The organism is Herbaspirillum lusitanum, from assembly GCF_026127345.1.
In the GTDB taxonomy this organism is placed as follows: domain Bacteria; phylum Pseudomonadota; class Gammaproteobacteria; order Burkholderiales; family Burkholderiaceae_D; genus Herbaspirillum; species Herbaspirillum lusitanum.
Genome location: NZ_QXFG01000008.1, coordinates 860,967 through 976,309, shown reverse-complemented (window position 1 = coordinate 976,309; position 115,343 = coordinate 860,967). Strand labels below are relative to the sequence as shown.

The 115,343-nt window shown below is 62.4% G+C and carries 98 protein-coding genes (1 of these 98 only partly in view); 63 read left to right on the top strand and 35 right to left on the bottom strand.

Features of this window, described 5'->3' with window-relative positions; translation table 11 throughout:
• Positions 1–454, bottom strand: the beginning of a protein-coding gene (locus DXT88_RS12725) for an ABC transporter substrate-binding protein (protein WP_265213884.1). 818 nt of this gene lie to the left of the window's left edge; 454 of the gene's 1,272 nt are visible here — the first part of the coding sequence; the start codon lies at positions 452–454; its stop codon lies off the left edge, out of view.
• Positions 455–856: 402 nt separating this feature from the next.
• Here DXT88_RS12725 and DXT88_RS12720 point away from each other — a divergent pair, with 402 nt between their 5' ends.
• From DXT88_RS12720 to DXT88_RS12700, 5 genes are all read left to right on the top strand, one after another.
• The gene (locus DXT88_RS12720; protein WP_407649320.1) at positions 857–2,212 is read left to right on the top strand and encodes an ABC transporter substrate-binding protein; all 1,356 of its coding nucleotides are present in this window, start codon (positions 857–859) and stop codon (positions 2,210–2,212) included.
• An 11-nt stretch (positions 2,213–2,223) separates the two neighbouring features.
• Complete coding sequence (locus tag DXT88_RS12715) at positions 2,224–2,937, top strand: response regulator (RefSeq protein WP_016833688.1); 714 nt, start codon at positions 2,224–2,226, stop codon at positions 2,935–2,937.
• A 2-nt stretch (positions 2,938–2,939) separates the two neighbouring features.
• The gene (locus DXT88_RS12710; RefSeq protein WP_016833689.1) at positions 2,940–4,451 is read left to right on the top strand and encodes an ATP-binding protein; all 1,512 of its coding nucleotides are present in this window, start codon (positions 2,940–2,942) and stop codon (positions 4,449–4,451) included.
• Positions 4,452–4,666: 215 nt separating this feature from the next.
• Complete coding sequence (locus DXT88_RS12705) at positions 4,667–5,485, top strand: alpha/beta hydrolase (RefSeq protein WP_238533951.1); 819 nt, start codon at positions 4,667–4,669, stop codon at positions 5,483–5,485.
• 22 nt (positions 5,486–5,507) lie between these two features.
• Entirely contained in the window at positions 5,508–6,038 is a 531-nt protein-coding gene (locus DXT88_RS12700) for a DUF4118 domain-containing protein (RefSeq protein ID WP_016833691.1), read from the top strand.
• 1 nt (position 6,039) lies between these two features.
• Here the strand turns inward: DXT88_RS12700 and DXT88_RS12695 are convergent, their stop codons facing one another.
• Positions 6,040–7,233 (bottom strand): IscS subfamily cysteine desulfurase, encoded by a 1,194-nt coding sequence (locus tag DXT88_RS12695; RefSeq protein ID WP_321161111.1) that lies wholly within the window; start codon positions 7,231–7,233, stop codon positions 6,040–6,042.
• Between the two features lie 247 nt (positions 7,234–7,480).
• Here DXT88_RS12695 and DXT88_RS12690 point away from each other — a divergent pair, with 247 nt between their 5' ends.
• The 11 genes from DXT88_RS12690 to gcvH all read left to right on the top strand — a co-directional run bounded on the left by DXT88_RS12690 (position 7,481) and on the right by gcvH (position 18,430).
• A complete protein-coding gene (locus DXT88_RS12690) occupies positions 7,481–8,410 on the top strand; it encodes a LysR family transcriptional regulator (protein ID WP_016833694.1) in 930 nt (309 codons plus the stop codon).
• Between the two features lie 93 nt (positions 8,411–8,503).
• Positions 8,504–9,976, top strand: coding sequence for an NAD(P)-binding domain-containing protein (locus DXT88_RS12685; protein ID WP_265213878.1), 1,473 nt, complete (start codon positions 8,504–8,506; stop codon positions 9,974–9,976).
• Complete coding sequence (locus tag DXT88_RS12680; RefSeq protein WP_265213876.1) at positions 9,973–10,953, top strand: ABC transporter permease; 981 nt, start codon at positions 9,973–9,975, stop codon at positions 10,951–10,953. The genes DXT88_RS12685 and DXT88_RS12680 overlap by 4 nt, the downstream gene beginning before the upstream one ends.
• 26 nt (positions 10,954–10,979) lie before the next feature.
• The gene (locus tag DXT88_RS12675) at positions 10,980–11,915 is read left to right on the top strand and encodes an ABC transporter permease (RefSeq protein WP_265214160.1); all 936 of its coding nucleotides are present in this window, start codon (positions 10,980–10,982) and stop codon (positions 11,913–11,915) included.
• The gene (locus tag DXT88_RS12670; RefSeq protein WP_265213875.1) at positions 11,912–12,919 is read left to right on the top strand and encodes an ABC transporter ATP-binding protein; all 1,008 of its coding nucleotides are present in this window, start codon (positions 11,912–11,914) and stop codon (positions 12,917–12,919) included. Before DXT88_RS12675 ends, DXT88_RS12670 begins: the two co-directional genes overlap by 4 nt.
• Positions 12,912–13,928, top strand: coding sequence for an ABC transporter ATP-binding protein (locus DXT88_RS12665; protein ID WP_265213873.1), 1,017 nt, complete (start codon positions 12,912–12,914; stop codon positions 13,926–13,928). The genes DXT88_RS12670 and DXT88_RS12665 overlap by 8 nt, the downstream gene beginning before the upstream one ends.
• A gap of 54 nt (positions 13,929–13,982) precedes the next feature.
• A complete protein-coding gene (locus tag DXT88_RS12660; RefSeq protein ID WP_265213871.1) occupies positions 13,983–15,551 on the top strand; it encodes an ABC transporter substrate-binding protein in 1,569 nt (522 codons plus the stop codon).
• A 19-nt stretch (positions 15,552–15,570) separates the two neighbouring features.
• Positions 15,571–16,905, top strand: a complete 1,335-nt coding sequence (locus DXT88_RS12655) for an acyl-CoA thioester hydrolase/BAAT C-terminal domain-containing protein (protein WP_265213869.1) — start codon at positions 15,571–15,573, stop codon at positions 16,903–16,905.
• On the top strand, positions 16,902–17,435 hold the full coding sequence (locus DXT88_RS12650) for a CMD domain protein (RefSeq protein WP_265213867.1): 534 nt from the start codon (positions 16,902–16,904) through the stop codon (positions 17,433–17,435). The genes DXT88_RS12655 and DXT88_RS12650 overlap by 4 nt, the downstream gene beginning before the upstream one ends.
• Positions 17,432–18,022 carry a peroxidase-related enzyme gene (locus DXT88_RS12645; protein ID WP_016833703.1) on the top strand — a complete coding sequence of 197 codons (591 nt, stop codon included), beginning with the start codon at positions 17,432–17,434 and terminating at the stop codon, positions 18,020–18,022. The genes DXT88_RS12650 and DXT88_RS12645 overlap by 4 nt, the downstream gene beginning before the upstream one ends.
• A 30-nt stretch (positions 18,023–18,052) precedes the next feature.
• Complete coding sequence (gene gcvH, locus DXT88_RS12640) at positions 18,053–18,430, top strand: glycine cleavage system protein GcvH (RefSeq protein WP_265213865.1); 378 nt, start codon at positions 18,053–18,055, stop codon at positions 18,428–18,430.
• A 112-nt stretch (positions 18,431–18,542) separates the two neighbouring features.
• Here the strand turns inward: gcvH and DXT88_RS12635 are convergent, their stop codons facing one another.
• Together DXT88_RS12635 and DXT88_RS12630 are read right to left on the bottom strand one after the other, a co-directional pair.
• Complete coding sequence (locus DXT88_RS12635) at positions 18,543–19,190, bottom strand: GNAT family N-acetyltransferase (RefSeq protein ID WP_265213863.1); 648 nt, start codon at positions 19,188–19,190, stop codon at positions 18,543–18,545.
• Positions 19,187–21,286: an ATP-dependent helicase gene (locus DXT88_RS12630; RefSeq protein WP_265213861.1), complete on the bottom strand. Its 2,100-nt coding sequence runs from the start codon at positions 21,284–21,286 to the stop codon at positions 19,187–19,189. The genes DXT88_RS12635 and DXT88_RS12630 overlap by 4 nt, the downstream gene beginning before the upstream one ends.
• Before the next feature lie 364 nt (positions 21,287–21,650).
• Here DXT88_RS12630 and DXT88_RS12625 point away from each other — a divergent pair, with 364 nt between their 5' ends.
• Together DXT88_RS12625 and DXT88_RS12620 are read left to right on the top strand one after the other, a co-directional pair.
• Positions 21,651–21,935, top strand: a complete 285-nt coding sequence (locus DXT88_RS12625) for a hypothetical protein (protein WP_016833707.1) — start codon at positions 21,651–21,653, stop codon at positions 21,933–21,935.
• A 532-nt stretch (positions 21,936–22,467) separates the two neighbouring features.
• Positions 22,468–24,015: a GGDEF domain-containing protein gene (locus DXT88_RS12620; RefSeq protein ID WP_016833708.1), complete on the top strand. Its 1,548-nt coding sequence runs from the start codon at positions 22,468–22,470 to the stop codon at positions 24,013–24,015.
• Here DXT88_RS12620 and DXT88_RS12615 read toward each other — a convergent pair.
• Positions 24,000–24,884 carry a LysR family transcriptional regulator gene (locus DXT88_RS12615; protein ID WP_265213858.1) on the bottom strand — a complete coding sequence of 295 codons (885 nt, stop codon included), beginning with the start codon at positions 24,882–24,884 and terminating at the stop codon, positions 24,000–24,002. The genes DXT88_RS12620 and DXT88_RS12615 overlap by 16 nt on opposite strands.
• 190 nt (positions 24,885–25,074) lie before the next feature.
• Between DXT88_RS12615 and DXT88_RS12610 the strand changes: the two genes are divergently transcribed.
• Genes DXT88_RS12610 through DXT88_RS12600 form a run of 3 tightly spaced genes read left to right on the top strand, consistent with a single transcriptional unit; the run spans position 25,075 to position 27,155 of the window.
• Positions 25,075–26,664, top strand: coding sequence for an MFS transporter (locus DXT88_RS12610; protein WP_265213856.1), 1,590 nt, complete (start codon positions 25,075–25,077; stop codon positions 26,662–26,664).
• Between the two features lie 23 nt (positions 26,665–26,687).
• Positions 26,688–26,891: a DUF2970 domain-containing protein gene (locus tag DXT88_RS12605; protein WP_407649332.1), complete on the top strand. Its 204-nt coding sequence runs from the start codon at positions 26,688–26,690 to the stop codon at positions 26,889–26,891.
• A gap of 51 nt (positions 26,892–26,942) precedes the next feature.
• Positions 26,943–27,155, top strand: coding sequence for a hypothetical protein (locus DXT88_RS12600; protein WP_265213853.1), 213 nt, complete (start codon positions 26,943–26,945; stop codon positions 27,153–27,155).
• A gap of 2 nt (positions 27,156–27,157) precedes the next feature.
• On the opposite strand, the gene DXT88_RS12595 is transcribed toward DXT88_RS12600, so the two are convergent.
• From DXT88_RS12595 to DXT88_RS12525, 15 genes are all read right to left on the bottom strand, one after another.
• Positions 27,158–27,445 (bottom strand): gamma-butyrobetaine hydroxylase-like domain-containing protein, encoded by a 288-nt coding sequence (locus DXT88_RS12595; RefSeq protein ID WP_016833713.1) that lies wholly within the window; start codon positions 27,443–27,445, stop codon positions 27,158–27,160.
• 18 nt (positions 27,446–27,463) lie between these two features.
• Entirely contained in the window at positions 27,464–28,444 is a 981-nt protein-coding gene (locus DXT88_RS12590) for a HEAT repeat domain-containing protein (RefSeq protein ID WP_265213851.1), read from the bottom strand.
• A gap of 9 nt (positions 28,445–28,453) precedes the next feature.
• On the bottom strand, positions 28,454–29,299 hold the full coding sequence (locus DXT88_RS12585) for an ABC transporter ATP-binding protein (protein ID WP_265213849.1): 846 nt from the start codon (positions 29,297–29,299) through the stop codon (positions 28,454–28,456).
• 4 nt (positions 29,300–29,303) lie between these two features.
• Positions 29,304–30,188 (bottom strand): ABC transporter permease, encoded by an 885-nt coding sequence (locus DXT88_RS12580; RefSeq protein ID WP_265213848.1) that lies wholly within the window; start codon positions 30,186–30,188, stop codon positions 29,304–29,306.
• A 24-nt stretch (positions 30,189–30,212) separates the two neighbouring features.
• On the bottom strand, positions 30,213–31,631 hold the full coding sequence (locus DXT88_RS12575; RefSeq protein WP_265213847.1) for an ABC transporter substrate-binding protein: 1,419 nt from the start codon (positions 31,629–31,631) through the stop codon (positions 30,213–30,215).
• Between the two features lie 57 nt (positions 31,632–31,688).
• Entirely contained in the window at positions 31,689–31,922 is a 234-nt protein-coding gene (locus tag DXT88_RS12570) for a 4Fe-4S dicluster domain-containing protein (protein ID WP_016833720.1), read from the bottom strand.
• 26 nt (positions 31,923–31,948) lie between these two features.
• The gene (locus tag DXT88_RS12565) at positions 31,949–33,694 is read right to left on the bottom strand and encodes a fumarate reductase/succinate dehydrogenase flavoprotein subunit (protein WP_265213845.1); all 1,746 of its coding nucleotides are present in this window, start codon (positions 33,692–33,694) and stop codon (positions 31,949–31,951) included.
• A gap of 33 nt (positions 33,695–33,727) precedes the next feature.
• Positions 33,728–34,483 (bottom strand): GntR family transcriptional regulator, encoded by a 756-nt coding sequence (locus DXT88_RS12560; RefSeq protein ID WP_016833722.1) that lies wholly within the window; start codon positions 34,481–34,483, stop codon positions 33,728–33,730.
• Positions 34,484–34,632: 149 nt separating this feature from the next.
• Entirely contained in the window at positions 34,633–36,123 is a 1,491-nt protein-coding gene (locus DXT88_RS12555) for an amidase (RefSeq protein ID WP_265213843.1), read from the bottom strand.
• The gene (locus tag DXT88_RS12550) at positions 36,120–37,571 is read right to left on the bottom strand and encodes an allophanate hydrolase (RefSeq protein WP_265213841.1); all 1,452 of its coding nucleotides are present in this window, start codon (positions 37,569–37,571) and stop codon (positions 36,120–36,122) included. Before DXT88_RS12550 ends, DXT88_RS12555 begins: the two co-directional genes overlap by 4 nt.
• An 11-nt stretch (positions 37,572–37,582) precedes the next feature.
• Positions 37,583–38,335 (bottom strand): ABC transporter permease, encoded by a 753-nt coding sequence (locus tag DXT88_RS12545; protein WP_265213839.1) that lies wholly within the window; start codon positions 38,333–38,335, stop codon positions 37,583–37,585.
• A gap of 6 nt (positions 38,336–38,341) precedes the next feature.
• Entirely contained in the window at positions 38,342–39,325 is a 984-nt protein-coding gene (locus tag DXT88_RS12540) for an ABC transporter substrate-binding protein (protein WP_040503316.1), read from the bottom strand.
• A gap of 44 nt (positions 39,326–39,369) precedes the next feature.
• The gene (locus DXT88_RS12535) at positions 39,370–40,227 is read right to left on the bottom strand and encodes an ABC transporter ATP-binding protein (RefSeq protein ID WP_265213835.1); all 858 of its coding nucleotides are present in this window, start codon (positions 40,225–40,227) and stop codon (positions 39,370–39,372) included.
• Positions 40,228–40,453: 226 nt separating this feature from the next.
• Positions 40,454–41,140, bottom strand: a complete 687-nt coding sequence (locus tag DXT88_RS12530) for a GntR family transcriptional regulator (protein ID WP_029363323.1) — start codon at positions 41,138–41,140, stop codon at positions 40,454–40,456.
• A gap of 109 nt (positions 41,141–41,249) precedes the next feature.
• Complete coding sequence (locus DXT88_RS12525) at positions 41,250–42,530, bottom strand: C4-dicarboxylate transporter DctA (RefSeq protein ID WP_016833729.1); 1,281 nt, start codon at positions 42,528–42,530, stop codon at positions 41,250–41,252.
• Positions 42,531–42,792: 262 nt separating this feature from the next.
• Here DXT88_RS12525 and DXT88_RS12520 point away from each other — a divergent pair, with 262 nt between their 5' ends.
• The 3 genes from DXT88_RS12520 to DXT88_RS12510 are packed head-to-tail and all read left to right on the top strand — an operon-like array spanning position 42,793 to position 47,617.
• Positions 42,793–44,046 (top strand): allantoate amidohydrolase, encoded by a 1,254-nt coding sequence (locus DXT88_RS12520; RefSeq protein WP_265213832.1) that lies wholly within the window; start codon positions 42,793–42,795, stop codon positions 44,044–44,046.
• A 43-nt stretch (positions 44,047–44,089) separates the two neighbouring features.
• Positions 44,090–45,757 carry an HAL/PAL/TAL family ammonia-lyase gene (locus tag DXT88_RS12515; RefSeq protein ID WP_265213830.1) on the top strand — a complete coding sequence of 556 codons (1,668 nt, stop codon included), beginning with the start codon at positions 44,090–44,092 and terminating at the stop codon, positions 45,755–45,757.
• 45 nt (positions 45,758–45,802) lie between these two features.
• A complete protein-coding gene (locus DXT88_RS12510) occupies positions 45,803–47,617 on the top strand; it encodes a methyl-accepting chemotaxis protein (protein ID WP_265213829.1) in 1,815 nt (604 codons plus the stop codon).
• Positions 47,618–47,626: 9 nt separating this feature from the next.
• On the opposite strand, the gene DXT88_RS12505 is transcribed toward DXT88_RS12510, so the two are convergent.
• The gene (locus tag DXT88_RS12505; protein ID WP_016835394.1) at positions 47,627–48,358 is read right to left on the bottom strand and encodes an ABC transporter ATP-binding protein; all 732 of its coding nucleotides are present in this window, start codon (positions 48,356–48,358) and stop codon (positions 47,627–47,629) included.
• 247 nt (positions 48,359–48,605) lie between these two features.
• Here DXT88_RS12505 and DXT88_RS12500 point away from each other — a divergent pair, with 247 nt between their 5' ends.
• The 9 genes from DXT88_RS12500 (at position 48,606) to DXT88_RS12460 (ending at position 57,230) form a co-directional block, all read left to right on the top strand.
• Positions 48,606–49,175: a DUF4865 family protein gene (locus DXT88_RS12500; RefSeq protein WP_265213828.1), complete on the top strand. Its 570-nt coding sequence runs from the start codon at positions 48,606–48,608 to the stop codon at positions 49,173–49,175.
• 216 nt (positions 49,176–49,391) lie between these two features.
• Positions 49,392–50,480 carry an ABC transporter substrate-binding protein gene (locus tag DXT88_RS12495; protein ID WP_265213826.1) on the top strand — a complete coding sequence of 363 codons (1,089 nt, stop codon included), beginning with the start codon at positions 49,392–49,394 and terminating at the stop codon, positions 50,478–50,480.
• A 3-nt stretch (positions 50,481–50,483) separates the two neighbouring features.
• Positions 50,484–51,347: an ABC transporter permease gene (locus DXT88_RS12490; RefSeq protein WP_265213825.1), complete on the top strand. Its 864-nt coding sequence runs from the start codon at positions 50,484–50,486 to the stop codon at positions 51,345–51,347.
• A gap of 13 nt (positions 51,348–51,360) precedes the next feature.
• Positions 51,361–52,167 (top strand): ABC transporter permease, encoded by an 807-nt coding sequence (locus tag DXT88_RS12485; protein ID WP_265213824.1) that lies wholly within the window; start codon positions 51,361–51,363, stop codon positions 52,165–52,167.
• A gap of 9 nt (positions 52,168–52,176) precedes the next feature.
• Complete coding sequence (locus DXT88_RS12480) at positions 52,177–53,010, top strand: ABC transporter ATP-binding protein (protein WP_265213823.1); 834 nt, start codon at positions 52,177–52,179, stop codon at positions 53,008–53,010.
• Positions 53,011–53,063: 53 nt separating this feature from the next.
• Positions 53,064–54,302 carry a sulfite dehydrogenase gene (soxC, locus tag DXT88_RS12475; protein ID WP_265213821.1) on the top strand — a complete coding sequence of 413 codons (1,239 nt, stop codon included), beginning with the start codon at positions 53,064–53,066 and terminating at the stop codon, positions 54,300–54,302.
• On the top strand, positions 54,289–54,864 hold the full coding sequence (locus DXT88_RS12470; protein WP_265213819.1) for a c-type cytochrome: 576 nt from the start codon (positions 54,289–54,291) through the stop codon (positions 54,862–54,864). Before soxC ends, DXT88_RS12470 begins: the two co-directional genes overlap by 14 nt.
• Positions 54,865–54,909: 45 nt before the next feature.
• Positions 54,910–55,863 (top strand): TauD/TfdA dioxygenase family protein, encoded by a 954-nt coding sequence (locus DXT88_RS12465; RefSeq protein ID WP_265213817.1) that lies wholly within the window; start codon positions 54,910–54,912, stop codon positions 55,861–55,863.
• Positions 55,860–57,230: an LLM class flavin-dependent oxidoreductase gene (locus tag DXT88_RS12460; protein WP_265213816.1), complete on the top strand. Its 1,371-nt coding sequence runs from the start codon at positions 55,860–55,862 to the stop codon at positions 57,228–57,230. The genes DXT88_RS12465 and DXT88_RS12460 overlap by 4 nt, the downstream gene beginning before the upstream one ends.
• A gap of 71 nt (positions 57,231–57,301) precedes the next feature.
• Here DXT88_RS12460 and DXT88_RS12455 read toward each other — a convergent pair whose 3' ends face one another.
• Positions 57,302–58,657, bottom strand: coding sequence for an MFS transporter (locus DXT88_RS12455; RefSeq protein WP_265213814.1), 1,356 nt, complete (start codon positions 58,655–58,657; stop codon positions 57,302–57,304).
• A gap of 180 nt (positions 58,658–58,837) precedes the next feature.
• On the opposite strand from DXT88_RS12455, the gene cyoA reads away from it, so the two are divergent.
• The 7 genes from cyoA (at position 58,838) to DXT88_RS12420 (ending at position 65,866) form a co-directional block, all read left to right on the top strand.
• Positions 58,838–59,839: a ubiquinol oxidase subunit II gene (cyoA, locus tag DXT88_RS12450; RefSeq protein WP_265213812.1), complete on the top strand. Its 1,002-nt coding sequence runs from the start codon at positions 58,838–58,840 to the stop codon at positions 59,837–59,839.
• Between the two features lie 105 nt (positions 59,840–59,944).
• Positions 59,945–61,948 (top strand): cytochrome o ubiquinol oxidase subunit I, encoded by a 2,004-nt coding sequence (cyoB, locus tag DXT88_RS12445; RefSeq protein WP_265213810.1) that lies wholly within the window; start codon positions 59,945–59,947, stop codon positions 61,946–61,948.
• A complete protein-coding gene (cyoC, locus tag DXT88_RS12440; protein WP_265213809.1) occupies positions 61,941–62,576 on the top strand; it encodes a cytochrome o ubiquinol oxidase subunit III in 636 nt (211 codons plus the stop codon). Before cyoB ends, cyoC begins: the two co-directional genes overlap by 8 nt.
• Positions 62,573–63,043, top strand: a complete 471-nt coding sequence (gene cyoD, locus DXT88_RS12435) for a cytochrome o ubiquinol oxidase subunit IV (protein WP_016835408.1) — start codon at positions 62,573–62,575, stop codon at positions 63,041–63,043. The genes cyoC and cyoD overlap by 4 nt, the downstream gene beginning before the upstream one ends.
• A 134-nt stretch (positions 63,044–63,177) precedes the next feature.
• Positions 63,178–63,921, top strand: coding sequence for an SURF1 family protein (locus tag DXT88_RS12430; RefSeq protein ID WP_265213807.1), 744 nt, complete (start codon positions 63,178–63,180; stop codon positions 63,919–63,921).
• 60 nt (positions 63,922–63,981) lie between these two features.
• Positions 63,982–65,340 (top strand): ATP-binding protein, encoded by a 1,359-nt coding sequence (locus tag DXT88_RS12425; protein WP_265213806.1) that lies wholly within the window; start codon positions 63,982–63,984, stop codon positions 65,338–65,340.
• Entirely contained in the window at positions 65,330–65,866 is a 537-nt protein-coding gene (locus tag DXT88_RS12420) for a response regulator transcription factor (protein ID WP_265213805.1), read from the top strand. Before DXT88_RS12425 ends, DXT88_RS12420 begins: the two co-directional genes overlap by 11 nt.
• Positions 65,867–65,913: 47 nt before the next feature.
• On the opposite strand, the gene DXT88_RS12415 is transcribed toward DXT88_RS12420, so the two are convergent.
• Positions 65,914–68,028, bottom strand: coding sequence for a hybrid sensor histidine kinase/response regulator (locus DXT88_RS12415; protein WP_265213803.1), 2,115 nt, complete (start codon positions 68,026–68,028; stop codon positions 65,914–65,916).
• Complete coding sequence (locus tag DXT88_RS12410; protein WP_265213801.1) at positions 68,018–69,541, bottom strand: ATPase domain-containing protein; 1,524 nt, start codon at positions 69,539–69,541, stop codon at positions 68,018–68,020. Before DXT88_RS12410 ends, DXT88_RS12415 begins: the two co-directional genes overlap by 11 nt.
• Before the next feature lie 316 nt (positions 69,542–69,857).
• On the opposite strand from DXT88_RS12410, the gene DXT88_RS12405 reads away from it, so the two are divergent.
• On the top strand, positions 69,858–70,259 hold the full coding sequence (locus tag DXT88_RS12405) for a response regulator (RefSeq protein ID WP_016833887.1): 402 nt from the start codon (positions 69,858–69,860) through the stop codon (positions 70,257–70,259).
• Positions 70,260–70,388: 129 nt separating this feature from the next.
• On the top strand, positions 70,389–71,435 hold the full coding sequence (locus tag DXT88_RS12400) for a sensor histidine kinase (RefSeq protein ID WP_407649331.1): 1,047 nt from the start codon (positions 70,389–70,391) through the stop codon (positions 71,433–71,435).
• Between the two features lie 71 nt (positions 71,436–71,506).
• On the opposite strand, the gene DXT88_RS12395 is transcribed toward DXT88_RS12400, so the two are convergent.
• From DXT88_RS12395 to DXT88_RS12375, 5 genes are all read right to left on the bottom strand, one after another.
• Positions 71,507–73,000: a c-type cytochrome gene (locus DXT88_RS12395; RefSeq protein ID WP_407649330.1), complete on the bottom strand. Its 1,494-nt coding sequence runs from the start codon at positions 72,998–73,000 to the stop codon at positions 71,507–71,509.
• Positions 73,000–74,652: a GMC family oxidoreductase gene (locus tag DXT88_RS12390; protein WP_016833884.1), complete on the bottom strand. Its 1,653-nt coding sequence runs from the start codon at positions 74,650–74,652 to the stop codon at positions 73,000–73,002. Before DXT88_RS12390 ends, DXT88_RS12395 begins: the two co-directional genes overlap by 1 nt.
• Positions 74,649–75,311 carry a sorbitol dehydrogenase family protein gene (locus tag DXT88_RS12385; RefSeq protein WP_265213795.1) on the bottom strand — a complete coding sequence of 221 codons (663 nt, stop codon included), beginning with the start codon at positions 75,309–75,311 and terminating at the stop codon, positions 74,649–74,651. The genes DXT88_RS12390 and DXT88_RS12385 overlap by 4 nt, the downstream gene beginning before the upstream one ends.
• A gap of 187 nt (positions 75,312–75,498) precedes the next feature.
• Complete coding sequence (locus DXT88_RS12380; RefSeq protein WP_016833882.1) at positions 75,499–75,696, bottom strand: hypothetical protein; 198 nt, start codon at positions 75,694–75,696, stop codon at positions 75,499–75,501.
• Positions 75,697–75,803: 107 nt separating this feature from the next.
• Positions 75,804–75,992 carry a hypothetical protein gene (locus DXT88_RS12375; RefSeq protein WP_265213793.1) on the bottom strand — a complete coding sequence of 63 codons (189 nt, stop codon included), beginning with the start codon at positions 75,990–75,992 and terminating at the stop codon, positions 75,804–75,806.
• A gap of 532 nt (positions 75,993–76,524) precedes the next feature.
• Between DXT88_RS12375 and glgA the strand changes: the two genes are divergently transcribed.
• The 9 genes from glgA to DXT88_RS12330 all read left to right on the top strand — a co-directional run bounded on the left by glgA (position 76,525) and on the right by DXT88_RS12330 (position 97,305).
• Entirely contained in the window at positions 76,525–78,075 is a 1,551-nt protein-coding gene (gene glgA, locus DXT88_RS12370) for a glycogen synthase GlgA (RefSeq protein WP_265213791.1), read from the top strand.
• A 22-nt stretch (positions 78,076–78,097) separates the two neighbouring features.
• Positions 78,098–81,487 carry an alpha-1,4-glucan--maltose-1-phosphate maltosyltransferase gene (locus tag DXT88_RS12365; RefSeq protein ID WP_265213789.1) on the top strand — a complete coding sequence of 1,130 codons (3,390 nt, stop codon included), beginning with the start codon at positions 78,098–78,100 and terminating at the stop codon, positions 81,485–81,487.
• Position 81,488: 1 nt separating this feature from the next.
• Entirely contained in the window at positions 81,489–84,941 is a 3,453-nt protein-coding gene (treS, locus tag DXT88_RS12360; RefSeq protein ID WP_265213787.1) for a maltose alpha-D-glucosyltransferase, read from the top strand.
• Positions 84,942–85,004: 63 nt separating this feature from the next.
• On the top strand, positions 85,005–87,380 hold the full coding sequence (glgB, locus tag DXT88_RS12355) for a 1,4-alpha-glucan branching protein GlgB (protein ID WP_265213785.1): 2,376 nt from the start codon (positions 85,005–85,007) through the stop codon (positions 87,378–87,380).
• 195 nt (positions 87,381–87,575) lie between these two features.
• The gene (glgX, locus tag DXT88_RS12350) at positions 87,576–89,720 is read left to right on the top strand and encodes a glycogen debranching protein GlgX (RefSeq protein ID WP_265213783.1); all 2,145 of its coding nucleotides are present in this window, start codon (positions 87,576–87,578) and stop codon (positions 89,718–89,720) included.
• Positions 89,717–91,612 carry a malto-oligosyltrehalose trehalohydrolase gene (gene treZ, locus DXT88_RS12345; RefSeq protein WP_265213780.1) on the top strand — a complete coding sequence of 632 codons (1,896 nt, stop codon included), beginning with the start codon at positions 89,717–89,719 and terminating at the stop codon, positions 91,610–91,612. Before glgX ends, treZ begins: the two co-directional genes overlap by 4 nt.
• Positions 91,609–93,804: a 4-alpha-glucanotransferase gene (gene malQ, locus DXT88_RS12340; protein WP_265213778.1), complete on the top strand. Its 2,196-nt coding sequence runs from the start codon at positions 91,609–91,611 to the stop codon at positions 93,802–93,804. Before treZ ends, malQ begins: the two co-directional genes overlap by 4 nt.
• Positions 93,801–96,596, top strand: a complete 2,796-nt coding sequence (treY, locus tag DXT88_RS12335; protein ID WP_265213776.1) for a malto-oligosyltrehalose synthase — start codon at positions 93,801–93,803, stop codon at positions 96,594–96,596. Before malQ ends, treY begins: the two co-directional genes overlap by 4 nt.
• A 121-nt stretch (positions 96,597–96,717) precedes the next feature.
• Positions 96,718–97,305: a hypothetical protein gene (locus DXT88_RS12330; protein ID WP_265213774.1), complete on the top strand. Its 588-nt coding sequence runs from the start codon at positions 96,718–96,720 to the stop codon at positions 97,303–97,305.
• A gap of 7 nt (positions 97,306–97,312) precedes the next feature.
• Here DXT88_RS12330 and DXT88_RS12325 read toward each other — a convergent pair whose 3' ends face one another.
• The gene (locus tag DXT88_RS12325; RefSeq protein ID WP_265213772.1) at positions 97,313–97,567 is read right to left on the bottom strand and encodes a hypothetical protein; all 255 of its coding nucleotides are present in this window, start codon (positions 97,565–97,567) and stop codon (positions 97,313–97,315) included.
• A 155-nt stretch (positions 97,568–97,722) separates the two neighbouring features.
• On the opposite strand from DXT88_RS12325, the gene DXT88_RS12320 reads away from it, so the two are divergent.
• A complete protein-coding gene (locus tag DXT88_RS12320; protein WP_016833870.1) occupies positions 97,723–98,010 on the top strand; it encodes a SemiSWEET family sugar transporter in 288 nt (95 codons plus the stop codon).
• A gap of 56 nt (positions 98,011–98,066) precedes the next feature.
• Entirely contained in the window at positions 98,067–99,032 is a 966-nt protein-coding gene (locus DXT88_RS12315; RefSeq protein WP_265213769.1) for a cation diffusion facilitator family transporter, read from the top strand.
• 2 nt (positions 99,033–99,034) lie between these two features.
• Here DXT88_RS12315 and DXT88_RS12310 read toward each other — a convergent pair whose 3' ends face one another.
• Together DXT88_RS12310 and DXT88_RS12305 are read right to left on the bottom strand one after the other, a co-directional pair.
• Positions 99,035–99,538: a GFA family protein gene (locus tag DXT88_RS12310; protein ID WP_016833868.1), complete on the bottom strand. Its 504-nt coding sequence runs from the start codon at positions 99,536–99,538 to the stop codon at positions 99,035–99,037.
• A 40-nt stretch (positions 99,539–99,578) separates the two neighbouring features.
• On the bottom strand, positions 99,579–101,288 hold the full coding sequence (locus tag DXT88_RS12305) for a thiamine pyrophosphate-binding protein (protein ID WP_265213766.1): 1,710 nt from the start codon (positions 101,286–101,288) through the stop codon (positions 99,579–99,581).
• Between the two features lie 238 nt (positions 101,289–101,526).
• Here DXT88_RS12305 and DXT88_RS12300 point away from each other — a divergent pair, with 238 nt between their 5' ends.
• Positions 101,527–102,120 carry a DUF4142 domain-containing protein gene (locus DXT88_RS12300; protein WP_265213764.1) on the top strand — a complete coding sequence of 198 codons (594 nt, stop codon included), beginning with the start codon at positions 101,527–101,529 and terminating at the stop codon, positions 102,118–102,120.
• Positions 102,121–102,303: 183 nt separating this feature from the next.
• On the top strand, positions 102,304–102,522 hold the full coding sequence (locus DXT88_RS12295; RefSeq protein ID WP_265213762.1) for a hypothetical protein: 219 nt from the start codon (positions 102,304–102,306) through the stop codon (positions 102,520–102,522).
• 40 nt (positions 102,523–102,562) lie between these two features.
• Here the strand turns inward: DXT88_RS12295 and DXT88_RS12290 are convergent, their stop codons facing one another.
• Entirely contained in the window at positions 102,563–103,459 is an 897-nt protein-coding gene (locus DXT88_RS12290) for a PCC domain-containing protein (protein ID WP_265213760.1), read from the bottom strand.
• A gap of 332 nt (positions 103,460–103,791) precedes the next feature.
• On the opposite strand from DXT88_RS12290, the gene DXT88_RS12285 reads away from it, so the two are divergent.
• From DXT88_RS12285 to DXT88_RS12270, 4 genes are read left to right on the top strand one after another with little or no spacing between them, the layout of a single operon-like run.
• The gene (locus tag DXT88_RS12285) at positions 103,792–106,212 is read left to right on the top strand and encodes a HAMP domain-containing protein (RefSeq protein WP_265213758.1); all 2,421 of its coding nucleotides are present in this window, start codon (positions 103,792–103,794) and stop codon (positions 106,210–106,212) included.
• Between the two features lie 51 nt (positions 106,213–106,263).
• Positions 106,264–106,986, top strand: a complete 723-nt coding sequence (locus tag DXT88_RS12280; protein WP_407649318.1) for a methyl-accepting chemotaxis protein — start codon at positions 106,264–106,266, stop codon at positions 106,984–106,986.
• Positions 106,987–107,002: 16 nt separating this feature from the next.
• Complete coding sequence (locus DXT88_RS12275) at positions 107,003–107,554, top strand: hypothetical protein (protein WP_016833861.1); 552 nt, start codon at positions 107,003–107,005, stop codon at positions 107,552–107,554.
• 35 nt (positions 107,555–107,589) lie between these two features.
• Complete coding sequence (locus DXT88_RS12270; RefSeq protein WP_016833860.1) at positions 107,590–107,958, top strand: response regulator; 369 nt, start codon at positions 107,590–107,592, stop codon at positions 107,956–107,958.
• A 6-nt stretch (positions 107,959–107,964) separates the two neighbouring features.
• On the opposite strand, the gene DXT88_RS12265 is transcribed toward DXT88_RS12270, so the two are convergent.
• The gene (locus DXT88_RS12265) at positions 107,965–108,957 is read right to left on the bottom strand and encodes a helix-turn-helix domain-containing protein (protein ID WP_265213755.1); all 993 of its coding nucleotides are present in this window, start codon (positions 108,955–108,957) and stop codon (positions 107,965–107,967) included.
• A 221-nt stretch (positions 108,958–109,178) separates the two neighbouring features.
• On the opposite strand from DXT88_RS12265, the gene eat reads away from it, so the two are divergent.
• The 4 genes from eat (at position 109,179) to eutC (ending at position 114,340) form a co-directional block, all read left to right on the top strand.
• On the top strand, positions 109,179–110,549 hold the full coding sequence (eat, locus tag DXT88_RS12260) for an ethanolamine permease (RefSeq protein ID WP_265213753.1): 1,371 nt from the start codon (positions 109,179–109,181) through the stop codon (positions 110,547–110,549).
• A gap of 75 nt (positions 110,550–110,624) precedes the next feature.
• Positions 110,625–111,944, top strand: coding sequence for an HAD family hydrolase (locus DXT88_RS12255; RefSeq protein WP_265213751.1), 1,320 nt, complete (start codon positions 110,625–110,627; stop codon positions 111,942–111,944).
• A gap of 53 nt (positions 111,945–111,997) precedes the next feature.
• Positions 111,998–113,395: an ethanolamine ammonia-lyase subunit EutB gene (locus tag DXT88_RS12250; protein WP_265213749.1), complete on the top strand. Its 1,398-nt coding sequence runs from the start codon at positions 111,998–112,000 to the stop codon at positions 113,393–113,395.
• A gap of 18 nt (positions 113,396–113,413) precedes the next feature.
• Positions 113,414–114,340 (top strand): ethanolamine ammonia-lyase subunit EutC, encoded by a 927-nt coding sequence (gene eutC, locus DXT88_RS12245; protein WP_265213747.1) that lies wholly within the window; start codon positions 113,414–113,416, stop codon positions 114,338–114,340.
• Between the two features lie 40 nt (positions 114,341–114,380).
• Here eutC and DXT88_RS12240 read toward each other — a convergent pair whose 3' ends face one another.
• Positions 114,381–115,211, bottom strand: coding sequence for a VOC family protein (locus DXT88_RS12240; protein ID WP_265213745.1), 831 nt, complete (start codon positions 115,209–115,211; stop codon positions 114,381–114,383).
• Positions 115,212–115,343: the final 132 nt, after the last annotated feature.

Below are 115,343 nucleotides of genomic sequence, written 5' to 3'. Positions count from 1 at the left end.
AGATCTTCTGGTTGTACAGGAAGCCGTGCATTACCGAGGCGATCGGCATGCAGAAAGTATCCTTGCCGTCATCGGTCTGCCACGCGACCTTGGCGGAGGCGGGGAAGGACTCCATGCCGGCCTTGCCGTCGAGTTTTTCCAGGTGGCCCTTGTTATACAGCGAGAGCGACACGTCGAACGGGCGGCAGGCGACCAGGTCGCCAGCAGTGCCGCCGGCCAGGCGTGCGGTCAGGGTGGAGTCGTATTCGGTCGGCGCAGTCGGCGAGAACTTGACGGTGACGCCGGGGTTCTTCTTCTGGAAGGCCGGGATCAGGACGTTCTCCCACAGCGCCAGGTCGTCGACGCGCCAGCTTTCGATGGTCAAGGTGCCGGCTTGCGCGTTGCCGCCTGCCAGCGCGAGCAGGACGGCGCTGCTGAGGGTGGCGAGGGCGAGGGCTTTTTTAACGGTTTGCATCAAAGGTCTCCTGGTTTTTTTACATTGATGAAGGCCGCTCTGAGCTTCCGAAAAAATCCGCAATTGCAGAGCCAGCGGCGCGACAGTAGCACCGGAGAATGTGTGATGCGAGCGTTTGGAAATATGTCTGGGGGAAATCGCTAAGTTATTGTTTTTGCTTGGAATTTCTTGAATCGGCGATGCGGGCGGATTACATATATTTACAGAGGATTCACGCCGTGCCCGGTTGCCCCAGGCGCAGCGCTGCGGCCGGCGCTGCAAGGTGGATTGGCGCCGGAACAGGAAACTAAATAAAACATTACATTTCTTTACAAAACGTGAATCCAATTAATGTTCTTATCGCGGTGAAGCGCGGACTTACGCTATAGTCACACGCGCTTTGGAGACGGCAAAAAACTCGGAATGATAAAAATGACAAGGCCCGCATTGACGAGACACCGGGAGACGACGCTGCGCGCCGCAACATTCGTGTTGGCGGCGCTGCTGTCGTCATGGCTGTCGTGTGCCGGCCGATCGGCGCACGCCGCCGGTCCGGCAACATCATCGACCTCGTCAGCGTCGCCGGCATCGCTGCAGGTGCTGCACTGGTGGACCTCGTCCGGCGAGCGCAAGGCGGTGGACGTACTGAGCAGCAAGCTGGCGGAACAGAATATCCAGTGGCGCGATTTTGCGATTCCCGGCGGCGCCGGCATCGGCGCGGGCAAGGTGCTCAAGAGCATGGTGCTGGCCGGCCATGCGCCCGAAGTCACGCAACTCAACGGCGTCATCTTCGGTGAATGGGCCGATCTGGGGCTGCTGCTTGAACTCGACAACGTCGCTGCGCAGGGCAACTGGCAAAAGCTGCTGTTTCCGACCGTGTGGTCGCTGCTGAACAATCACGGCCACGTCGTCGCGGCACCGCTCGGCATCCATCGCATCAACAATCTCTATTACAACGTCGCGGTGTTCAACCGCCTCGGTTTGAGCGTGCCGCGCAGCTGGGAGGAGTTCGACAAGGTAGCCGCCAAATTGAAGCAGGCCGGCATCGTCCCGCTGGCGCAGAGCGGCGAATCGTGGCAGGTGGCGACGCTGTTTGAAACGCTGGTGCTGTCCGAAGGCGGCCCGGCGTATTACCGCCAGTTGTTTGTCGACCTCAGTCCGCGCGCATTCGCCGACGCACGCCTGTTGCACGCACTGAAACGCCTGCGCCTGTTGAAGCAGGTCATGCAGTTGCCGGTGAGGGAGCGGTCGTGGACGGAAGTGGCGCGCCAGCTGGTCGACGGCGAGGCGGGCATGTTCATCATGGGCGACTGGGCCAAAGGCGATTTCAACGCCTGGGGCTTGAGCGCCGACCATCAATTCGGCTGCGCCGCCGTGCCGGGCACTGCCGACTATCATCTGTACAGCATCGATACGCTGGCGATGTTCGCCGACGACTACTCGCACCAGCCGGCGCAGGAAGTGCTGGCGCAGATCGCGATGTCGCCGGCGGTGCAATCCGACTACAATAAATTCAAGGGCGCGATCCCGGTCTGGCGTTCGCCGGACACCAGCAAGATGGATGGCTGCTCGCAGAATTCCTGGCGCGTGTTCAGCAAGGGCTCGGCCTACCTCGCGCCCAGCCTGGTGCATCGCATGGCCACCGACGAAACCACCAAGGACGCCATCGTGGCCGAGCTACGGCGTTTCTTCGTGGATGACCAGATCAGCGAAGCCGAGGCGCAGCGACGGCTTGCATCGATCGCCAGGGCGCTTTCGCGAACCGGAAAAGTGGAGTAAAGACTACCGTAATGACGCGCAAAATCCTTATCGTCGACGACGACCAGAAAACCCGGACTCTCCTCAAGACTTACCTTGAGAAGAACCAGTACGAAGTGCGCCTGGCGCATAACGGCGAAGCCTTTCTCGCCGAGTTCCAGCGCTACGCCGACGAGCTGTCGCTGGTGATCCTCGACGTCATGCTGCCGGACACCGACGGCTTTGCATTGTGCAAGATCGTGCGGCGTAAATCGAATGTGCCGATCATCATGCTCACCGCCAGTTCGGATGAAACCGATCGCGTGGTCGGACTCGAGCTGGGGGCGGACGACTACATCGCCAAGCCGTACAGCCCGCGCGAACTGCTGGCTCGCATCAAGGCCATCCATCGCCGCACCGGCATCGACAATGCCGCCGCACCGCGCTTCTATCGCTTCGTCGGTTTCACGCTGGACACGGTGGAGCGCACCTTGCTCGACAGTGCAGGGCAGGTGGTCGCGCTGACCGGGATGGATTATCAATTGTTGAAGTATTTCGTCGAACATCCGGGCGACGTGCTGGACCGCAACGTGCTCAGCGAAGAAACCCGGGGCCGCGACGCCGGGCCGCTGGATCGTTCTCTCGACGTGCAGATCAGCAAACTGCGCCTGCGCCTCAGCGACGACGGCAAGCAGCCGCATCTGATCAAGACGGTGCGCGGCGCGGGTTACGTATTCTCGGCCGACGTCACGGCGGCGTCGGCCTGATCATGTCGGGATTGCCGCCGACCCTGGCATGGCGCAGCCGTTCCTCGGCGGCGGTCACGCGCGTCCTCGACCGTGTGCTGCCGAACTCGCTGCTGGGACGCTTGTCGGTGGTAATGATTTTCGGCGTGCTGGTGACGCAACTGGCAGGCGGCTTGATCTGGGCCGCGCAACTGCGCACCAAATCCGAGGCCGAGACGCGCGTGGCAGCGCAGCACCTGGCGCACAGCGCATCCGGTGCGATCCGCTATTTCATGACGCTGCCCGCAAATTACCGGCCGATCATGATCCAGCAGCTGCGCGAAATGGGCGGCACGCGTTTCTTCATCAATGCCAACAGTGCACTGGTCCCGATTCCACCGATTGCGCCCAATTCGCTGGCCGACATCGCCACCGAAGCGGCGGCGGAAACGCTGAAATCCGACCTGGCCTTCTTGCCCGAATTCCACCTGAGCTTCGCCTGGCCCGACAACCTGCCGGTGTCCGACGACGGGCTCAAGATCGGCGACCTGCCCGACAGCTGGGTGCAGCACATCCTGCTGATCAAGCCAAACCCGGCGCCGGTGCTGGTGATCCAGACCCAGATCGAGTCCGGCAAGTGGCTGTACCTGGCGGCGCTGATGCCCAATCCGTATTTCCTCGACAGCAGCAATCCCTTGTCGCTGGACCGCGTGGTCTTGCAAGGGTTGTCGCTGGCGGCGATCTTGCTGCTGACGATTCTGGTGGTGCGCTGGACCACGCGGCCGCTGGCGGCGCTGTCGGATGCCGCCGAAGCCTTCGGCAAGGGCGAGACCGTGCCGGAGTTGCCCGAGACCGGCAGCCGTGAATTCGTCAAGACGGCGCGCGCCTTCAGCGGCATGCGCGAACGCATCAAACGCTACCTGGAAGACCGCGAGCGCCTGTTCGTGTCGATCTCGCACGACCTGCGCACGCCGATCACGCGGCTCAAACTGCGCACCGAGCTGCTTGACGACGACGACTTGCGTACCGAATTCCACGACGACCTGGACGAGCTGGACATGATGGTCAAGGGCGCATTGCAGTCGGTAAAAGACAGCGACATCCACGAAAATCGCACCGAAGTCCGGCTTGACGCGCTGGTGGCGCGCATGATCCGCGACGCCAGCATGGCCGGCCATGAAGTGGCGTTCGAGCCGTCCGGCGTCAATGTCATGGCCAAGCCGCTGGCGCTCAAGCGCGCCATCGGCAACCTGTTCGACAACGCGCTGCACTATGGCGAAAAGGTTGAAATCGCCATCCGCCAGTCGCAGGCGCTGGAAGGCGACATGGTCGAAATCGAGATCCGCGATCACGGCCCGGGCGTGCCGGAGGACGCCATGGGCAGCCTGTTCCAGCCGTATGTGCGGCTCGAGCACGGGCGCAGCGCCAACAGCGGCGGCATGGGCCTGGGACTGGGAATTGCCCGCAATATCGTGCAGGCGCACGGCGGCGAACTCTTGCTGCGCAACCATCCGAACGGTGGTTTGATTGCCACGATCATCGTTCCGGCGCACTGAGTTCAACGATGCGCAGATGTGCCGAAAAACCTGAAAAAGACCGTTAAATTGGCGTTACTCGCAAAACGGGCTGAATTAATTTCTAGACCCGTCTACAATGTGGGTTGATTAAATATCATCCTATTTAGTATCTCGTTGTCCACCATCGCATGAACCAGACTGCTCGCAACGACCATCAGCTAGAACGCCAGACGGACCGCCAAAGAGATCACGCCGTGATCCTTTTGCACGGCTTGTGCGGCTCCAGCCTGGAACTGGGCACCATTCCCAAAGCGCTCAAGAAGGCCAACTGCACCGTGGTCGAGATGCAGATCCCGAACTATTCCGCCTCGCTGACCGATCCGCGCGTCACGCCCAACTGGATGGACTGGTGCGCCATGGTCGAGAGCAAAGTGGTCAAGCTCAAGGAAGAGCACAAAACCGTTTCATTGTGCGGTCTCAGCATGGGCGCGACATTGGCGCTGGCGGTGGCCAGCTTCAGCAAGGAAATCCTCAGCGTGGTGCTGCTGTCGCCGGTGCTGCGCTATGACGGCTGGTCGATCCCCTGGTATCACCGCCTGATGAACATTCCATATGGTCTCGGCTATCGCAACTGGACCTACAAGGAAAGCGATCCTTACGGCATCAAGAATTTTGAAATGCGTCGGCGCGTGGCGGCGGCGCTGAAAAAGGACGGCGTCGCGGCGGTCGGCGCAGCGGCGATCCCGGCGCGCCATCTGTGGGCGGCGCAAAAACTGATGGCCTATGTGCGGCAGTCGCTGTCGCAGGTGCGCGCCAGCACGCTGGTGATTCATTCCATCGACGATGAAACCGCAGCGCCGCGTAACGCCGAAATGATCCTGGCCAACATCAATTCCGAAGTGCGCAAGGTGATCTGGCTGGGCGACTGTTATCACATCATCACCGTCGACAACGAGCGCGAGATCGTGACCAACGAGGCGGCGCAGTTCATCCGGCGCAATATCGAGATGCACAGCAACGATATCTCGCTGAAATACCTGTTGCACAACTCGCCGCTGAAAGATCGCCGCTGACCGGCGGCGCAGAGGATCTTCCATGAGCATCATCAAACTCAGAAATTCCAAGCGCTGGAAAAACGGCGGCTTCTATCCCATCCTGATCTGCCTGTGCGGCTTCGTGGTCGCGTTCATCCTGCGCTATGTGCTCAGCTCCGTGGTGGATGAATCGATGTCGATGCTGTTCTTCGCCATCAACTGCATCATCATGAGTTACTTCTTCGGCTACGTGTATTCGCTGGGATTGCTGGTGCTGGCGATTCCGACGGCGCTGTATTTCTTCCGCAAGCCGTATTACATGATGGACGGCCTGGGCAGCAAGGACGTGTTCCTGATCGTGGTCTACGGCAGCATCGTGATGCTGGCCGCGATCATCATTGAATGGTTGCAGCGCGAGCGCTATTCCGCCGTGCTGCAGCAGCGCGTGTCGGAGACCCGTTACCAGATGCTGATCGAGTCCGACCAGGCGCGCCGCGCCGAATATGCGGAACACTTCGCTGCGGTGAGCAAACGTCAGGCCGGGGAGTCGACGCCGCCCGCGACCTCCGACTCGGCGCCGGCCCAAAGCTGAATTACTTCAGCAGCGCGCGCAGCGTCGCCACGGTGTAGTCGATTTCGGCTTCGGTGGTATAGCGGCCCAGCGAGAATCGGATCGCGCTGCGCGCCAGCGCCGCCGGCCGGCCCAGCGCCGTCAGCACGTAAGACGGTGCGGCATTGGCCGAATTGCAGGCCGATCCGGCCGACACCGCGATATCCAGCAGTTGTCCCGCCACCGAAATTTCCCCGTCCAGGTCAAAACTCACATTGAGATTGTGCGGAATGCGCGCCGTCGCGGAGCCATTCAGCACCACGCCGGGCAAGTCCTTCAATCCCTCCCACAAACGGTCGCGCAGCACGCCGATGCGTGCCGCTTCGGTGTCCTGCAAATTTGCCGCCAGCGCAAAGGCTTCGCCCATGCCGACGATCTGGTGCGTCGGCAGCGTCCCTGAACGCATGCCGTTTTCATGGCCGCCGCCGTCGATCTGCGCTTCCAGCCGGAGCGCGGGATTGTTGCGCACGAACAGGGCGCCGATGCCTTTCGGGCCGTAGATCTTGTGCGCGCTGAATGACATGAGGTCCACTTTGAGCGTGGCGAGATCGATGGCGATCTTGCCGACCGCCTGCACTGCGTCGACGTGGAAAAGGATGCCGCGCGCGGCGCAGATTTCGCCGAGCTCTTCAATCGGCTGGATCACGCCGATTTCGTTATTGACCATCATGACCGACGCCAGGATGGTGTCCGGACGCAAGGCTTCCGTGAATTGCGCGACGGTGATCAGGCCGTCGGTCCCGGGCTGCAAGAAGCTGACCTCGAAACCGGCACGCTCCAGCGTGTGCATGGTGTCGAGCACCGCCTTGTGTTCGGTGGCGACGGTAATCAGGTGCTTGCCGCGGCCGGCTGCGCGCAAAGCGTGGGCGGCGCTTTTCAGCGCGAGGTTGTTGGATTCGGTGGCGCCCGAGGTCCAGACGATTTCGCTTGCCTGGGCGCCGACCAGTGCGGCAACTTGCTTGCGCGCTTTTTCCACGGCGGCCTTGGCTTCCCAGCCGAATGAATGGGAGCTGCTGGCCGGATTGCCGAATTTCTCCGTCAGGTAGGCAAACATGCGCGTGGCTACCAGCGGATCGACCGGCGTCGTCGCCGAATAGTCCAGATAGATGGGGAATTGCAGCGGCGTCTGGTCCTGGCCGCTGGAGGTAATCGGGATACAGGCAGAGGAAGCAGTCATGGCGATGAATCCGAAGGAGAGATGCGCTTACGGTACGATGAAATCAATAGACGAAAAACGAATATAAAATTATTTCATTATTCATTTATGTAATTTAAGGCTGAGGCGGCGGTCGCAGCTGGATTGCATGCGTGAGGCCGGTCTGCCGGTCCTTAAGCTGATTTTCGTATTAACTTATGCAAAATGATTATACTTAATTAGAATAAACATCTGCCTATAATCCAAAAATAATATAGATCATCATAATATGGACTTAAATCAACTGGAAGCCTTTTCGGCGGTGATGACCATCGGCAGCGTGACGGGAGCCGGGCGCAGCCTTGGCCGTTCGCAGCCCGCCGTCAGCAAAGCGCTCCAGGATCTGGAAAGCGAACTCGGCTACGCCTTGTTCGACCGCAACGGCCCGCGCGTGACGCCGACCGACAAGGCGTTCCTGCTGTACGAAGAAGTGGAGCGCTCGCTGGTCGGACTGCGCACCATCCGCGAACGCGCGCTCGAGATCGGCCGCGAAGAACTCCAACCCATCCATCTGGTGGCGACCCCTGCGCTGGCCTCGACGATTGCGCCTGCGGCGCTCAAGATGATCGAAAAGAACGGCTTGCCCGAACATATCCACCTGCGCAGCGCCTCGGCCGAACAGGTGGTGCACTCGGTGCTGCATCGAACGGTGAGCCTCGGGCTGACCAGCCTGCCGGTGGCGCATCGCGGCCTCGATCTGCACTGGATCGGCCAGGCGCCTTGCGTGGCGGTGCTGCGTGCAGACAGTCCGCTGGCCAGGCTGGATGTCGTCACCGTCGACGCCTTGCGCGGCGAACGCGTCATCACCATGTCCAACCGCTATCGCCTGCGCCAGCGCATCGACATGGCATTGGCGCAGGATAAGCCGCTCGATGTCGCCATCGAAACCAACACCTCCTTCAACGCCGTCATGGCGGCGCACGCCGGACTGGGCGTGGCGCTGGTCGAGCCGATGACCGCGCTGGGCATGCCTATCGAAGGCCTGGCGGTACGGCCGCTGGCGGTCAATATTCCGTTCTACTTCGGCGTGGTCACGCCGTTCGGCAAGCCGGTGGACGCCGTGACGCAGGCGCTGATCGCGGCCATCGAGACGGCGGCGCGCAATATCCTGCACGGCTTCGTCCGACGCGACGCCGGCGACCACGACGATTTGTTGTAACGGCATCATGGATAAGGCAAGAACAGGCAACATGCAGACATACAATTCAAATTCAGCGGTATCAGCGGTATTCACAAGGGAAGGGCGTGCATCGTGAGTGAAGCGACGACCTCGGCAGCAAGCGGGCTGGCCGCGCTGGAAGCGCGCCTGCGGCAAGACCTGGCCTGGCTGGAATTGCCGGCCAAGTCCTGGGTTCCCCAGAAGACGGTGGACAACCAGCCGGTACTCGACGTCGCCGTCATCGGCGGCGGCCAGGCCGGCATGGCGGCGGCGGTGTCGCTGCTGCACCTGGGCATCAACGCCGTGATTTACGACCAGTCGCCGGCCGGTTTCGAAGGCCCTTGGGCGACCACCGCGCGCATGGAAACCCTGCGTTCGCCGAAGAAGCTCACCGGTCCCGCGCTGGGCTTCGCCGCGCTGACTTTCCGCGCCTGGTTCGAGGCGCAATTCGGGCTCGACGCCTGGGAAGCGCTGGACAAGATTCCGCGCCTGCAATGGATGGATTACCTGCGCTGGTATCGCAAGGTGATGGCGCTGGACGTGCGCAACGACCATCACATGGAGCTGATCCGTCCGCGTGCCGACGGTCTGGTGGAACTTCACATTGCGGCACCGTCCGGCAAGTCGGTGGTGCTGGCGCGCCGCGTGGTGCTCGCCACCGGCCGCGACGGCCTCGGCGGCGCGCTGGTGCCGCCGCTGGCGGACAGCCTGCCGCGTGCCTTGTGGGCGCATTCGTCGGACGACATGGATTACGGCAAGCTGGCAGGCAAACGGGTCGGCATCATCGGCGCCGGTTCGTCGGCGATGGACAGTGCGGGAACGGCGCTGGAGGCAGGCGCCGAACGCGTCGACATCCTGATCCGTCGCACCGAACTGCCGCGCATCAACAAGGGCAAGGGCTCGGGCAATCCCGGCCTGACCAGCGGTCACCTGAATTTGCCGGATGAATGGAAATGGCGCATCCGCCACTACGTCAACGTCCAGCAAATTCCGCCGCCGAGCGGCAGCGTGCAACGCGTGTCGAAGTTTCCCAATGCACGTTTCATTTTCGGCGCGCCGATCGACGCGATAGACGTGAATGGAGACAGCCTGCGCGTGCGTACGCCGCGCGGCGTGTTCGAGCTCGACTTCCTGATCTTCTCCACCGGTTTCCGGGTCGACTGGACCGTGCGTCCCGAGTTCGCCGTGATCGCGCCGCATATCCGCAGCTGGCGTGCGCGCTACATGCCGCCGCCGGGCGAAGAAGATGCGGAACTGTCCGATTCTCCCGACCTTGGCCGGGCCTTTGAATTCCAGCAAAAACAGCCGGGCGGCTTGCCTGGGCTGGAGCGCATCCATTGCTTCTGCTATCCCGCCACGATCACTCACGGCACGCTGTCGGGCGACATCCCGGCGATCAGCGACGGCGCGCAGCGGCTGGCGCAGGGCATCGCGTCGCTGCTGTACGGCGAAGACGTCGAGACGCATTACCGCAACCTGCAGGACTACGCCGAGCCGGAACTGGTCGGCGACGAATGGACGCCGTCCGAGCCGACCGCCGAAGAGCGTGAAGGGCTCAAGCGATGAGCGGCGCAATCTTGCGCAGCGTCCTGCAGGCGCTCGCGGTGCTGCTGCTGATGACGGTGATCGTCTTCTTCGGCCTGCACATGATCGGAAATCCGGTCGACACGCTGATCGGTCCCGACGTCGACCAGGTCGATCGCCTGCGCATCATCAAGGAGCTCGGTTTCGATCAACCGATCTGGCGTCAATACCTGGCCTTCCTCAACAGCGCACTGCACGGCAATCTCGGCAACAGCTTCGTCTACAACGAGCCGGCCATCAAACTGATTTTCCAACGGCTGCCGGCGACGCTGGAGCTGGCCTTCGCGGCGCTGATCCTGGCGGTGCTGATCGGTATTCCGCTGGGCCTGCTGGCGGGCCTGTTTCCGGAAAATATCTTCTCGCGCATGGTCATGACCGGCAGTATCCTCGGCTTTTCTCTGCCGACGTTCTGGATCGGCCTGATGCTGATCATGGCCTTCAGTGTTTCGCTGGGCTGGCTGCCGTCGGGCGGGCGCGGCGAGACGGCCGGGCTGTTCGGCGTGCAATGGTCGTGGCTGACGATTGACGGCTTGCGCCACCTGATCCTGCCGGCGCTCAACCTGTCGCTGTTCAAGATATCGCTGGTGATCCGCCTCACGCGCGCCAACGTGCGTGAAGTGCTGCCGATGGACTTCGTCAAGTTCGCGCGCGCCAAGGGCCTCGCGCCGTTGCGCGTGGTGCTGATGTACGTGCTGCGCAATACGCTGATTCCGCTGGTGACGATCCTGGGGCTGGAGTTCGGCTCGACCATCGCGTTTGCGGTGGTGACCGAAAGCATCTTCGCCTGGCCCGGTTCCGGCAAGCTGATTCTCGACAGCATCAACGCGCTTGATCGTCCCGTCATCGTGGCTTACATGATGGTGATCGTCTGCCTGTTCGTGACGCTCAACCTGATCGTCGACGTGCTCTATAAAGTGCTGGATCCGCGCGTCCGGGTAGAAGCCGAGGTGGCCGCATGAGCGAATCCATCAACAAAGCAACACCAATGACGCAGCAGGAAGTACGCGCCAAAGTTGCCGCCTTGTCGGCATTCCAGCCGCCGCGTCGCGAATCGCCATGGCGCGGTGTCTTGCGCAGTTTCCTGGCGTCCAGGACGGCGATGTTCGGCCTCGGCGTCGCCGCGCTGCTGATGATCGCTGCACTGGCCGCACCGTGGCTGACGCCGCAGAATCCCTATGACCTGATGCAACTGGACGTGCTCGATGCGCGCCTGCCGCCCGGCACCGTCAACGGTCCCGGCACCTACACCTACTGGCTGGGCACGGACGGACAGGGGCGCGATCTGTATTCCGGCATCCTGTACGGCTTGCGCATCAGTGTCGGCATCGGCGTCGGTTCGGCCTTGCTGGCCGGCGTGATCGGCACGCTGGTAGGGTTGCTGGCCGCATATGCCGGCGGCAAGGTCGACGCGCTGCTGATGCGTCTGGCCGACCTGGTGCTGTCGTTCCCATCGATCCTGGTGTCGATGCTGATCCTGGCGTATCTGGGCAAGGGCATCTTCAACGTGATGGCAACGCTGGTGGTGCTGGAGTGGGCCTACTACGCCCGCACCGCGCGCGGCCAGGCGCTGGTCGAACGGCAGAAGGAATACGTCGAAGCGGCGCGCGGCCTGGGCGTCTCGGGCTGGCGCATCATGGTGCGTCACATCCTGCCAAACTGCCTGCCGCCGCTGATCGTCATCGGCGCCTTGCAGATTGCGCGCGCCATCACGCTGGAGGCGACGCTGAGTTTTCTCGGCCTGGGCGTGCCGATCACCGAGCCGTCGCTGGGCCTGCTGATCTCCAACGGTTATCAGTACATGCTGTCCGGGGAATACTGGATCAGTTTCTATCCCGGCATTGCGCTGCTGGTCGTGATCGTGGCGATCAATCTGGTCGGCGATCGCCTGCGCGACGTCATGAATCCGAGGTGGCAAAAATGAGCGCGACCCATTCCGTTCCCACGCTCGAAGTACGCAATCTGCGCACGCATTTCTACATGCCGTCCGGCGTGCTGCCGGCGGTCGACGACGTCTCGCTGACGCTGGAGCGCGGCCGCATCCTCGGCCTGGTCGGCGAATCCGGCTCGGGCAAGACCGTGACCGGTTTTTCGATACTTGGTTTGCTGGATGCGCCCGGCCGTATCGTCGGCGGACAGATTCTGTTCAAAGGCCAGGACCTCGTGACGCTGGACAAGAAGTCGCTGCGCAGTCTGCAGGGCAATCGCATCGCGATGATCTTCCAGGATCCGATGATGACGCTGAACCCGGTCCTGCGCGTGGAGGCGCAGATGATCGACGCCGTCCTCGCGCACAGCAATGTCCGCCGTGAGCAGGCGCGTGAACTGGCGCGCGATACGCTGGGATTGATGGGCATCGCCAGTCCGGATGAACGGCTGCGCGCCTATCCGCATCAACTGTCGGGCGGCATGCGCCAGCGCGTGGCGATCGCCATCGCCTTGCTGCACAAGCCCGACCTGATCATCGCCGACGAGCCGACCACCGCGCTCGACGTCACCATCCAGGCGCAGATCCTGTCGGAGGTGCAAAAGCTGGCGCGCATGAACGGCACCGCGTTGATCTGGATCACGCACGATCTGTCGGTGGTGGCGGGATTGGCGGACGACATCGCGGTGATGTATTCCGGCCGCATCGTCGAACAAGGCGCGGTCGCCGAGGTGCTTGACCGGCCGCAGCATCCTTACACCCAAGGCCTGATCGGCAGCCTGCCGGGCAACAACCGGCGCGGCCAGCGCTTGCGCCAGATCCCGGGCCTGACGCCGAATCTGCTGCACCTGCCGCCGACCTGCGCATTCGCCGCGCGTTGCGAACGGGTCAGCGAACAATGCCTGACGCGGCCGGAAATCACCGAACCGTTGCCGGGACATTTCGTGCGCTGCTTCCATCCGGCGAGCCAGATCGAAACGGTGGAGTTGCAGCATGGATGAGTCAAGCAAGAACACCGTCCCCTTGATCGATGCGCGCCGCATCGTCAAACGCTTCGGCGAGCGCAAGACGCGTCCGTTCGAGCGGCAATTGACGGCGCGCGGCTGGATGCGTCCGGCTGCCGTGACGCAGGCGCTCGATGGCGTCGACCTGCACGTGATGCCGGGCGAAGTGGTCGGACTGGTCGGCGAGTCGGGCTGCGGCAAGTCGACCCTGGGCCGCATTGTCAGCGGTTTGCTGGCGCCGTCGGCGGGCTCGGTGCTGGTCGACGGCATCGACCGCAAGGACTTCAGCGCACAAGACGCGCAAGCGGCGCGGCGCAAGGTGCAGATGATTTTCCAGAATCCTTACGCCAGCCTCAACCCACGCCTGCGCGTCGACCAGATCGTCGGCGAAGCGGCGCTGATCCACGGCATGACCGACAAGGCCGGCCTCGACGATTACGTCAGTGCGCAGTTGCTGCGCGCCGGGCTTGATCCGGAGTTGCGCGACCGCTATCCGCACCAGTTCAGCGGCGGCCAGCGCCAACGCATCGGCATTGCCCGCGCGCTGGCGGTGCAGCCCGCGATGCTGGTCTGCGACGAGGCGGTGGCGGCGCTGGACGTGTCGATCCAGGCGCAGATATTGAATCTGTTTTCCGACCTGCGCGAACAACTTGGACTGACTTATCTGTTCATCAGCCATGACCTTGGCGTGGTCGAGCACGTGTCGGATCGCGTGGTCATCATGTACCTGGGCCGCATCGTCGAAAGCGCCGCGGTCGATGAACTGTTCGCCCATCCGAACCACCCGTATACCCAGGCCTTGCTGGCCGAAGTGCCGCGCCTGCAGGCGCGCAACAAGTCCTTCACGGCGATCAAGGGCGAAATCCCGAGTCCGCTCAATCCGCCGCCGGGCTGCCATTTCAACCCGCGCTGTCCGCATGCGATGCCGCGTTGCCGGGCGGAGGTTCCGGCGCTGAAGGAAGTCGCGCCGGGTCATTTGAGCGCCTGCCATTTGAACGATCAGTAATAGTCAGAACAGTTAAAAAAGCAGTTTTATCCCACCCAACCGAGGATGATGAACATGAAGAAAACCGCACTTTCCAGCCTCCTGGCCGTCGCCCTGCTGGGCTTCGGCTCCGCCGGCGCGCAGACCTTGAACATCGCGTTCGCCGATCCGCTGTCGTCGCTCGATCCGCAGCTCAACAACCACGCCGGCGACCGTTCCGTCGACCTGCATTTCTGGGATCTGCTGGTCGAGAACAACTACAACAAGCTGCAACCGGGCCTGGCCGTGAGCTGGAAGAACATCGACGCCAAGACCTGGGAATTCAAGCTGCGTCCCAACGTCAAGTGGCAGGACGGCAAGCCGTTCACCGCCGACGACGTGATCTTCTCGTACCAGCGCGCACGCGCGGTGCCGGGCAGCGTGGCGACCTTCGCCGGCTACCTGCGCACGGTGGAATCCGTCACCGCCAAGGATCCGCTGACGCTGATCATCAAGACCAACATCGCCAATCCCGACCTGCCCCTGAACCTGGCGTCGGTGCATATCGTCAGCAAGCACGTCGGCGAAAAATCGCAAACTGAAAACTACAACAGCGGCGCCGCCATGGTCGGCAGCGGTCCTTACAAATATGTTTCCTATGCGCCGGGCGACCGCGTCGTGATGGAGCGCAACAACGACTACTGGGGCCAGAAGCAACTGTGGGAAAAGGTCAACTACCGTTACATCAATAACGCCGCCGCACGTACCGCCGCCTTGTTGTCGGGCGATGTCGACGTGATCGACAAGGTGTCGGTGTCCGACCTTGCCAAGCTCAAGCAATCGCCGAACGTCAAGGTGTTCCCTTACAACGGCTTGCGCGTGTTGCTGCTGCAACCGACTTTCCATGAAGGTCCGAGCCCGTACATTACCGACAATAATGGCAAACAGCTCGACAAGAACCCGCTGCTGGACGCGCGCGTACGCAAGGCCTTGTCGCTGGCGATCAACCGCAAGGCGCTGGTCGACCGCATCCTGCAAGGCGCGGCGACCGAAGCCAATCAATGGATGCCGGCCGACACCTTCGGCTATAACCCGGACATCAAGAACATCCCGAACGACGTCAACCAGGCCAAGAAGCTGCTGGCCGATGCCGGCTTCCCGCAAGGCTTCAGGCTGACCATCCACGTGCCGAACGATCGCTATCCGCAAGCACCGGAAACCATGCAGGCGGTGGCGCAGTTCTGGACCCGCATCGGCGTGAAGACGCAAGTGGAAGTGCTGCCGTGGGCCTCGTACTCGGCGCGCGCCAACAAGAATGAGTTTGCCGTCAGCGTGCTGGCATGGGGCAACGGCACCGGCGAGGCGAGCTATGCGCTGGTCAACGTGCTGGCGACCGTCGACAGCAAGAAGGGCCTGGGTGCGTCCAACTGGAATCACTACAGCAACCCGGCCATCGACAAGGCGCTGGCCGATTCGACCGCCGAGTTCGACGCCGCCAAGCGCGAAGCGATTCTGCGCAATGCCGCCAAGATCGTTTCCGACGACGCCGGCGTCATTCCGCTGTACCACTATCAAAATATCTGGGCGGCAAAGAAGGGCCTGAAGGTGACGCCGGCCAGCAGCGACCGCACCACCGCGATGATGGTGACACAGGACAAGAAGTAAGTTTGCCGAGGAGATGGACATGTCCACGCTGAACATCACCGTCAGTCCCCCCGATGACCTGATCGACGTGCCGCGCCGCATCGTCGTCACGGGTGCGCAGCCGGGCGAACTGGTGCAGGTCGCCGCCCGCACCGGGCGCGCCGGCGTCGCCTGGCGCAGCAGCGCGCGCTTCGTGGCGGATGCGGCGGGTCACGTCGACCTGACGCTGGCGCCGGCGGTGGAGGGTGATTATCAAGGCATCGCAGCAATGGGCCTGCTGTGGTCGCAGGCGCCGGAACAGCCGGGCAAGCGCGAACTGTTCCATGCGGACGTGCAGCAACCGCTGACGACTGCGTTGGAGGCGACTGCTGCCTCCGCCCCCGGTAACGCGGAAGCGGAACTGAACCAGCGCCTGTGCGGCGATGGCGTGACGCGACAAGAAGTACGCGAGCAGGGGCTGGTAGGGACCTTGTTCCTGCCGGCCGGTCCGGGACCGCATCCGGCGGTGATGATCCTCAACGGATCCGGCGGCGGCATCAACGAACCGCGCGCGGCCCTGTATGCATCGCGCGGTTACGCCGCGTTTGCGTTGGCGTATTTCAAGGCGCCGGGCTTGTCGGATTACATCTCCAACACCCCGCTCGAGTATTTTGAAAAAGGCCTCGACTGGCTGCGCGCCACGGTCAGGCCGCTCGGCGATTTTGTCGCCATCAGCGGCCAATCGCGTGGCGGCGAACTTGTGCTGCTGCTGGGAGCGATCTTCCCGCAAAAAGTGTCGGCGGTGCTGGCTTACGTACCGAGCGCCCTGGTGCACAGCGGCCAGAACGCTTGCGACCCGGCCATCGGTCGCGAAGGCCCGACCTGGCTGCGCGACGGCAAGCCGCTCACGCATCAATGGGAAAACAACCGTCACGCCAGCTGGGCGCCGTTCGACGAGGGCGCGCCGCCGCACCGGCACGTGCTCGCCATGCTGACCGCCTTGCAGGACAAGGAAGCGGTGGCGAAGGCGCGCATCCCGGTTGAACACATCGACGCGCCGGTGTTGCTGCTGTCGGCCACCGACGACGGCTCGTGGCCGTCGAGCATCTATTCAAAAATGGTGAGCGACAAGCTGGACGAAGTCGCTCACCCGCACGCCGTGGAATGGCACGATTACCGGGATGCCGGTCACGCGATCCTGTTCCCGTACGTGCCGACCACCCAGATCAGCTATGCCCATCCGGTGTCCAAACGCCTCAGCACCGGCGGCGGCGCACCCGCCGCCAACGCGCATGCCGACAAACACTCCTGGCAGCACGCGCAGGAGTTTCTCAGGAATGCAATCGGAGCGCATCTTGCGCGCTCCGCGCAGCCAACACGAAAGGAAGTCTCATGACGACGCAAGTGGAATACAACATCGACAACGATGTCATCGACAAACTGTCCGGCTTGCAAGCAGGCGGCGCTCTGCACGCCTTGCGCCACCAGCGCGAAAAGGTCGCGGTTGCTTCGCAGGGCAGCTACGACGCCTTGTTCGATCCGGCGCTGGAAGGCATCGGCCTGGACGAGCGGCTGCTGGTCGCGCTGTACGCCTGTCGCCTGGCCGGCGCAAGTGAAGTCGCCGGGCATTACCGCGCGCGGCTGGACGCCTTGCCGGCTGACGCCGCGCAGATTGCAGTCGCCGCCGACGGCGCGCCCGAGCAGTTGCCCGCCGGTCGCCTGCGCGCCATGCTGGCGTTTACGCGCGCGCTGACCGAACGTCCGGTGGAAGGAGACAAGGCCGCCTTGCACACGCTGCCGGCGGCCGGCATCAGCACACCTGCCGTGGTCGCGCTGTCGCAACTGATCGCCTTCATTTCGTACCAGATCCGCGTCGTCTCCGGTCTGAAGGCCATGAAACTGGCAAGCACAGGGGAGCAAGCATGAGCACCGTTATCAAATCGCACGGCTTCACCAATGAAGTGCTGGAGTGGCAGGCATGGCTCGACGTCATCGACATCGAGCAAGCCAGCGAAGACCAGATCAAGGTCCTGGAAGAGAGCCATCCCAAGGCCAAGACCTCCGACTATTACCTGTTCCTGGCTCATCAGCCGGAAATCCTGCGCCAGCGTTCGGCCGCCTTCAACGCCATCATGTATGCGCCGGGCGGCATGTCGCGCGCCGAGCGTGAACTCGGTTCGATGGTCGTCTCGCGCATCAACGGCTGCGTGTATTGCGCCTCGGTGCATGCCCAGCGTTTCGAGCAACTGGCCAAGCGCAACGACACGGTGCAGCAGGTGTTCGACGATCCGTACAGCGCCGGCACCGATGCGCGCGAAAAAGCCATTTCGCAATTTTCCATCGACCTGACCAACAATCCGGGCGGTGTGAATGCGGCCAGCATCAAGGCGCTCGAGGACGTCGGTCTGACCGGGCAGGAAATCCTCGACCTGATCCACTCGGTCGCGATCTTTGCGTGGGCCAACCGCCTCATGCTGAACTTGGGCGAGCCGGTGTTTCCGGCGGCGCAATAATTCAATAATCCAGCCGACGAGGAGAGCCGCATGCTGATACCAGACACCCTGATTTACGCCGAAACGCACGAGTGGATCCGCCAGGAGGACGACGGCACACTGACCGTCGGCATCACCGACTTCGGCCAGGATCAACTGGGACCATTGGTGTACGTGCAGACGCCGACGGTCGGCAGCGTGCTCCGGCGCGGCGCAGACGCCGGCGTGGTCGAATCCAACAAGACCGCTTCCGACGTGCATGCGCCGGTGGCGGGCGAGGTGATTGCCGTGAATACGGAATTGGCGAACACGCCCGAAGCGATCAACGGCGCGCCTTATGAACAGTGGATTTTCAAGCTGCGGCCAGCCGAGGCTTTCGACGTGTCGCAGTTTCTCGATGCCGCCGCTTACACGAAGATGATCGGCTGAGCGCGGGAGCGAGGTGAGCGCCTTGCTGCGGTCGCCCGGCGTCAGACTGACGGGCAGGGATGGCGACAACTTGCGCTGCATCGATGACGACGCCGGCGACCGGAATGCAACTTCATCCGATATAGGAAAATACCGCAAAATCGGCGTTGTTGAACTGGAACGACGCCACCTCGCGCATGCCCATTCGCGCGTGGGTGCGTAGCGATGGCTCGTTGTCGCGCCGGATGAACAAGATGCCTTCGCGTCCGGGTTCCAGTCGACGCAATTCATTGAACATGCCCTGCGCCAGTCCCTGGCCGCGCGCGTCGGAACTGACGCAGACCGGACCGTACACATACGCGCCCGGCGTTCCTGCATATGCCGAGAACATTGACTGGACGATAGGCAGATCGGCGTTCCGTTCACGGTTTGTCGCCATCAGAAAGCCGACGACGCGGTGTTTCCGGCGCGCCACGATGAGCGGCATCTCATTCATCATTTCCACAATCCTGAGGCGCGGAAGGGATGCGGAAAGCATGCCGCCGCGATCCATCTGATTCTCCTCCTGCAATGCAAGAATGCCGTCAAGATCGGCTTGAGCGGCTCTTCCGATTTGCGTGTCTCGCGTGTCCTGCATGCCGTGCTCCTGGTAAGTGCTGAAGAAACCCAAGCGCCAGGCCCGGCGCTTCGCTTCACGAACGAGTATATCGACGGACGACGTCGGCGACAAATCCGGGGAGGCGCGTGTGCAACGACAGGCGGCCGAATGCACGTCGCTCATTTCCACATTCCGCGCATGCGCGCTGCGACGTCGACGCGCATCTGTCTCGCATCGGGTCGGCCGTTCGGTCCGACCGCGACCACCGGCCAGGCGCTGCTGGCGAAGTGCGGCAGCACGCCGGGCGGAATGAAGCGCGAGCGCGACGCATAGACGTGGCGGTCGCCTTGCGCGTGCTGGCCGCCGGTGAAGAATTTCTGCGGCACCATCAGATGCAGGTCGTCCTTGGCGCGGGTCATGGCGACGTAGAGCAAGCGGCGTTCTTCTTCGATTTCGGCGGTGCTGCCGGTCGCCAGATCGGCCGGAATGCAACCGTCGACGACATTGAGCACATACACCGATTTCCACTCCTGGCCCTTGGAGGAATGGATGGTCGACAGGATCAGGTAATCCTCGTCCAGCAGCGGCACGCCCGACTGGTCGCTGGTGGCGTCCGGCGGATCCAGCGTGAGTTCGGTCAGGAAACGCTCGCGCGACGGGTAGCCGGAGGCGATCTGTTCCAGTTGCAACAGGTCGGCCTGGCGCGTGGCGGCGTCTTCGTGCTGGCGTTCGAGATGCGGCGCGTACCAGCTGCGCGCATGCGCGATCTCCCCGGGCCAGCCGGTCCGGCCTTGCGCCATGAATTGCAGCACCTCGACGAAACCGCGCCAGTCATCGCCGCTGCGCGGCGGCGCCGGCAATTCGGACAGCGCAGCAATCGGATCGGCATGTGTCGCCATGGCTTCCAGCACTTTTTGCGCCGAACCCGGACCGACGCCGGGCAACAACTGCATCAGGCGGAAGCCGGCCACGCGGTCGCGCGGATTCTGCACGAAGCGCAGCATCGCCAGCATGTCCTTGACGTGGGCGCTGTCGAGGAATTTGAGGCCGCCGAATTTGACGAAGGGAATGTTCCGGCGCACCAGTTCAATCTCCAACGGGCCGCTATGGTCGGAGGCACGGAACAATACAGCCTGATCCTTCAGCGTGCTGCCGGCTTCGCGGTTTTCAAGTATGCGTTCGACGATGTAGCGCGCCTGGTCGGCTTCGTCGCGCACCGATACCAGCTGAGGCTTGTGATCCGAGACGCGCTCGGTCCAGAGATTCTTGGTGAAGCGTTCCAGCGCCTTGTCGATGACGCTGTTGGCGGCGGCCAGGATAGTCTGCGTCGAGCGGTAATTACGGTCCAGCGTGACGATGTCGGCGGGCGGGTCGAAGGCGCGGGGGAAGTCGAGAATGTTGCGCACCGTTGCGGCACGGAACGAGTAGATCGCCTGGGCGTCGTCGCCGACCACGGTGAGGCCGAGGCCGTCCGGTTTCAGCGCGAGGAGGATCGATGATTGCAGGCGATTGGTGTCCTGGTATTCATCCACCAGCACGTGATCGAAGCGCGCGCCGATGTCGTCGGCCAGCACGCGCTCGCCGATGGTTTGCGCCCAGTACAGCAGCAGGTCGTCATAGTCGAGCACGTTGTGCGCCTGCTTGGCTTCGACGTAGGCGCCGAACAGGGTGCGCAGTTGCGCCTCCCATTCCGCGCACCACGGGAATACCTTGTGCAGGATGCTGTCCAGCGGCGCTTCCGAATTGACCACGCGTGAATAGATGGCCAGGCAGGTGCTCTTGAGCGGGAAGCGTTTTTCAGTCTTAGACAAGCCCAGTTCATGCCGCACCAGATTCATCAGATCGGCGGAATCTTCGCGGTCGTGGATGGAGAAATTGGGATCGAGCCCGATCTGATCGGCATACTCGCGCAGGATCTGTGCGCCGATGCCGTGGAAGGTGCCGGCCCAGGACAAGGCATCGGCCATGATGCGGCCGTTGGCGCCGAGCGCTTCGCCACAGATGCGCTGGACGCGGCGGGTCATTTCCGCGGCAGCGCGGCGAGAAAACGTCATCAGCAAAATCCGGCGCGGATCGGCGCCATTGACGATCAGGTGAGCAACCCGGTGCGCCAGCGTATTGGTCTTGCCCGAACCGGCGCCGGCGATCACCAGCAAGGGGCGGGCAGGGGCTGGAAGTGTGGCCTGTTGTCCCGGCAGTCCGGGGACGATGCCGAATTCCACCGCCTGGCGTTGTTCGGGGTTGAGTTTTTCCAGATAGTCGACGTTCATGACGTTCATGCTGAGCCTTGGTGCGGCGGCAAAAAAGAAGTTATTTTACTGGTGTTTTATACAGCCTTCGGCGGTGGTTACAAAAAAGACGCCAGGCTAAAAAAGGCAGCTTGCAGGGACATCCACAATCATTTGTGAAGTGATGAAAGATCGACAATGGATTCTTGCACAGCGCTGTCTATACTGGTTTGGTCGCAGGCCAAAGGAATGTCCCGGCAATGCGCCGGCTGTGCAGAAATCATGCTGCAATGCCAGAACTGGCGCGGCTTCCAAGCTACCCGTGATATTGCAGATTTAGCGCAGGAAGTGCTTGTGCAAATCGTTCGCACCTGGTTAAAATTTCCCTTCGACAACTTCTTTTTGAGGTGCAGCCATGGATAAGACTCTCGCTTTGCTCGATTGTTTGGTGCAGCTCAAGGAAGCGCAAAGCTGCGCCGATGCTTTGCTGTCCGACATCATTGCCGACGCCGTGCGGGTAAACAAAGGGAGGGGCGGCGTACCCAAGCCGGCCACCTTCAAAGCCTTCCGCAACGCCCTCAAATCCGCCAATACGCATTGCTACCAGGCCGAGCTGATCCTGGCGGAATTCGACGCTCTGCAAACCATCATGCCGATCGGTCAGCAACAGCCGATACGCACGGCGACTTACAGCGTCTGATCCACTCTCTGCGTCGGCACGGTTCGCGCAGTGGCGCGGACCTAGGTGCGCCCACCTGCAAACAACTCGCGCATATAGGGGTTTCAGGCATCGGAGCGAAAGGCCGGATCATCCTAGACGGCTTTGCTTAGCTTGTGTGTCGCACAAAGTGGCGACAAGGGGCGCAGGATTATGTGACAACATGCCAGAGACCAGCATATCGCGACATCGCGCAATGTTGCGATGTGACCTGCAAGTCTTGCCGGGCCGCCATTACAGACGCCCGGCGGAGCCTCCCGGCAGAAAGCTTCCCTGTCCGCCCCATCTCCACGGAACGTCCGAAGTCCACGGCCGCAGGAACATTCTTGCCGCACGGCACTCTCACAGGCTGCTCGTTGTTTTTATGGTGTGTTTAGTCCGTTCAGGTGACAGACCGCAGCAGAGTTTGTGTCTACAATGGCTCGGCAGGCATGCAGCTTGCATTTGTTTCCTGCAGCGATGGCGACAAGGACGCATCCGGTATTTTCCAACACCAGGCATCTCCGGAGGTAAATTGCGGCGCGGATTTTCATTCAAGGCAAAATGGCCCAGGATCCTGATTCAGGACGGCTGGGGCCTGTCCGCTTGTTTCGTGCTGCTGTCCTCTTTGGTGCTTGTGGTGATCTGGGGCATCACCATGACGCACGTCGCCAGCGAAAAAAAGCTGGCCATGGAAAGCGCCTCCTCCGAAAGCCGCAACATGGCCGCCATCATGGCGGCCAATCTCAATGACCGTCTCAGCCGTGCCGGGCAGTACGCCATGGTCGGCAGCAAAGTCCTCGACGGTGACGCCGCGGCAGCTGATTACCTCGGCCTGCTGTTCAACGGCGACAGCGCCTATGTGCGCGCCGCCGTGTTCGACGACCGGATGCGCCTGCGATACTCTTCCGCCGGCCTTCCCGAAGAAAGCGAATTCGCCCAGTTGCTGGAGCGCGCCTACCCGCAGGCAGCCACCGGCGCGGATGCGCCGAAAGCTGGAACGGTCCTGTTCGGCAAGACCGACAGTCACAACTGGCGCATGCCGATGCTGATCGCCCTGCAAGCCCCGAAGACCGGCGCGCGCGGCTATCTGGTCGCGATACTCGATCTGGGCCGCTTCCTGCACGACTACCAGCAGATCGGAGACGGCTACCTGATTGCGATCAATGGCGGCGCCGGCACGCCGCTGGTGGCGCTCAATGATCGCCGCCTGCTGATCGGCGACAACAGCGTCGCATCCGTATCCTCCTCCAGCGTCAGCAGCCTGCAAAAACTGGTCGCCTATCCGCTCAGCGTGAGCGTGACCATCAATCCCGATTCCGTGGTCTCCGACCTGACCCAATCGCATTACGAATATGTGCGTTATGCGATCGTCATCTCCATCGCGGTAGTGACGCTGACGCTGATCCTGATCGGGATTTCCTACCATCGCAAAAAACTGTATGAGCGCCTGGCGCGTTCCGAGCGCGAAAAAATCTGCCTCATCGAGCAGCTCGAAAAGGAAAAGACGCGCGCCTATCAACTGGCTTCGCATGATTACCTGACCGGGATTCCCAACCGCATGCTGTTCAGCGAACTGGCCGGCGCCGAGCTGTCGCGCGCCAAGCGCAGTCCCAATCTGTACGCGCTGTTTTTCATCGACCTGGACGGTTTCAAACCGATCAACGACACGCTCGGCCACGCGGTGGGCGATTTGCTGCTGAAAGCGGTGGCGCAGCGCCTGTGCACCAATTTGCGCGAGTACGATCTGGTGGCACGCCTGGGCGGCGACGAATTCGTGGTTCTGCTCTCCGATATCAAGTATCAAAGTCAGATCGCCGACATCGCCGACAAACTGATCAAGGCCGTCGGTGCGCCGTATCTCAACCTCGGCGGCCACGAAGTCGGCACCAGCCTGAGCATCGGCATCGCGCTGTATCCCGACGACGGCCACACCGTCGATGAGTTGTTGTCCAAGGCTGACGCCGCCATGTACGCTGCCAAAAAAGACGGCAAGGGCGCTTATCGTTTCCACGACAGCAGCGTCCACAGCGGGCTGTCGGGACGCCTGCCTTCGACCGCTACGCGCTACCTGTCGGCCTGACGCGCTTTCAGCTGCTTCAGGAAGGCGCGCACCACCGGCGACTTCTCGTGCTTGCGCGACGCCAGCGCGATGGCGCCCGGAATGATCTTTCCCTCAATCTGCCGATACGTTACACCTGGCATGTTCACGCGCTGCATTACCGAAGCGGGGACGATCGCCACGCCCTGGCCCAGCGACACCAGCGTCACCACCGCCACCAGACCTCCCGGGTTGGGCAAGGTGCGCGGCACGAAACGGCCGCGGCGAGCCACTTCCATGGTGCCTGATGCCTGCTCGGGCAAGATGAAGCACGCCGATGCGAGCGCGGACGCGGGCACGGTTTCATGCGCCGCCAGCGGTGAATCTTCCGGCAGTGCCGCGATGAAATCGTCATACAGCAAGGTCATGAAATTGACGTCGGCCGGGCACGGCACGGGCGGGCGGATGAAGGCAAGATCGAGGCCGCCGTTACTGACCTGGACCGGCAAGGTATCCATCGGCGCTTCGACCAGATTCAGCTGCACCAGCGGATAGTCGGCGCGAAAGCGCGCCACTTCGGTTTGCAGCAGGCCGGAATATGCCGCCGAAGCGATATAGCCGATTTCAATACGGCCGATCTCGCCGCGTCCCGCGCGCCGGGCAGCATCTTCCGCCCGGGCAGCCTGCTGTAGCGTGCGCAACGCCTCTTCGAGGAACACCTCGCCGGCCGACGTCAGGCTGACCGAGCGCTTGGTGCGCTGGAACAGGCGGACATCCAGCAGCCGCTCGATTTCCTGTATCTGCTTGGTCAGGGCCGGCGGCGAAATGCCGAGCTGCTCGGCGGCGCGGGCAAAGTGCAGCGTCTCGGCAACGGCGGTGAAACAGCGGAAGTGACGAAGCTCCACGGGCATACTCCAAAAATGCAGTAATTCAATAATTAACCTGAACGAAATTAAATAGCATTTTAACTGTAATAAAGATAATTATCGGCGGCCTTAGAATGGCTGGCATATAGCCAATTCAGCTAATTCAGCCAATCCAGGAGTTGCTCCATGCTTTTGCATCGCTTTCCATTGCTTCTCCGCATTTCATCTTCCGCACATGAATAGCCCGTTCTCTGCCGTTCGCGACGACTCCCGTCCCGACGCGGCAGATGATGCACGCCGCCGCAAGGAGCGCAACGTCCTGCTGATCTGTTCCAGCGTGTGCGCGCTGATCGTGCTCGACACCAACATCGTCGCCGTCTCGCTGCCGTCGGTGGCGCGCTCGCTGCATGCCGATTTCAGCGACATCGAATGGATCGTCAGCGCCTACATGCTGGCGTTCGCGTCCTTGCTGTTGCCGGCCGGCAGCCTGGCTGATCGCTTCGGCCGCAAGCGCATGATGCTGCTCGGCCTCGGCTTGTTCGCCCTGGCCTCGCTCGGCTGCGGGCTGGCCTGGTCGGCCGGCGTATTGCAGATCGCGCGCGCGGTCAAGGGCGTCGGCGCGGCGATGCTGCTGACCTCGGCGCTGGCGGTGATCGGCCATGTTTTTCATACGGAAAAAGACCGCACCCACGCATGGGCCGTGTGGGGCGCTTGCATGGGCGTGTCGATGACGCTAGCGCCCCTGCTCGGCGGCGTGATCACGCAATTGCTCGGCTGGCGCTGGATATTCCTGCTTAACTTGCCGGTGTGCCTGTGCCTTGGCATGCTGGTGTGTCGCGAAGTGGCGGAATCGAGCAACACCGGCGCCAATGCCGCGCGGCTCGATCCCTGGGGCAGCTTGCTGCTGAGCGGCGGCCTCGGCTGCGTGATCTGGGCGCTGATCAACGCCAACGCGGCCGGCTGGAGCAGCGCCGCGACCTTGCTGCGCGCCGGCGGCGGGGTAGCGATGCTGGCCTTGTTCGTGCCGGTGGAACTGATGCAGAAGCGGCCGATGATCGACCTGCGCCTGTTCCGCCACGCGCCGTTCGTCGGCGCGGTGCTGGCCATGTTCGGCTACGCCAGCTCGGCGCAGGTGATGATGACTTTCCTGCCCTTGTACCTGCAAAACGCTTTCTCTTATTCGGCCATCGTGGCCGGTCTGGCGATGCTGCCGTTCGCACTGGCGATGATGATTTTCCCGCGCGTCGGCGCCGCGCTGACGCGCTACATGCCGTTGCATGGCGTGATGGGGCTGGGCATGGCGCTGGTGTGCGCCGGCAATGTGCTGGTGGCGATTGCCGCGTATGCCGGAACGTACTGGATGGTGCTGGCCGGGATGCTGGTCACCGGCAGCGGCGCCGGACTGCTCAACGGCAACACGCAAAAAGCCATCATGAACTGCGTGCCGCGCGAACGTACCGGCATGGCCTCGGGCATCAGCACCACCACGCGGTTTTCCGCCATCGTGCTGGCGATTGCCTGCCTCGGCTGCGTGCTGACGGTACGCACCGGCAGTTACCTCAGGGAAGGATTGACCGGCGCCAACTTGCCACAACCGGGCGGCTTCACCGACGTGGTCGGGCGCATCGTCGCCGGCGACAGTGCAGCGGCCTTGCCGGCGCTGGGCAACAGCCTGGAGGCGCTGCATATCGCGCAGACCGGCTTCGCCCACGCATTTGCTTTATTGATGCTGGCGGCGGCTGCAATCGCCGCCGTGTCGGGCGTGTTGCTGTTCAAATTGATGGGCAGCCGCAAGAGTGCAGTCGTTGACGCACTATCTGTTTGAAAGAGGGAATTCACATGACATCCATGCAATCCAAAGAGTTACGGAAACGTTCGTTCTTCGCCACGCTGGCGGCGGTGTTCTGGTCCTTCGTAGGACTGCGCCGCCTCGCCGATTACGAGAAGGACGTGACCTCGTTCAATCCGTTTTATGTCATCGGCGCCGGTGCGGTCGGCGTCGGCATTTTCATCGCGGTGCTGCTGGTCGTGGTGAAGATGGTGGTCGCCTAGCAAGTGGCCCGTCAAGCTTGCGTTCACGTTGTTTTTTGAGGGAGTATTGCCATGGACAACAAATCCGTACAGCACTTCTTGCGCACTTATGGCCGCACAGGCAGCGCCGCCACGCTCCATCATCAGCGCGCATCGGCGTTCATACTGGCGACCCTGTTGATGTTCTCGTTCGCCACCCACATGGCGGAACTGGACACGGCGCTGCTGCGCATGCTGGCGCAGCTCGGGACCGATTGCGTGTGGTGCTCCGTGACGCCGTACTAAGTTTATGAGGATAGCGACCGCAGGAACACCCAGGGATAAATCCCGCGGTCGTGCCCGTCGCTGAACACCAGCTGGACGCCATATTCGCCCACCGGACGGATATCGGCCAGTTGGATATCATCCTGCACCGGCAACGCCTCGCCTGAATTGCGGCGAATGGTTTTGCAATCCGCACACTGGCATTGCCCGCGCAACAAGGCATGCGCCAACGCCTGTTGTGCACCGTCATCCCAGGCGACATGCAGCGTGGCCGAAGGCTTGTGGTTGCGGAGGCTGAGCGGATGAGCCATGGAGTTTCCCTGTGGACTTCAGACCGCAAGGCGGATCTGTTCCAGCGCCAGCCGGACCGCCTTGCGCACTTCGGGGTCGCCATCCTGCTCCGCTTCCAGCAAGGCCGGCAAGGCCGACGCGTCGCGGATCTCGCCGAGCGCCAGCGCCGCTTCCTTGCGCAGGTTGCTGATCTCGTGACGCAAGGTCGCCAGCAACGGGGCGATCGCCTCCTTGCTGCGCAGCCTTCCGAGACTGCGTGTGGCGCGCAATCGCACTTGCCAGTAGGCATCCTCCAACGCCGTAATCAATTCTGCCGTGGCCGCCGCCAGGCGCAGTTTGCCGAGCGTGGTCGCGGCTTCTTCGCGCACCTGCCAGGCGGCGTCGCGCAAGGCCGACAGCAAGGCCGGCAAGACGCTTTCATCGGTGCAGAAGCCGAGCGCGCCGGTTGCCGCGCGCCGCACTTCCGGATCGCTGTCGTTGGCAGCCAGTTGCATGATGGGCGCCAGCGCGCGGACTTGCTTCAGATAACCGAGCACCGAAATGGCTTCGCGTCGCACCGATGCATCGGCGTGATCCAACGCCGTCAGCGCCGGCTCCAGACTGTCGGGTACGCGCAGCTCGCGCAAGGCGCGCAGGATCGCGACGCGCACGAAAGGACGCTCATCCTGCGCATGCGGCAACAGCAATTCCGCCGAGGCCGGGTCTTTCAATTCGCTCAGCGCGTGGGCGGCGGCTTCGCGCACTTCGGTGTCTTCGTCGGTCAGCAGCACGATCAGGCCGGCGACGCTGTCGTCGCTTTCAAAGGCCTCCAGCGCGCGCGCCGCTTCCAGCCGCACCTCGGGAGAAGGATCGCCGAGCGCCTCGGCCAGCAACGGCGCATGTTCATCGCCGGCGACGTCGATCAGGTCCAGGATGGCGATGCGGCGCACCGCACTGTCGGGGTCGCGCAGACGCGCGCGGAATTGCCCGATGCCGTCGTCGGGGTTGAAAGAGGTGTTGATGTTGATGACTGCGCTCACTGCGTTTCCTTAAATGGCGAATTGAATATGGGTCAGGTCGGGCGCGCCCAGCGGGCTCAGCCGTTCCAGCGGAACCACCCGGGTTTCGGGATGGAGCAGGGCGAGGCAGTGCCGTTTTAGTTCAGTGAATTCGCGCGAGGTCACCAACTCCGGTCCGCGCGGACGGGCGAAGTCCAGTTTGATTTCCTCGATGATGCGCCCCGGCCGCGGGCTCATGACCAGGATGCGGTCGGCCAGAAACAGCGCTTCGTCGATGTCGTGGGTGATGAACAAAATAGTGGTTTCGATGCGCCCCCAGACTTCCAGCAACAGCTCTTGCATCTTGAGCCGCGTCTGCGCGTCGAGCGCGCCGAACGGTTCGTCCATCAGCATCACGCGCGGATGGTTGATCAGCACGCGGGCAATTTCCACGCGCTGCTGCATGCCGCCGGACAAGTGCGCCGGATAGCTGTGTTCGAAGTCTTCCAGTCCGACCAGTTTCAGCAGGTCGCGTGCGCGCTGATGACGCTCACCGCGCGCCACGCCTTTCATCTTCAGGCCGAAGGCGACGTTGTCGAGCACGCGCTTCCATGGGAAAAGAGTGTGATGCTGGAACACCAGCCCGCGATCCGGATGCGGACCGTCGACAGCCGCGCCGTCCACGCGCACGCTGCCGGCGCTGGCGCGCAGATGGCCTGCCAGCGCACCCAGCAGCGTCGACTTGCCGCAGCCGGACGGGCCCAGCACGCAGACGAATTCGCCGGGAGCGATGGCGATGGACACATCCTGCAATGCTTCAAAGCGGTGCTTGCCTTCGCCCAGTTCGATATGCAGGCGGTCGATGTCGACCTTGCCGAATTTTTCCGTTGTCGTCATGTGTCTACCTTTGCAACAGATACCAGGGCATCAGCAGGCCGCCCAGTTTCTTGATCAGGGCGCTGCTACCCATGCCCATGACGCCGATGAAGAGCATGCCGACGATGATGTCCGCGTAGTTCTGGATCGTATACGAGGCCCAGGTGTAGTAGCCGATGCCGAACTGGCCCGCGATCATTTCCGCCGTGACCAGGCAGAACCACGCCGTGCCCATGCCGATCGACAGGCCGGTGACGATGCTGGGCGCCGCCGCCGGCAGGATGACTTCGGTGAAGATGGCGCGTCGGCCGCTGCCGAGGCTGCGCGCCGAAGCGATCAGGCGCGCATCGACGCCTTCGACGCCGTGGATGGTGTTGAGCAGGATGGGAAACAGCGCACCGATGAAGGTGATGTAGATCATCGAGATTTCCGACGAGGGAAACATCAGGATAGCCAGCGGTATCCACGCCACCGCCGGGATCGGTCGCAGCAGTTCGAGCGGCGGCAGCAGCACGTCGGCCAGCCAGCGCAGCCGGCCGATCAGCATGCCCAGCACGATCCCCGCCAGTGCGGCGACGACGAAGCCGGCGAACACCCGGTACAGGCTGGCGCTCAGATGCGACAGCAGCCTGGGCGATTGCGCCAGCGCCCAGGCGGCCTGCAACACTTCTTTCGGCGAAGGCACGTTCTGGAACGTGATCAGTCCCAGGTTGAGATGTACGGTGGAGGCCCATTGCCACAGCAACAGGCAGACCGCGACGGAGGCCAGGCGCAACCCGTAGTGCAGCCAGTTGTGCAGCCACTTTTGCAGAGCGGCGTCCAGCGAAGGCAGCACGGACAGCGTTGGCGATACCGCATTGTCCTGCCGCACGCCATCCGCTGCCGGACTATAGGAAGTACTCAAGGCCATGATCTGACTCCGTCGCAGGGGGGATTAAACCGAACCGGCTTTGGCGGCGCTGAAGTCCAGCACCTTGCCGTTGTTCTTCTTCGCCCACGCTTCGGCGGAGCTCTTCAGCAGGAAGGCGCTGACGTCGTTCTTGCCTTGTACGAACCACGCATCGGCAGCCAACAGCTTCAGGCCGCTGTCACGATCGTGCGCATAGACGGTGCGGATCTTCTTGCCCGACTTTTCCAGCTTGCGCGCTTCCGACAGAGCGGTTTCCAGCGTGGCGTAATGACGCACCAGCGGTTCGCCCTGGACCCAGATCTGGCCGACGCGTTTCGGATCGGTGATGGCTTTGCCGGTCAGGCTGTCCTTGGCGGTCAGCGGCGATTTCGCATAATTTTTCAGATGCGCTTCGTAGTCGAGGCCGGATTGCTTGAACGCCGTGCGCAGGTACTCGTCGACGATGAAGGTGTTGGCGTCGAGATCGGTCTCGGTGCGCTTCATGGCTTTCAGCGTGTCGATCGAGGTCTTGACGGCCTGGCGGTATTCCGGCTTCCAGGTAAAGTCGCGCGTCTGCAGGCCGAGCGGGCCGTGGAACAGGTAATTGACCTCGGCTTCGATGCCGGTGACTTTTTCGATCAGCTCGCTGTACTTCTCAGGCTCGGCGGTGAACAGGCGATCCGCTTCGATGGCGGCGCGCAGGTAGGCGATCACGATCTCGGGATATTTCTTTGCATAGTCGGAATCGACCAGGCTGCCGTGCAGCGTCGGCGTGTTGGCTTGCGAACCGTCGAAGATCTTGCGTGCGTAGCCGCGATGCGGGAACAGTTCGGCGAACGGCACGAAGTCGGCGTGCGCATCGATCTTGTTGCTCTGCAGTGCGGAGCCGGCCACTTCAGGCGCCTGAGTGATGATGTTCACGTCCTTTTCCGGATCCCAGCCCTGGTCCTTGACGGCGCGCAGCAGCATGCCGTGCGCGGTGGAGGCGAATGGCACCGAGATCGTCTTGCCCTTCAGTTCGGCCAGCGATTGCACGGTCGACGCCTTCGGCACCACGATGCCGTTGCCGCTGCCGGTCGTGCTGCCGGACAGCACGGTGATGAACAGGCTGCGCTTGCCGGCCTTCTGGAACGCCGCGCCGTTGAAGGAGCCGGGGAAGTCCGCCATCGACCCAAGGTCGAGCTTGCCGGCCACCATTTCATTGGTCAGCGGTGCGCCCGAGGTGAAGTTTTTCCACTGGATGTCGTATTGCGCATCCTTGTATCTGCCGTCGTGCGGCAGGTATTTCTCCAGCAGTTTCAACTCGCGGATCAGCAGGCCGCCGGTGGCGCAGTTGATGGTCGTGTCCTGCGTGCCGATGGCGATGCGGATGGTTTCCGCCTGGACCGCGCCAGTCATGGAAGCGGCCGCCAAGGCGAATGAAATGCCGAACAGGCTCTTGTAGATGTTGTAACGCAATTGCATTGTTATATCCCCTGATGAAAGATCTGCATGGACGACTGTCGCAAGGTGGCCAATGCGTCAGCGCAACAGATACGGTATGTCTACATGGACTGCCCCGGTCGGGCAGTCCTTCTCACAGGGCATGCAATACCAGCACTCGTCGAACTTCATGAAGGCCTTGCCTTTGGTGAGGTCGATGGCGAGCACATCGAGCGGGCAGACGTCGACGCAGACGGTGCAGCCTTTTTCGGCGATGCATTTGTCTTCGTCGATGGTGACGGGGACGTTGGTGATGTTGAAGGCGGTTGGCATTGATGGGTCCTCACTCGTTTCAGGTATCAGGCTGCTGCAGGCTCGGCTGTAGCAGCTGCGTCCTTCTTGATGCGCAGATGCTGGTAGGCGTCTTTTTCCTTGTCGTCGAGCGCGACGATGTACGGCTCGATGAGGCGCTTGAAGCAGATCATCTGGTCCTGCTGCTTCTGCAGTTGCACGTGCACCAGCCATTCGGCGTCGTTGCGTTCCGGATAGTCGACCCGGTTGTGGTACAGGCCCCAGCGGCTCTCGGTGCGGTACAGCGAAGCGCGTGCGGCCATTTCGGCGCAGTCGCGGATGGCGTGGACTTCCAGCGCGCGCATCAGCTCGTGCGGATTGCGCGCCTGCAGGCGGTCGAGGTCTTCGCGGATGGACTCGAAGCGTGACAGGCCGATCTCCATCTTGCGCGTGACCTTGGGCGGTTGCAGGTAGTCGTTGACCATGCGGCGCAGCTTGTATTCCACCTGGTTGGGCGGCAGGCCGTCGGTGCGTTGCAGCGGCGCCCAGACGCGCGCGCGTTCGGCGTCGACCTGCTGCTGGCTGACTTCGGCGAGCGGCTGCCCGGCGCAATAGCGCGCCGCGCTTTCACCGGCCAGCTTGCCGTAGACGAAGGCGCCCAGCATGTAGTTGTGCGGCACGCAGGCAAGATCGCCGGCGGCATACAAGCCAGGCACCGTGGTCTCGGCATGTTCGTTGACCCACACGCCGGAAGCCGAGTGGCCGCTGCACAAACCGATTTCGGAGATGTGCATTTCCACCATTTGCTCGCGGTAGTCGGTGCCGCGCCCTTCATGAAAGCGGCCGCGGCTGGGACGCTCGTTGGTGTGCAGGATGGTCTCGATGGTGCGGATGGTTTCTTCGGCAAGATGGTTCAGCTTGAGGAACACCGGACCGTTGCCGCCTTGCAGTTCGTTGTAGAACTCCTGCATCATCTGGCCGCTCCAGTAATCGCATTCGATGAAGCGTTCGCCGTGGCTGTTTGTCGTGAAGCCGCCGAACGGGCCGGTGACGTAGGCGCAGGCTGGGCCGTTGTAATCCTTGATCAGCGGATTGATCTGGAAGCATTCGATGCCCGACAGCTCGGCGCCGGCGTGATACGCCATGCTGTAGCCGTCGCCGGCGTTGGTCGGATTTTCATAGGTGCCGAACAAATAACCGGACGCCGGCAGGCCGAGGCGACCGGCCGCGCCCGTGGACAGCACCACGGTCTTGGCGCGGATTACATGGAAGTCGCCGGTGCGGCAATCGAAGGCCATGGCGCCGGCGATGCTGCCATCCTCGGCCGTGAGCAGGCGCGTCGCCACCAGGCGGTTGGTGATTTCCACGCGGGCGCGCTTGAGACGGCGGTACAGCACCTTCTTGATGTCATGGCCTTCCGGCATCGGCAGGACGTAGGTGCCCATGTGGTGCACCTTGCGCATGGCGTAGTCGCCTGTCTCGTCTTTCTCGAACTTGACGCCCCAGCGATCCAGCTCCTCGATCATCGGGAAGCTGCCCTGAGCGTAGGCCATCACGGTCTTCTGGTTGACGATGCCATCGTTGGCGGTGGTGATTTCCTTGACGTATTGCTCGGGCGTGGCGAAGCCGGGCACGATGGCGTTGTTGAGCCCGTCCATGCCCATCGAGATGGCGCCGCTGCGCTTGACGTTGGCCTTTTCCAGCAGCAGCACGCGCAATGCCGGGTTGGCTTCCTTGGCTTTGGCGGCAGCCATCGGACCGGCGGTGCCGCCGCCGATAACCAGTACGTCGACGGTTTGGATATGGGTTTCCATGAGGTTCTCCTGTGTCCTGTATTTGTCCGGCGCTTATTCTGCTGCCGTCGGACGGCGCGCGATGCGCAAGTGGTATTGAAAGGTCTCGCCGCGGAAGTACAGATATTCGAAATCCAGCGGCTTGCCGTCGGCGGTATAAGTCAGGCGCTCGATGCGCAGCAGTGCGGTGCCTTCGCTGACCTGCAGGGCTTCGGCCAGTGCGTGGTCGGCGATGACGGCGCCGATTTGCAGGTCGGCGTGGCCGAGTGCGATGCCGAAATCGTTTTCGAAGATCAGGAAGATGTCGCGGCCGGACAGGTCTTCATTGCGCAGGCGCTGGCCGAGTTCTTCCGGCAGGTAGGTGATTTCCAGCGACACCGGCTCGCGGTTGAGGTGGCGCACGCGGCGGATCTCGGCCACCGTCGTGCCGACTTCGACGCCCAGTTGTTGCGCCACTTCAGCAGTGGCGGGCAGGGTGCGATGACCGACCACGCGGTTATGGATTTCGTAACCCTTGCGCGTCATCGCCTCGGCAAAACCTTCCAGCCGGGTCAGCTCCTGCGCGGCCTTTTTCTTGGCGACGAAAGTACCTTTGCCGGGGATCTTGAAGATCACGCCTTCGCGCTGCAGGTCGCTTAGCGCCTGGCGCACCGTGATGCGACTGACGCCGAAGATGGCGCCCATTTCACTCTCAGGCGGCAACTGCGCATGCGGGCCGTAGGTGCCGTCGAAGATGCGTTCGCGCAGCATGTCCTTGACCTGTACGTACAGGGGGACGGGAGAGGGTTCGACGATCTGGAAATCGGGCATTGCATGTCCTGGGTGTTGCTGTTTGTTTCAAATCAACCTGTCATGACAGGTTATGACCAATGACCAGATGGTAGAGAGACCCGCTTGTCTTGAGAACGAATCTCTTCGTACATGCTTATGACGAAAATGATTTTCACGCCGTCGTCGCCTCAGTCCAGCGTGCAGACATGCACCGGCGGCGTCGTGTTGAACCAGTGCGGGCGCGCTGCTTCCAGTTGTGTCGCAAGTTGCAACAGGCGCGCTTCCTCGAACCATTTGGCGTAGAGCTGCACGCCCACCGGAATACCGTTGGCATCCTTGCCGGCCGGCAGGCTGATGGCGGGAAGACCAGCCTCGCTGGCGGGGATGGCGTAGCGTCCGGCATCCAGCAGTTCATTGATGTAAGCGTCGAAGTCGCGGTCATTGGCCAGCGAAAACGGGCCGTTGGCCTTGGGTGCGGGAATCGCGAAGGCGGGCGCCAGCAGCGCGTCGTACTTGCCGAAGAATTCACCGAGACGCAAGGCATGCGCATTGTTGCCGGCCTGATGCCGCAGGACGTCGCGCTTGTCGTAGCGTTGGGCGTTGAGCCAGAACTTGCGCGTCATCGGCGCCAACTGTTCCAGCAGCTCGGGCGGGATGCCGTCTTCATGCGGCAGGCCCCACATGGCCGGACGCATGCCCAGCCAGAAGGTGCTGAACGAGGGCCAGAAACGGTCCCAGTCGGTGATGATGCTGTCGTCGATTTCTTCGACTTCATGGCCGAGCTCTTGCAGTGCAGCGGCAACCTCACGCGTGCGCGCGGCGATATCGGCGTGGCACGCCGTAGCGCGGCCCCATGCTCCGGTCGACAGCGCGATGCGCAGCTTGCCGGGTGCGCGTTGCAAGGCCGAGGCAAAAGTATGTGTCGGCGATATGCCTGAGACGAAGCTGTTGCCGGCCGGGTAATCGGATGCCGCAGCGTCGAGGAAAGCCGCCGTATCGCGCACGGTGCGCGAGAACGTTCCTTCCCCGATGGTGGCGTTGCCGTATTCGTTGAAGCTCCACGGCAAGGGCAGGCGGCCGCGCGACACCTTGAGGCCGATCAGGCCGGTCAGGCTGGCCGGGATGCGGGTCGAGCCGGCACCGTCGGTGCTATGCGCCAGCGGCGTCACGCCGGCCGCAACCAGCGCGGCGCTGCCGCCCGAGGAGCCGCCCGGCGTGTAGTCGGGATTCCATGGATTGCGCGTGACCTTGAGGCCGCGATAGGTGGTCGTGGTGTCGTAGGTCATGCCCAGTTCGGCCGTGGTCGAACGGCCGACCGAAATCAGGCCGGCACGATGCAGGTTGGCGATCAGCGGATCGGTACGCGCGCTGCGCTTGTCCTTGTTCAGGGCCGAGCCGTTTTCGGCCAGACGGCCGCCGATGGTCGAGCCGAGATCCTTGATGAACAGTGGCACACCCCACAGCGCCCCGTCGGGATTGGCGCCGTCGGCCGAGGGCGCTGATGTGATGTCGTCAAAGGTCTCCAGCACCGCGCCCAGTTGCGGCTCGAGCAGCCGTGCAGCTTCGACGGCCTGTGCGACGGTCTCGGCCGCGCTGACCTGACGCGTGCGCACCAGTTCTGCCAGAGCGACGGCATCCAGCCGTCCCCATTCTTTCCAGCTCAACGCAGGCTTGCTCATGCGGGTACTCCCGAGATGCCTGGCGCAGCGCCGTGATAGGCATGGCCGGTGGCGCCCAGCTTGCCGCCGACGGCATCGTGGAAGGCCTGCGCATACGGCAGCAGGCGTTTATCTTCGAAGGACCTGGCGAGCAGGCACAGGCCGAACGGCAAGCCGTCGCTGCGCAAACCGGCGGGCACGCTGATCGCCGCCAGCCGCAATGGATTGGCGAAGTAGGTGTAATAACCGAGGTTGGCGTTGAGCGCGACGGGATCGGCTTCGACGTCCTTGATCCGATAGACGGTTCCTGCCGTCGGCAACGCCAGGATGTCGACTTTGTCGAGCTCCTGTGCGGCCTTGCGCTTGTGCGATTCGAGCGCATAGACGGCGTCGAAGCCGTCGGCGGCGCTGTAGCGTTTCGCCGCCAGGATCGCCAGCCTTACGGCCGGATGGACGTGGGGATCGGCAGGTTCTGCGGCGGCGCCGTAGGTCAGCCAGCGTTCGGCGATGAAGGCGCTGTTGAAGACCAGCTTGCCGGCTTCGGCGAACGGTTCGAAGTCGATTTCCATCGCCTCGCCGCCGAGGTCGATCAATCGACGTACGGATGTTTCGAACTGCGCCTCGGCGAGCTGGTCGCCAAAGAAGTTCAGGTATTTTTCAGCCGGCAGGCCGAAACGGAAATGTTTGGGCAGGCGCGCCGGCGGTTCTTCGCGGGGAACGTTCACGGAGTAGATGTCGCGTGCGTCATAGCCTTCGATTTGATCCAGCACGGCGTAGGCGTCTTCGCTGGTCAGCGCGAACACCGGAGGTACGTCGAAGCTGCGGTTGCAGTAGAGGAAACCGTAGCTGCTGACGCGCCCCGGCGTCGGTTTCAGGCCAACGATATTGTTCAGCGCCGCCGGCACGCGTCCCGAGCCGCCGGTGTCCGAACCGATCGAGAAACTGACCTGTCCCGTGCTGACCGCGACCGCGGAACCGGAGCTTGAGCCGCCGGGCACGTAGTCCGGATTGAATGGATTGCGGCAATAGCCTTGCGGCGAGCGGATACCGACCAGTCCGGTGGCGAACTGATCCATGTTTTGCTTGCCGATCAGGATCGCGCCCGCCGCTTGCAGGCGTTCCACGACGTGAGCCGTACGCGTGGCGGTGTAGGTGAAACTGGCGCAGGCTGCGCCGGTTGGCAGTCCTGCGACATCGATGTTGTCCTTGACGCCGAAGGGCAGGCCGAACAAGGGCAGCGATGCACCGTGCGCGGCCGCCTGTTCAAGCTTGCGCGTTTGTTCGATGAGTTGCTCCTGCGGAATCAGGTAGGTCCAGATGTGCCGATCACGATGTTCCCGGATGCGGCGATGGACTTCTTCCACCAAGGCGAGCGGCGAGAGGCCGTCGCGATAAGCGGCAGAGAGTGTGGGGAAATCGAAGCTGAGCGTCTGCAGTTCAGGCGCGGACAAGTCGAGTGGTTTATTCATGGGAGACGGCCTCAGGTGGACCAATGCAAAAGGCGTCGCGAGGCCGACTGGAACAGCCGGTCTGATACCGTGGAGATGAAGCCGAGCACCAGCAGGCCGGCCATCATGTGACCGATCTGCATATTCTGCTGCGTGACTTCGAGGCGATAGGCGATGCCGGCATAGGCGCCTGCGAGTTCGGCCGCGACGAGCGTGTAGAACGCGATGCTGAGCGAGGTGCGCAGGCCGACGAAAATCACCGGCAAGGCGTCCGGCAACTGTACGGTCCACAACAATTGCCAGCGCGTCGCACCCAGGCTTTGCGCTGCACGAACCAGCGTTTCGGTCACGCGCTGCACCCCCATATGGGTGGCCAGCCAGACCGTGAAGAATACGCCCCAGAACACCAGGAACCATTTTCCCAGCTCGGTCAGGCCGAACCAGACGATCACGATGGGCACGAAGGCGATCGGCGGAATCGGCCGCAACAGTTGGAATATCGGCGTCAGCAATCCCGACAGGATGGCGCTGCCGCCGGTCAGCACACCGATGACGACGCCGACCGCCGCGCCGACGCTGTAGCCGATCACCACGCGGGCGATGCTCCAGCCGGCGTCGGCGACGCCGTCGCCATGCAGCATATAGTCGAAGAAGGCCTTGACGACCACCGTCGGCGGAGGGAACAGCAGCGGGTTTACCAGTTCAAGTCCGGCCACCAACTGCCAGATTGCCAGGAAGACCGGTATCGACAGCAGCCTGGCCCATTGTTCAGCGGGGATACGCATGGCTGATCAGAGGCCCGGGATCTTGACGCGCTCCGGCGCAACCTGTTTCAGCGGCGCGGCGAAGATGAACTTGTGGAAGTCGGGCAGGGTGGCGCCGGTCGGCGCATTGCCGGATTCCAGGCGCCATTCGGCGTGGTTCTTCAGCGTCGACAAGACGCGTTCGTCGAGCACCAGTTCGAAGATGTAATCGTTCCAGATCTCGGCCAGTTCTTCCTTCTTCATGCCGGTTGCGGCGGCAATGATGGTGATGCTTTCATCGCGGTTGGCCTTCAGGAAACGTTCTGCATCCAGTATCGCGCGCAGGAAGGCGGTCACGGTCTTCTCGTTCTTGCTCAAATATTCCTCGGTCACGACCAGGTTGAAGGTCTCGGCGTAGACGCCTTTGGTGTCGAGTTCCCTGACCTTGTCGCCGAGTGCCTTCTTGCCGTTGCTGATGTGCGGCTCCCAGGTGTTGTAGGCGTCGATGCTGTTGGTCGACAGCGCCGCCACCATGTCTTGCGGACGCAGGTTGACCAGCGTGACGTCGTTCCTGGTCAGGCCGGCTTTCCTGAGCAGCGTCAGCGTATAGATTTCGCCGCCGGTGCCGACGGTGTAGCCGATGCGCTTGCCCTTGAGATCGGCCGTTGAGTTGATGCCCGCAGACTTGTTGACCAGGGTCTTGTCGTCGGAATACTCCATGCGCGCCAGCAAGGCGATCTTCTGGCGCGCCAGCGCTGCCGCGGTGATCGGCGCTTCCGCCGTGGTCGCGATGTCGGCGCCGCCGCCGAGTACGGTTTCAAGCGCCTGGCGGCCGCTGGTGAAATTGTTTACCGCGACGTCGAGGCCGTATTTTTCAAACAGGTTCTTTTGCTTGGCGATGATGGCCAGGCCGGAGATCGGAGCCAGGTTTTGCGCCAGGCGGATCTTGTCCGCAGCGTGGGTGAAGCCGGAGGAAATCGCCAGCAGGATGGCGGCTCCCGTCAATACAAAACGACCAATGTGGTGTTGCATGCAGATACCCTTTGTTGTTGGATTAATGAATGAATGCAGGAAGCTCAGGCGGCAATGCGTTGCGGCGCCGGAGCAATGGATTCGCTCCGGAACGACTGCAGGCTCTCGTCGGCAATCAGTCCGTGCAGGCGTGCGCGGATATCAAGGAATTCCTTGCTCAGGACGACGTCGGCCAGGCGCGGACGTTTCAACGCCACCGGCACCACCGCCTTGACCATGCCGGGGCGCGCCGTCATGACATAGATGCGGTCCGACAGGAAGATTGCTTCGTCGATATCGTGCGTGATGAACAGCACCGAGATGCCCAGCGTCTGCCATAGATCGGTCAGCAGCTGCTGCATGATTGTGCGGGTCTGTGTATCGAGCGCGCCGAACGGCTCGTCCATCAGCAGGATGCGCGGATTGGCGGCGAGGGCACGGATGATGCCGACGCGCTGTTTCATGCCGCCCGACAATTGCGCCGGATAGAATTTTTCGAACCCGGCCAGCCCCGCCTGTTGCAGCAACTGCCGCGAGCGCTGCTGACGCGCGTATTTGTCGATGCCTTGCAACTTGAGGCCGAATTCGACATTGGCCAGCACGTTTTTCCACGGGAACAGCGAATACTGCTGGAACACCACGCCGCGATCGGCGCCGGGACCGGTGATGGCCTTGCCGTCCAGGCTGACGCTGCCTTCTGTCGAAGCGACGAAGCCCGCGACCAGGTTCAGCAAGGTCGACTTGCCGCAGCCGGACGGGCCGATGACGCTGACGAATTCGCCGCTGCGCACGTCCAGCGTGACGCCTTGCACCGCCTGCACGCTTTGGCCGCCTTGGGCAAAGCGCACCGACAGATCGCGGATCTCGATGTTGCCGACCGCCGCGACCGGGGATGGTGCGACGCCGGGAAATGGAGTTGTCATAACAGGTCTTGATCGATGAGGTGCTGCGAGTCTAAGTCGCGTTGCCAAGACCTGGGAACGAAGTAATTCGAGATTCGATATGCGTAGAAATGCAGTGGCGTCACAACGCCGGAAAGGCCGTTATGACGCGGCTTTTCGGGCGGTGCTAAATCGTTTTTCGTATAAGGCGGGAGTGAATGCGGCGAGCTTGCGCATGTTCGCGCAAGTCAGGGGAAAACTGCAGCAGCTACAGCAACAGTTCCTTGGCAAGATCGCGCTTGGGGTCGGACGGCGTGTCGAATTCCAGCGCCTGTTCCACATGGTGCAGGTGATGCAGCATCAGCTCGACGGCTTCCTCGACCTTGCCGGCCTTGGCGGCGGCGATGAAGTCGCAATGTTCTTCGGTGGAGCAGATGGCGTCGCGGGTTGACTGGTACAGCATGGTGATCAGCGAACTGCGGCCGGCGAGCTTGACCAGGATGTCGGTCAGGACTTCGTTGCCGACGATGTTCGCCAGCAGGATATGGAAGTCGCTCAACAGGGTCGACCTGACCTGCGGATTGTTTTCCTCAATGGCGCGGCGTTCTTCACGCAGATGGGCTTCCAGCACGGCATAGTCCGCGGCCGTCGCACGCGCGACGAATTCCCTCACCATGGCCGCTTCCAGCGTGCGACGCACGAAGAATATATTGCGCGTTTCTTCCACTGTCGGCTTGCTGACGAAGGCGCCCTTGTCCGGAATCAGGTCGATCAGCTTGTCTTTCGCCAGCATGACCAGGGCCGCGCGGATCTTGGTGCGGCTGACCTGGTAGACGCGCGCCAGCGCTTCTTCGCGAAGTTTTGCTCCGGGCGGAAGACGCTGTTCGGCGATGGCAATGGTGATATCGCGTGCAATCGCTTCTGAACTGTCGGGAGGGAGTACTGCTTCGGTCATAGGATGGATGGTTCTGTTGTGGGAGGCGCTGTGTTGGGCGAATTCGGGCAAGACACCGAATTGTACCTCTGTATTTTCGCCATCCATCCTGCGGCCTTAGTCCCGTAAGTTATTCAAACGCTGCTGCCGGAATCTCGCCGTTCAGCACGGCGCGGGCGCGGGTCTTGTCGATGTCTTTTTCCCAGGTAGCGACGACCACGGTGGCGACGCAGTTGCCGAGCAGGTTGCCCAGCGCACGGGCGATGCCGATGAACCAGTCGATCGACAGCACCAGCACCAGGCCGACCACCGGAATCGCCGGAATCGTGGTGAGCGTCGCCGCCAGGATCACGATGGCCGAGCCCGGCACGCCATGGGCGCCCTTGGAGGTGATCAGGGCAATCGCCAGGATCATCAGCAGGTCGCCCATCGCCAGGTGCGTATTGGTGGCTTGCGCGATGAACACGGCGGCCATGGTCAGGTAGATCGAGAACGCATCGAGATTGAACGAATAGCCGGTCGGGATCACCAGGCCAACGGTCGACTTCTTGATACCCATATGCTCGAGCTTCCTCATGATCTGCGGCAGCACGCTGTCGGACGAGGCGGTCGCCAGCACCACGATCAGTTCTTCACGCAGGTAGGCGATCAGCTTGAAGATGCTCAGTCCGGAGGTGCGCAGGATCGCGCCCAGCACCACCACCACGAAGAAGATCACCGCGCCGTAGAACAGCAGCACCAGCATGCCGAGCTGCTTCAACGAACCGATGCCGTAGCGTCCGACCGTGAAGGCGATCGCGCCGAACACGCCCAGCGGCGCCAGGCGGATGATGAAAGCCATGCACTTGAAGAAGGCTTCCGACAGCGAAGCGATCAGCGAGACGGTCGGTTGACCCTTGTCGCCGATCAGCAGCAGGGCGCAGCCGAAGATGACCGAGATCAGCAAGACCTGCAGCACGTCGCCGGAGGTGAATGCGCTCACGATGGTGCCGGGGATCAGCTTCATGATGAAGTCGGCGAAGCTGGTGCCCTTGACCTTGCTGGCGGTCTCGACATAGCTGGACAAGCCGCTGGCGTCGAGATTGGTCGGGTCGATGTTCATGCCGGCGCCGGGCTGGAACACGAACGCCAGCAGCAGGCCGAGCAGCAGCGCGATGGTGGTGACGATTTCAAAGTAGATGATGGCCTTGATGCCGACGCTGCCGACCTTTTTCAGGTCGCTGGCGCCGCAAATTCCTTGCACCACGACGCAAAACACGATCACCGGGATGATCATCTTGATCAGCTTGATGAAGCCGTCGCCCAGCGGTTTGAGGCTCTGGCCGAAATCGGGATAGAACAGGCCGACGACGATGCCGGCAATCAGGGCGATGACAACCTGCCCGAACAAAGATTTGAAGAATCGATTCACCTTGGTCTCCTGGTGTGGTTCTGGATGGGCGCCTGTATGCGTCTATATGCGCTTGCATAAGGGCATGCCGCTGCATTTGGATTCAGCTTTTGTACTTGTACTTGTTGCACTGCGCAGCCGCTCCTCCGGCTGTTGTTCCTTTGCCAATTGCGGCCGTTGTTTGAAAATTCTTTTGACGCGCCGGAACAAGCTCACTATATTGCATACAATTTGTGAATACAATAAAAATATGCAATCCTGATCGACTCAAAAGGAGACTGCCGTGAAAACTGTTCCAGAGCAATACCGGTCCTGCGGGCAAGAGATCATGCGGCGCGCCGATGTGCTTGCCGGCCATACGGAAGCGGCCGGCATGATGACGCGCACTTATTTGACGCCCGTGCATCATGCAGCTGCACAGCAACTCAGCGAGTGGATGAGCGCCGTCGGCATGCAGGTCCGCCGCGATGACGCCGGCAACGTCATCGGCCGCTATGAAGCGACGCCTGGACACGAAAATGCCCCCGCGTTGGCGACCGGTTCGCATTTCGACACGGTGCGCAACGGCGGCAAGTACGACGGCAATCTCGGCATCCTGTTGCCGGTGTCATGCATTGGGGCATGGCACCGCGAAGGCCGGCGGTTTCCGTTTCCCATCGAGGTGATCGGCTTTGCGGAAGAAGAGGGCGTGCGCTTCAAGGCGACCTTGCTGGGCAGTCGCGCCGTGGCCGGCACCTTCGACAAGGGCGTACTCGACAATCTCGACGAAGAGGGCAACAGCATGCGCGATGTCATGCGCGCAGCCGGCTTCAATCCGGACCGGCTGGACGCCTCGGCGTGGCCGGCGGCAGCCGTCGCGGCCTTTGTCGAGGTGCATATCGAACAGGGGCCGCTGTTGCTCAACGAGGCGTTGCCGGTTGGCGTGGTGACGGCAATCTCCGGCGCGACGCGTTTCATGGCGGAACTGCAGGGACTGGCCGGCCACGCAGGCACGGTGCCGATGCACATGCGCCGCGATGCGGCCATGACGGCGGCGGAAATCGGCCTGTACATCGAACAGCGCTGCAGCGGCAGGCCGGGTCTGGTCGGCACGATGGGCATCATGGAAGTGCCGAACGGCGCCGCCAATGTGGTGCCGGGCAGCGCGCGTTTTTCCATCGACATCCGCGCCGGGCAGGATGCGGAGCGCGAGGATGCGGTGGCGGACGTCGAGGCTGAAATCGCACGCATCTGCGCGCGCCGCAATGTCTCTATCACGCTGCGCAAGACGCACCAGGCCGGCAGCGTTCCCTGTGCCGAGCGCCTGCAACAGCAACTGGCGAATGCCATCGATGCTTGCGGCCTGCCGGTGCGTCACCTGCCGTCGGGCGCCGGGCATGACGCGATGGCGATGGCGGCCATCGCCGATGTGGCGATGCTGTTCGTCCGTTGCGGCAACGGTGGCATCAGCCACCACCCCGACGAAATCATGACCGAGGAAGACGCGGCGATTGCTGCGCAGGTGTTCAGCCGCTTCGTCGACAACTTCGCGGCCTGATCCGGTCTGCCGCGCTCCCCAATTTATTGCAAAGGAATTCTCCATGACTGCTGTCACCATCACCATCGACGGTTTCAACCTCACCGCTGCGCAAGTCGTCAGCGTCTCCAGAATGGCGACCGGCACCAACGGCACCAACGGCGCCTACGCCAAGGTCACGCTCGCCGACTCCTCGCGCACCGCCCTGAAACAGAGCCGCGACTTCATCGAGTCGACCTGGATGCACGACGAAGCGCCCATGATGTACAGCTTCAACACCGGCGTCGGCCTGCTGAAGGACACCCGCATCAAGGTCGAACACATTGAGCTGTTCCAGACCCAGCTGATCAAGGCCCACAGCGCCGGCATCGGCGAGCCGTTCTCCGAAGAAGTCAGCCGCGCCACCATGCTGCTGCGGGCCAATGCCTTCGCCAGCAATTACTCCGCGCCGCGCGTGGAAGTGGTCGATCGCCTGCTGGACTTCATCAATGCCGGCATCCATCCGATCATGCCGCAAAAGGGTTCGGTCGGGGCCTCCGGCGACCTCGCGCCGCTGGCTTACCTCGCGGCTGCGATTGTCGGTTTCGACGAAGCCGAAGTGATGTACCAGGGCAAGCGCATGAGCGCGCCCGAAGCCATCACCAAGGCCGGCATCGGTCCGGTCAAGTTCGATTTGAAGGCCAAGGACGCCTCGGCCCTGATCAACGGCTGCACCGTTTCTCTCGCTGTTGCCGTACTGGCCGCGCACGATTCGCGCAACCTGCTGACCGACGCCTGCCTGTCGCTGGGCCTGACGCTGGAAGCCATGCGCGCCGAGATGTCCGCCTTCGATCCACGCATCCAGCAGGCGCGTCCGCACGCCGGCCAGATCAAGACCGCCGCCGTCATCCGCACCTTGCTCAAGGGGTCCACCCGCACCACGCATGAAGCACGTTCGGTGCAACTGCCGGACGAATCGCGCCGCACCGACATTCCGTACTCGTCGCGGATCCAGGACGTCTACTCGCTGCGCTGCGCGCCGCAGGTCTACGGCCCGGTGTTCGATGCGCTGGATTACATCGACACCATCATCGACAAGGAAATCAATTCCGCCACCGACAATCCGCTGATCTTCAGCAAAGAAGAAGCGGAAGGCGGCGGCTTCGAGATCATCTCCGGCGGCAATTTCCACGGCCAGTACCTGGCGCAGGCGATGGACTTGCTGGCGATGACCATCACCGATCTCGGCAGCATCTGCGAGCGCCGCATTGCGCGCCTGATCGACCCGACCCTGTCGTGGGGCTTGCCGCGCAACCTGATGAGCGGCGTGCGCGGCGTCAACACCGGCTATCCGGTGGTGCAATGCTCGATGAGTTCACTGGTGATGGAAAACCGCACCTTGTCCATGCCGGGCAGCGTCGACAGCATCCCGTCCAAGGGCAACAGCGAAGACCACGTCTCCAACTCGACCTGGTGCGCGCGCAAGGCGGCTACGGTGGTGGCCAACACGCAATACATCGTCGGCGTGGAGATGCTGCTGGCGGCGCAGGGACTGACCATGACGGAAGAGCTGCTCAAGGACTTCGTGCTGGGCGAGGGCACGCAGGCGGCGTATGAAGAAATCCGCAAGCAGATTCCGGCTTGCCTCGACGGCGACCGCTGGTTTCACAACGATATTCAGGCGGCGCATTCGTTCATTACCAGCGGGTCGGTGCGTGAAGCCGTGGTCGGCCGTATCGGCAAGTTCGTCTGAATCGTTTCTCCAGATAGCAAATAAAACAAACAGGGAAGGGCCGTCATGTTTACTTCAATCAGAACGCGTATTTTATTTTTCAGTATTGCCTTGCTTGTTGCGAGCCTGGGTGTGGTCGGCGCAGTCTCTTATGTCATTGTTAAATCCGACAACGATCATGCCATCGATGAGAGTTCGCGCTCCATCGCTGACGGCTACGCCTCGGCAATCAACGAATGGGTCGCGGCCAAGGCCAGCATGGCGGCAGCGGCGGCCGACGGCGTGCTGCAAGCCGATCCGGTGTTCGTCATCAAGCAATTGCAGAAGAGCGGCGGTTTCTACGTCACCACCTTCGGCAAGGAAGACAAGACCGCCTACACCTCTGCCGCCGAGGGATTGCCGGCCGGTTACGATCCGACCGGACGTTCCTGGTATCAGCAATCGGTCAAGGCCGGCAAGGCCGTGGTGACCAAGCCCTACACCGACGTCGTAACCAGGAAGCCGATGGTGTCCTTCACCGCGCAGGTGAAAAAAGACGGCGTCCTGCAAGGCGTGGTCGCGGCAGCGGTGTTTCTCGACGGCGTCAGCAACGTGGTGAAAGCGGTGCATCCGACGCCGGCCAGTTTTGCTTTCCTGGTCGATCGCGACGGCATGATGCTGGCGCATCCCGATGCGCAATGGATCAACAAGCCGGTCAAGGACTGGAACCCCGAGCTCACCGCCGAGCGTCTCAACAACCTGGCCGGCAATAACGCCGACCACGGCGCCAGCAAGGAAATCGTGCTCAACGGCGCCGCCAAGCTGGTCCAGGCAGTTGCCGTCAAAGGCACCGAATGGACTTTGCTGGTGGCGATCGACAAGGCCGACGTCAACGCCGGCATGCGCCATGCCACGCAGTCGTCCTTGATCGCCATCGTACTGGTGGCGGCATTGGCAGCGTTGATTCTGGGACTGATCACCACGGCGGTATTCCGGCGCCTGTCGCAAGTGCGCAATGCCATGGACAGCATCGGATCCGGCGATGGGGACCTGACCATGCGCTTGCCCGAAGACGGCAAGGACGAGGTCAGCCAGATTGCCCGATCGTTCAATGTCTTCGTGCAAAAGATCACCGCCATCCTGCAGGAAATCCGGCACACCAGCGACGCCGTCAAGGTGTCGTCGTCCGAGATCGCCAGCGGTAATCTCGACTTGTCGGGCCGCACCGAACAGCAAGCCGGATCCCTGGAAGAGACTGCTTCCGCGATGGAAGAGCTGACTTCCACCGTCAGGCAAAACTCCGACAACGCGCGTCAGGCCAATCAACTGGCGCTGGCGGCGTCGGCGATTGCCAAGGAAGGCGGAGAGGTGGTCGGCAACGTCGTCGCCACGATGGAAGCGATCAACCAGTCGTCGCGCCAGATCGTCGACATCATCGGCGTGATCGACGGCATTGCGTTCCAGACCAATATACTGGCTTTGAATGCCGCCGTGGAAGCCGCCCGGGCCGGAGAGCAGGGCCGTGGCTTCGCGGTGGTGGCAAGCGAAGTGCGCAGCCTGGCGCAACGCAGCGCGCAAGCCGCCAAGGAAATCAAGGTATTGATCGACTCATCGGTATCCAAGGTGAGCGATGGCGGCGTGCTGGTCGGGAAGGCCGGGCAGACCATGGTGGAGATCGTCGATAGCGTCAAGAACGTCAGCGCCATCGTCAGTGAAATCGCCAACGCCAGTTCCGAGCAGAGCACCGGCATCGAGGAAATCAATCGTGCCATCGCGCACATGGACGAAGCCACGCAACAGAACGCGGCGCTGGTGGAGCAAGCCGCTGCAGCGGCGCAATCGCTGCAGGATCAGGCGGCCAGCCTGGCGACCATCGTCAACGGGTTCAAGATGCAGGCGTAGTCCGTTTCGTCAGAATGCATGCGCCTCGTGCAACTCCGACAGGGCATGGGCCTTGAATACGGCGAGCCGTTGATCGGCACGCTGGCGTGGTTGCGGCAGGCCGACCAGGATGGTGTTGCGGATGTTGCCGGGACGGCTGCCCATCACCAGCACGCGGTCCCCCAGGTACAGCGACTCGTCGATATCGTGCGTGACCAGCAGCAGTGAAATCTGGTGCTGCTGCGCCAGGCCCAGCAGCAAGTCTTGCAGCTTCATGCGAGTGAAGGCGTCGACCGCGCTGAACGGTTCGTCCAGCAGCAGCACGCGCGGGCGCGAGTACAGGCCGCGTGCGATCGCCACGCGTTGCGCCATGCCGCCCGACAATTGTTTGGGCAGGCTGTCTTCCCACCCGGCCAGGCCGACTTCTTCCAGCAATTGCGAAATCCAGGCGCGGTCGGCGCGGTCGCCATCGGCGAAGCCGACGTTCTGCGCCACCGTCAGCCACGGCATCAGGCGCGGCTCCTGGAAGACAAAGGCGACGCCGCCGTTGCGTTGTCCGGTTAGCTCCGTTGCACGCGTGACACTGCCCAGGAAATCCTTGTCGAGACCGGCGGCAATGCGCAGCAATGTGCTCTTGCCGCAGCCGCTGGGGCCGAGCAGGGCGACCACTTCGCGTTCGGCCAGCGCCAGTTCGACGCCTTGCAGGATGGTTTCGTCGCCGAAGGATTTGCGGCGGACCCGGATGTCGAGGATGGTGCTCATGGCATTTTTTGCAGAATGAGTTTCAGGAGCGTTCGCCGGCCTGGCTGATGGACGAACGGAGTATCGTAATTCCAAAGAATCGCGCTGACAAAGACCGTTGCCGCATATCCATGCATGTTTTTCGCATGCCGCATGTTCGCCTGGTGCGGATCATTTAAGAGACTCATCACAGAAATCGTCCGCAGCGGCTGTTCGGTAAACAGGTATGCGCCTAAGCTTAGTCACGGTCAAACAACAAGGAACCGGCATGCTCTCGAAACAGTATTCACACCGCCTTCCCGTCGACTACGACGTCAGCGCCGTCCGCCGTCGCGCCGCCGCGCGCGGCCCGATGTGGGACAACACGCCGGGGCTGTATTTCAAGTCCTTCTCGTTGCGCGAAGCCGGCAAGAACGGTGCGCCCGCCAACGTCTATTCTTCGATTTATCTGTGGAAGGACGCCATGGCAGCATCCGAATTCCTGACCAGCGACCGCTTCGAAGCCGTACTCGCCGCCTTCGGCCGGCCCGGCATCGAATTGTGGTTGCCGCTGGATGCCCAGACCGGCCCTGCGCAACAAGGGCGGTGGATCTATCGCGAGGATCTGCCGTTCGGCGACACCACCGACATGGGAGCGCTGCGCGCAGCGGAGCACGAACGCAATCGTGCACTGGCACACCGTGGGGAAACGGTTGCCGCCGTGACCGCGCTCGACCCTGCGGGCTGGAAACTGGTGCGCCTGCATATCACGTCGGCGGCCTACGATGCGGAGCACGCCGGCGACGGCTATGAAGTGCTGTACCTGGCGCAGCCGCTGCTGGCAGAACTGCGCAGGTAAATCAACAAACCATGCGATTGAAAATCTGCAGCGTGAAACGTCGCGGATTTTTTCTGCTATTGCGTCGCAATCCCTTGCTGGCGCCGGACTGACGTCGTGCTGACGAGAAACACTTTCGCATAAGGACATACGAATTCATTCGTTTGTCGACCGTTTTCGCCTGCCTATACTTGATCGCAGCTTTTTGCTTCGACATGCATACGCAAAGGAAAACTCATGACGCTGGATCGCAGAACCGTACTCAAGAAATTGGCAGCAGGCGGCGTCGGCGTTGGTGCGGCAATGCTGGGGCTGCAAGCGCGCGCCGCCAACAAGCCGGCGATCATTCGCATCGGCGTGGCGCAGCCCGGCATCGGCAATCCACCGCAATTTTCCGGCAGCTCGGCGGCCGTGGCCAACGCCAAGGGCTGGGTCGAAGAGGAGTTCAAGGCCGACGGCATCAAGGTCGAGTGGTTCTTCTTCAAGGGCGCCGGTCCCGCCGTCAACGAGGCCTTGAGCAACAAGCAACTGGACTTCGCGTTCCAGGGCGACCTGCCTTCCATCGTGGCGAAATCGGCGGGACTCAAGACCAGGCTGATCCTGGCCACCGGCGTGCGTTCCAACATTTATCTCGCGGTGCCGCCCGACTCGCCGATTCAATCCGTCAAGGATTTGCGCGGCAAGCGCGTCGCCATTTTCAAGGGAACCAACGCGCAGTTGCCGATCAATCGCGTGCTGGAGGCCAACGGCTTGCAGGAGCGCGACCTGCGCGCCATCAATCTCGATCAGGCCACCACGCTGGCGGCGCTGAGCACCAAGGACATCGACGCCGCGTTCGGCAACATCAACCTGCTGCGCCTGCGCGACAAGAACGCCGCGCGCATCGTCTACAGCAGCAAGGGCGGTTCGCCGATCTTCACCACGCAATCGCACGTGCTGGTGACGGAAGAATTCGCGCAGCAATATCCGGAGATCACGGCGCGTGTGGTCAAGACCTTCGTGAAGACCTCGAAGTGGGCGTCGGACGAAGTCAACCGCGAAGAAGTGCTGCGCCTGTGGGCCAAGGCCGGCACGCCGTACGAACATTGGCGCGAAGACTACGACGGCCAGCCGCTGCGCGTGCGCATCAATCCCAATTTCGATCCTTTCCTGGTCGCACGCTACAAGGACTCGGTCGAGCAGGCCTATCGCCTGAAACTGAGTCGTTCCAAGTTCGACGTCGATCAATGGATCGACCAGCGTTACCTCAAGGCCGCGCTGAAAGAACTGAACCTGGAAACCTATTGGCCGATCTTCCAGGTCAATGGCAAGATCCTGGGGACCTGATCCATGAGCGCGCAGCAGGCAGCTTTGGAGTTGTCGTCATCCGTGTCCTCACCTGTGACCTCACCCGCGTCGTCGATATCTGCGCAGGAGCCGCGTGCACGCTTCTATGGCAACTGGTCGCCGCGCTGGCTGGCCTTGCCGTTTCCCTTGTTCCTGTTGCTGCTCTGGTATGTCGCCGCGCAATTCGAATGGGTTGCGCCGCAGGTGTTGCCGTCGCCGCAATCGGTGTTGCTGACCTTCATCGATCTGGTGGCCTCGGGCGAGATGTTCGACAACCTCAAGATCAGTTTGCTGCGCGTGCTGCTCGGCTTCGGCGTGGGCCTGGCCGGCGGTTTGCTGCTGGGCATGGCGATGGGCTTGTCGCCGGTGTTCAAGGACTATGTCTATCCGCTGTTCAAGGCCTTCAGCCAGGTGCCGGTGCTGGGTTGGCTGCCCCTGCTGATGCTGCTGGTGGGCATCGACGAGGCACTCAAGATCATCCTGATTTCCAAGGCGGCGCTGGTGCCGATTGCGCTCAATACTTTCAAAGGAATTGAGAACGTGCCGGCGCGCTACGTCGAAGTGGCGCGCGTGCTGAAGTTTTCGCGCTGGCAGTTGCTGACGCGCGTGATCTTTCCGGCGGCGCTGCCGCCGATCTGGAACGGCGTTCGCTACGGCTTCACGCATGCCTGGCTGGCGCTGGTGGTGGTCGAGTTGCTGGCGTCGTCGGAAGGCCTCGGCTACATGATCGTGTTCGGTCGCCAGTTGTTCCAGCTGGATGTCGTGATGGCTGCGGTGGTGGTGGTCGGCGCGGTGGGCTATGTGCTGGATCGCGTGCTGGCGCGCATTGAAATCGTGCTGCTCGGCTGGCGCCGTAGCGGTTTCTGAACGGGGCATCCTCATGGCGCGATCCTTTTCATACAACACGCAAGACAAACATCCCGTGCCGAAATTCCTGCGCGGCTGGATCCTGCCGGCGCTGCTGTTGCTGCTGTGGTGGTTGGCGGTGAAATTCAACTGGTCGACCTCGCCCTTGCTGGTGCCGGTCGACAAGGTATGGGACACCGCGGTCGAACAATTTCGCAGCGGCGAACTGGCGATCGCGCTGGAAGCCAGCTTGCGGCGCGACCTGATCGGCTTCGCCATCGGCGTCAGCGCGGGGCTCGTGTTCGGCATTGCGTTCGGCTTGTCGCGTCTGTTCGAGCGGCTGATCGGGCCGACCTTTCATACGCTCAAGCAAATCTCTCTGTTCGCCTGGATTCCGCTGCTGTCGGTATGGTTCGGCCTGGGCGATCCTGCCAAGGTGGCGTTCCTGTCGTTGGCGGCATTTTTCCCGGTGGTGCTCAACACCTTTGAAGGCATCCGCAGCGTGCCGGCCGAACTGGTCGAGGCGGCGCGGGTGCTGAAATTCAATCGCCGCCAATGGCTGTTCAAGCTGATCCTGCCGGCAGCGTCGCCGTCGATCCTGGCCGGCATCCATCTGGCGCTGATCTATGCGTGGCTGGCGACGCTCGGCGCTGAATACCTGCTGGTTTCGGGCAAGGGCATCGGCAATACCATGATCGATGGGCGCGAATTGTTCCTGATGGACCTGGTGATCTTCGGCGTGATCGTGGTCGGCTTCGTCGGCTTCGCGCTGAACTGGCTGGCGGCACGCCTGGAGCGCCGTTTGCTGGCGTGGCGCGGCCGTTCGGTCGCACAATTTTAAGGAATCGATATGTCGCAAGCCGGCACGCTGGATATCCAGCATCTCAGTAAATCCTATCCGATCAAGGACGGCGACCTGGCGGTCCTCGACGACGTCACGCTGACCATCACGCCGGGCGAGTTCGTCAGCATCGTCGGCTCCAGCGGCTGCGGCAAGTCGACCTTGCTGCGCCTGATTGTCGGACTGGAAGAAGACTACCGGGGCCAGGTGCTGCTGGATGGCGAACGCATCGTCGGCACCAGCCTGCGGCGCGGCATCGTGTTCCAGGAACATCGGCTGTTTCCCTGGCTGACCGTGGAAAACAATATCCAGTTGGGCCTGCTCAACGCAGATCTGACGCCGGGTCAAAAACGCCTGGCGGTGCGCGAGCACATAGCGCTGGTCGGTCTTGAAGGTTTCGAGAAATCCTATCCGCACCAGCTGTCGGGCGGCATGGCGCAGCGCGTGGCGATTGCGCGCGCGCTGGTGAGCAAACCGGAAATCCTGCTGCTGGACGAACCGTTCGGCGCGCTCGACGCCTTGACGCGCGCATACCTGCAGCAGGAGCTGCACCGCATCTGGCAGGCCGAGGGGATCACCATGATCCTGGTGACGCACGACGTCGAGGAGGCTATTTACCTGGGCGACAAGGTGGTAGTGATGGAGCCGCGGCCGGGGCGCATCCGCCGCATCGTGCCGGTCGGCCTGGCGCATCCGCGTGAACGCGCGGCGGTCGGCTTTGCCGAGGTCAAGCAGCAGGTGCTGCGAGAGTTTTCGGGCGACAGCGCCAGCCTTGCAGAGCCGCCTTTGCGCAGCGACGCACCCGAACCCCAAGAGCCGCAGCAATGGCGTTTTGCAATCTGATGCTGCTATCCGAAACCGAAAACATAATGACAACGCAACGAGACAACCACGCAATGAGCAACAAACAGAATCAGTCTGCAGGGCGCAGGCGCTTCCTGCGCGGCGGCGCCGTGCTGGGCGCCGGCCTGGCCGCCGGTGCGCGCGCCGAACCATTGACCGTGGCGCCGTGGAGCAAGACGCCGGGCGAGCCGGTGCTGTGGCATCCGTATGGCGAGCCGTCGCCGTTCGAGAAGAACGTGGTGCGCCGGTCGCGCGGCGCCGCGCCGTTGCCGGGAGCGAACTCGTCGATGACGCCGCTGCAGGACCTGCACGGCATTATCACGCCGACCGGACTTGTCTTCGAGCGTCACCATGCAGGCATTCCGCAGATCGATCCGGAGCAGCATCGTTTGGCGGTGCATGGCCTGGTGCAGCGTCCGACGATCTTCACGATGAACGACCTGGTGCGGCTGCCATCGGTGTCGCGCATCCACTTCCTCGAATGTTCGGGCAATACCGGACGCGAATGGAAGGGACCGGGCACGGCCTCGCTGCAATTCAGCCATGGCCTGCTGTCGTGCTGCGAATGGACCGGCGTACCGCTGGCGACCGTGCTGGAGGAAGTCGGCATCAAGCCCGAGGGCGCCTGGATTCTGGCCGAAGGCGCCGACTCGGCGGGCATGACGCGCAGCATCCCGATCGGCAAGGCGCTCGACGATGCCTTGCTGGTGTATGCGCAGAACGGTGAGCGGCTGCGGCCTGAACACGGTTACCCGTTGCGGCTGTTCCTGCCCGGCTTCGAGGGCAACATGAGCGTCAAGTGGTTGCGTCGTCTCAAGGTGGGACGCGAGCCGTTCATGTCGCGCGAAGAGACGTCGAAATATACCGACTCGCTGCCCGATGGCACGGCGCGCCAGTTCACATTTTTGATGGAAACCAAATCGGTGATCACGTTTCCGGCGCCCGACCATCGGCTGAAGGAAAAAGGTTTCTATGAAATCTCCGGTCTGGCGTGGACCGGACGGGGACGCATCAAACGCGTCGACGTTTCAACCGACGGCGGCCGCAGCTGGACCGAGGCGCGTCTGCAGGAGCCGGTGCTGGATCGCGCGCTGACGCGCTTCCGTTTGCCGTGGCGCTGGGACGGCGCGCCGGCCGTGCTGCAGAGCAGGGCATTGGACGAGAGCGGCTTCGTCCAGCCCAGCGGCGCACAGCTGGTCGATGCGCGCGGCTTCGAATCAAACTATCACTTCAACGCCATCCAGAGCTGGAAAGTGGCGAGCGACGGGGTCATCACCAATGTTCAGGTTTAGCGTTTTTACAGGTGCCGCTGCGCTTGCATTGTCATTCAGCGTGCAGGCCCAGGTGTACGGCATCGGCCATGCGGCCAGCGAGCGCGATCTGGCGGCATGGAATATCGAGGTCGCCGCCGACGGTGCCGGCTTGCCTGCGGGCAGCGGCAGTGTGACCAACGGCAAGGCCATCTACGCGCAGCAATGCGCAGCCTGCCACGGCGCCAAAGGCGAGGGCAAGCCGGCCGACCAGCTGGTGGGCGGCAAGGGCACACTGACGTCGGCCAATCCGGTCAAGACCATCGGCAGCTTCTGGCCGTATGCCACGACGGTGTTCGATTTCATCAACCGCGCGATGCCTTATAACGCGCCGCAGAGCCTGACGCCCGATGAAGTGTATTCAGTGACGGCTTATCTGTTGTACCTGAACGGCGTGGTGACGGCGGACACCGTGCTTGACGCGCATTCGCTGCCCAGGGTGCGCATGCCCAACCGCGACGGCTTCATCGGCGATACCCGTCCCGATACGACCAATGTCGCCTGTCAAAAGAACTGCAGCACTCCCGCAAGACGTAAACCGTAGACGCAAGTTACATCCCCTGGCCAGTCATTTTCGAAGGAGAACAAGATGTCCGAAGCATTGCTCAATCTGCATCCCGTCGCCGGCCGCATCGGCGCTGAAATCCGCGACATGCGCCTGTCCGGCGATCTCGGCCAGGAGACCTTTCACGCCATTCGCCAGGCGCTGCTGAAGTACAAGGTACTGTTCTTCCGCGGGCAACAACATCTCGACGACGTCGGCCAGGAAGCCTTCGCCAAACTGTTCGGCGAGCTGGTGGCGCATCCGACCGTACCGGTGCGCGACGGCACCGGCTATTTGCTGGAGCTGGATTCGGTGCACGGCGGCCGCGCCAATTCCTGGCATACCGACGTCACCTTCGACCTGGCGTATCCGCAGGCGTCGATCCTGCGCGCAGTGGTGATTCCGCAGGCGGGCGGCGACACCGTATGGGCGAACACGGCGCAGGCTTATCTCGATCTGCCGCCGGCTTTGCGCCAGCTGGCCGACACCCTGTGGGCGCTGCATACCAATGATTACGACTACGCAGCGCGATTCAATACCGATGACGCCGGCCTCAAGCGCTATCGCGAAGTCTTCACGTCGAGGATCTATGAAACCGAGCATCCGGTGGTGCGCGTGCACCCGGAGACCGGTGAACGCACACTGGTGCTGGGACACTTCGTCAAGAAACTGCTCGGCTATCCGACCGGCGATTCCGAGCATCTGCTCAAGCTGCTGGAGAGCTATGTCATTCGTCTGGAAAACACCGTGCGCTGGCGCTGGACGGCCGGCGACATCGCGATCTGGGACAACCGGGCGACGCAACACTATGCGATCAACGACTACGGCAGCCAGCATCGCGTGGTGCGGCGGGTGACGATCGCCGGCGACGTGCCGGTTGGCGTCGACGGCCGTCGCAGCGTGTCGCGTAATGTGCAAGATAAGGCGCAAGATAGGGCGCAGGACAAGCTGCGTACGCCTGATGCTGTCATCGATGCAAAAGAGGCGGTGGCGTCATGAGCGGGCCGAAGAAACAACTGCGCCTGGGCGCCTTCCTGCAAGCCACCGGCCATCACGTGGCGGGCTGGCGCCATCCGCGCGCGCAACCCGACGCCGGCCAGAACATCGCGCATTACCGGCAGATCGCGCAGACCGCCGAACGGGCCAAGTTCGATGCGCTGTTCCTGGCCGACGGCGTGGCGATCCGTTCGCACGATGCGGAGACCTTGCACCTGACTTCGCGCGCCGCGACGTTCGAGCCGCTGACGCTGTTGTCGGCGCTGTCGCAGGCGACCGAACACATCGGCCTGGTGGCGACGGTGTCGACGACGTATAACGAGCCGTACCACGTGGCGCGCAAATTCGCCTCGCTCGATCACCTGAGCAACGGCCGCGCGGGATGGAACGTGGTGACCTCGTGGTCGGAGTCGGAGGCGCACAACTTCAATCTCGACAAGCATCCCGAACACGGCGCGCGGTATGAACGCGCCGAAGAATTCGTCGACGTGGTGCGCGGCTTGTGGGATAGCTGGGAAGACGACGCTTTCCGCTTCGACCAGGCCGAGGGCGTGCATTTCGATCACAACAAGCTGCATGCGATCCATCACAAGGGCAAGCATTTCTCGGTGCGCGGGCCGCTCAACGTGGCGCGTCCGGTGCAGGGACATCCGGTGGTGGTGCAGGCCGGTTCGTCCGAGCCGGGCCAGGAGTTGGCGGCACGTACGGCGGAAGTAATCTTCACCGCACAGCAATCGCTGGAGGACGCGCAGCATTTCTACAGCGGCCTGAAATCGCGGCTCGCCAGGTACGGCCGCGAGCCGGATGAACTGAAGATCATGCCGGGCGTGTTCCCGGTGGTCGGCCGCAGCGAAAGCGAAGCGCTGGAAAAATTCGAAGAGCTGCAATCGCTGATTCATCCGACCGTCGGCCTGTCGCTGCTGCAGCAGCATCTGGGCGGCATCGATCTGTCCGGCTATCCGCTCGACGGTCCGCTGCCAGAGAATTTGCAGGAGCCGAACGGCACCAAGAGCCGCTTCCAATTGGTGACGGCGCTGGCGCGTCGCGAGCAGCTGACGATCCGTCAACTGTATCTGCGCGTGGCGACTGCGCGCGGTCACTGGTCCATCCACGGTACGCCGGAGAGCATTGTCGATCGGCTTGAGGAGTGGTTCCTGAAGGGCGGCGCCGACGGTTTCAATATCATGCCGCCGACTTTGCCCGGCGGACTCGACGACTTCGTCGAACTGGTGCTGCCGGAATTGCGCCGGCGCGGTTTGTTCCGCACCGAATACGAAGGAAAAACCTTGCGCGAGAACTTGGGGCTGGCGCGACCGGCGCACCGGATTTATCAGCAGAGCGGCGCCGGCGTTTTGGGACGGGTAGCTTAAAAAGAGGGGCATTAACGTAAAAACGGCCTGGCTGCTTGCGCATGCCAGGCCGTTTTTATTGGCGGATCAGGTCAGCGGATATCCAGCGCACGGTTAACGCTCAGCGCCGCCAGCGAGCAGACTGCGCCCGACAGCAGGTAGATGCTGACGTAAGCCAGACCGAAGTGAGCCGACAAGCCCAGCGCCACCAGCGGTGCAAAACCTGCGCCAACCAGCCACGCCAGATCGGACGTCAGCGCCGCGCCTGTGTAGCGATATTTGGCAGGGAAGTTGGCGGTCACGGCGCCGGCTGCCTGACCGTAAGACAGGCCGAGCAGGGCAAAGCCGACCAGGATGAAGATGTCCTGCCCGGTATCGCCGCCGTTGATCAGCGTCGGCACGAAGCCGCTCAGCACCGCAATCAGCACCGCCAGCGCGCCCAGCGTGGTGCGGCGGCCGAAGCGGTCAGCGATGGGGCCGGACAATACGATCCCGACCATCATCAGCACCGCGCCGAACACCTGCACCATCAGGAAGTCGCTCATCGAGCGCATCGAATACAGCGAAATCCACGACAGCGGGAACACCGACACCAGATGGAACAGCGCATAGCTGGCCAGTGCGGCGAGGGCGCCGATGATCAGGTTGCGGCCCTGGGTGCGGGTGATGTCGACGACGCCGGTCGGCTCCAGTTCACGTTCTTTCAACAGTTGCGCGTACTCGTCCGACGCTACCAGGCGCAGGCGGGCGAACAGCGCCACGACGTTGATCGCGAACGCGACATAGAACGGATAACGCCAGCCCCACTCGAGGAAGTCGTCGCTGCTCAGGTTGCCGATCAGGTAGGCGAACACCAGGCCGGCGACGATGAAGCCCACCGGCGCGCCGAGCTGGCCCAGCATCGCGTACCAGCCGCGCTTGTTCTTCGGCACGTTGAGCGCCAGCAGCGACGGCAAGCCATCCCACGAGCCGCCCAGCGCCAGGCCCTGGCCGATGCGCAGCACGGACAGCAGCACGATGGCGGTGAAACCCAGATGTTCGTATGTCGGCAGGAACGCGATGCCGGCCGTCGACAGGCCCAGCAGGAACAGCGCCAGTGTCAGTTTGACTTCGCGCCCGAGCTTTCGCTGGATGGCCATGAAAAGGATGGTGCCGAACGGACGCGCCAGAAATGCGAAGGCAAAAATGGTGAAGGAGTAGAGCGTGCCCTCGAGGCGTTGTTCAAATGGAAAGAAAATGGTGGGAAAAACCAACACCGAGGCTATGGCATACACGAAGAAATCGAAGTATTCTGAAGCCCTTCCGATGACCACGCCGATTGCAATATCGCCGGGTGCAATCACTGGATGATCAGATTTGGCATTATTTACATTATCAGAACCACCGACAGGCGTATTTGCAGAAAATTTGCCAGGAACTTCAGGGGGATGAATATGAGTGCTAGCCATGATCATTGTCTCTCTTTCTTGGTTCGGTCTGTAATGCCGCTACGTTCCGCCGGCACATTGGCACACTTGCAAACTCACCATCAAGATGACCGCGAGGGTAGGACAAATTGTCCAATCGCCAATGCCGAACGGTAAGTGTACATTAGCATGATTTGATAGCTCCGACTGGACTTTCCCTGCATGTTTTCACATCTCATTCGCCGCGGATTCATTTTTCTGCCTGCAATTTTGTTGGCCGGTTGCAATACCGTCGTCCTGAATCCTTCCGGGGACATCGCCAACCAGCAAGGCAGGCTGATCATTATTTCCACCATCCTGATGCTGCTGATCATCGTTCCGGTGATTGTGCTGATCGGCCTTTTTGCGTGGCGTTATCGCCAGAACAATACCGCCGCGCGCTATGAGCCGGACTGGGATCACTCGACCCAGCTCGAACTGGTCATCTGGGGCGCGCCGCTGCTGATCATCATCGCGCTCGGCCTCTTGACCTGGATCAGCACCCACACGCTCGATCCGTATCGCAAGCTGTCGCGCCTGGATGCGCTGCGCCCCATCCCTGAAAACGTCAAGCCGCTGATCGTCGAAGTCGTCGCGCTGGACTGGAAGTGGCTGTTCATTTATCCGGAGCAAGGTGTCGCTACCGTGAATGAACTGGCTGCGCCGGTTGACCGTCCGATCGAATTCAGGATCACCGCCTCGACCGTGATGAACTCGTTTTATATCCCGGCGCTGGCAGGGCAGATCTACGCGATGCCGGGCATGCAGACCAAGCTCAACGCCGTCATCAACAAGCCGGGCGAGTTTGAAGGCTTCTCGGCCAACTACAGCGGCGCCGGTTTCTCGGACATGCGCTTCAAGTTCCACGGCGTGAGCGATGAAGACTTCGACGCTTGGGTCAAGAAGGTCAAGGCCGGCGGCGGCGCGCTCAAGCGCACCGAATACCTGGCGCTGGAAAAGCCGAGCATCAAGGATCCGGTGCAGCACTTCAACGCCGTTGACGGCACGCTGTACCACGCGATCCTGAATCGTTGCGTCGCCGAAGGCCAGGTCTGCATGGACCAGCAGATGATGACCGACAAGAACGTCAAGGATGAAGGCAAGGGCGAAAAGACTGAAAAGGGCGCCGCCAAGGCCGCTCCGCAGGAAGTCGCGATGGCCGGCAGCCAGCACCACCATGAATAATCAATCGAAAGAATCGCCGGCGGCATTGTTGCGCGCAACCGGCAAGAGCGTCATGCATGCAGTTTCGCATGGCGCCGCGACCTTCTTTTTCAGCGGAAAGTAACGATGCTAGACCATATTGACATGACCAAGCTGATCTTCGGCCGTCTGAGCTGGGAAGCGATTCCCTTCCATGAACCCATCCTGCTGATCACCTTCATCGGCGTGCTGATCGGCGGCATCGCCGTGCTCGGCGCGGTCAGCTATTTCCGCCTGTGGGGCCCGTTGTGGCGCGACTGGATCACCAGCATCGACCACAAGAAAATCGGCATCATGTATGTCATCCTCGGCATCGTCATGCTGCTGCGCGGCTTCGCCGACGCGCTGATGATGCGCGCCCAGCAGGCGCTGTCCTTCGGCGATTCGGCCGGCTTCCTGCCGCCGCATCACTACGACCAGGTCTTCACCGCCCACGGCGTGATCATGATCTTCTTCGTGGCGATGCCGCTGGTCACGGGCCTGATGAACTACGTCGTGCCGCTGCAGATCGGCGCACGCGACGTGGCGTTCCCGTTCCTGAACAACTTCAGCTTCTGGATGACGACATTCGGCGCCGGCCTGGTCATGGCCTCGCTGTTCGTCGGCGAATTCGCCCGTACCGGCTGGCTGGCCTATCCACCTTTGTCGGGCATCCTCGGCAGTCCTGATGTGGGGGTGGACTATTACATATGGTCGTTGCAGATTGCCGGGGTAGGGACGCTCTTGTCAGGGATCAACCTGATCGCCACCATCGTCAAGATGCGCGCGCCGGGCATGAACATGATGAAGATGCCGGTCTTCACCTGGACGGCGCTGTGCACCAACGTGCTGATCGTCGCCGCTTTCCCGATCCTGACCGCCGTCCTCGGCATGCTGTCGCTGGACCGCATGTTCGGCACCAATTTCTTCACCAACGATCTCGGCGGCAACGCCATGATGTACGTGAACCTGATCTGGATCTGGGGCCACCCTGAGGTCTACATCCTGATTCTGCCTGCCTTCGGCATTTTCTCGGAGATCGTGGCGACCTTCAGCGGCAAGCGCCTGTTCGGCTACACCTCCATGGTGTATGCGACCGTCGTGATCACCATCCTGTCCTACCTGGTCTGGCTGCATCACTTCTTCACCATGGGTTCGGGGGCGAGCGTCAATTCGTTCTTCGGCATCACCACGATGATCATCTCGATCCCGACCGGCGCGAAGATTTTCAACTGGCTGTTCACCATGTATCGCGGCCGCATCCGTTTCGAAGTGCCCATGCTGTGGACCATCGGCTTCATGATCACCTTCGTCATCGGCGGCATGACCGGCGTGATGCTGGCGGTTCCGCCGGCCGACTTCGTGCTGCACAACAGCCTGTTCCTGATCGCCCACTTCCACAACGTGATCATCGGCGGCGTGGTGTTCGGCATGTTCGCGGGCATCAATTTCTGGTTCCCGAAGGCTTTCGGTTACAAGCTGGACGATTTCTGGGGCCGTTGCAGCTTCTGGTTCTGGTGCATCGGTTTCTGGGTTGCCTTCACGCCGTTGTACGTGCTGGGCTTCATGGGCGTTACCCGCCGCATGAGTCACTTCGAAGATCCGTCGCTGCAGATCTGGTTCCAGATCGCCGCCTTCGGCGCCTTGCTGATCGCAGCTGGCATCGGCTCGTTCATCATCCAGCTGGTGGTCAGCTACCTGCGCCGCGACAAGCTGCGCGACACGACCGGCGATCCATGGGGCGCCCGTACGCTGGAATGGTCGACTTCGTCGCCGCCGCCGGATTACAACTTCGCTTTCACTCCGCGCGTGCACGACAACGACGCCTGGGCTGACATGAAGGCCAACGGCTACACCCGTCCGCAAGATGGTTTCGTGCCTATCCACATGCCGAAGAACACCGGCGCCGGCTTCATCATTGCCGCTTTGAGCGCAGTGATCGGCTTTGGCCTGATCTGGCAGATGTGGCTGCTGGCCGGCGCTGGTTTCATCGCCCTGATGGCCGCGATCATCACGCACACCTTCAATTACAAACGCGATTACTACATTTCGGCCGACGACGTCGTCCTTACTGAAGCCAACCGCACACGCTTGCTGGATAGCCATGTCTGAGATTTCCCACAATTCCGCCGCAACCATGGACGCATCGCCTAGTTCGCGTTACTTCGTCAGGGAACATCATCCCGAAAACGGCACCTTGCTCGGTTTCTGGATGTACCTGATGAGCGACTGCCTGATCTTCGCCTGCCTGTTCGCCACTTATGCCGTGCTGGGCCGCAACTATGCCGGCGGTCCAACCGGCGCCGAGCTGTTCGACCTGCCGCTGGTGGCGGTCAACACTTCCTTGCTGCTGCTGTCGTCGATCACGTACGGCTTCGCCATGCTGGAAATGCAAAAGCAGAAGGTCCGCACCACGCTGATCTGGCTGGCCGTTACCGGCTTGCTGGGCGCCGGCTTCATCTACCTGGAACTGTACGAGTTCGTGCACCTGATCCATGAAGGCGCGGGCCCGCAACGCAGCGGTTTCCTGACCTCGTTCTTCGCTTTGGTGGCGACCCACGGCCTGCACGTCAGCTTCGGCATCGTCTGGCTGATCACCCTGATGTTCCAGATCAACAAGCACGGCCTGACGCCTGAAAACGGTCGTCGCCTGATGTGCCTGTCGATGTTCTGGCACTTTTTGGACGTGGTCTGGATCGGCGTCTTCACCTTTGTTTACCTGATGGGAGTCCTGCCATGAGCGCGCCACAGCATCAAGAACACCCGTCGCACGCCGAGAAATACGGCCATCAGGACGGCTTCGACGTACATCATCACGACCATACCGCCGACCACGGCAGCCTCAAGAGTTACACCATCGGCTTCGTGCTGGCGGTGATCCTGACGGCCATCCCGTTCTGGCTGGTCATGGGCAACGTGATCGAGAAATCCAGCACGGCAGGTTTTGTCCTGCTGGGCCTGGCGGTGGTCCAGATCGTGGTCCACATGATCTACTTCCTGCACATGAACTCCAGGTCCGAAGGCGGCTGGACCATCCTCGCGCTGATCTTCACGATCATGGTCGTGGTCATCATGCTGGCCGGTTCGCTGTGGGTCATGTATCACCTGAATCACAACATGATGCCCGGCATGAGCCAGGATCTGATCCAGGAAGCCGTGCCCGGTTCGATGCAGAACATGCAGCACAACATGCCCGGCATGAAGTGATCTGCCTGAATCTGAATCTGAATTTGAACCCGCTGTAATCAGCAGTGACTCATAGCCACTCTCCAGGGCGCGCCGTTGCGGAAGCAGCGCCGCGCCCTCGGTCTTCCGGGTTGCGCCGTTTCCTTGCCGGCTGCATGCTCCTGGTTTTCCTCGGTTTCCTCGCGCTCGGCGCCTGGCAGGTCAAACGCCTGTTCTGGAAGCTCGACCTGATCGAGCGCGTCGACCGCCGCGTACATGCTGCACCGGTTGCACCTCCGGGTCCCGATGTCTGGTCAAACGTGACGGCCGATTCCCATGAGTATTTACATGTGCGCCTGAGCGGCACCTTCCTGTACGCCAAAACTGCACGCGTGCAGGCCTTGTCGCGGCTGGGCGCCGGCTTCTGGCTGCTGACCCCGCTGCGCGGCGCCGACGGCGTCACGACACTGGTCAACCGCGGCTTCATCGCCGCCGGCGCACACGACGAGAAGGAGGGCGCAGCCGAGGCGCCGGCCGAGGTCGTCGGTTTGCTGCGCATCAGCGAACCGCATGGCGGCTTCCTGCGCAAGAACGATGCTGCCGCAGACCGCTGGTTTTCGCGCGACGTGCCGGCCATCGCAATGTCGAGGAAGCTGGACCACGTCGCGCCGTATTTCATCGATGCGGAGGATACGCACAGCGCTGCGTCGGAACAGCAACGCGCCGCGAACGGACAAGCCGTCGGTGGACTGACCGTGATTTCCTTTCCCAACAATCATCTGGTCTACGCGTTGACCTGGTTCGGACTGGCCCTGATGACGGGCGCCGCATTCTTCTGGATCGGACGCGACGAAAAACGCCGGCGCCTGTCCGCCGGGCAGAAAAACAAAGATGGCAAGCAAGGCCCAGACGCGGGATAATTCCGGCAAATTCGTCGTCTCCGACCCGCCAATTCACTCGTTTACCATGATCGACTGCGCATGATCGACAGCGTCCTTCCGCCAGGCCCTGAAATCGCCCGCGCGCCTGATCGCGCCGCCGGCCACAAGAACATGCTGCAACTGATCCAGTTGCGCTGGATCGCCGTGTTCGGCCAGATCACCACCATCATCGTGGTGATTTTCGGTTTCGACATCCATTTGCCGCTGCCGCACATGCTGGAAGTGCTGGCCTGCCTGATCGCCTTCAACATCGGCAGCCACCTGCGCTGGCACGAGCGGCCCTTCGTCACCAACCGCGAGCTGTTCCTGGCGCTGCTGGTCGACGTCGCCACCCTGACCGCGCAGCTGTACCTCAGCGGCGGCGCCAGCAATCCATTCGCCTTCCTGTATCTGCTGCAGGTTATCCTGAGCGCAGTGCTGCTGGAAGCCTGGTCCACCTGGACCATCGTCTGCATTACCGGCCTCTGTTTCGCCGGCCTGTCGCAGTTCTTCATGCCGTTGTCGCTGCCGCCGGACCATGATGAAGGCCTGTTCAGCCTGTACGTCGAAGGCATGTTGATCAGCTTCCTGCTGATCGCCGCCTTGCTGGCCATTTTCATCACGCGCATCAGCAGCAACCGCCGTGCCGGCGACGCCCAGCTGGCCGCCTTGCGCCAACGCGCCGCGGAAGAAGATCACATCGTGCGCATGGGCTTGCTGGCGTCCGGCGCCGCCCATGAACTCGGCACGCCGCTGGCGACGCTGGCGGTGATCCTGGGCGACTGGAAGCGCATGCCGGAATTCAGCAGCAACCCTGTGCTGATCGAAGAAATCAGCGAAATGCAGATCCAGTTGCAGCGCTGCAAAACCATCGTCAGCGGCATCTTGCTGTCGGCCGGCGAAGCGCGTGGCGAGTCCTCGGTCAAGACCACGCTCAATACCTTCCTGGGCGACATCGCCGAGGAATTCCGCACCACGCGTCCCATCGTCGCCTTCGACTATCGGAACCTCATCGAACACGACATGCCGGTCGCTTTCGATTCGGCGCTCAAGCAGATGATCTGCAACGTCCTCGACAATGCGCTGGAAGCCTCTCCACGCTGGCTCAGTTTCACCGCCGCGCGTGAAGAAAACCAACTCAAGTTGACCGTTGACGACACCGGTCCCGGCTTCGTGCCGTCCATGCTGGACCAGATCGGCAAGCCTTACCAGTCGACCAAGGCCAAGACCGGCGGCGGACTGGGATTGTTCTTCGTGGTCAATGTCGCGCGCAAACTCGGCGGCGCCGTCACGGCGCACAATCGCAGCGAAAACGGTCACGTCGCCGGCGCCACGGTGTGCCTGACGCTGCCGCTGTCGGCCATCAGCCTGGAAGCGGAACGTGCGGCAACTGCCGAGGAAAGGAACCATGTCGACTGAACGCCTGCTGCTCATCATCGAAGACGACGCCGCCTTTGCGCGCACGCTCAGTCGCTCGTTCGAACGGCGCGGCTATGTCGTCCTGCACGCCGCCAGCCAGGATGAAGCAGCAGCCTTGCTGAGGCAGCACAATCCCGGCTACGCGGTGGTCGATCTCAAACTCAACGGCAATACCTCCGGCCTGTCTTGCGTGCAGATGCTGCACCAGCACGACGAAGCCATGCTGATCGTGGTGCTGACCGGATTTGCCAGCATCGGTACTGCAGTCGAGGCGATCAAGCTGGGCGCCATCCAATATCTCGCCAAACCATCCAATACTGACGACATCGAGGCCGCCTTCGGCCAGGTCGCCGGCAATACGGAAGTGGAGCTCACGGCACGCTCGACCTCCATCAAGAACCTCGAATGGGAGCGCATCCACGAAGTGCTGGTGGAAACCGATTTCAACATCTCCGAAACCGCACGCCGTCTCGGCATGCACCGGCGCACGCTCGCGCGCAAGCTGGAAAAGCAGCGCGTCAAGTAAATCCGATCAAGTGAGTCCAATCGGATCATCCGTCCCGGCAGGGCGACTCAGGAGCGGGAAGCGGAGGGCGGGGCGGCGTGATGGTGCTGCATGGCTCCTTTTGCGCGCATGGCGCGCTTGACGCTGTTGGCCAGCTCGGTGATCTGGAACGGCTTGCGCAAGACGGCGTCGAGATCGATGACTTTTTCGACGGCCTGCATGTCGGCGTAGCCGGTTGCCATGATGATGGGAAGTTGCGGATCGCGCGCGCGGGCAGCGGCGATTACTTCGGCGCCGTTCATGCCCGGCATCAGAAAGTCCACGATCAACAGGTCGAAATGGGCTCTTTGCAACTTTTCCAGCCCGAACCAGCCGTTCTCCGCCTGATCCACCGTATAGCCCAGGATTTCAAGGCATTCGACGATGAACTGCCGGACCTGGGCGTCGTCCTCCACCACCAGAATGTTGCCGGATTCCTTCGGTTCCAGCGGCTGGTCCAGCATTTCCTGATCGTGCTCACGCACCGGCAGCGCGCCGGCCACCGGTAGCCAGACCTCCACCGTCGTACCTTTTCCCACTACGCTATCGATGCGCGCCAGCCCGCCGGACTGATCGGCAATGCCGTACACCTGGCTGAGTCCGAGGCCGGTGCCTTTGCCGACCGCCTTGGTGGTGAAGAAGGGGTCGAATACCTTGCTGAGTATTTCCTGCGTGATGCCGGTGCCGGTGTCCTTGACCTCGATCACGATGTAGGCGCCGGGCTTGAGCACGCCATCGTGGGCGTAGCGGTGCTGCACGTTGATGGTCAGGTTGCCGCCGTCGGGCATGGCGTCGCGCGCGTTGATGGCGAGATTGAGGATCGCCATCTCGATCTGGTTGGCGTCGGCCACGGCGCGCGGCAAATCCTCGGCAACATTGATCGAGATGCTGATGCCGGTACCGACCGACACGGCGATCAGATCCTTCATGCCGTCGATGACCGAGGCGATGTCGACCGCTTTCAGGTCCAGCGTCTGGTTGCGCGAGAACGCCAGCAACTGCCCGGTCAGTTTGGCGCCGCGCTTGGTGGCGTTGCGCGCGGAACCGGCCATGCGCTTGATGCGTTCATCGGAGGAGAGCCGCTCGATCAGGTCGACGTTGCCGATGATCACGTTGAGCAGGTTGTTGAAATCATGCGCGATGCCGCCGGTCAGGCGGCCGATCGCTTCCATCTTCTGCGCCTGCACCAGCGCGATCTGGGTGCGTTCACGCTCGGACATTTCCTTCATCAGGCGGTCGTTGGCCTGGGCCAGTTCGGACGTGCGTTCCTGGATGCGCAACTCGAGGGTCTCGTTGAACTGGCGCAGATTGCTCTCGCTTTCGAGCAGACGATCCTCCGCCTCGCGACGGTCGCTGATATCGAGCGAGACGCCGGCCATCTGAATCGGCACGCCGACACTGTTATGGAGGGTCTGGCCGCGAATCTGCACCCAATGCACGGAGCCGTCCGGCCATACCACCTGGTACTCGATCGAGAAATCGTCTTTCGACAACAAGGCTGCTTCGATCACATCCAGATGGCGCTGGCGATCGTCGGCATGAATCGCGTTGATCAGGTCGTCGTAAGTGAATTCGCTCTCCGGCGCAATGCCGAAGTGCATCTTGCACGCATCTGAAACGATCAGGATGGAATTGGCCAATTCAAGGCTCCAGGAGCCGAGGCGGCCGGCATTCAGCGCCAGGCGCAAATGTTCTTCCGAGCGCGCACGTTCCTGCAGATGGCTGCGGCTGAGGTATTGCCGGCGTCGCGCACGCAGCGCCGAGACCCCGGCGCGCAGCAGCGTCTCGCTATTCACGGGGCGCTCCAGCAAGATCATGTTGACCAGGCGCTCCAGCACGTCCAACACCGGATTGCGTTCGGCATTGCGTTGTTTGGCGCTGAGGATCACGAAGGGAAAATCAGACCACGATTCCTGTTTTTCCACCCAGCGGTGCAGCAGCGAGAAATCCGCATTGCCGAGTGCTTCCTCGGTAATCAATGCCGCTCCGGCGCCGATCTCCAGTTCCTGCATCAACTCGGCATAGCTGCTGCAGATTGCACATTTAAGGCCTTCGGCCGACAGCGTCTGCTCAATGACTTCCGCATCCCGGCCATGGGGAGCAAGGATGAGGATGCGTTCCTCCAACGGGAGATTAATCGGCATCGGTTGCCATGATGGGAGTTCTGCCGCGGTACGTCGGCAGTCCGCTCATGATGCCTTCAAAATCCTGTAAAGCTTCGCCGATCTGCAGTCCCTGGCTGGGACTGAGCCGGAACTCGTGGATGGAGCGCGGATGATTGCTGATGCGACTCTTGACCACCGATACGGCAGTGGCGATGTCGCCGCGCGCCTCGAAGAAACGGAACAACAGGATGGTGTCGCTGAGATAGCTGAGGTCGATGTCGGAACGGATTTCGCCGACCAGACCATGTTGTCCCAGCACCAGCAGCGTGGTGACGCCTTGCTGGCTCAGGTAGGACAGCATCTCGTGCATCTGCAGCAGCAGGAATTTTTCACCCGGCATCGACTGCATGTAAGCATTGAGACTATCGATCACGGCAAAACTGCGACCTTCGTTCTCGACTGCGTTGCGCACGGTGCTGGTGAACTCCCCGGGCGACATTTCAGCGGGATTGACCGAGTGGAGCTTGAGGCTGCCGTCGGCGATATAAGGCTCGACGTCCATGCCGAGTGCGCGTGCACGGCTCATCAATGTGCCCCGGCCTTCGTCGAACAGGTAATAGGCAGCGCGTTCGCCGCGCTGCAAGGCGGCCAGCGCACAGCGCAACGCCGTGGTGGTCTTGCCTACGCCGGAAGGCCCGCTCAGCAGCGTGTTGGTGCCGCGCACCAGGCCTCCGCCCAGCAAGCTATCGAGGCCGGGCACGCCGGTGCTGGTCATGCTGTCTTCAAATTCGGCAAAATGCTCCGCAGCGACCAGGCGCGGGAAGACATGCATGCCGCCGGTTTTGAGGACGAAGTCGTGATAGCCGCCGGTGAAGCTGATGCCGCGCATCTTGATGACGCGCAGGCGACGCCGCTCGGTACCGAAATCCTGCGCCAGTTGCTCCAGGCTGATGACGCCGTGGGCGATGCTGTGCAACTGCAGGTCGCCGGCTTCGGCGGTGCGGTCGTCGAGCATCAGCACGGTGCATTTGCGCGTCGAGAAAAAATGCTTGAGCGCCAGGATCTGGCGCCGATAGCGCAACGGGTTCTGCGCCAGCAGTCGCATTTCCGACAAGCTGTCGAAGATCACGCGCGACGGCTTGAGCTCGTCGACGCGCGCGATCACGCTCTTGATGGTTTCACCGAGTTCGATTTCGGAAGGGTGAAGGATGGATTGCTGAAAATCCGGGTTCAGATCTTCCTCGTCGATCAGTTCATAGAGCGACAAACCTTCCAGCGACCAGCCGTGCGAGGCAGCGACCGCGCGAAGCTCGGCGGCTGTTTCCGACAGCGTGATATACAGACCGGATTCGCCTTGGGCCAATCCTTCAAGGAGGAATTGCAGGCCGAAAGTGGTCTTGCCCGTGCCCGGGGTACCTTCGAGAAGGTACAGGCGATCACGCGTAATGCCGCCGCCCAGGATGGTGTCCAGGCCGGCAATGCCGGTCGCGGATCGGGTTGGAATGGGATCTGCTGCGCGATCCGGTGTGAGGTGGTTTTGTTGTGTAGCCATCACGTCGATATCGTTAGGTTGTGATGATCGGGCAGGTGCCGCGACCGTTTTTTTATGAAGCCTACTGTAGCAGCAGGCCTATTTTCCCCCTGTCAGATGACCCCTGAATCTTTTGTAAGACATTTTGAAGTTGATCCGGAAAGGCAGGCGGGACAAGGGTCTCCGGCTTTTTTTTGATTTCCGGAAATATGTGCGGCGGCTATTGCACGCCCATCAGAATGCATTACTATCGACATGTGCAATTTTGTGGAAAGCCGGGCTTCCGAAATTCCTACCCGCCTCATCAACAGATGTTGAAATGACAACACAAACAACAATGACGACAAGCGTATCGAGCATGCCGGACCAAGCCGACGCGGCCGGTCTGCATATCCTGGTCGTGGAAGACAATCTGGATTCCCTGCAACTGGTCTGCGAGCTGCTCGCGGTGCTGGGGCATCGGGCCGAAGGCGTCGGCAGCGCTGAAGAAGCCTTGGCCGAACTGGAGCAGCACGACTTCGATGTCCTGTTCACCGACGTCAGCCTGCCGGGCATGTCCGGTCTTGAACTGGCCAAACGGACGAGCGAAAAAACACCGGCGCTGAAAATCATTTTCGCCTCCGGCTACGGCGCGCAAATCAGCAAGAACATCGGTCCCGGCACGTTCTCACTGCCCAAGCCTTACGACATCGATCAATTGCAGGACATCCTCGACAACATCGGCAGGCAATTGCAATAAGCCAACAGCAGACGGTGCTGTTCTGCCGCACCGTTTCAGATCCCGGAGAACCCTATCAATACCCTGGAACAACTGGCCGTCCTGGTCGAGCAGAATCGCGAGGCGCTGCTCACACGCTGGCGCAGCATGGTGCGGGCCTTGCCGTCCGCACGCAATCTCAGCATCCCGACGCTGAACGATCACGTGCCGGCCTTGCTGGACGAAATCGCGCTGGCCTTTCGCCGTAATTCGGACGAATCGATCGCCGAGGTGCTGGCCGACGGCACGCCGCCGGAACACGGCCTGCAGCGCCTGCACAACGGCTACCTGATCGAGGAAGTGGTGGCCGAATACAATCTGCTGCGCGGTTGCATCCATGATCTGGCGAGCACGCACCAGATCAACCTGCAAGGCAAACCGTTCCATGTCATCAACCTGGTGTTCGACAGCGCCATCGGCCTGGCGGTACAGACCTTCTCGGTCAACCGCGCGCTGGAAGTGCAACGCCGTCGCGAAGAATATCTCTCCTTCATCGCACACGATCTGCGCACACCTCTGAACGCCGTGGCGCTGGCATCCAAAGTGCTCGAATCAACGCTGGGCGCGCAGAACGCCGATCCGCGGGCGGCGCGCATGATCAAGGTCTTGCAGCGCAATGTGCAAAGCATGTCGGGACTGGTGGCCAAGGTCATCGAAGAAAACGACAACATGAAAACCGAAAGCGGCGTCAAGCTGGAACGCCGCAACATCGATCTGTGGCCGCTGGTGGAAAGCATGGTCTACGACCTCAATCCGGTCGCCGGCACCGGCAGCACGCGGCTGCTCAATGATGTGCCGGAAGATCTGGTGATCTATGCCGATGCCAATCTCTTGCGCCGCATGATGCAGAACCTGATCGCCAACGCCATTACCCATACGCCGCAAGGCGAGGTGGTGATCGGCGCTGCGCCCACTTTGGATGGCGCCGGCATTGAATGCTGGGTGAGCGACAACGGCATGGGTATTTCCAAGGACCGCCTGGCGCTGATCTTCGAGAAATTCGAAACCGAAACCAAGGACCACGGTGGTCTCGGCCTCGGCCTGGCGATTTTCAAGACCTTTGTGGAAGCGCATGAAGGCAGCTTCGACGTCGTCAGCGAACCCGGCAAGGGCTCCCGCTTCAGTTTCATTCTGCCGAACCGGCCCGAGCGCCGCTAATTCTCTTTTCTCCAAACGACAACGCGGAGCTGCGCCAGGCGCAGACTCCGCGTTTTTTTGCGCTCAATAACTTACTTGAATGGAATCCGCCGACGACGACGCGCCATGAAGACGGCCACTGCAGTCAGCAACAGCAGCAGGATCGCCACCCCAATGGCTGGAGCAATGAAGGGCTGCAGCCGGGCCAGCACCGGCTGTTCGCCGCCGTTGCGCGCCTGCGCCACATACGCTTCGCTGACCTGCACCTCGGGATTGCCGTACTGTTTCAGCACATAGTTGGCAATCAGCGCGATCTGCTTGTCCGTCAACGGATTGACGTAGGAATGCCCATCGAAACGCGGCATCAGGATCTCGTTGTCGCCGACCTTGCGCTCGACGCCGTACAGGATCGCCGACACCAGATTGGCCGGATTGCGCGCGCCGGTGGTCGTATTGTGGAACAGCGACGGATAGTCTTGGCCGCTGCTGCCTGACCCTGATGCGGCATGGCAACTGGCGCAATAGCCGCTGAACAGCACAGCGCCGCTGTTGAGGCTGTCGTGCTCGTTGCGGCCGCTGGTGCCGCGCAGCACCGCTTCGTCGCTGGCAGCTTTGCCGTAGCTGTAGGCCGGCTGCGCCTGGGCGTTGTCGCGCACCGGTGGCACCGTGCGCAGGTAGGCGACGATGGCGGCCACGTCGTCATCGCGCAGATGCTGGAAGCTGTTGGTGACCGCTTCGGCCATCGCGCCGCCGGCCTGGCCTTTGCCTTCGGCGTGGCCGGTTTTCAGGTATTGCATCAGTTCGGCGTCGCTCCAGCCACCGACGCCGCTGACCTTGTCCGATGTGATATTGGGCGCATGCCATGAACCCAGCGGGGCGCCGGCCAGCGCGGAGCCGCCTTTTTCACCCATCAGGAAATTGCGTGGCGTATGGCAGGCGCTGCAATGCGCAAGCCCTTCGGCGAGGTATTGGCCGCGATTGATTTGCTGCGACCTGGCCGCATCGGGGACGAAGCGTTTGGTGTCGAGGAAGATCGCATTCCACGCCAGCATCGACATGCGCACATTGAACGGGAATGGCAATTGGGTCCGGCTCGCAGCGGGCGTGTCGACCGGCTCGACGGCGTGCATGAAGTAGCTGTACAGCTTGTGCACGTCGCTATCGGTCAGCATGGCGTAGCTGGTGTATGGCATGGCCGGATACAGATGGCTGCCGTCGGCGCGCACGCCTTCGCGCAGGGCGCGCGCGAATTGCGCCTCGCTGTAGTTGCCGATGCCGGCGGTTTTCGACGGCGTGATGTTGGTGGCGTAAATCGTGCCCAGCGGCGACTCGATGGCGTAGCCGCCGGCATAAGGCTTGCCGGCCGGTGCAGTGTGACAGGCCATGCAGTCGGCGGCGATCGCCAGATAGCGGCCGCTTTCGATGTCGTTTTGGGCGGAGCCGGACGGGGCCGGGGAAGATGCGGGGGATGCCGGTGCGGGAGGTTTGGTCAGCGACTGTTCTTGCGCATGCGCCGAGGTCAAACCAGCCATCGCGAGCGAAGACACGATGAGAAGGGCGAGGAGAGAGGAACGAGCAGTCATCATCATCCCTTCGCCAGCATCTTGCCGATGTCGTCGGCAGCGCGCAGACCCAGCGCCGCCATGCTCAGCGTACTGTTGACCACGCTCGCCGACGGCATCGCACCGCCGCCCGGCAGCCACAGGTTGGCATGGTCGTGCGCACGGCAATTGCCGTCGACCACCGAGTCTTTGGGATTGCTGCCCATGATCACGCCGCCCATGACGTGGTTATTGGCGTTGAGGTTGGTGGTGATGTTGAACTCCACCGCACCGAACAGCTGGCCGATGTGTTTCAGCTGCTTGTGCGCTGCTTCCGCGCCTTTGCGCACATAGTCGCCGACGTCGTAATAGATGTCCGGGCAAGCCAGTCCCAACGGATCCTTGCGCGTCTTGCTCAGGGTCAGGCGGTTATGCGCTTCCGGCAGCGGCTCCAGGCTGATCGACAAGTCCACGCCGAAGGCGGCGCGACGACGGATCTCATCGTCCAGCTCGGGGCCGACCAGACCGAGTTTCAATGCCTGCTGCGTGGCCGGGCCGACGCGCGTGATGTTGTTGAGGATCATCTTGTTGGATGAATACTCGGCACGCGACGCGCCATCGCGCGGCCCCACCAAGCAACTGCTCTGGGCCGGACCGCGACCGGTCCAGATCGGCTCGTTGGCGAGGAAGGTGCAATGGAAGCCGGAGTGATCCATCATGTTGCGGCCGACCTGGTCGGACGAGTTGGCCAGGCCGTTCGGGTTCGCAGCATTTGCGGCCAGCAACAACAGCCGCGGCGTCTCGATGCCGTTGCAGGCGAACACGAAGGCCTTGGCCGTCGCCTTGTGCGGCTTCTTGCCGGCGTCATACCAGTACGCGGCCGTGACGCGGTTGTTCTGATCGGTGTCGACCTTGAACACCACCGCCTCGGACAACACTTTCGCGCCTTTCATCTCGGCGCGCTGGACGTGGTGGATGCCGTTGTACATTGCGCCGATCGGGCAGATCGGCTGGCAGTTATTGTTGCCGCAGCAGGTCGGGCGGCCTTGCCACGGGCGCGTGCTGCGACCCTGCGGAATCGGCACCGAGTTGTAGCCGTGCGGATTCACCACCTCGGCGAAACGCGTGTCGCCATAGCCCCACGGCACCATGTCCATCGGATACGGCTTGCTGCGTTCGCTCGGCGATTGCCGGGCCGGGTCGTTCGGTCCGGCCACGCCCATTTCTTCTTCGGCGCGGCAGTAATACGGTTCCAGTTCTTCGTACGAAATCGGCCAGTCGCGGCCGACGCCATAAGTCGACTTCATCTTCAGGTCGACCGGCAGGTGACGCCAGCAAGACGCCGCCCAGTGCCAGGTGGTGCCGCCGACCGTGCGCAGGTAGCCCTGCTGGAAGCCGTTGCCGTCCGGACCGGACAGCGCGATGTAATCGTTCTTCGGGAAGTAGAGCGGCGCCGGTGCATTGGGCGCTTGCGGATAGAGCCCCTGGTAGTCCGAGCCGACACGGTTTTCGAACGGCATGTTGCGCCAGTTCTCGACCGCTTGCGCGCGTTCGATGCGCAGGCCGGCTTCCAGCATCAGCACCGAATAACCCTGGGTCACAAGTTGATCGGCGATCATCGCGCCGACCACGCCGGATCCGACAATGACGACATCGGCCGTGGCATCGCCATCGGCAGTAAAGAGTGGTTGTTTCATGTTTTTGCTTTTGGTTCGGGAGTGCCGGTAGTGGGAGGCGCCGGGACAGGTGCAGGAGCGACGGGAGCGGAGACGCGGATCGCAGGCGGCGCCTTGGTCCACCACACCGGGCCGTAATTGCAATAGGTCGGCACGGTCTGGCCGTCCGACACCGGCCGGTACATCAGCGCTTCGGCGTACGACACCACCACGGCTTGCTTGCCTTTGCCGATGGTGCCGGTGTACCACGCGGCGACGATGGCCAGGGTCAGATCGCGCAGCCCTGCATCGGTGGCGGCAGCCAGCAGGGCCTTCGGTTCCTGGCCGTCTTGCAGCAGTGCGCCGAGGCGCGCCGACTGTGCCGCGAAATCGGGATAAGTCTTGCGCATGGCGGCTTCGATCCTGACGCCGGTATCGGTCTTCAGGTCGGCATGGCCGGTGATGCGTTTGGAGAAGTTGATGAAGGCGAGGGCTTCAGGACTTGGCGGCGGCGCCGCGGTCGGAGCGGCCGGCGTCTGCGCATTGCTGAACAGCGGGTTGCTCCAGAAGCCGGCTTCGGCGACCAATGCTGCGAGGCCGACCAGGATATGGCGCCGGCTGATGCCGCCGGTCAGTTTGACTTTGCCGGCTGTCGCGGAGGACTGCTCGGGAGCGGGCGAAGGTGAAGAAGGGGGCCTCATGAAGCGGCTCTTTGCTGGCTGGGCGTGACCTGGCACATGTGAGTTCCTGCAATTTCTTGTTGGCTGGGATGGAGCAATGATAGCAATGTTAGCGCTAACATGCTTGCGGCGCTTTGAAACTTGTCTTTATTGCAAAGTATCCAGTGACCTGCAGGAGTAACGAAGAAAAGAAAATATGCAGAGAACTTCAGCCGTCGCTTTGCGGCGCATCGCCGTCGAAGACGCGAAAAGCTTCATCTTCATGCGAAGGCGGCGCGGGTGGAGCGGTGCCTTTTTCAGGAGCGGGATGCTTCTGCGGGGTCTTGCCGGGATGGACGTCTTCAAGTTCTGCGTGGCGCTGGGCGCGACGGGCTTGCTCATGCAATTGATGGGAGGTGTGGGACATGGCTGCTCCTTGCTGGGGCATCAGAATAAACCCGATGCCGGAAATGCAATGGCGGCCGGTAAGGCCGCCATTATGCTCAACTGTCGACGTGAAATGGCTGCGTCCAATCAGGATGCGGGACTTGCTTCAGCCTTCTCCGCCACGTCGGCAAAGCCGTCGACGCCTTCGATGCCGGCAATGCGCAAGGCGGTGCGGTGACGGACCTGTTCCTGCTCAAGGTCGCTGTCATTCTCGGCGGCGACCTGCTGGACATCCTTGGCGTCTGGAGCGGTTTTGTTCGGTTGGGATTTCGACATGGAGGTTCTCCTCAAGGGGACAATGAAAGCTGCGGGCGCACCTGACGCAATGCGCGACTGGAGCCAGTCTAGTTTTGACCGCGCCCCCTCGCCATCGGCGTTTATCGCATACGCCTGTAAGACGAACGGCAACCGCAGCTTTTCCTACAAGGCTTTCAGGCGGCCGCTTATAGGTTTGCCTGCCTCATCTGTCTAGCCTCGTTCCTGATCCGCTTCCTTGCATTGACGGTGCTACCGATGAAGGGTCCGGTGAAGCTGCACTGCAGCATCGCCGCGGGATATTCGCCCGACACGAGGGTAGGAGGCATCCTACAGTGATATGCGCCGCTGTCCGATGGTTCACTGCAACATGATTGGCTAACGTAGCAACCATGCCGGGAATCAAGAACATGCAAGAACATGCAAGAACACGTGTCCGAACGATCAAGAAGAACAAGAGGGTCGACGCCGTTTCGCTTATCCCGTGCTTTCCGATGCAGATCTTTTCGAAGTGCATCTTCAGTCCAAATTTTGCCATGAACGGGGTGATCAATTGCAAGCTCGCGTCCTCTTAGTCAGTTCCGAAGCCGTACCGCTCGTCAAGACCGGCGGCCTCGCAGACGTCATTACCGCGCTGGCCGTCAGCCTGCGCAAACTCGATATCGATGCCAGCATCCTGATGCCTGGCTACGGCGTCGCCGTCGCACATGCCGAGGCCGACGCAACCACCGCGCCGCTGCAGCCGCTGGCCTTGCCGCGCGATTTGCCGGGCGGTCCGGCGCGCCTGTTGCGCGGCGTGATGCCGGGCACCGACGTGCCGGTGCTGCTGCTCGACACCGGGCGCTTCCATCAGCGCAGCGCCAATCCCTATATCGACCAGAGCGGCAACGAGTTCAGCGATAACGCCATTTGCTTCGCCGATCTTGCCCATGCCGCCGTGGCGATCTGCGCCGGTGAAACCGCGGTGCCGGCGCCGCACGTGGTGCACGCCAACGATTGGCATGCCGGACTGATTCCTTTCCTGCTCAAGACCGCAGGACTGAATCACGTCGCCTCCATGCTGACCATCCACAACCTGGCGTTCCAGGGCAATTACGACTGGGCGCTGGCCGGGCAACTGGGGCTCGACCGCGACGCGCAGGCCATGTCCAGCCTCGAATACTGGGGCAAGATCAGTTTCCTCAAGGCCGGCCTGCAACATGCCGACTGCGTCACCACCGTCAGCAAGACTTACGCGCAAGAAATCCTTACGCCGCGTTTCGGCTACGGCATGGAAGGCGTGCTCAACGAACGCTGCGCCGCCTTGCGCGCGATTCCCAACGGCATCGACAGCAAGGTGTGGAATCCGGAAGCCGATCCGCTGCTGCGTCATTCCTTCAACGTCGGCGACATGCGCGGCAAGATCCTTTCCAAGTGCGATCTGCAAGACATGTTCGGCCTGCTGCCGGTCGATCCGTTCGCGCCCATCGTCGGCATCGGCAGCCGCATGTCGCATCAGAAGATGGCCGACGTCGTGCTGCAGACCTTGCCGACCGTCCTCGATCGCCATGAGCGCATGCAACTGGTGGTGCTCGGCTGCGGCGAGCGCAGCTATGAAGAAGGCTTCCTCGATCTGGCGCGTCGCTATCCCGGCCGCGTCGGCGTCCACATCGGCTATGACGAAGAGCGGGCGCACGCCTTGCATGCCGGTTGCGACATGCTGCTGCACCCCAGCCGCTTCGAGCCGTTCGGCCTGACGCCGCTGTACGCGATGCGCTACGGCACCATCCCGATCGCTTCGCGCGTCGGCGGCCTGACCGACACCATCGCCGACGCCGGAGCGCATGGACCTGCCGCAAGCGGCGCCAGCGGCGTGCTGTTCGACGGCGAAACAACGCAGGACATGGAAGCCGCCATCGAGCGCGCCTTCGCGCTGCACCGCGACGCCGACACATGGCGCGCCATGCAACGCAACGCCATGTACACCGACTTCGACTGGCAAACGGCTGCGGCCGCCTATGTCGACGCCTACGCCGCGATTGCCTCGGCTGAAGCGAAACCGCTGTTTGCACGCAAGGCGCCTGAAGCATCCGATGTACAGGTGGCTCTGGAGCAAGCGGCATAAGACGAACAAGCGAGACTAAGCATTGGAAAACCATGCCGCTGCGGCCTTTTCACCGCGCATCTATTGCATCGATCCCACGCTGGTTGGCGGCGGCGGATGGAGCGACCTGTTTGCGCGCTGCGCCGGCATGGGGTTCGATCATGTCCTGCTGTGCGGCGACGGCCTGATCGCCGGCCTGTTTGCTGGTGAAGACAGCCATGTCGATAATGTAGAAAGTCCGATTGCCGACTACGGCATGGCCAGCCTGGACCAACTGGAAGAGCTCGCCCATCTGGCGACGGAACATCGTCTGCGCCTGCTGCTCGATCTGTCGCTCACCAGCGTCCACGGCAGCGACCAGTTGCTGCGCAGCCATCCCGATTGGTTTGCCGTTGCCGGCGCCGCGTCGGACGCCTCGGCGCAAGGCGACCATCTTCCCGATCCGCGCCGTCGCGACGGCGGCGCCTGTCGCGTTCTGAGGCCGCAGCCGCGCTTCAACGCGCCTGAGGTTGCCGAAGCCTTGCTCGAATGCTGGCACATGCGCCTGGCAATGCTGATTGACGCCGGCGTGGCCGGCTTCCTCTGCCACGATCCCGCCGGCTTGCCCGACGACTTCTGGTGCCGGTTGGTGGAGCGCACGCAGGAACAACGCTCGTGCTGCCAGTTCCTGGCGTGGACTCCGGGTTGCTCGCATCCACAGCTGGAGAGCCTGGCCGACTGCGGCTTCGACGCTGTGTTTTCTTCCGGCGCATGGTGGGATTTCCGCGCGCCCTGGTATTTCCGCGAACACGAAAAACTGGTTGCCATCGCCCCCGTGCTTGGCTTCCCGGAAGATCCTTTCGGTCCGCGCGCGGCACGCGTGCACGGCTGGCATGACAAGGAAACGCGCCGCCTCGGCGCCATCCGCGCCTTGCGCTTCGCGGCGTTGAGCGGCAGTGGCTGGCTGATGCCCATGGGCTTTGAATTCGGCCTCACCGAAGCGCTCGGGATCGCCCACAATGCTGCCGCATCAACCCGCCTGACCACGCCGCAGCAATTCGCCCAGGCCTGTGCCGAATCCGATTTCAACCTCGATGCCGAGGTGCGCGCCGCCAATCAGGCCATGTCGGCCGGCGGCTTCCGCCTGCGCGCCGTGAGTGCGCCAGAAGCGCCGGTGCTGCTGCTGGCGCGCGACGTCGGTGTGCATCAGCTGATCGCCATCAATCCGCGCCTCGGCCAGGTGGCGCGTCTCGCCGACGGCGACTGGCAACAACGGCTGGACGGTCGCATCGTGGACTGGCCGCCGGAGCGCGAGTTCATCCTGCAACCGGGTGAAATTGCGCTGATCGAATTGCAGACGCCGCCGCCGGTCGCTGCCGATCTCAGCCGCCGCAAGAAGCCGGTGGCCGAGAAAGTCCGCACCGGGCGCATCGCCATCGAACAAGTGTCGCCTGCCGTCGATGGCGGTCGTTTCGCCGTCAAGCGCACCGTGGGACAGAGTTTCACGATCAGCGCCGACATCTTCATGGATGGTCACGACCATCTCGCAGCCGCCGTGCTGGTGCGTGCCGCCGACGAAAAACAATGGCAGCGCATTCCTCTGCAGCACGTCGGCAACGATCGCTGGCAAGCCAGCCTGTCGCTGCCGCGACTCGGTCGTCATTACTTTTGCATCGAAGCCTGGAGCGACGTGTTCGAGACCTACCGCGACGGCCTGAAAAAGAAATCCGCCGCCGGCCTGAACGTCGACCTGGAGCTGGAAGAAGGGCGTCTGCTGGTGGCGAACCTGGCCGAGCAGGCATTGGAAAACGGCATCGATGGCGCGGTGCTGGAAGGCGGCGGCGACTTGCTCAAATCCTTGTCCGGTAAAAATGGCAACCACAACGGTAATCGTCTGGCCGTGCTGCTGGCCGACGACACCGCACGGCAGATCGACCGCCTCACCGAACTAGCCGGCGCACGTGCTTTCCTGATGCGCAGCGCAACCGAATATCCGCTGGAGACCGAGCGGCCGGCGGCAACATTTTCCAGCTGGTACGAACTGTTCCCGCGTTCGCAGAGCGGCGACGCAGCCGTACATGGCACCTTCAATGACGTGATCGCCCGCTTGCCGGCGATTCGTGCAATGGGTTTCGATACGCTGTACTTTCCGCCCATCCATCCGATCGGCAAAAAGAATCGCAAGGGCAAGAACAACAGCCTCACGCCGGGCGACGACGATCCCGGCAGCCCTTACGCCATCGGCAGCGAGGAGGGCGGCCATGACGCCATCCACCCGCAATTGGGCACGCTGGATGACTTCCTCCGTTTGCGCGACGCTGCTGCGGCGCATGGCCTGGAGCTGGCGCTCGATTTCGCGATCCAGTGCGCGCCCGACCATCCCTGGCTGAAGGAACATCCAGGCTGGTTTTCCTGGCGCCCCGACGGCTCAATGCGCTATGCCGAGAATCCGCCCAAGAAATACCAGGACATCGTCAATGTCGACTTCTACGCCGAGGACGCCATCCCTGATCTCTGGATCGCCTTGCGCGACATCGTGCTGTACTGGGTGCAGCAGGGCGTCAATGTGTTCCGCGTCGATAATCCGCATACCAAGCCGTTTCCATTTTGGGAGTGGATGATCGCCGCCGTACGCAGCCGTTATCCGCAAGTGATTTTCCTGTCCGAGGCCTTTACGCGCCCGAAGCCGATGTACCGGCTGGCCAAGGTCGGCTTCTCGCAGTCCTATACCTATTTCACCTGGCGTCACGACAAGCAGGAGTTCATCGATTACCTCGAAGAGCTCACCGGATCGCCGGACGGCGACAACCGGCCGCGCGACTTTTTCCGGCCGCATTTCTTCGTCAATACGCCGGACATCAATCCTTACTTTCTGCAGCGCTCGGGCCGTGCCGGCTTCGTGATCCGCGCTGCGCTGGCGGCTACGTTGTCGGGGCTGTGGGGCGTCTACAGCGGCTTTGAACTGTGCGAGGCGCAACCGGTGCCGGGCAAGGAAGAATACCTGGACTCCGAGAAATACCAAGTGCGCGCCTGGGACTGGCAGCGTCCCGGCAATATCATCGAGGACATCACGCGCCTCAATCGCATCCGCCGCGAGAACCCGGCTTTGCAGACGCACCTCGGCGTGCATTTCCTGCCGTCGTCCAACGACAAGGTGCTGTATTTCGTCAAGTCGACTGCGCCGGCGTACAGCGTCGTCGACGCCGTGGATGACCGCCTGCGCTTCGGCGACAACGTGATCCTGGTGGCGATCAATCTTGATCCGTTCAATGAACAGAGCGGCGACATCGACATTCCCCTGTACGGCTTCGGCCTTGGCGACGACAGTCGTGTGCAGGTGGAAGATTTACTGACAGACCGGCGTTTCAACTGGACCGGCCGTCGTCACCAGATCAGCCTGAACCCCGATAAAAATCCGTACGGCATCTGGCGCTTGCGCGCCATGGAGACATGAAATGGACATTTCCAATGATGGCACGATGTTGCGCAGCCGCGAACCGCCTGCCGACGCAAAGAAAACCAGGGACGCCAGAGGCGGCCATCAGGACAAGGCCAGCCGCGCCAAAGCACGTGCCGGCAAAGACGGCCTGCCGTTCACCGACGATCCGTTGTGGTACAAGGACGCGGTCATTTACCAGATCCACGTCAAGTCCTATTTCGATGCCAACGACGACGGCATCGGCGACTTCGCCGGCCTGATCAAGAAGCTCGACTACATCGCCGGGCTGGGCGTCAACACCATCTGGCTGCAGCCGTTTTATCCGTCGCCGCGGCGCGATGACGGCTACGACATTTCCGAATACAAGAACGTCCATCCCGACTACGGCAACATGAGCGATGTCAGGCGTTTCATCGCCGCCGCGCATGAACACGGCCTGCGCGTGATCACCGAGCTGGTGATCAACCATACCTCCGACCAGCATCCCTGGTTCCAGCGTGCGCGTCACGCCCGCGCCGGTTCGGTGGCGCGCAATTTCTACGTCTGGTCCGACGACGACAAGAGCTACGCCGGCACCCGCATCATCTTCCTCGATACCGAAAAGTCCAACTGGACCTGGGATCCGGTCGCCAAAGCCTACTTCTGGCATCGCTTCTATTCGCACCAGCCGGACCTGAATTTCGACAATCCACAGGTGCTCAAGGCGGTGTTCAACGTCATGTCGTTCTGGCTCGACCTCGGTATCGACGGCCTGCGCCTCGACGCCGTGCCTTACCTGATCGAGCGCGAAGGCACCTCCAACGAAAATCTGCCCGAGACACACGCGATCCTCAAGCGCATCCGCGCAGAAATGGATCGCAAATATCCCGACCGCATGCTGCTGGCCGAAGCCAACATGTGGCCGGAAGACGTGCAGCAGTATTTTGGCGACGGCGACGAATGCCATATGGCGTTTCATTTCCCGCTGATGCCGCGCATGTACATGGCCCTGGCCAGCCAGGACCGTTTCCCGATCACCGACATCCTGCGCCAGACGCCGGAAATTCCGGCCGATTGCCAATGGGCGATCTTCCTGCGCAACCACGACGAGCTGACGCTGGAGATGGTCACCGACGCCGAGCGCGATTACCTGTGGAATTTCTACGCGCCGGATCGCCGTGCGCGCCTCAACCTTGGCATCCGCCGCCGGCTGGCGCCGCTGGTCGAGCGCGATGCGCGTCGCATCCAGCTGCTCAACAGCTTCCTGCTGTCGATGCCCGGCACGCCGGTGATCTATTACGGCGACGAGATCGGCATGGGCGACAACATCCACCTCGGCGACCGCGACGGCGTGCGTACGCCGATGCAATGGACGCTGGACCGCAACGGCGGTTTCTCGCGCGCCGACCCGGCGCGGCTGGTGTTGCCGCCGCTGATGGATCCGCAATACGGCTACCAGACCGTCAACGTCGAGCAGCAGAGCGAAGATCGGCATTCGATGCTCAACTGGATGCGCCGGCTGCTCAACGTACGCAAGCAGCACCAGGCGTTCGGCCGCGGCACGCTCAAGGTAATCTATCCGAGCAATCGGAAGATCCTGGCCTATCTGCGCGAGTTCACCGATCCCAAGGCAGGCGGCGCCACCGAGACCATCCTGTGCGTGGCGAATCTGTCGCAATCGGCGCAGGCGGTCGAACTGGAACTGTCGGCGTTCGCCGACCGCATCCCGGTCGAGATGATGGGCGGCACCGCCTTTCCGCCGATCGGCAAGCTCAACTACCTGCTGACGTTGCCGCCGTTCGGTTTTTACTGGTTCCTGCTGGCGAGTGAAGCGACCATGCCGTCGTGGTATGCCGCCACGCCCGAGCCGCTGCCCGAATACGTCACGCTGGTGCTGCGCCAGGGCGTCAAGGAAATCATGGAAGAGCCGGCGCGCGGTACGCTCGAACGCGAGGTATTGCCGCATTACCTGCTCAAGCGCCGCTGGTACGCCGCCAAGCAAAAGCAGATCGAACGTGCCGAGATGACCTCCGCGACCGAGCTGCCGATGTCGAAGAACGTGCCCGGCAATCTGCCCATCCTGATGAGCGAAATCGTCGTGCACCATGAAGGGGAACAGGAGCAACGCTACCTGTTGCCGCTCGGCTTCATCCGCGAGGAGGACACCGTGTCGGCGCTGCCGCACCAGCTGGCTTTGTCGCGCGTGCGCCGCAATCGCCACGTCGGTTTCCTGACCGACGCATTTGCGCTCGACTCCTTCATCATGACTGTGCTCGAACTGCTGGCGGATGACGCCGATGTACAGGCCGGCGATGGGCATGTCCGGTTCGTGCCGACTGCCGCGTTCGACCCGGCGATCCTGCAGGCGCCTTTGCAATTGCGTCGCGTGACGCAGGAACAGTCGAACAGTTCAGTGGTGATCAACGACGCCATGGTCATGAAGATATTACGCATGGTCAAGCCCGGCGTGCATCCGGAAATCGAGATGGGCCGCTATCTCACCAGCCACGGTTTCCCGAACGTGCCGGCCACGTTGGGCGAAGTGACGCGCCATGCCGCCGACGGTACCCCGTATGCGCTGATCGTGCTGCAGCGCTATGTCGACAACCAGGGCGATGCCTGGCGCTGGACCATGGACACGCTGGAGCGCGCCATCCAAAGCGACGCGCTGGCCGATCCCGCGCACGGGGAACATGTCCGCAACAACAATGCCGCGCTGGCGGAACTGGCCTCGTTCGCGCGGCTGCTCGGCCAGCGTCTCGGCGAAATGCACACCTTGCTCGGCAAGCCTGGCGACGACCCGGCGTTTTCCCCCGAGATCGTGCATGCCGCCGCCTGCCAGGGGTGGGCGCGTTCGGCAACGATGCAGCTCAACGCCGCCTGCGACATCCTGCGCAAGAAAAACGACTGGATCGACGTCGACCAGGCGCGCCAGGTCGCCCGCCTGCTGGCGCAGCGCGAACCGCTGCAGAAGCGCATCGAGCAGTTGGCGATGGCCGGCAACGGCTCGGCTGCGATTCGCCTGCATGGCGACCTGCATCTTGGCCAAGTCCTGATCGCATTCAAGGACGTCTTCATCATCGACTTCGAAGGCGAACCGGCGCGCACGCTGGAAGAGCGCCGCGCCAAGGGCAGCCCCTTGCGCGATGTCGCCGGCCTGATGCGCTCGTTCGAATATGCCGCCGCCTTCGGTCACAACATGGGCCCGGGCGATCTGGACGAGGCGGCCCGCGCGGGCAAGGAGCAGGTCCTCAAGCGCTTTGCGCCGGAGTGCCAGGCGGCGTTCCTTGAGGGCTACCGCGTCGGCAACCCGGCGCTGGCGCACAGCCTGCCGCTGGCGGCGCAGAACGATCTGCTCGACCTGTTCACGCTGGAAAAGGCTGCCTACGAAATCTGTTACGAAGCCGCCAACCGTCCGGCCTGGCTGCATGTGCCGCTGAGCGGCATCCACGCCATCGCGGCGCGGTTGCTGGGGACCAATCCCAAGTAGCGGTGAAGCGGCGCAGAAACCGACAAGCAGCACCGGACAAGATCAAGACCAAGAGGAATCAAGATGGCGTTATCACTACACAACGACGCGCACCACGACAGTAATCAGGCCGGCCGCGCGCTTCCTGACTTGCAGCTCGCGAGCAGCCTGCAGCAGGGGCGGCTGGGCGATCCCTTTGCGCTGCTCGGCCCGCGTTATACCGCGTTGCCGGGCGGCGGCCAAAGCCTGCGCTTGTGCTGTTATTATCCCGGCGCTACGGCGGTGCAGGTGTTCTCGCGGCCGGCCGGCGAATCGGATCCGCATGGCGTGCTGCTCGGCAACCTGGCCCAGCTGGCCACAATGAACGCGGCGGAGGGCAGCGCCAACGGCATCTTCTACGGTGAAGTAAATTTGCCGGTGCAGGCGCACCATGAGATTCCCTACGTGCTGCACGTAGCCTGGCCGGGCAAGAACGGCAAGCGGGAAGAAGTGCAGATCACCGAAGATCCGTATGCCTTCGGCTTGCTGGTCTCGGACTTTGATCTGCATCTGTTCCGCGAAGGGCGGCATCGCCAACTGGGGCGCTGCCTGGGTTCGCAAGTCATGCGCATCGACGGCGTCGACGGCGTGCGCTTTGCGGTGTGGGCGCCCAATGCGCAGCGCGTCTCGGTGATCGGCGACTTCAATCAATGGGATGGGCGCCGCCATCCGATGCGCTTGCGCCAGAGCGCCGGCGTGTGGGAGTTGTTCATCCCGCGCCTGCGCGACGGCACGCTCTACAAATACGAAATCGTCGGTCCCGACGGTCGCTTGCAGCCGTCCAAGGCGGATCCGATGGCGCGCGCCACCGAACTGCCGCCGGCCACCGCCTCGCGCGTGATCGACGATCGCGACGGCTGGCGCTGGCGCGACGACGAGTGGATGGCGCAACGCGCACAGAAGCAATCATTGCAGGCGCCGATCTCGATCTATGAGGTGCATGCCGCGTCCTGGATACGCGTCCTGGAAGAAGAGGGCCGCAGCCTCACCTGGAACGAACTGGCCGAGCGCCTGATTCCTTACGCCAAGGGCATGGGCTTCACGCATCTGGAACTGCTGCCGGTGATGGAACATCCGTTCGGCGGCTCGTGGGGCTACCAGCCGTTGTCGCAATTCGCACCGAGCGCACGCTTCGGCTCGGCGGCGGACTTCGCCGGTTTCGTCGACAGTTGCCACCGGGAAGGCCTGGGCGTGATCCTCGACTGGGTACCGGCGCATTTCCCGTCTGACGGTCACGGCCTGGCGTACTTCGACGGCACCCCGCTGTACGAACACAGCGATCCGCGCGAGGGCTTCCATCAGGATTGGAATACGCTGATCTACAACCTCGGCCGCAATGAAGTGCGCGGCTTCATGATCGCCAGCGCACTCGAATGGCTGGAGCATTTCCACGTCGACGGCCTGCGCGTCGATGCGGTGGCGTCGATGCTGTATCGCGACTATAGCCGCGAGCCCGGACAATGGGTGCCCAACATCCACGGCGGCCGCGAGAACCTGGAATCGGTCGATTTCCTGCGTGAGCTCAATCAGACCGTCCTCGAGCGCTGCCCCGGCGCGCTCATGATCGCGGAAGAATCGACCTCCTGGGCCGGCGTCACGGCGCCGGTGAAGGAGGGCGGACTGGGCTTCACCTACAAGTGGAACATGGGCTGGATGCACGACACGCTGCGCTACATGGAAGAAGACAGCATCTACCGCCGCTACCGCCATCATGATTTCACGTTCGGCATGATCTACGCGTATTCGGAAGCCTTCGTGCTGCCGATCTCGCATGATGAAGTGGTGCACGGCAAGCGCACGCTGCTGGGAAAGATGCCGGGCGACTACTGGCAGAAGCTGGCCAACCTGCGCGCCTACCTCGGCTTCATGTGGACCCATCCGGGCAAGAAGCTGTTGTTCATGGGCTGCGAATTCGGCCAGTACCAGGAATTCGACCACGACAAGTCGCCGCAGTGGGATCTGCTCGACGATCCGCGCCATCGCAGCATCCAGCGCCTGGTGCGCGATCTCAACGGCTTGTACACCAGTTTGCCGGCGCTGCATCTGAACGACACTCGCGCCGAAGGCTTCTCGTGGGTGGTCGGCAATGACAACGTCAACAGCGTGTTCGCCTATTTCCGCCACGGCAACGAAGGTGAGGGCGACGAACCTTTGCTGGTAGCCGTCAACATGACTCCGGTGCCGCGCCACAACTACCGTATCGGCGTGCCTGTCGGCGCCGCCAACGAATTCCAATGGAAGGAAATCCTCAACACCGATGCCGCCATCTACGGCGGCAGCAATCTCGGCAATGCCGGCAGCGTCACCGCGCAACCGCAGGAATGGCACGGCCATCCGGCCTCGCTGCTGCTGACCTTGCCGCCACTTTCCACCATCATCCTGCGCCGGGGAAAAAGGAGCCCATCTCATGAAGAACTGTGAGACGCGTTTGCCCCGGAGAGGGGGCTGGCAAGGCGTGCGGCAGGAGCCGCACGCAAGAAGTACAACGCGGCCGGCGGCCTTTCCGGGCAAGCTCTCGGGCACGTCCTGTCCGGACGTGTTGCTGCACGACGCGCCTTGCACCACCTCCCAAACGGGATCGTCCGCACTCACAATTCTTCATGAGATGAGCTCCATATGACACTAGTTACACCACGCCATCTGCAAGCAGGATCGCCTTATCCGCTGGGCGCCCATTTCGATGGACTGGGCATCAATTTCGCCGTGTTTTCAGGCAACGCCAGCAAGATCGAGTTGTGCATTTTTGATGCCACCGGACGCCGCGAAGTCGAGCGCCTGACCTTGCCGGAATGCACCGACGAGGTATGGCACGGCTATCTGCCTGACACCTCGCCGGGACTGGTCTACGGCTATCGCGCCTATGGTCCCTACGAGCCGCAAAAGGGACATCGCTTCAATCCCAACAAATTGCTGCTGGATCCGTATGCACGCCAGCTGGTCGGCCAGGTGCGCTGGACCGACGCCTTGTTCGGCTATCGCCTGCATTCGGCCAAGGGCGACCTCAGCTTCGACCGTCGCGACAGCGCCGCCGCCATGCCCAAGGCCGTCGTCATCGAAGAGATGCCGATCGGGAAAAAATTCCCGCGCCCGCGCGTGCCGTGGTCCAAGACCGTGATCTACGAAGCCCACGTGCGCGGCATCTCGATGATGCGCGACGGCGTCATGCCGCATGAGCGCGGCACCTTCGCGGCGCTCGGTCATCCCGATTTCATCGCCCATCTGCAAAAGCTCGGCGTCACCACGCTGGAGCTGATGCCGGTGCATGCCTTCCTGCAAGAAAATTTCCTGCTGCAACGCGACCTGCGCAATTACTGGGGCTACAGCACGCTGGGATTTTTTGCGCCGGAACCCGCCTATCTTTCCACCGGCGATCTCAACGAGCTGCGCATGGCCGTCCGCCATTTCCATGCGGCCGGCATCGAGGTGATCCTCGACGTCGTCTACAACCACACTTGTTCGGGCAGCGAGCTGGGACCGACGCTGAGCATGCGCGGACTCGACAACGCCAGTTACTACCGCCTGTTGCCGGGTGAAGAGCGCTATTACATCAACGATACCGGCTGCGGCAACACGGTCAACATGTCGCATCCGCGCGTGATCCAGCTGGTGCTCGATTCGCTGCGCTATTGGGCCGAGGCCTTCGATATCGACGGCTTCCGTTTCGATCTGTGCTCGACGCTGGGGCGCGAGCCGAACGGTTTCGATCCGCACAGCGGCTTCTTCGACGCGCTGATGCAGGATCCGGTGCTGTCGCAGCTGAAATTGATCGCCGAGCCGTGGGACATCGGCCCCGGCGGCTACCAGCTCGGCAACCATCCGCCGCGCTTCGCCGAATGGAACGATAAATTCCGTGACGCCGTGCGTCATTTCTGGGCCGGCGGCGAAGGCCTGCGCGGCGAGTTCGCGGGCCGCATGCTGGGTTCGTCGGACCTGTTCGACCATCATCACCGCAAGCCCTGGGCCTCGGTCAATTTCATCGCTTCGCACGACGGTTTCACCTTGCGCGATCTGGTCAGCTACGAGACCAAGCACAACGAAGCCAATGGCGAGAACGGCAACGACGGCCACAACGAGAATTACAGCGCCAACTGGGGCGTGGAAGGACCGACCGACAATCCGGAGATACTGCAGCTGCGTGCTACCGTGCAGCGCTCCATGCTGACCTGCGTGTTCCTGGGGCAAGGCACGCCGATGCTGCTGGCCGGCGACGAATTCCACCGCACCCAGCGCGGCAACAACAATGCTTATTGCCAGGACAACGATATTTCGTGGGTCGACTGGAAGAATGCCGCCAGCGAAGAAGGCCAGGCGCTGACGACGTATGTCGGGCGGTTGACCGCTATTCGTCGCGATTTTCCGGTGCTGCAGGGCGACCGTTTCCTGCACGGCAACCGGGAGATTGAACCTGGCCTCAAGGATGTGACCTGGTTCGATGAGCGCGCCACCCCGATTTCGGTGGAGGACTGGCAGAACCCGGTGGCGCGGGCGCTGACGCTGCAATGCGCGGGGGCGGGCAACGACGACCCCGACGCCGGCAACGACCAGCCCGGGCGTCCGGACATCGTGCTCATGTTCTTCAACGCCGGCCACGAGGCCATCTCCTTCACCTTTCCACGCCCGGAGGATGCGCACTACCTGCTCATCGACAGCAACATCCCCGACGGCGCCGTTTCCAGGGAGGCCTGTACCACCGCCAGCGTTGAAGTCGCGGCGCACAGCGTGCAGGTTTTCGCCAATCGTCCTTGCCGGGAAAAATCATGAACAGTCCAGCCCCACTTGCACTCCATCCGAACAATGTTCGCTTCCACTACCGCTTGCCGTTCGGCGCCGAATACCTCGGCAACGGGCGCACCAGCTTCCGTCTGTGGGCGCCGCTGGCCAAGACCGCCTCGGTGCTGATTGACGGCCAGCGCAAGGTGCCGATGGCAGCGGTCGACGAGGGCTGGTTCGAAGTCGAGACCGATTGCGAGGCGCGCAGCCAATACCGCTACGTGCTGATGTCGCAGACCGACGGCGAGATCAGCGTGCCCGATCCGGCGTCGCGCGCCCAGGCCGGCGACGTGCATGCCGACAGTGTGGTGATAGACGCCTCCGCTTACGAATGGCAGACGCTGGACTGGCGCGGCCGGCCCTGGCATGAGACCGTGCTGTACGAGTTGCACGTGGGTGCGCTGGGCGGTTTCGCTGGTGTGCTGCAGCGCTTGCCTGAGCTGGCCGAGCTCGGCATCACGGCGGTGGAGCTGATGCCGGTGGCGGAATTTCCGGGCGCCTACAACTGGGGTTACGACGGCGTGCTGCCATATGCACCCGATGCCAGCTACGGCACGCCGGAACAGCTGAAGCAGCTGATCGACACCGCCCACGGCCTCGGCATGATGGTGTTCCTCGATGTCGTGTACAACCATTTCGGTCCCGACGGCAATTACCTCAACAGCTATGCCGCGCCGTTCTTTCGCACCGACAGCACCACGCCATGGGGCGAGACCATTGATTTTCGCCGTCCGGAAGTGGCCGACTTCTTCGCCCGGAACGCTCTGTACTGGCTGCAGGAATATCGCTTCGACGGCCTGCGCCTGGATGCAGTCCATGCCATCAGCGAACAGGGCTGGCTGCGTGAACTTGCCCGCAAGGTGCGGCGCGCGATCGAGCAGGAGGATGCCGATATCGGCCTGTCGCGCCGACATGTACACCTGGTGCTGGAGCACGACGGCAACGCCGCTTCCTTGCTGGACGGCGGCACCGGCAAGCCGGGCGATGGCGACAAGTACGACGCGCAATGGAACGATGACGGCCACCACGTCCTGCACGTCCTGCTGACCGGCGAGACCGGCGGCTATTATTCAGACTATGCGGTGCAGCCGGCCGAGAAGCTGGCGCGCTGCCTGCGCGAAGGTTTCATCTACCAGGGCGAGCCCTCGCCGTATCGCGACAACGAAGTGCGCGGCGAATCCAGCGTCGAATTGCCACCGACCGCGTTCGTGCTGTTCCTGCAGAATCACGACCAGATCGGCAATCGCGCCCAAGGCGAACGCCTGACTGCGCTGGCGCATCCGGACGCGCTGCGCGCGGCGCAGGCTTTGCTGTTGCTGTCGCCGCAGATTCCGATGCTGTTCATGGGCGAGGAATACGGCGCATCGCAGCCGTTCTATTACTTCACCAGTCACGCCGACGAGAAGCTGGCAGACGCCGTGCGCAACGGCCGCCGCAATGAATTCTCGCGCTTTCCCGAGTTCTCCGATCCAGAGGCGCTGGACGCCTTGCCGGATCCGAACAGTTTTTCCACCTTCATGGCGTCGATTCCGGAACCGGTCTCGCCGGACGAAGACAAGAGCGCCGGCCAGTGGATGGGCTGGTGCTACCGCCTGCTGCTGATCCGGCGCGAAGCCATCACGCCGTACCTGCCCGGTGCGGTCGCACTCGATGCGCAGGCCATCGGCCTGAAAGCCGTCTATGCGCGCTGGCGGCTGAACAACGGCGCCGTGCTCAACATCACCGTCAATCTGGGCGAGCAACCGCTGCGCGAGTCACTCGAAACACTGGTGACGCCGGCCGGCGCCGACGTCCTGTTCGACAGCGGCGGCGTGCTTGACGCGCTCGCGGAAGGCACGCTGCCGGCACATTCCATCCTGGCCATACGAGAGGCTGCAAGATGACTCCCGCCACATCACTTCCCATCGAAGAGCAGCCGCCCAGCGACTACGACCAGGCGATATTTACGCTGGCGGCGCTGGCCGGTATTTCTGTCGACTGGATCGACGCCTATAACCAGCCGCAACGCGTGACGCCGGCGTCGCTGCGCACCATCCTGGCGGCGCTCGGCCTGCCGTGCGACAGCCATCGCCAGGCGCTCGACAGCATGGCCCAACTGCAGCGCGGCAATCAGTCGCGCGAGTTGCCTCCGCTGATCACTGCAGAAATCGATCAACCGGTCTCCTTGCCCGAACATTGCGGTCTGCATGGTCGCACTTGCCTGATCACGCTGGAATCCGGCCGCAAGATCGAGCGCCGCGTGTCGGCCGACGACAGCCGCACGCCGACGCTGGAAGCGATCGACGAGTACGGCTACCATCGCCTGCAGGTGGGCGAGGCCGAGATCACGCTGGCGGTGGCGCCGCGTCGTTGCTACAGCGTGGCCGATGCCTTCGACGCCACGCCGCACAAGTATTTCAAAACGCATGCAGACCGCGGTTGGGGCCTGGCCCTGCAGTTGTACGGCCTGCGCAGCCAAGGCGACGGCGGCATCGGCAACTTCACCGGTCTGGCCGAACTGGCTGCACGGGCCGGTGCGGAGGGCGCGTCGGCGCTGGCGATTTCACCGGTGCATGCGATGTTCGCGGCAGATGCGCATCGTTTCAGTCCTTATTCGCCATCGAGCCGGCTGTTCCTCAATGTGCTGTACATCGATCCGGCGGCGGTGCTCGGCGCGGATGCCGTGGCGCAGGTGCTCAATGAAGGCGGCGCCGAGTTGTTGGCACGGCACCGGCGGCTGGAGCAGACCAGCCTGGTCAACTGGCCCGAAGCCGGCGCGCATCGCATGATGCTGCTGCGCCATCTGTACGCCATGTTTCGCATGCAGGAGCGACCTTCGGCCGAACTGGCGGCGTTCCGGTTGCAAGGAGGGCAGGCGCTGGCGGACCACGCGCTGTTCGAGACGCTGCATCACTGGCTGCACACCAAGGATATCGGAGTCGCCAGCGATTGGCGGCGTTGGCCGGAGCGCTATCACCGACCGGGCAGCGCCGAGTTGAAACGTCTGGCGGAAGAGCAGAGCGGTGAAGTGGATTTCCACATCTTCCTGCAATGGCAGGCGTCGCGATGGATGCAGGCGGCACAGCAATCCGCGCGGGAAGCGGGCATGGCGGTCGGACTGATTGCCGATCTCGCGGTGGGCGCCGACAACGGCGGCAGCCAGTCGTGGAGCCACAGATCCGAGATGATCACCGGTTTGTCGGCGGGTGCTCCGCCTGACTTGCTCAACACCCGCGGCCAGAACTGGGGCATCGGCGCGTTTTCGCCGCTGGCCTTGCGCGCGCAGGGATTCCGCTCCTACATTGCGATGCTGCGCTCGGCCTTCGCCAATGCCGGCGGCGTGCGTATCGATCACGTCATGGGCCTGACCAGGCTGTGGCTCGCGCCCGAAGGCGGCGATGCCAATGAAGGCGCGTACCTGCGCTATCCGGCGCGCGACCTGCTGCGACTGATTGCGCTGGAGTCGTGGCGTCATCGCGCAGTCGTCATCGGAGAAGACCTGGGCACCGTGCCTGAAGGTTTCGACGCCGAGATCAAGGATGCCGGCTTGCTCGGCATCGGGGTGCTGTGGTTCCAGCGCGATGCGCGCGCGAACTTCCTGCCGCCGGCGCAATGGCCGGCGCACGCCATCGCGACCACCTCGACGCATGACCTGCCGACCGTATCCGGCTGGTGGCAGGGCAGCGACATAGGCTGGCGGACCAGGCTCGACCTGTTGATGCCGGGCGCTACCGATGCGCAGACCCGTGCTGATCGTGACGAGGACCGCAGTCTGTTGTGGCAGGCCTTGCTCGACGCCGAATGCGTAGTCGGCGATCAGCCCGCCGCCGACGCGCCGCAGGACGTGATCGACGGCGCCGCCGCTTTCATCGCGCAAACGCCTGCGCCGCTGGCCCTGCTGCCGATTGAGGATTTGCTCGGACTGGAAGAGCAGCCTAACCTGCCCGGCACCGTCGACACTCATCCCAACTGGCAACGCCGCTTGCCGGCCACCGCGGAGACGCTGCTGGACCACGTCGATTGCCGCCGGCGCATGCGGCTGTTGCAACGTACCGTCCACGCAAAAAACACAGACAAGACAGGCAGGAAACCTTGAACGCCCCCGCATCCGCCCGGACACTGATTCCACGCGCCACGCTGCGCTTGCAATTCCATCGCGATTTCACCTTTGACGACGCGCTGGCGCAGATCGATTATTTCGCCGGGCTGGGCATCAGCCATCTGTATGCGTCGCCGGTCTTTACCGCGCGCAGCGGATCGACGCACGGCTACGACGTTGTCGACCCGACCCGCATCAATCCGGAACTGGGCGGCGAAGACGGCCTGCGCCGGCTGGTGCAGGCCTTGCACGAACGGCGCATGGGACTGATCGTCGACATCGTCCCGAATCACATGGCGCTGGGCGAACAGAATCCGTGGTGGCGCGATGTACTGCTGTGGGGACAGCACAGCCGATATGCAAGCTGGTTCGACATCGAATGGCAGGGGGCCGATCCGGCGCTGCACGGCAAGGTGCTGCTGCCGGTGCTTGGCAAGCCTTACGGCGAGTTGCTGCGCGCCGGCGAAATCAAGTTGGAATTGGACGCCGGCCGTTTGTACGTGATCTGTCCTGGCAACCGCCTGCCGCTGGCGCCGGAAGATTATGTCGACCTGCTCGGCGCGGCTGATTCCGGATCGTCGCGATTGCAGGAGGCTGTCGGGGCGTTCCGGCGCGTGCTGGAAGCCGCGGTGCAGGAAGAACGCCAGAGCTGCGCCGTACACGCCTGGCGCGTGCTGGAGCAGGTCGCCGCAGATCCGGCCGTGCACGCCGCGATTGTTGCCGGCCTGGAAAAATTCTCGGCCCTGACGCCGGAGGGCGCGAGCGCCTTGCACGAATTGCTGGAGCGTCAGCACTATCGCCTGTGCGACTGGCGCAACGCCGGCGACGAGATCAACTGGCGTCGTTTCTTTGAAATCGGCGATCTCATCGGCATGCGAGTGGAGCAGGACGACGTGTTCGAAGCCATGCATGCCTTGCTGTTCCGCCTGGTCGGCGAAGGCATTATCGACGGCGTGCGGCTCGACCACATCGATGGCCTGGCGGAGCCCGCGGCCTATGTGCAACGTTTGCGTCAGCGGCTGGAAGCGCTGACGCAGGGCGCGCCGGTCTACATCGTCGCCGAGAAGATCCTCGGCGCGGAAGAAAACCTGCCGACAGACTGGGGTATCGACGGCACCACCGGGTACGACTTCATGGACCAGGCTGCGGCGGTGTTGCATGACGACGATGGCGTCGCCCTGCTGGACGCGGTCTGGAAGGAATATCGGACCGATCCCGACGGATTCGACTATCTGGTGCACAGCACACGGCGGTTGTTGCTGGAGCGTAATTTCGCCAGCGAATTCAATGCGCTGACCTCAGCGCTGCATGCACTGGCGCGCTCCGCAGTGAGCACGCGCGACCTGTCGCTGATGGCGATCCGGCGCTGCCTGCGGGAATTGCTGGTGTATTTCCCGGTGTACCGCACCTACGGTATTCGCGCAGGCTGCAACGCCCGCGATGCCTTCGTGATCCGCGCCACCGCCGCACGCGTGCGCGAGCTGCTGGCGAAATCGGACCAGGCCGCTCTGGAAGCGATCGTCGCTCTTCTCGCCGATCCGCCGCAACCCGGAATGCAAGACGAACGCCATGCCCAGTTGCATTGGCGCGCGCTGACGCGCTTCCAGCAACTGACGCCGCCATTGACGGCCAAGTCGACCGAAGACACCGCGTTCTATCGCTACGGCCGCTTGCTGTCGCGCAATGAAGTCGGTTCGGAGCCGGATCAGTTGGGGATCAGCGTCGAGGATTTCCACCGGCACGTGATGCGCCGCCAGCAGGATTTCCCGCTGGCGATGCTGGCGACGGCAACGCACGACCACAAGCGCGGTGAAGATGCGCGCATGCGGCTGGCGGTGCTCAGCGAAATCCCGGCGCACTGGCAAAGCACCTTGCAGCGCTGGCGTGCGCTCAACCAGACCGCGCGCGTGCAGATGCCGATCGATGCGGTCGACGAACTGATGCTGTACCAGACGCTGATCGGCGCGTGGCCGCTGGAGCAATCCGGGGAAGCGAATTTGCTGGAACGCGTTTCTGCCTGGCAGCAAAAAGCCTTGCGCGAGGCCAAACGCCGCTCCGATTGGAATGCACCCGATCCGGACTATGAAGGACAGTGCGACGGCTTCCTGCGGCGCATCCTGCGGGCCGATGCCGACAATGCTTTCCTGCCGGCATTACGGCATTTCGTCCAGGAAGTCGCCGCCGCCGGCGTGCTCAACAGCCTCGGCCAGACGGTATTGCGACTGACCGTGCCGGGTGTGCCGGATCTGTATCAGGGATGCGATCTGTGGGATTTCAGCCTGGTCGATCCCGACAACCGGCGACCGGTTGATTACGCCTTGCGGCAACGCCTGATGCAAACCGGCCGGACGGCGCCGCTGACGCTGGAGGATTGGCGCAGCGGCGCCTGCAAACAGCAGGTGATCCGTACGCTGCTGCATTTCCGCAGCGGCAGGGAGGAATTGTTCACCACCGGCGAATATGTACCGTTGGCGGTCACCGGCGAACTGGCGGACAAGCTGATTGCGTTTGCACGCCGCAGCGGCGGGTTGACGATCATCATCCTGGTCAGCCGCCACGCGGCGCGCTTGATCGTCAGCGGCCATACGGCGCAAACGCTGCATGCGGCGACGCCGCTGATCCCGCCGGAGCGCTGGGGCGACACGGCGGTGCAGTTGCCGCAAGGGGGGCCGGCCGGCGAATGGCAAAGCGTCTTGTCCGGCTCCGAAGGAGCGGTGCGTGAGCAGCGGATTGTTGTAGCGGATGTGCTGAGGACACTTCCGGTGGATGTGCTGGTGCTTTCCGGGTAAAACCGCAGCAATTCCTACAGACAAATGCGGAGCTCGCCTATCGTGGGGCGCTCCGGGGCCGACTAGTATCGGTAGAAGACGACAAGAGTGCTTGGCGGCTTATGTTTGCAAGGAGATTCACATGTCCTCGATCATTTTAGGCAGATTTCAATTAGTGGATGAGACCGAGTACGCGGTGGATGAGCTGGTCCAGGCCGGTTATCCACGGGATGCCATCACCACCTTTTATCTCAATCCCGCAGGTCAGCATGACACTTATCCGGTCGGAGGCGACCGTAATGAATCGCCGGGGGCCAAGGACACCCCGACCGGCGTGGCAGCAGGTGTAGCGACCGGCGCCATAGTCGGCGCTACGGTAGGTTCGACTACGGCACCTGTCACGGGGCCGGCCGGTCCGGCACTTGGCGGCCTGGTTGGTGCGCATCTGGGTTCGCTGGTAGGCACGCTCAACGCCACCGACGATACCGATGAAGGCGGCCGCCATACGCAGGAAGTGGAAGTGCGCAAGGCAGGCATGCGTGTGGCTGTCGCGGTGGAAGGCATACCCCAGGAAAACGAAGCCATTGCCTTGCTGCACTCACTCAAGGCGGCCGACATCGAACGCAGCGAAGGACATATCGAACACGGCGACTGGGAGGACTTCGACCCGCTGACGCCGCCGCGGTATGTCGACCTGCAGGGCAATCGCTCTTATACAGGCCGGATCTGATCCGGGGTCAAGGCCAGGGCATCGGGGTGACGTCTTCGTATTGTGCATTGGCGGGGCGCTGCTGAGCGTATTTGTCGACGTTCAGGCGCGCGCCAAGCAGCAATTGCAGCTCACGATCCGTCGCGATGAAATCCGCCGCCTGCAGCGGTTGCTCGGGGTTGGGCCAGTTTTCCACGGCCCAGCGGCGCAGCTCGAGATAGCGGCGCATCAATTCATCGGCATATTGTTCACGGGCTTGGGAGGCATGGGAATGGGCGTTCATCGGATGCTCCTTGCAGGATGGGATGCGATGACCAAGCCTAATCGCAAGCGCGCCGGCCCGGCATCGGACAGCGCCTGATTGCCTTGTAGGACTTACAAAGCGCGATGTAAAAGCGGAATGCAACAACAGCACACATTCGAAGAAAGAAGGCCGCGATGATGGATGTAGTCGGATGGATCAGCGCGTTGCTCCTGCTGCTCACGGTGTCCGCACAAGTCTTTACGCAGTGGCGCAGCGGCAGCACCAAGGGCGTCTCGCACTGGATGTTCATCGGCCAGCTGGCAACCTCGACCGGCTTCGTGATCTATAGCGCCAGCGTCGATAACTGGGTATTTGTTGCGTCCAACGCGGCGACCTTGTGCGCGGCACTGGTGGGGCAGGTGGTATACCTGCGCAATCGCCGGCGGGCGCCGCAGGGCGCCAGGGACGCCAGGGACGATTGATGGTTAACATCTCGCGACATGCTTCCCGACACGCTTCCGGTCAATTATTGAGCCGCTTGCAGCAGCCCGCAGAATCGTCGCGGCTGGTGATTTATGCCGCGCTCGCCGGCAACTTCCTCGTCGCGCTCACGAAGCTGTGGGCGGCGGCATGGACCGGTAGTTCGGCCATGCTCAGCGAGAGCATCCATTCCCTGGTCGACATGGGCAACGAGCTCCTGCTGCTGTATGGTTTGCAGCGCGCCAACCGGCGGCCCGACCACGACCATCCGCTCGGCTACGGCCGCGAAGTCTATTTCTGGAGTTTCGTGGTGGCGGTGCTGATCGTCACCTTTGGCGCAGGCCTGTCGATCTACGAAGGTATCCGGCACATCCTTGATCCGGAACCGATGGAAAATGTCGTCGCCAATTACCTTGTGTTGCTGGCGGCGGCCATCTTCGAGGGATGCTCGTGGCTATTGACGCTGCACAAGTTCAAGGGCCGCAAACGCCTTGCCGAACTGCCCGACGAGGTCCTGCGGAGCAAGGATCCGCCGACCTTCATTGTCCTGCTGGAAGACACCGCCGCACTGCTGGGAATTGCAGCCGCGTTCGCCGGCATCTGGCTGTCGCAGCATTTCAACGAGCCGATCTGGGATGGCGTCGCGTCGATCGTGATCGGCGTGATCCTGGCGGCGACTGCCGCCGTGCTGGGACAGGAAACCAAGGGCTTGCTGATCGGCGAACGTGCGCAGCAGGAGGTGCTGGACTCCATCCTGGCGGAAGCCACTTCGCTGGACGGCGTGGCCGGCGCCAACGGCGTGTTGACCGTGCACTTGGCGCCGCATCAGATCCTGGCGGCGCTCAGCGTGGAATTCGAAGACAAGCTCACTACACCGCAGATCGAAGCGCTGGTCATTGAAATGGAGACGCACCTCCATGCATTGCATCCGGAAATCGTGGCGCTTTTCATCAAGCCGCAGACGGCAGGGCGCTTCCACGACGTGCTGCACAAGCAGCGCAATGAAGATCCGGGCACGACATAAATCTAATCATCCGCCTCGGCAAAGCCGTGACGCTGATGCCATTCGAGCAACGACTCCTTGGGGAATTGTGCAAATTGCTTGTCTTTGCGGCCGGCCTTGACCTCGACCTCTACCCATGGCGCCTTGTAATCCAGCAGCAGATGCGTGTAGTCAGGCGGCGTCGGCAGAGGCGTGTCGATGGCCGATGCAAACGGATGCACCAGATCGGGCCAGGTCGGATCGTACAACCACAGCGCGCTGCCGCAACGGCGGCAAAAATGGCGCTGGCCGGTGCTGGTGTGGATACGCTTTTCGCCTTTGCGTTTGAGGCGGGCGTGATAGACGCTGACGTCGTCGGCGCCCTTGATCTTGAGGCTGTGGAAGTCGCCGCCGAGGTTGACGGCATAGCCACCGCCGCCTTGGGTCTTGCGGCAGATCGAGCAATAGCAGCGTTGATAAGGATAGGGCGTATTGCTGTTGAGCGTGAAGCTGACGGCGCCGCAGTGGCAGGATCCTTTGAGTTTCATGTATTCCTCGTCCGGGTTTTCCTGGCGGGCATCGGCTTAGCTAGCCGGCGCCGCCCATCGAAATCATCGCTTCCTTGACCTTGGCCATACCGAAATGCCAGATCTGGTCGAGCTTGATGTGCGGCATGATCGGCAGCTCTGAAGGATCGATGAACACGTTCAGGATAGCCGGTCCAGGTGCGGCGAGGAAAGGCTCCAGTACTTCTTCCAGCTGCGCCGGCGTCTTGGCCGTAAAGCCCTGCGCGCCGCAGGCGCCGGCGAACAGCGCAAAGTCGAGGTTGGGGAATTCGGCGCCTTCGAAGGCGGGCAGGCCGGCTTCCTCCATTTCCAGATGCACCAGTCCCCATTCACGATTGTTGAACACTACCACCTTGACCGGCAGTTTGTGTTCGACGGCAGTCATGAATTCGCCCAGCAACATCGTGAAGCCGCCGTCGCCCACCGCCACGATCACCTGACGGTCGCGATCGAGCGCCTGGATGCCGTTGCCCTGGCCCAATGAAGTGCCGACGGCGGCGTTGTTGAATGAGGCCAGGATGCGCTGACGGCCGCTCTGGCGGATCCAGTTGCCGCACCACAGCGTCACCACGCCGGTATCGACCACGAAGACCGCGTCTTCAGCGGCGCGGTCGCTCAGGCGGCGCGCCAGGTATTGTGGCTTGACCGGTCCCTTGCCGGCATCGGCCGGCAGCACGGCGTGCTTGTCGAGCGTCTCGTTCCATTGCTTGCGATGCTCGCCGACCTTGCGCAGGAAGGCGTTGTCGGTCTTGCCCTGCACCTGTGGCAGCAACTGCGTCACCGCCGGACCGACCGAGCCGGTGATGCCGAGGTCGACGGGCATGCGGCGTCCCAGCACGAAGCCGCGTTCGTCGATCTGCACGGTCTGGGTGCGGGTGGGCAGGAATTCGGAATAGGGATAGTCGGTGCCGAGCATCAGCAGCAGCCCGGCATCGCGCATGGCATCCATGCCGGGTGCGCCGCCGATCAGGCCGACACCGCCGATCCAATGCGGATGATCGTAGGGCAGCATGTCCTTGGCGCGGAAGGTGTGCAGGATCGGAGCTTGCAGTTTTTCGGCCAGCACGGCGATATCGGCTATGGAGGAGCGCGCGCCATTGCCGACGAAGATGGCAACCGATTTGGCGGCGTTGATCAGTTGCGCGGCGTGGGCGATTTCGCTTTCGGGCGGCGTCACTTCAGGCTGCGGGCGCAAGGTATTCAGGCTGGCGACGGACGGGGTCCCCGGCAGCTTGACGCCGATCACGTCGGCCGGGATGCTGATGTGGGCGACGCCGCGCTGGTGGTAAGCCTGGGCGATGGCTTGGTGCGCCACTTGCACCGCCTGCGCCGGATCGATGATGGTCTGGGTGTAGGCGGCGACGTCGCGAAACAGCAGGTCCGGGTTGTTTTCCTGCAAGTAGTCGATGCCGCGCCGGCCGGCCGGCACGCCGCCGGAAATCGCCAGCACCGGTGCGTGGTCCTTGCGCGCTTCATACAGCCCCGCGACCAGGTGGTTGGCGCCGGGGCCTGTGGTGCCGCAACAGACCGCGAGCTTGCCGGTGAGTTTGGCTTGTCCGGCGGCGGCCAGCGCGGCGCCTTCTTCATGACGCACGCCGATCCACTCGATGCGTTTGTCCTTGCGCACGGCTTCCGTGAAGGGATTGAGCGCATCGCCGACAACCCCGAATATCTGGCGCACGCCGATGGTGTGGAGGGTTTCAACGAGCATTTGGGCGACGGTGGTGGACATGGCTTCCTCGGCAGGGTGGACAGGGTGGAGTAGTTGTCCAGCATAGGCTTGCCCACACGACGCCTGTATCGGTCACGCCGGTAAATCCATGTAGGAATCCGTAAAGCTCCTGAATTCCTACAGGCACCAGCGGCGCTGTCCGATTTTGCGAGGCGTGGCGCTGCACTACATTGACCTCATGTTGTTGCGGTACTGTCCGCAGCGAAATCGTTACCGATAAACCAAGAAGGAGAACACCATGGCATCGACTTTCCGTCCGCAGTTTCGCATGCAGTCAGCTAAACTCGCACCTCGCCGTTCCGGCACCCTGATCAGGGTCCTGGGCGTGACTGCGGTGAGCGTCGCCGGGCTGGCGTTGATGATCGGCCATGCGCGCGCCGATGAGTTGCCGCGCGCCGACAAGAGCTTCATCAACAGCGCTGCCGAAGCCGGCAATGCCGAGATCAAGGCCAGCAAGATCGCGCTGGAAAAGACCACCAATCCTGATGTGAAGAGCTTTGCCACGCTGATGGTCGACGAGCACACTACCGTGGGCGACGACCTCAAGAAGCTGGCCGCCACCAAGAACGTCGAACCGCCGACCGAACCGAGCGTCGCCCAGCGCGCCAAGATCGCCATACTGGAGAAGCTGGACGGTGCGACCTTCGATAAACAATACATCAGCATGATCGGCGTTTCGGCGCACAAGGACACGGTCAAGCTGTTCAGCAAGCACGCTGCCGAAGCCAAGGATCCTGACGTCAAGGATTTTGCCGCCAAGACGCTGCCTAACCTGCAGCATCACCTGGACATGGCGAATGCGTTGAAGGCCAAGTTGGACGCAAAGAAGTAAATGACATTGCGAACTAACATCAAGACATGAGTATCAAGACATAAGCATCCTGGCATCATTGACCGAATCCCCGAATCGCCCCCCCGGGCCTGCTGCCAGGCGCACCTGTTTCCCTGCATGAGTCTGGCGGCAGATTTTTGCCGGGTCGCGGATTTTCGGGTGATTGTTTCGGCAGGAGGGAGTATGAAAAAAACTGCATCGACACCGAATATTGAATACGTGCCTTGTGTGCTCAAGCTGGACAAGCGCAAATTCGCCTGTTACGTCGAACAGTTCGTCGACAATGCGCGTCCGCTGGATATGACGCCGAGCAGCGTCAAGATCGTTTCCAGGCGCAAGAAGGCCTGGCGCGCTGCAGTCGCCATGGCGCGACTCTGCAGCAGCAAATCAGAACAACGTTAAGGTCACGTCGCTTCGGCCTTGTTTTCGCTGTATTTCCGCCTTACTCAAGCTCTTCCAACACCAGTTCAAAGCAGATCAGCACCGGATTGCGTCCGCGCGCCAGCACGCCTTCGCAGACGTGCCCGCGGGGATCGATCAGCGCGATGTCGAGTTGCGCCCGTACGCCTTCATGTCCCCGGCTGACGTGGCCGGAACGCACCAGGATTTCGGTGGCGCGATCCTCGATCACGCGGCCGTCGTCGAATTCCGCGCCGATGATGCTGCCGACGCTGCCGCGCACGACGGCATTCTTGACGCCGTGCGTGCGACAGACTTCTTCAATGGCGATGGTCAGGTCTTCATCGGGACGGATGCGCGCCAGCAAGGTGCGACGGCCGCCGTCGCCGGTCTCTGCGGCCACCACGGCAGGGTGGAACAGGGTGAAATTGGTTTCCGGATCGAAGCGCGTTTCCATGGTGGCATTGTGCACGCCCCAGGCTTGCGCCTGCGCCGTCTCTGCGACGATGCTCTGATCCATCAGCATGTGGCCGCCGCGACGCTGGCCTTCTGCATCCGTCCAGACCGCATGGCAGTGCACGAACGGCGCGCCGTCGCGCCGGCCGAAGGTGGCGCAGGCCAGTTCGATGGTGACGCCGCCTGCGACCTCGTGCGGATCGCTGTAGAAGGCGGCGTGCTTGCCGTCGTCCGACAACGCCGGCATGAGGTAGTGGTGCGGCGCGACCTTGAGGTTTTCGATGCGGACGGTGCCGCCTGCAATCCCGGCGGCCGCTAAAGGAATCGCGATGGCGTCGCGCAGGTTGCGCCCGGCTTCGAGCGTGATCGTCACGGCCATTGCCGGACCGGCCAGGCTGACGATGCGCACCGGATCGGGCGCGCCGGGATGGCGGGCGGTGCGCGCGAAAGGCGCAAGGGCGGGGGCTTGTTCCAGCGTCTGCATGTTGTCTCCTGGTGCCTCGTTGCCGCGATGCATGCCGCGGCTTGTCGTAGGTGGGTGGGTTGCCAGGTGAATATGGTATCCGGCTTTGGGATTTCATGTTTTGCCGCAGCGATAGCGGCGGTGGCGCTTACCTCCGGGTGCATTCCTTGCTGCATTCTTGTAAGTGCTCTCCATCAAGTTTATTGATGTACGGCAATACCCGCTCTATTTCCTGTTTGACCCCTGTTGTCATGGAGTAGTAATACTCGAATGCAACAATGCGGCCATCACAAAAAAGCCGCGCGTTCCACCCCAGAGGGCGTGCCGCTTGCCAGTCTCCAGGGAAAAGACAAATGACTATCCGTCTGCGCATTACCTTGCTCGTCATCCTCACGTTCATCGCCATTTCAGCCATCGGCGGTTACGCCGTGTTTCAGTCGCGCAGCAGTGCGGTCGAGGTGAAGTCGGTGACCGAAGGCGTGGTGCCGAGCGTGCTGGCCTCGTCCGACCTGGTGGGCCAACTGAAGGATGTGCAGCTGGCGGCCATGGTGATGGTGGCCGAGACCGACGCGCAACTGGTCGTGCAGGAAAATGAAAAGCTCGCCGCCAAGAAGGCCACGCTCGAAAAAGCGCTGGAGTTCCAGGCAGGACAGGCCGCAAGCCAGGCGCAGAAGGGCCTGATCGAACAGGCCAGGGAAAGCCTGGACAATTATTTCGGCGCCATCGACAGCACCGCCAAGTTCAAGCTGGCCGGCAAGGATGCGCTGGCGCAGGCGTCCTTCTTCGGCAACGTGGTGCAATACCAGGCTGAACTCGAAGGCGTGGTCGACACGCTGCGCATCGAGAAGAATCGCAGCAAGGACAGCGCGATCGCCGCACTGAACCAGAACCTGGCGTCGACCACCACCACGATCTCGGGCGTCACCGCCGTGGCCGTGATTGCGCTGGCGCTGATCGGCTTCCTGTTGTATCGCCAGATCACCGGTCCGATCAGCCGCATGCAAACCATGATGACCGAGATCGCTGCCAGCCAGGATTTCACGCGCCGCCTGCCGGTCGATCGCATGGATGAAGTGGGCCATTCCATCGTCGCCTTCAATGGCATGGTCGAAAAGATCGAGGAAGCCTCGGCGCTGGTAAAGCAAAAGACTGCCGACATGCAGGCCATGCTGCAGAACATCCCGCAAGGCATCCTGACCGTGGTCGACGGCAACAAGGTCCATCCGGAATATTCCGCCTTCCTCGAAACCGTGTTCGAGACCACCGACATCGCCGGCCGCGACCTGATGGAGCTGGTGTTCGCCGGCACGTCGCTGGGTGCTGACACCTTGTCGCAGATCGAGGCCATCGGCGGCGCCTGCATCGGCGAAGACATCATGAACTTCGAATTCAACGAACACCTGATGGTCGGTGAAGTCGAAAAGAAGATGGCTGACGGCCGCGTCAAGATCCTGGACCTGAGCTGGTCGCCGATCACCGACGACGCCGACACCGTGATCCGCCTGATGCTGTGCGTGCGTGACGTCACCGAGCTGCGCAAGCTGGCAGCGGAAGCCAACGAACAGAAACACGAGCTGGAAATGATCGGCGAAATCCTCGCCGTCGCCGCGCCGAAGTTCGAAGACTTCATCGCCACCTCGCGCCGCTTCCTCGACGAGAACGAGCAGATCGTCCATCAGAATCCGGAAGCCACCGCCTTCGCCATCGCCAAGCTGTTCCGCAACATGCACACCATCAAGGGCAACGGTCGCACCTACGGCCTGCTGCACCTGAGCAACGTGGTGCACGACGTCGAGCAGCACTACGACGACCTGCGCCATCCGGAAACCGGTGCGGTCTGGGAGCAGGAACGCCTGCTGCAGGATCTGGCCCGCGTGCGCGTCGCCGTCGATCGTTACGCCCGCATCAACGAAGTCACGCTGGGCCGCAAGGCCGCGCCGGAACAGGCGGCAGCCGTGGAGCGCCACATCCTGACCATCGATCGCAAACATATCCAGGAAAGCCTGCATCGCCTGGAAACCGTCAACACCGCCAACCTGCATGAACTGGTCGCGGTCCGCAACGCCGTACGCAAGACATTGCGCCTGCTCGGTACCGAGCAGGTGGCCGACATCCTGGCCAGCGTCACCGATTCGCTGCCGGCGCTGGCGAGCGAACTGGGCAAGGCCGCACCGGCGGTGGAGATCGAAGACAACGGCTACGTCATCCATACGCATGCCTCGCCGCTGCTCAAGAATGTATTCATGCACCTGATCCGCAACGCCATGGATCATGGGCTGGAAACGCCGGAAGAACGCCAGGCCAAGGGCAAACAGGCTGCCGGAACGATCCGCCTGCAACTGGGCGTGATGGACAACATGCTGCACATGGCGCTGTCCGACGACGGCCGCGGCCTGGCGCTGGCGCATATCCGCCGCACCGCCGTCGACAAGCAACTGATCGCCGCCGACGCCGTGCTGAGCGACGCCGAACTGGCGCGTCTGATCATGCGCGCCGGTTTCTCGACGCGCAGCGAAGTGACCGACGTGTCCGGCCGCGGCGTCGGCATGGATGCGGTGCTGGATTTCGTGACGCAGGAACACGGCCGCATCGAGATTGAATTCCTCGACCACGCCGAAGGCGCCGATTTCCGTCCCTTCCAGATCAATGTCCTGCTGCCGGAAAACATCGCCGTGGAAATCGACGGCATTGATGTCGCCTATCCGCTGCCTGATCTCGACCAGACTGCACCGGCCGGCATCGTGGCTGCGGACGGCGATCCGCAGGTGGCTTGAGCGGACAGGGCAGGGCTATTGTCGCAACTGATTTATCGCAAGGAACGTTTCATGATGTTGAACCAGATTCTTTTCGTCTTGCTGGGCGCACTGTTGTCCGGCGTGCCGCTGGCCCTGATGCTGAAACGGCAGAAGATGCGCATGCGGCGCATGGTCGATGTCGACCAGGTCGACGCGCTCAAGCGCAACGTCCAGCTGACGCTGGACGAGTACCAGCAGAACATCGACGCCCGTCAGCAGGAACTGGAAGCACAACGCCGCGACAACGACGTGCGCCTGGCGCAGACGCGGCGCGACACCGAAAAAGTGGTGGCGCAGCTCAGTTCGCAGAATTCGCAAAGCGTCGCGCGCGTGCTCGAGAACTGCGATGCCTCGCAGGAAACCATCTCCAATCTGCTCGGCCTGATGCGCACCTTCGAGCGCTGGCATGACGATATGAACGTGCTGATCACGCACAACCGCGAGATGCATCGCAAGAACGACGAGTTCGCGCTGATCGTCAACCAGGTCATCATCGTCGCGCTCAACGCCTCGATCGAAGCGGCACGCGCCGGCACGTACGGCCGCGGCTTCGCGGTGGTGGCGTCGGAGGTGCGCGACCTGGCGCAGCGCGCCGAGAAACTGTCCAAGAGCTATCGCGCCAATCTGTACCAGAACGACCTGATCACGACCACCACGTTCCAGGATCTGCAGGCCGGCGGCAAGATGATCATCGGCGCCGTCATCGGCCTCGACCTGATCAACAAGAAAACCAAAGAAGCGCTGGCCGCCTGATAGCGAGAAACCGACCATGCTGACCCAATCCGCCAAAGATGGCTTCGATACGCTGCTCACGCAATCGCTGAAATCCGGGATGGCGCCGTCCGGCGCACGAGTGGACATATCGGTGCTGGCCGACGACGTCGGGATTCCCGAGAAGAAAATGGTGGTGCTGACGGTCTCGTCCTACCTGTTCCGTTTGATGGCGATGTTCTATTTCACGCCCGACGCCGCCACGCGCGCCCATTTTGCACGCATCAACAACATCGACGAAGCCGAGATGAGCGAGCAGACTTTCATGGACGCCATCGCCGAAAGCGGCAACCTGTGCTGCGGCATCCTCAACCGCGACCTCGGCAATTTCTTCCCGCACATCGGCATGTCCACGCCGAACGTCATCGACAGCAACTGCGCCGCGTACCTGCAGACGCTCAACTGCCAGCACGTGCGCCATTTCGCAGTTGACATGGACGACGCGCCGCGCTTCCACGTGACGCTGAGCGTTTCGGCCTATGCCGACATCGACTTTGCGGTGTCGGCGGAAGAGCTGGGCAGCGACACCGGCGAGCTCGAACTGTTTTAACACCATTCATCCAACGCAAAGAACCTCAAGAACCCATGGCACAAATCCTCGTAGTCGACGACTCCAGCACGGTCCGCGCCGAAGTAGGCGATTTCCTCAAGAAGAACGGCCTCGACGTGGCCCTGGCCGTGGACGGCCGCGACGGTCTGGTCAAACTCAAGGGCGATCCGTCGATCAGGCTGGTGGTGTCCGACGTCAACATGCCCAATATGGATGGCCTGACCATGGCTGAAAAGATCCGCAGCGAGCTCGGCAACGCCGCCGTCAACATCATCATGCTGACCACCGAGAATTCGCCGATCATGAAAGAGCGCGGCAAGGCGGCCGGCATCAAGGGCTGGATCGTCAAGCCGTTCAAGGGTGACGCCGTGCTGGCGACGTTCAAGAAGCTGGTCGGCGCCTGAGTCTATTCAGGCTGCGGCGCGCAAGGCGCTGGACGGCGACTCGCCGAACAGCTTCTTGTAGTCGCAGGAAAACTGGCTGAAATTGCTGAATCCCCAGGCTGCCGCAACGTCGCCGACCCGGACGGCATGCGGCGATACTGCTGCCGCACCCTGCATCAGCTGGCGTCGTACGCCGTTCAGGCGCAACGAACGCAGGTAAGTCATCGGGCTGATGCCCAGCACATCTTCAAAACAATATTGCAGCGTGCGCCGGCTCACGTGCAGTTGTTCGCACAGCATCGAAATCGTGATCGGCACATCCTGGTTGTCCATGGCGTAGTCGCGCGCATCGCCGACGATGCGCCGTCGGCGCAGCAGGCTGGTGCAGGCGTCGTTCTCGACCTCGCCGGCGTCGAGCATGGCCAGTAGCGTGGTGATGACGTGGTCTTGCTGCATCGCCTGCGCGCCCTGCGGCGCCTGCGCATCGAGCAAGGTCTGGATGTGCTGCGCGCAGGCAAGCAGCGCGTCCTGGCCGACATGCAACAGTTCCGCTGCAGCCAGTCTGGACCATTCGATCCGGCAGCCAAGACGATCGGCGGCGGCAAGCAGGGTATTGCGCTGGATCACGATGCCGAGGATCTCATGATCGTCGGGCGTCATCAGCTCAAACTCGCGATGACCGGGCTGCGTCATGATCATGCCGGCGCCGACGTTGCGGCCGTTGATGCGCATGCCGCGCGCCTGCGGTTCGATGCCGAACCAGAAAGCGTCGGGCCATACGCAGCAAGACTGCAACACGGCGCGGCTGCTGCGCTCGCGAAATATCTGCAAGCCGTGCGCCTGCCATTCATTCAATTCACCACAAAAACGACCATGCGTGATTTGGTCGTAGCGCTGTTCCCAATTGGTCAGATTGTGGGCATGTTCATCGACGTCATGTGCGACAACGGTGCGCAAGGCTTCGCCGATGTGCAGCGGCGGTGCGCCCGGACTGGCAGGCGGTGATGAGTGATGGAACATTGACAAGAGTTTTATCCCGTTGAAGTGAACGCGGCGATTTCCTGTGAGATGGAGGCATCGCAACTTTGCCGATTTTCGATAACGCCGGTTTTTCCCCGTTGTTATATTCAATGCCGGGGCCAATGAGAACGTTTGCAAGCAAACGCTATGCCCGCAACGGTCGTTGCCCCGTCCCGGTTGGTCTCCGATCAACGCATCCGCCATTGCACAGGAGCATTCATATGGATTCAGCGACATCCAGCCGGCACGCGGGCCTCAAGCCGGTGTTGAGCACATTGCAGCTATGGGGTATCGCCGTCGGGCTGGTGATTTCAGGCGAATATTTCGGCTGGAGCTACGGCTGGGCGTCGGCCGGCACGCTCGGCTTCACCGTCACCGCGCTGTTCATCGCGGCGATGTATACCACGTTCATCTTCAGCTTTACGGAACTGACCACCTCGATCCCGCATGCGGGCGGCCCGTTTGCTTACAGCAAGCGCGCGTTCGGTCCGACCGGCGGTTACCTGGCCGGCGCGGCGACACTGATCGAGTTCGTGTTCGCGCCGCCGGCGATTGCGCTGGCCATCGGCGCCTATCTCAACGTGCAGTTCCCGACGGTCGACCCCAAGCTGGCGGCGCTGGGCGCCTACCTCGTGTTCATGACGCTCAATATCGTCGGCGTGCAGATCGCCGCGACGTTTGAACTCTGCGTGACGCTGTTGGCCATCTTCGAACTGCTGGTGTTCATGGGCGTGGTGTCGCCGGGCTTTTCGCTCGCCAATTTCACCAAGGGCGGCTGGTCCGGCAGCGACAGTTTCAGCCTGGCGTCGATCCCGGGCATGTTCGCGGCGATCCCGTTCGCGATCTGGTTTTTCCTGGCGATCGAAGGCGTCGCCATGGCGGCGGAAGAAGCCAGGGACCCACGACGCTCCATTCCGATCGCCTATATCACCGGCATCCTGACGCTGGTGGTGCTGGCCATCGGCGTGATGCTGTTCGCCGGCGGAGCAGGGGACTGGAGCAAGCTGTCGAACATCAACGATCCGCTGCCGCAGGCGATGAAGCTGATCGTCGGCGCCAACAGCAACTGGCTGCACATGCTGGTGTGGCTGGGCCTGTTCGGCCTGGTGGCATCGTTCCACGGCATCATCCTGGGCTATTCGCGCCAGATCTTCGCCTTGTCGCGGGAAGCCTACCTGCCGGCGTATTTCGCCAAGGTGCATCCGCGTTTCAAGACCCCGCACCGCGCCATCCTGGCCGGCGGCGCGGTCGGCATCGCGGCGATTTACAGCGATGAACTGATCACCGTCGGCGGCCAGACGCTGACCGCCAACATCGTCACGATGTCGGTGTTCGGCGCGATCCTGATGTACATCCTGAGCATGCTCAGCCTGTTCAAACTACGTCGCAGCGAAGCCGGCCTGGTGCGGCCGTTCCGGGCGCCGCTGTATCCATTCTTCCCGGCGTTCGCGCTGTTTGGGGCGCTGGTCTGCATGGCCACCATGATCTATTACAACCCGCTGATTTTCGTCATCTTCCTGGTGTTCCTGGCGCTCGGCTACGGCTACTTCCTGCTGACCGGCAGCCAGCGCGCGGCGGCGATCGTCACTTAGAAGCGGCAACTGATTTTTGCAGCACGCCTTATCCACCTTTGAGCCACAAATAGTCACCTACAAGAGAGTCCATCAATGAAAAACAATCAACAGGGAAACGCGCCGGCCGCAGAGGCGATCGCGCGACGGGGATTTCTGGGACGCGCGCTGGCTTCGGCGGCCGGCGCCGCGCTGATCGGCGCGCCGTTGGCGGCGCAGGCAAAAACCGTCAAGGCGCCGGTCGGGCTCGATCGCGCCAAATGGGCGCCGCGCAATCGTGAAATGGTGGAGCAGATGATCGCCGTGTATGGCAATACTTCGCGCGGTTACAAGAGCGGCAAGAAGCCTTACGCCGTGTTCGACTGGGACAACACCAGCATCATGAACGATTGCGAAGAAGCGCTGTTGATGCACCAGATCAACACCTTGTCGTTCAAGCTTACGCCGGCCGAATTCAGCGCGATCATCCGCCAGAACGTGCCGCCGGGGCCGTTCACCGCGGACTTCAAGAATGCCGCAGGCAAAGTGGTGGACCTCGATTCGATCTGCGCCGACCTGGATGCCGACTATGCTTTCCTGCATGCGAACTACAAGGGTTTTGCCGGCGCCAGGTCGCTCGAAGACATCAGCACGACCAGCGAATTCCTGGATTTCCGCGCCAAGCTCTACTACCTGTATGAAGCCGTCAACGATACCCACGGCGTCAATGTCGGCTATCCGTGGGTGATTTATTTCTTCGCCAACATGACCGTGGCCGAAGTGTCGGCGCTGGCCGAAGCATCCAACGATGCAGCCCTGGGCGCCGCCCTCGCCAAGGTCAAGTACACCAGCCCCGCCAACCGTCCCGGCAAGGCCGGCGTGGTCAGCGTCGGCCATTTCCACGGCATTCGCCTTTGTACCGAGATCGGCGGCATGATGGACACGTTCCGCGATCACGGCATCGACATCTATGTCTGCACCGCGTCGCTCGAGGACGTGGTGGCGGTGTTTGCGACCAATCCGAAGTACGGCTACAACGTGGCCCGCGAGAACATCATCGGCCTGCGTCTCGAACGCGACGGCAGCATCTACAAAAATGCCTACCTGAAGAACTGGCCGCTGACCTGGGGACCGGGGAAGACGGTGGCGATCAAAAGCGAACTGGTGGCCGCCAAAGGCTACGGCCCGATTTTCGTGGCGGGAGACAGCGATGGCGATTACGATATGCTCAGGGACTTCGCCGATACGCGCTACGGCCTGATCGTCAACCGCATGAAGAACGGCAAGATCGGCGAGTTGTCGAAACTGGCGGCAACGCAGATCGCCGCCGGCCAGCCGCGCTTCCTGTTGCAAGGCCGGCAAGAGTCCACCGGCAACTGGCTGCCCGTGGAAACCAGCATCAAGTACGGCAAGACGACGCCGCTGTTGACAGTTTAGTTTGATCGTTTGACCGGATCTGGTCGGGATCATCATCTGAGGAAAAAGGAAACGTGCCGTCCCATCAGTTCAGCCACACCGTCGGCGCCATCACGCATCAGTTCCGCGATCTCCGGGAACTGATGGCCAAGGCGACGCCGCTGCGTTCCGGCGACATGCTGGCGGGCGTCGGCGCCGCCAGCGCGGAACAGCGTGCAGTGGCGCAGATGGCCCTGGCGGAACTGCCGCTGCGCATTTTCCTCAACGAAACGCTCGCGCCGTATGAAACCGACGAGGTGACGCGCCTGATCATCGACGAGCACGATGCCGCTGCGTTCGCGACGATCAGCCACCTGACGGTGGGCGATTTCCGCAACTGGCTGCTCGGGGACGACGTCGACAGCGCGACGCTCAGCGCGGTGGCGCCGGGCATCACGCCGGAAATGGCCGCAGCGGTGAGCAAGATCATGCGCAACCAGGACCTGATCCTGGTGGCGAAGAAGTGCCGCGTGGTCACCGCGTTCCGCAACACCATCGGCCTGGCCGGACGGCTGTCGACACGCCTGCAGCCCAACCATCCGACCGACGACGCCACCGGCATTGCCGCCAGCCTGCTGGACGGTTTGCTGTACGGCAGCGGCGACGCCGTATTTGGCATCAATCCGGCCACCGACAACGTGCCGCAAGTGGTCAATCTGGTCACGATGATGGCCGACATCATTGCGCGCTACGAGATCCCGACGCAGTCTTGCGTACTGACCCACGTGACCAACACGATTGCCGCCATCGAACGCGGCGCGCCGGTCGACCTGGTGTTCCAATCGATCGCCGGCACCGAAGCCGCCAACCGCAGCTTCGGCATCGACCTGGCATTGCTGGCCGAAGCGCGCGATGCGGCGCTGTCGCTGGGGCGCGGCACGGTCGGCGACAACGTCATGTATTTTGAAACCGGGCAGGGCAGCGCGCTGTCGGCAGGCGCCCACCACGGCATGGACCAGCAAACCTGCGAAGCGCGCGCCTATGCGGTGGCGCGCAAGTTCAAGCCGCTGCTGGCCAACACCGTGGTCGGCTTCATCGGCCCCGAGTACCTCTACGACGGCAAGCAGATCATCCGCGCCGGACTGGAAGACCATTTCTGCGCCAAGCTTCTCGGCCTGCCGATGGGTTGCGACGTCTGCTACACCAATCACGCCGAGGCCGACCAGAACGACATGGACAACCTGTTGACGTTGCTGGCGACGGCCGGCTGCAGTTTCGTCATGGGCATTCCCGGTTCCGACGACATCATGCTCAACTATCAGACCACCTCATTCCACGATGCCTTGTACGTGCGACGTGTGCTCGGACTGGCGCCGGCGCCCGAATTCGAGGCATGGCTGCAGCGCATGCAGATCTTCAGCAACGAGCCGCAGTTCCGCCTCAACGACGGCTTGCCGCCGACTTTTCGCGACGCCTTGCGGCGCCTGTCGTGAAACCGGGGAGCAGCGGCGATGCCCGACAATAAATCTCCCGTCGTCGACAATCCCTGGCAAGCGCTGCGCCAATTCACGGCTGCCCGCATCGCCTTGGGACGCGCAGGCGTCAGCTTGCCGACCGCGCCGCAACTGGCCTTTCAACTGGCGCACGCGCAGGCGCGCGACGCCGTGCACCTGGCGCTGGACACCGAAGCCCTGCGTGCGCAGCTGCTGCAAGCCGGCATTCCCGGCGCCGAAGAATGTCAGGTGCTCGACAGTGCCGCCACGGATCGCCTGACTTATCTGCAGCGTCCCGATCTGGGCCGGCGCCTCAGCGCAGCAGCGCGTGCGACGCTGAGCGCTGCTGCGGACTATCCGGAAACGAAGCAGGGAAGCGATGGAGACGCACCGCAAGAGCGGATTCATGATCTTGCCTTCGTGATCGCCGACGGCCTGTCGGCGCTGGCCATCTCCAGAAATGCCGTACCTTTTCTGCAGGCCGTGCAGCAACGCATCGCGCCGCGCTGCTGGACACAGGCGCCACTGACCATCGTGCGTCAGGGCCGCGTTGCCATCGGCGACGACATCGGCAGCCTGTTGCGGACCCGGCTGGTGGTGGTCATGATCGGCGAACGGCCGGGCCTCAGCTCGCCGGACAGCATGGGCTTGTACCTGACCTGGATGCCGCGTGTGGGCATGACCGATGCCGAACGCAACTGCATCTCCAACGTCCGGCCCGAAGGCATGCGCTACGACGAAGCGGCCGGCAAACTCGACTACCTGCTGACGGAAGCGCACAGGCGCCAACTGACCGGCGTCGGTCTCAAGGACGAGAGCGCGGGAAATGTGGGAAATGTGGGGAGTGAGGGAGGCGCGCAGACACCGTCAGCGCGGGGAACCAACTTCCTGTTGGTTGATGAAGACGGCAGTCCGGAATCCGGGCGTCAAGGCCAAACTGGCTGAAGCACGGAAGACGCCATGATATCGTTGGCGCAACCGGTCGTCAGTCCGCAAACTCCAGCAAGGTACGAAACGCCGGCAAGGCCAATGCAAGCGTGTCCACATCTTCCCGGACCGGCAAACCAAGCGCACGCGCCCGGGCTGAAATGAAGCCGCGATCACCGCCACGGAATCGGATCGCAGTAAAGCACGCATCCCGTTGCGGCGCACACGCGGCCAGCTCGCCGAAGCGCGCCGGTAAGCTGCCGGCACCCGCAAACTCCAACGCAAAGTCCGTTCCCCAAAGGCCCAGGCGGGCGTAGCTTTCCGCAGCCTGTACGGGATCCTTATCGACCACCAGCAGACTGGAAATACCCCGCACGCCATTGGCATGGGCCATCCATTCCGGCCGCCAGACCAGTTCCGGCGTCAGATGCCGGCATGCGTAGACCCGGCCGGCGGCAAATTGGCCAGGACGCAGGCGAGCGGTGGAAAAACGCGCATCAACCGACTTGTCCGCAACTTGCACCGGCCGTGAAAAGTGCTGGACCGGCTGTGCATCGAGACCCAGGGCGAGCCAGCGGTCGTGGCAAGCCTCGATGTCGTCGACGGCGTAGACCAGGCCGTCGATGCCGACCGGGCTATCGAGGATTTCCTGCCGAACCTTGTCGCTGTCACGTGGCTGGCCGATCAGTTCCAGATAACCGCCGGCCAATACGACAAGATGATTGACCGAGCCCAAGGTGTGATAGCCGCGTGGGGTGACGGTGAAACCGAGGCCGTCGAACAGGGTCTGCGCGGCGTCAATATCGTAGTGGGTGTTGATGACCAGGTGATCGAGGGCTGCTCGCGGATGGTCTGCGAAGGCATGTGTTTGGGTATCGGAACGATTCACGGTGCTTTTTCTGATCTGTGGGAGGGGATCGATGGTAACGGCAGGTAGAGGAACGGCCGGCATTCATGCAAAGAGACAAATTTTCCCACGATTTTCTTACTTTTCTTACAGTAGCTTGAGTCATTTTCTGAT

Bases quoted from the DNA above. Each gene is read 5' to 3' on its own strand.
- DXT88_RS12720 (WP_407649320.1), top strand. From the start codon at position 857: ATGATAAAAATGACAAGGCCCGCATTGACGAGACACCGGGAGACGACG.
- DXT88_RS12715 (WP_016833688.1), top strand. From the start codon at position 2,224: ATGACGCGCAAAATCCTTATCGTCGACGACGACCAGAAAACCCGGACT.
- DXT88_RS12710 (WP_016833689.1), top strand. From the start codon at position 2,940: ATGTCGGGATTGCCGCCGACCCTGGCATGGCGCAGCCGTTCCTCGGCG.
- DXT88_RS12700 (WP_016833691.1), top strand. From the start codon at position 5,508: ATGAGCATCATCAAACTCAGAAATTCCAAGCGCTGGAAAAACGGCGGC.
- DXT88_RS12695 (WP_321161111.1), bottom strand. From the start codon at position 7,233: ATGACTGCTTCCTCTGCCTGTATCCCGATTACCTCCAGCGGCCAGGAC.
- DXT88_RS12690 (WP_016833694.1), top strand. From the start codon at position 7,481: ATGGACTTAAATCAACTGGAAGCCTTTTCGGCGGTGATGACCATCGGC.
- DXT88_RS12680 (WP_265213876.1), top strand. From the start codon at position 9,973: ATGAGCGGCGCAATCTTGCGCAGCGTCCTGCAGGCGCTCGCGGTGCTG.
- DXT88_RS12675 (WP_265214160.1), top strand. From the start codon at position 10,980: ATGACGCAGCAGGAAGTACGCGCCAAAGTTGCCGCCTTGTCGGCATTC.
- DXT88_RS12670 (WP_265213875.1), top strand. From the start codon at position 11,912: ATGAGCGCGACCCATTCCGTTCCCACGCTCGAAGTACGCAATCTGCGC.
- DXT88_RS12665 (WP_265213873.1), top strand. From the start codon at position 12,912: ATGGATGAGTCAAGCAAGAACACCGTCCCCTTGATCGATGCGCGCCGC.
- DXT88_RS12660 (WP_265213871.1), top strand. From the start codon at position 13,983: ATGAAGAAAACCGCACTTTCCAGCCTCCTGGCCGTCGCCCTGCTGGGC.
- DXT88_RS12655 (WP_265213869.1), top strand. From the start codon at position 15,571: ATGTCCACGCTGAACATCACCGTCAGTCCCCCCGATGACCTGATCGAC.
- DXT88_RS12650 (WP_265213867.1), top strand. From the start codon at position 16,902: ATGACGACGCAAGTGGAATACAACATCGACAACGATGTCATCGACAAA.
- DXT88_RS12645 (WP_016833703.1), top strand. From the start codon at position 17,432: ATGAGCACCGTTATCAAATCGCACGGCTTCACCAATGAAGTGCTGGAG.
- gcvH (WP_265213865.1), top strand. From the start codon at position 18,053: ATGCTGATACCAGACACCCTGATTTACGCCGAAACGCACGAGTGGATC.
- DXT88_RS12635 (WP_265213863.1), bottom strand. From the start codon at position 19,190: ATGAGCGACGTGCATTCGGCCGCCTGTCGTTGCACACGCGCCTCCCCG.
- DXT88_RS12630 (WP_265213861.1), bottom strand. From the start codon at position 21,286: ATGAACGTCATGAACGTCGACTATCTGGAAAAACTCAACCCCGAACAA.
- DXT88_RS12625 (WP_016833707.1), top strand. From the start codon at position 21,651: ATGGATAAGACTCTCGCTTTGCTCGATTGTTTGGTGCAGCTCAAGGAA.
- DXT88_RS12615 (WP_265213858.1), bottom strand. From the start codon at position 24,884: ATGCCCGTGGAGCTTCGTCACTTCCGCTGTTTCACCGCCGTTGCCGAG.
- DXT88_RS12610 (WP_265213856.1), top strand. From the start codon at position 25,075: ATGAATAGCCCGTTCTCTGCCGTTCGCGACGACTCCCGTCCCGACGCG.
- DXT88_RS12605 (WP_407649332.1), top strand. From the start codon at position 26,688: ATGCAATCCAAAGAGTTACGGAAACGTTCGTTCTTCGCCACGCTGGCG.
- DXT88_RS12600 (WP_265213853.1), top strand. From the start codon at position 26,943: ATGGACAACAAATCCGTACAGCACTTCTTGCGCACTTATGGCCGCACA.
- DXT88_RS12595 (WP_016833713.1), bottom strand. From the start codon at position 27,445: ATGGCTCATCCGCTCAGCCTCCGCAACCACAAGCCTTCGGCCACGCTG.
- DXT88_RS12585 (WP_265213849.1), bottom strand. From the start codon at position 29,299: ATGACGACAACGGAAAAATTCGGCAAGGTCGACATCGACCGCCTGCAT.
- DXT88_RS12580 (WP_265213848.1), bottom strand. From the start codon at position 30,188: ATGGCCTTGAGTACTTCCTATAGTCCGGCAGCGGATGGCGTGCGGCAG.
- DXT88_RS12575 (WP_265213847.1), bottom strand. From the start codon at position 31,631: ATGCAATTGCGTTACAACATCTACAAGAGCCTGTTCGGCATTTCATTC.
- DXT88_RS12570 (WP_016833720.1), bottom strand. From the start codon at position 31,922: ATGCCAACCGCCTTCAACATCACCAACGTCCCCGTCACCATCGACGAA.
- DXT88_RS12565 (WP_265213845.1), bottom strand. From the start codon at position 33,694: ATGGAAACCCATATCCAAACCGTCGACGTACTGGTTATCGGCGGCGGC.
- DXT88_RS12560 (WP_016833722.1), bottom strand. From the start codon at position 34,483: ATGCCCGATTTCCAGATCGTCGAACCCTCTCCCGTCCCCCTGTACGTA.
- DXT88_RS12555 (WP_265213843.1), bottom strand. From the start codon at position 36,123: ATGAGCAAGCCTGCGTTGAGCTGGAAAGAATGGGGACGGCTGGATGCC.
- DXT88_RS12550 (WP_265213841.1), bottom strand. From the start codon at position 37,571: ATGAATAAACCACTCGACTTGTCCGCGCCTGAACTGCAGACGCTCAGC.
- DXT88_RS12545 (WP_265213839.1), bottom strand. From the start codon at position 38,335: ATGCGTATCCCCGCTGAACAATGGGCCAGGCTGCTGTCGATACCGGTC.
- DXT88_RS12540 (WP_040503316.1), bottom strand. From the start codon at position 39,325: ATGCAACACCACATTGGTCGTTTTGTATTGACGGGAGCCGCCATCCTG.
- DXT88_RS12535 (WP_265213835.1), bottom strand. From the start codon at position 40,227: ATGACAACTCCATTTCCCGGCGTCGCACCATCCCCGGTCGCGGCGGTC.
- DXT88_RS12530 (WP_029363323.1), bottom strand. From the start codon at position 41,140: ATGACCGAAGCAGTACTCCCTCCCGACAGTTCAGAAGCGATTGCACGC.
- DXT88_RS12515 (WP_265213830.1), top strand. From the start codon at position 44,090: ATGACTGCTGTCACCATCACCATCGACGGTTTCAACCTCACCGCTGCG.
- DXT88_RS12510 (WP_265213829.1), top strand. From the start codon at position 45,803: ATGTTTACTTCAATCAGAACGCGTATTTTATTTTTCAGTATTGCCTTG.
- DXT88_RS12505 (WP_016835394.1), bottom strand. From the start codon at position 48,358: ATGAGCACCATCCTCGACATCCGGGTCCGCCGCAAATCCTTCGGCGAC.
- DXT88_RS12500 (WP_265213828.1), top strand. From the start codon at position 48,606: ATGCTCTCGAAACAGTATTCACACCGCCTTCCCGTCGACTACGACGTC.
- DXT88_RS12495 (WP_265213826.1), top strand. From the start codon at position 49,392: ATGACGCTGGATCGCAGAACCGTACTCAAGAAATTGGCAGCAGGCGGC.
- DXT88_RS12490 (WP_265213825.1), top strand. From the start codon at position 50,484: ATGAGCGCGCAGCAGGCAGCTTTGGAGTTGTCGTCATCCGTGTCCTCA.
- DXT88_RS12485 (WP_265213824.1), top strand. From the start codon at position 51,361: ATGGCGCGATCCTTTTCATACAACACGCAAGACAAACATCCCGTGCCG.
- DXT88_RS12480 (WP_265213823.1), top strand. From the start codon at position 52,177: ATGTCGCAAGCCGGCACGCTGGATATCCAGCATCTCAGTAAATCCTAT.
- soxC (WP_265213821.1), top strand. From the start codon at position 53,064: ATGAGCAACAAACAGAATCAGTCTGCAGGGCGCAGGCGCTTCCTGCGC.
- DXT88_RS12470 (WP_265213819.1), top strand. From the start codon at position 54,289: ATGTTCAGGTTTAGCGTTTTTACAGGTGCCGCTGCGCTTGCATTGTCA.
- DXT88_RS12465 (WP_265213817.1), top strand. From the start codon at position 54,910: ATGTCCGAAGCATTGCTCAATCTGCATCCCGTCGCCGGCCGCATCGGC.
- DXT88_RS12460 (WP_265213816.1), top strand. From the start codon at position 55,860: ATGAGCGGGCCGAAGAAACAACTGCGCCTGGGCGCCTTCCTGCAAGCC.
- DXT88_RS12455 (WP_265213814.1), bottom strand. From the start codon at position 58,657: ATGGCTAGCACTCATATTCATCCCCCTGAAGTTCCTGGCAAATTTTCT.
- cyoA (WP_265213812.1), top strand. From the start codon at position 58,838: ATGTTTTCACATCTCATTCGCCGCGGATTCATTTTTCTGCCTGCAATT.
- cyoB (WP_265213810.1), top strand. From the start codon at position 59,945: ATGCTAGACCATATTGACATGACCAAGCTGATCTTCGGCCGTCTGAGC.
- cyoC (WP_265213809.1), top strand. From the start codon at position 61,941: ATGTCTGAGATTTCCCACAATTCCGCCGCAACCATGGACGCATCGCCT.
- cyoD (WP_016835408.1), top strand. From the start codon at position 62,573: ATGAGCGCGCCACAGCATCAAGAACACCCGTCGCACGCCGAGAAATAC.
- DXT88_RS12430 (WP_265213807.1), top strand. From the start codon at position 63,178: ATGCTCCTGGTTTTCCTCGGTTTCCTCGCGCTCGGCGCCTGGCAGGTC.
- DXT88_RS12425 (WP_265213806.1), top strand. From the start codon at position 63,982: ATGATCGACAGCGTCCTTCCGCCAGGCCCTGAAATCGCCCGCGCGCCT.
- DXT88_RS12420 (WP_265213805.1), top strand. From the start codon at position 65,330: ATGTCGACTGAACGCCTGCTGCTCATCATCGAAGACGACGCCGCCTTT.
- DXT88_RS12415 (WP_265213803.1), bottom strand. From the start codon at position 68,028: ATGCCGATTAATCTCCCGTTGGAGGAACGCATCCTCATCCTTGCTCCC.
- DXT88_RS12410 (WP_265213801.1), bottom strand. From the start codon at position 69,541: ATGGCTACACAACAAAACCACCTCACACCGGATCGCGCAGCAGATCCC.
- DXT88_RS12405 (WP_016833887.1), top strand. From the start codon at position 69,858: ATGACGACAAGCGTATCGAGCATGCCGGACCAAGCCGACGCGGCCGGT.
- DXT88_RS12395 (WP_407649330.1), bottom strand. From the start codon at position 73,000: ATGATGACTGCTCGTTCCTCTCTCCTCGCCCTTCTCATCGTGTCTTCG.
- DXT88_RS12390 (WP_016833884.1), bottom strand. From the start codon at position 74,652: ATGAAACAACCACTCTTTACTGCCGATGGCGATGCCACGGCCGATGTC.
- DXT88_RS12385 (WP_265213795.1), bottom strand. From the start codon at position 75,311: ATGAGGCCCCCTTCTTCACCTTCGCCCGCTCCCGAGCAGTCCTCCGCG.
- DXT88_RS12380 (WP_016833882.1), bottom strand. From the start codon at position 75,696: ATGTCCCACACCTCCCATCAATTGCATGAGCAAGCCCGTCGCGCCCAG.
- DXT88_RS12375 (WP_265213793.1), bottom strand. From the start codon at position 75,992: ATGTCGAAATCCCAACCGAACAAAACCGCTCCAGACGCCAAGGATGTC.
- treS (WP_265213787.1), top strand. From the start codon at position 81,489: ATGGACATTTCCAATGATGGCACGATGTTGCGCAGCCGCGAACCGCCT.
- glgB (WP_265213785.1), top strand. From the start codon at position 85,005: ATGGCGTTATCACTACACAACGACGCGCACCACGACAGTAATCAGGCC.
- glgX (WP_265213783.1), top strand. From the start codon at position 87,576: ATGACACTAGTTACACCACGCCATCTGCAAGCAGGATCGCCTTATCCG.
- treZ (WP_265213780.1), top strand. From the start codon at position 89,717: ATGAACAGTCCAGCCCCACTTGCACTCCATCCGAACAATGTTCGCTTC.
- malQ (WP_265213778.1), top strand. From the start codon at position 91,609: ATGACTCCCGCCACATCACTTCCCATCGAAGAGCAGCCGCCCAGCGAC.
- DXT88_RS12330 (WP_265213774.1), top strand. From the start codon at position 96,718: ATGTCCTCGATCATTTTAGGCAGATTTCAATTAGTGGATGAGACCGAG.
- DXT88_RS12325 (WP_265213772.1), bottom strand. From the start codon at position 97,567: ATGAACGCCCATTCCCATGCCTCCCAAGCCCGTGAACAATATGCCGAT.
- DXT88_RS12320 (WP_016833870.1), top strand. From the start codon at position 97,723: ATGATGGATGTAGTCGGATGGATCAGCGCGTTGCTCCTGCTGCTCACG.
- DXT88_RS12310 (WP_016833868.1), bottom strand. From the start codon at position 99,538: ATGAAACTCAAAGGATCCTGCCACTGCGGCGCCGTCAGCTTCACGCTC.
- DXT88_RS12305 (WP_265213766.1), bottom strand. From the start codon at position 101,288: ATGTCCACCACCGTCGCCCAAATGCTCGTTGAAACCCTCCACACCATC.
- DXT88_RS12300 (WP_265213764.1), top strand. From the start codon at position 101,527: ATGGCATCGACTTTCCGTCCGCAGTTTCGCATGCAGTCAGCTAAACTC.
- DXT88_RS12295 (WP_265213762.1), top strand. From the start codon at position 102,304: ATGAAAAAAACTGCATCGACACCGAATATTGAATACGTGCCTTGTGTG.
- DXT88_RS12290 (WP_265213760.1), bottom strand. From the start codon at position 103,459: ATGCAGACGCTGGAACAAGCCCCCGCCCTTGCGCCTTTCGCGCGCACC.
- DXT88_RS12285 (WP_265213758.1), top strand. From the start codon at position 103,792: ATGACTATCCGTCTGCGCATTACCTTGCTCGTCATCCTCACGTTCATC.
- DXT88_RS12280 (WP_407649318.1), top strand. From the start codon at position 106,264: ATGATGTTGAACCAGATTCTTTTCGTCTTGCTGGGCGCACTGTTGTCC.
- DXT88_RS12275 (WP_016833861.1), top strand. From the start codon at position 107,003: ATGCTGACCCAATCCGCCAAAGATGGCTTCGATACGCTGCTCACGCAA.
- DXT88_RS12270 (WP_016833860.1), top strand. From the start codon at position 107,590: ATGGCACAAATCCTCGTAGTCGACGACTCCAGCACGGTCCGCGCCGAA.
- DXT88_RS12265 (WP_265213755.1), bottom strand. From the start codon at position 108,957: ATGTTCCATCACTCATCACCGCCTGCCAGTCCGGGCGCACCGCCGCTG.
- eat (WP_265213753.1), top strand. From the start codon at position 109,179: ATGGATTCAGCGACATCCAGCCGGCACGCGGGCCTCAAGCCGGTGTTG.
- DXT88_RS12255 (WP_265213751.1), top strand. From the start codon at position 110,625: ATGAAAAACAATCAACAGGGAAACGCGCCGGCCGCAGAGGCGATCGCG.
- eutC (WP_265213747.1), top strand. From the start codon at position 113,414: ATGCCCGACAATAAATCTCCCGTCGTCGACAATCCCTGGCAAGCGCTG.